Raw genomic sequence first — 111,457 nt, 5'->3', positions numbered from 1 at the left:
CTGCATGCCTTCCCAGGTGAGGGTGGTCAGTGCCGGATGCAGCCGGGTGAACTGCTTGAGCCGCTCGTTCAGAACGTCCCGCAGGGTGCGCACCTCGCTCTCGGGCAGACTGGCCAGCGCCACCAGTTCGGCGGTGACGGCGAAGGTATTGACGCCGCTTGTCTGCCCCGGATAGAGGTTGGCGCCGATGCGGCTGCGATCATAGTAGGGGTGCTGCTTGAGCAGCTTGTCCACCTGTTCCCCCTCGATGGGAATGAGGCGGGCCTGACAGCGGCCGGTGAGATCGCCGATGGCCTGATTGGGGTGACCGGCGACCACGAAGGCGGCATCCAGGGTGCCGTCACAGAGCCCCTCCAGCCGGTTGCCCGGGGAGATCACGGGCGGGCGGCTGAAGTCGGCGATCCGCCACCCCATGGCATCGAGCAGGGCCCGGCTGGTGACCCTGTCCCCGGAGTTGGGGGCGCCGACATCGACCCGCTTGCCCTTGATGTCGGCCAGGGTGGTGATGTTGCTGGTGGCGCTGGCAATCAGGGTCAGGGACTCCTTGTGGAGCCGCAAGAGGCTGCGCAGCTGATCGTCCGGGGCCTGGCCCGCGAAGGGGCCGCTGCCGTGCACCGCATGGTAGAGCACATCCGACTGCATCAGGGCGAGCTGTACCTCTCCCTTGGCGAGCGCCGCCAGATTGGCGATGGAGCCCGAGGTACTCTGCACCGTGCAGTGCAGGCCGTGGCGGGCACTCTCCTCGTTGAGCAGGCGGCAGATGGCGCCTCCTGTCGGGTAGTAGACGCCGTTGAGGGCCCCCGTGCCGATGGTGACATAGGCGGGGGAGGCGAAGAGGGAGGGCGCCAGCACGGCCGCGAGCCAGGGCAGGGCGGTACGTGACAGACGCAACAGGGCAGAGAAGGCGAATGGGCGCATAGTGGACCGAAACCGTGGCTGAACATGAGGAGGAGGCGGGCTCATCCCGTGATGAGCCTCATCTTATCCGTATCAGACGGGAAGCTGAACGGATTTTACCGCTTTTGCGCGCACCGGGCGGCCTGGGGCCGCCGCCCGGGACGGTTCGCTAGCGGGTCTGGAGAATGGCTTTCTCCATGCGGGCCAGGGCCTCGGTGAGACGGGCCCGGGTGCAGCCAAAGTTGAGCCGCACGAACTGGCCGTTGCCGAACTGGGCACCGGGGGAGAGACCCACGCCCGCCTGTTCGAAGAAGGCGACGGGATCGTCCAGGCCCAGGGCGCTCATGTCGATCCAGGCGAGGTAGGTGGCCTGGTTGCGGGCCAGCTTGACGCCGGGCCAGCGGGCCACGGCCTGCTCGATCAGGGCCAGGTTGCCGGCCAGATAGTCGAGCTGTTCATTCAGCCACTGCTCGCCCCCCTCATAGGCCGCCTCGGCCGCCACGAACCCCAGCAGATTGACGTCGGCGCTGATGCCGCGCATCGCGTGTTGCAGCTTGAGCCGCAGGCGGGCATTGGGGATCACGGCGAAGGAGCAGCACAGCCCCGCGATGTTGAAGGTCTTGCTCGGCGCCATCATGACGGCGGAGCGCTCGGCCGCCTCCGGGCTCAGGGCACCATAGGGGATGTGGCGGGCATCCTTGTCCAGCAGCAGGTCGCAGTGGATTTCGTCGGAGCAGATCACCAGGTTGTGGCGCTCGGCGATGGCGTCGATGGCCAGCAGCTCTTCCCGGGTGAAGACGGTGCCGCCCGGGTTGTGGGGGTTGCACAGCAGCAGCAGATCCGCCGAGGGGGCCTGACGCTCAAGCTCTTCGAGATCCAGCACCCAGCGGCCTTCTTCCTCTACCACGGGGACGGTGAGCAGGGGGCGGTCATTGAAGCCCGGCGCCTGCAGGAAGGGGTAGTAGACCGGCTTGGGGGTGATGATGCCGCGCCCGTGCTGGCTCCAGGCCTTGCAGGCGAGGTTGAGGCCCGGCACCACCCCGGGCAGGAAGACGAGCCATTCGGGCTGGATGGTCCAGCCATAGCGGCTGGCCAGACGCGATACGATGAGTTCGATGAGCCGGGGAGAGGGGCGCGAATAGCCGAAGATGCCGTGGGCGACCCGTTTGGTGAGGGCCTCCAGTACGGCGGGGGGAGAGACGAAGTCGGTGTCTGCGACCCACATGGGCAGGACATCCTGATCCTTGTATTTGTCCCATTTCAGGCTCATGGTACCGCTGCGATCTATTTCCCGGTCAAAATCAAACATGTTAAATCCTTGTACTGGCGCTGGATGGGCTTCCAATGTACGGACTTGGACGCCCCCCCGCAACCCTTGAGGTGGCTGTTGATAATGGCATAAAATAGCCGCCGCCATACGCCAAGCCCGCCCGCATCTGGCTCCTTTTTTTCTTCCATATCAATGGTATCTCTATGAGTTTGCTGTCTGCTGCCCGCAAGAGGCCGGATCCCGTCTCTCTCTCGTTTCTCGCCGTGACCTTCATGACCGGGGTGGCGGTGGCGCTGCAGGTGCCGACCTTGAGCCTGTTTCTGGCCGAGGAGGTGCAGGTGCGCCCCTTCCTGGTGGGGCTCTTCTACACGGTGAACGCGGTGATCGGCATCCTCATCAGCCAGTGGCTCGGCCACCGCTCCGACAACAAGGGGGATCGCAAGCAGCTGATCCTGCGCTGCTGCTTCGCCGGCATCGTGCTCTCCCTGCTGTTTGCCTGGAACCGGCAGTACTGGTTGCTGGTGAGCCTGGGGGTGCTGCTGGCGAGCCTGACCGCCACCGCCAGCCCGCAGCTGTTCGCCCTGGCGCGGGAATACGCCGACAGCCGCAACAAACAGGCCGACATGTTCAGCTCGGTGCTGCGGGCCCAGTTCTCCCTGGCCTGGGTGATCGGGCCGCCCATCGCCTTCGCGCTCGCCATCGGCTACGGCTTCAAGGTGATGTATCTGGCCTCGGCGCTGGCCTATGTCATCTGCGCCTTCGTGGTGTGGCGCTGGCTTCCCTCCCTGCCGCTGCCGGTGATGGACAGCGAGGTGGAGCGGGTGAGCAGCTGGCGGGATCCGTCGGTGCGGGCGCTCTTCATCGCCTCCACCCTGATGTGGACCTGCAACAGCATGTACCTCATCAACATGCCCCTCTACATCACCCGCGAGCTGGGGCTGGAGGAGAAGCTGGCCGGTTTGCTGATGGGCACGGCGGCGGCCCTGGAGATCCCCTTCATGCTGCTGGCGGGCTACTACACCCGGCGCTTCGGCAAGCGGCCCATGATGCTGCTGGCGGTGCTGGCCGGGGTCGGTTTCTATGGCGGTCTCGTGACCCTGTCGAGCCAGCATGCCCTCATTGCGCTGCAACTGCTCAATGCCATCTTCATCGGCATCGTGGCCGGCATCGGCATGTCCTATTTCCAGGACTTGATGCCGGGGCGCGCCGGGGTGGCGACCACGCTCTTTTCCAACAGCATCCGCACCGGCTCCATCATGGCGGGGGCCATCGCGGGGACGGTGGCGGAGCTCTGGAGCTTCCACGGGGTCTTCATGGTGGCGGCGGCCCTGGCGCTGATGGCGCTGGCCGCCTGCTGGCGGGTCCCCAACGTATAGGGGATGCAAAGGGGAGCCGATGCCCGGATGTGCCGGCACCAGTGCCCGGTCGTGCGGGGAAGAAGCGGTCTTACCTGGGGTTGTCTCCCTGGTATTCGATGCGCAGGCAGCGCAGCAGCAGCTCTGCCGCCGGCCCCAGCGCCTCCACTGAGGGGGTGAGCAGGTAGGTGTAGAGATAGCGCTCGCTGCCGCCGGTGAGATCGAGCTGCACCAGCGAGCCCTCGGCGAGCTCCTCCTGCACCAGGTGGCGGGGCACCCAGGCGTAACCCATGCCAAGGCGCACCATGTTGAGCACCTCATGATAGTGGGTCGCCTTCCAGCCGGTGTCGTCCGCATCGTTCCAGTCCACCGAGCGGTGGATGGGGGGATGCAGGCTTATCTGGTTGTGGCTGGCCAGCACCTCGGCGGTGATGGGCTCTCCCTGCTCCGCAAGGGGGTGGCCCGCTGGGCACAGAGGAAGCAGACAGACTTCGTCCAGCGGCAGGCCGGTGCGATCCTGGGGCAGGTGCTCGGAGAGCATCAGATCTCCCGCCTGCAGCGCATTGAAGTGGCAGTGGATCCGCTCGTGCAGGTTGATGCGGCAACCGCGGCTGCGGGGGTAGAAGTGGGCCAGCGCCCGGTAGAGGCGCTCCCGCGGCTGCACCACGGACACATAGAGGTTGATCTGCGGCTCCCACTGCCGCTCCAGGTTGTTGGCCAGGTTCTCCAGCTCTTCCACCTGCTGGCTGAGCTGGCGCGCCCGCTTGAGGAAGATCTCCCCCGCCGGCGTCAGCACCGCCTTGCGTCCCCGCACCTCCAGCAGGGCCACCCCCAGACTCTGTTGCAGCTTGGCAACCGCATGATTGAGGGAGGATTGGCTCTTGTTCAGCGCCTCGGCAGCCTGGGCATAACCGCCGCAGTCCACCACCGCCTGAAAGATCCGCCATTGCTCAAACGTGCTCTTGGGACGAAACATAGTGCAACCTGTCTGGGGCCGATGGGATTCAACAGGGCGCGCCTTGGCACCCCCTCTTCACTGTAATCCCATCCGGTTGATTTGTTGATTTATTTGGGCTGGGCCACGAAGGTCTTGCCGCTCTGGCCCTGACTGTCACGCCCCATCAGGTAGAGATAGAGGGGCATCAGATCGGCCGGGGTCTTGAGGGTTTGCGGATCTTCCGCCGGGAAGGCGCTGGCCCGCATCCTGGTGCGGGTGCCGCCCGGGTTCAGGGTGTTGACCCGCACCCTGGTGTTCTCCAGCTCGTCCGCCAGCACCTCCATCATGCCTTCGACGGCGAACTTGGAAATGGCATAGGTGCCCCAGTAGGCGCGTCCTTTGCGGCCCACGCTGGAGGAGGTGTAGACGATGGACGCCTCGTCGTGCTCCTTGGCGGTCTTACGAATGAGGGGCAGCAGCGCCTGGGTCAGCAGGAATTCGGATTTGACGTTGACCTGCATCACCTCGTCCCACTCCTGCTCCTGAATGTGTTCGAACGGCGACAGGGTGCCGAGCAGCCCGGCGTTGAACAGCACGCCATCGAGGCGGCCGAACTGCTGGGCGAAGGTTTCCGCCATACCGCGGTAGTGGGCGGCAGTAGCCCCTTTCAAGTCCACTGGCACGATGGCGGGCAGGGGGTGACCGGCCGCTTCAATCTGGTCGTAGACCGCCTCCAGCTTGGCACTGGTACGCCCGAGCAGGATCACGGTGGCACCGTGGGCCGCATAGGTGAGGGCCGCTTCGCGGCCGATGCCGTCACCGGCACCCGTCACCAGAATGACCTTGTCCTTGAGCAGATCACGGGGGGCCTGATAGTCGAGCATGTGGACTCCTGTTAACAATGCCTGGCGGCTTGGCGCAACGAATCGAGTGGGCAAGTGTACTGATCCGGCCCGGCAGTTGACCAGTATGAGACGGCAAAAATGTGAATAAAACAGGGCGATAGCGTCGATCCCTCCGCCCTTGGCACGGAAGATGGCAGAGTTTTTGCGCGAGGGGGGCAAACTCCTTACTATGTGAAAAAACCGGACATAGCGCGGAGCATCAAGTGGCATTTTTGACCGAATACGGCCTGTTTCTGGCCAAGACCCTCACCTTCTTGCTGGCCATCGGCGCCGTCATCCTGATGGTGGCGAGCAGCCGCCAGCCCAAATCCCGCAAGGGGGAGCTGGTGGTGACCGATCTCTCCGGCGAGCTGGAGCAGGGGCGCCATCAACTGCAGGCAGCCCTGGCGGGCAAGGCCGAGCGCAAGCAGATGGAGAAGACCCGCAAGGCTGAGCACAAGGCCAAAGCCAAGGGGGAGGATGAGCGCAGCCGGCTGTTCGTCATCGACTTCAACGGCAGCATGGATGCCAAGGAGGTGGCCTCCCTGCGGGAAGAGGTGAGTGCCGTGATAGGCGTGGCCCGGCCCGGGGACGAGGTGCTGCTGCGCCTCGAATCCGGCGGCGGCGTGGTGCATGGCTACGGCCTGGCCGCCTCCCAGTTGCAGCGGCTGCGGGACAAGGACATCACGCTGACCGTGGCCATCGACAAGGTGGCGGCGAGCGGTGGCTACATGATGGCCTGCGTCGCGGACAAGATCCTGGCGGCGCCGTTCGCCATCGTCGGCTCCATCGGTGTCATTGCCCAGATGCCGAACTTCAACAAGCTGCTCAAGAAGCACGACATCGAATTCGAGATGCACACCGCAGGCCAGTACAAGCGCACCATCACCATGTTCGGCGAGAACGACGATCAGGGGCGGGAGAAGTTTCGCGAGGAGCTGGGGGCCATCCACGAACAGTTCAAGGCCTTCGTGGCCGAGCACAGACCCGGTCTCGACATCGACAAGGTGACCACCGGCGAGCATTGGCTGGCGAGCCAGGCCAAGCAGCTCGGACTGGTGGATGCGCTTTGCACCAGCGATGACTACCTGCTGGCCCAGGCCAGCCATCACAAGGTGGTCGGCATCCGCTACAGCAAACCCAGGAGCCTGACCCAGAAGCTTGGCAAGCAGGCGGCACTGGGGCTGGAGGGGGCCCTCGGCCGCCTGTGGCAGCAGAGCCCCTGGCGCTGAGAACCTGTTTCGAGCTTACTGCGAGGTCGTGATCAAGGCTCATGTGCTGCTCGGAATCCTCATGTGTATCTACACACTCCGGTTCCTGCGCTGCTCTTCACCTTGCTGACGATCTCTCGCTACAGCTCGTGAACAGGTTTTATAGCTCAGTGCAAAGGACTAAAAAGAGAGCCGGGCATTGCCCGGCTCTCTTTTTTTATTGCGTCGGCTCTGCAGGCCGATGGCGCACCTCAGCGTTGGAAGGGATAGACGGAACCCAGTTTCAGGATCTGGGTCAGCTCGTCCAGGGCGGTGCGGGTCTCCAGCACCAGGGACGGGTCGCGCAGATCGTCCAGCGCCAGGCTGTCGCGATAGTGCTTCTCGACCCACTGATCCAGGCGGGCAAACTGGCTGTCGGTGATGAGGCAGGCAGGGTTGACCGCGGCGAGTTCGGTGTCGTTCATGGCGACCCGCAGGCGCAGACAGGCGGGGCCGCCGCCGTTTCTCATGCTCTGCTTCACGTCCATGTAGTGGACGTCCTTGATGGGGGTGCCCAGGGTCACCAGCCTGGCCAGATAGGCGGACACCGCCGGGTTGTCGCGGCATTCGGTGGGGGCGATGATCGCCATCTCGCCGGATGGCAGGGTGAGGATCTGGGTGTTGAACAGGTAGGATTTCACCGCATCCTGCACCGACACTTCGCTGGTCGGCACTTCGATGAAGTGCAGTTCCCCGTCGCCGAACTTGGTACGCACCTCGGCCAGCGCCGCCTCGGTATGGAGGAACGCCTGCTGGTGGAAGAAGAGCACGTTCTGGTTGCCCACCGCGATGACGTCGTTGTGGAACACCCCCTGATCGATCACGTCCGGGTTCTGCTGGATAAAGACGGCGCTCTCATCCCCAAGGCCATGCAGGCGGGCGATGGCCTGGCTCGCTTCCAGGGTCTGGCGGGCCGGGTAGCGTTTGGGGGCGGGCTGGGAGACGTCGAAGGCGCTGCGGCCATAGACGAACAGCTCGACCCCCGCTTCGCCATAGGCGCGGCACAGCCGGGTGTGGTTGGCGGCGCCTTCATCACCGAAGTGGTCGTTCTCCGGCAGATGCTGGTGGTGATAGAAGTGGCGATCGTTGTTGAACACGGCCCGCAGGATGCGTCCGGTCACCTCGGGCTCCAGGGAGCGGTGGAACTTGTTGGTCAGGTTGGCGGGGGTGAAGTGGATGCGGCCATCCTGGGTGTCGGCGCTCGGGGAGACGGTGGCGGCGTTGGCGGTCCACATGCTGGAGGCGGAGTAGCAGGCGGCCAGCACGGCGGGGGCCTGTCTGGCCGCCTGGGCCAGGACGCTGGCATCGTTGCCGGTGAAGCCCAGGCGGCGCAGGGTCGCGAGATCCGGTCTCTCCTGGGGGGCCAGCACGCCCTGCACCATGCCGAGGTCGGTCAGCGCCTTCATCTTGCGCAGCCCCTGCTTGGCCGCTTCCTTGGGGTTGGAGGCCTCTTTGGCGTTGCTCTGGGAGGCGACGTTGCCATAGGAGAGGCCGGCATAGTTGTGGGTGGGGCCGACCAGGCCGTCGAAGTTGACCTCGAAGTGCTTCATGATCACATCCTTTCGATTTTTATATGGGGAGCGGTTCCTTCCGCGCACAAAGCTGCGGTGTGCGGCCATTATAAAGAGATTTCATCCTTTGTAACAAGCTGATAACCAGAGTGGGTTTTTATGTCACAAGGGTGGCTGGATATGTCATTTCCAATCTAAAAAAGGGGGGGATATAGCATAAAAACAAAAAAGCGGTTGCTTCCCGCGCCCCAGCTTCGCATTAATAAATAAAGAAGCAGGGCGGTTCGGGCTGTCGGGCAAATTGACCCGCAAGATTGCTTTTTCCCGTCAAATCTCTTATACAGCCCCACAAAACCGCACGCCAACCCCGTCGGGTGCAATGAGGATAATAGTTACAGCATGGGCAAATCACTGGTCATCGTGGAGTCTCCGGCCAAGGCCAAGACCATCAACAAATATTTGGGCAAGGACTACGTGGTGAAATCCAGCGTAGGCCACGTGCGCGATCTGCCGACCAGCGGCAGCGCCAGCACCGAGCCCAAAAAACCTGTCATTCGCGGCATCAAGCTCAGCGAATCCGAGAAGGCGGCCAAGGATCGCAACGCCCTGTTCTCAAGGATGGGCATCAACCCGACCGCAGGCTGGCAGGCCAACTACCAGATTTTGCCCGGCAAGGAAAAAGTGGTCAGCGAGTTGCAAAGTCTGGCCGCCAAGGCCGACACCATCTATCTCGCAACCGACTTGGATAGAGAGGGGGAAGCGATCGCCTGGCACCTGCGCGAGATCATCGGTGGCGACGACAGCCGCTACAAGCGCGTGGTGTTCAACGAGATCACCAAGAGTGCCATCCAGGAGGCGTTCGCCCAGCCGTCCGAGCTGAACATTCATCGCGTCAACGCCCAGCAGGCCCGTCGTTTCCTCGACCGGGTGGTGGGCTACATGGTCTCCCCGCTCTTGTGGAAGAAGCTGGCCCGCGGTCTCTCCGCTGGTCGAGTGCAGTCCGTTGCGGTGCGTCTCATCGTCGATAAAGAGCGCGAAATCAAGGCGTTCGTACCGGTCGAGTTCTGGGATCTCAATGCCGACCTGCTCACCGCCGACAAGAGCGATCTGCGGATGGAAGTGGTCAGCCGCAATGGTGCCGACTTCAAGCCGGTGACCCAGGCCGAGACCTTCGCCGCTGTTGCAGCCCTGGAAGGGGTCGACTACAAGGTCGTTAACCGGGAAGACAAGCCGACCGGCTCCAAGCCGTCCGCGCCGTTTATCACCTCCACCCTGCAGCAGGCAGCCTCTACCCGTCTGAGCTTCGGGGTCAAGAAAACCATGATGATGGCTCAGCGTCTCTATGAAGCGGGTTACATCACCTATATGCGTACCGACTCCACCAACCTCAGCAAAGAGGCGGTTGAGGCGGTGCGTGAATATATCGGCGAGCAGTATGGCGCGGCCTATCTGCCGAGCGAGCCGAACCTCTACGGCGCCAAGGCCAATGCCCAGGAAGCGCACGAGGCGATCCGCCCCTCCAGCGTCCAGGTGACTGCCGAGATGCTGGAAGGGATGGAGCCGGATGCCATGCGTCTGTACGACCTCATCTGGCGTCAGTTCGTTGCTTGCCAGATGACCCCGGCTCAGTACGACTCCTCCACCCTGACCGTCAAGGCGGGTGAGTTCGAGCTCAAGGCCCGTGGTCGTACCCTGCGCTTCGCCGGTTGGACCAAGGCTCTGCCGCCGATGGGTCGCAAGGGCGAAGACAGCCAGCTGCCGGCGGTGACCGTGGGTGAGGTGCTGAAACTGGTCAAGCTGGATCCGCGCCAGCACTTCACCAAGCCGCCTGCTCGTTTCACTGAAGCAGCGCTGGTGCGTGAGCTGGAAAAACGCGGCATCGGCCGTCCGTCAACCTACGCTTCCATCATCTCCACTATCGTCGACCGTGGGTATGTGCGGGTCGAGAGCCGCCGCTTCTTCGCCGAGAAGATGGGGGAAATCGTCACCGACCGCCTGGTGGAGAACTTCGTCGAGCTGATGAACTACGAGTTCACCGCCAAGATGGAAGACAAGCTCGACGGCATCGCCGAGGGGAGCCTGGAGTGGAAGAAGGTGCTCGACGCCTTCTACGCCGAGTTCACCCAGGAGCTGGAGCAGGCCGACAAGCCCCATGAAGAGGGAGGCATGCGTGCCAACCAGATGGTGCTGACCGACATCGACTGCCCGGATTGTGGCCGCAAGATGGGTATCCGTACCGCCACCACCGGCGTCTTCCTCGGCTGCTCCGGCTATGCCCTGCCGCCCAAGGAGCGCTGCAAGAAGACCATCAACCTGGTCAGTGCGGACGAGTTCGTCTCCGCCACTGACGGGGACGAGGCGGAAACCGATGCCCTGCGTGCCAAGCATCGCTGCGGGATCTGCGGCACCGCCATGGACGCCTACATCATCGACGACAGCCGCAAGCTGCACGTCTGCGGTCGCAACCCGGATTGCGATGGCTACGAGGTGGAGCAGGGGCAGTTCAAGCTCAAGGGCTACGAAGGGCCGAGCATCGAGTGCGATCGCTGCGGCTCCGAGATGCAGCTCAAGAACGGCCGTTTCGGCAAATACATGGGTTGCACCAACGAGAGCTGCAAGAACACCCGCAAGATCCTGAAAAATGGCGACATTGCGCCGCCGAAAGAGGATCCGGTACCCCTGCCCGAGCTGAAATGCACCCAGTCCGACGCCCACTTCGTGCTGCGGGACGGCGCCGCCGGCCTCTTCCTGGCCGCCAGCAACTTCCCCAAATCCCGCGAGACCCGTGCGCCCCTGGTGGAGGAGCTCAAGCGCTTCCGCGATCGCCTCTCCCCCAAGCACCAGTACCTGGCGGACGCCCCGGCGTCAGATCCTGACGGAAACGCCTCCGTGGTGCGCTTCAGCCGCAAGACCAAGGAGCAGTACGTGATGACCGAGGTCAACGGCAAGGCGACCGGCTGGACAGCCCATTACGACAACGGAAAATGGCAGGAGAGCCTGCCCAAGGCGAAGAAAGCCTGATGGCGACGCCGCTCACAGCATGATGAAAGAGGCCCCTTGCGAGGGGCTTCTTTGTTGGTGGATGGCGATATACTGGAATGGCTGCATGGATGGCAGCGCAAGACAGGGAGTTGTCATGGAGATACATGAAATACGGCCGGGCATGACCTGCCTGACCCGTGAAGGGACAGCCTATGTGCTGGAGGTGGACAGACAGAGTCTGCTGGTGCTCTTGCAACGGGAGGATGAGACCATCCCGGTACAGGTGCGCAGCGATGACATTCTGGGACCCATTGCCAGCGACTAGGGAAGAGAACGTGACGGAGGGCGATCACAGAGGCCCTCCCTTTGTTGCAAGAGCCCCCATCCCTTCGGGACGTGCCAGCCTCGTCAGAAGGGAACCAGAAAGAGCAGTTCGGCCAGGTCGGGCTGCCACTGCCACTCCCGCATCCTGACCCGCCCGCCAATCACGGGCACCCCCTCCTCCTGCAGCAGCCCCGCTTGCCTGTCAAAGCCTGCAGATCCTTTTGGCAGCGAAATGGTGCCTGCCGCCCCCAGCACCCGGTGCCAGGGCAGCACCTTGTCGGTCTCCCGCAAGACTTTTCCCACCAGTCGTGCCCGTCCGGGCAGGCCCGCGAGGTCCGCCACCTGGCCGTAGCTCACCACGCGGCCGGGGGGGATCAGGGCGAGGATCGCCTCGATGCGGGCCGTCTTGTCCAGAGGGGGCGCGTTCGTTCTCATGATGATGGCTCGTCAAAAACAGCAGAAGCGCCATTGTGGCGCTTCTGTCATGGGGCTTGCAATCTGTCAGCCGAAGGTCTGGCTCAGTCCCCTGAGCTCGCGGGCCCGCCTGAGCAGCTCCTGGCTGGAGTCGTCCACCGCCTGGATCTTCTGGCTGTTGGCGCGGGAGTATTCGGAGATCTGGTGGATGTTGCGGCTGATCTCCTCCACCACCACCTGCTGCTGCTCCGCGGCGGCGGCGATCTGGGTGGAGAATTCGGTCACCTGATCGATTTCCCCCAGCACCAGGTGCAGGTTGCCTGATCCCTGGCGGGTCATCTCGACACATTCCCGGGTCTGGGCCAGGTTGTCCTGCATCATGCCCTGCCAGCGCTCCAGGGTGTGCTGGATCTGGCTGATGCTGCCCTGGATCTGCTCGGTCGCCTTGTGGGTACGGGTCGACAGGGTGCGCACCTCGTCCGCCACCACCGCAAAGCCGCGCCCTTGCTCGCCGGCACGGGCGGCCTCGATGGCGGCGTTGAGGGCCAGCAGGTTGGTCTGCTCGGCGATGCCCTGGATTTCACCCATCACGCTGCCAATGCGCTCCGACTCGCTGGCGAGCTCCACCGCGGAGTGGAAGGCCTGCTCCGCCTGGCTGGCCAGCCTGGTCATCTGCTGCTGGGTCTGGTCCAGCTGTTCCACCGTGCTCTGGCAACTGCTGCGCGCCTCGGTCACCTGGCCGTTGGTGTCCTGGATGTTGCGGGCAATCTCGTGGGCGGTGCTGGCCATCTGGGTCATGGCGGCTGCCATCTGCTGGGTCTGGGCATCCTGCTCGTTGATGTCGAGGAAGGCGCGGTGTGAGGAGTCCTGCAGATCGGTTGCCAGGGCCTGAAGCGGATGGGTGGCATCGTCGACCCGCCCCAGCACGGTGCGGATCCGGGCCTGCAGCATCTTCAGGTGAAAATCGGCGATGGCACCCGGTGCATCCCCCGAATAGACCAGCCGGGTCAGGCTGTCATATTGTTGACCGAGCTGCCTGAGATAGCGGGGCAAGGCGATGAGCTCGCGCCAGTAGGCGCCCGCAATGACGAGGGGGGGAAGCAGCATCAGCAGCGCGGTGAGGGGGCCCTGGGTGAGGGCGGCCCAGACCAGCAGCGCCAGCAGCGGCAGGCCGAGCATCAGCGGCCTGAAACGGCGCAGCGAGGGGCGGGCCGGGGTGCCCCGTTGCTCGGCCGAAAGCAGGGCCCGATAGGCCTGGGCGGCAGCCTGCTTGAGCTGGGGGTCGGGCTTGCAGCGCACCGACTGGTAGCCGCTTATCTTGCCGTGCTCGTAGATGGGGGTGACGTAGGCGTCGACCCAGTAATAGCGGCCATCCTTGCAGCGGTTTTTCACCACCCCCCGCCATGGGTTGCCCTCCTTGAGGCGATCCCAGAGGTCGGCGAAGGCGGCTTTGGGCATGTCGGGGTGGCGAACCAGGTTGTGGTTGTGGCCGACCAGTTCATCGACCTGGTAACCGGCGATGCGGCAGAAGGCGGGGTTGGCGTAGGTAATGACGCCGCGCAGATCCGTGGTGGAAACGAGTTGCACGTCGGCGGGAAATTCCACTTCACTGTCCACGACCTGGGCGTGTTTGCGGGCCATAAGGGTAAGCTCCGATCTGTTTGCTGATTGTTATTGTGGCGGAACCGCAGGGAGGTGCATCCCCTGTCTGGTTTCATCGGGGGCCTTATTTTGCCAACAAAGGCAGATGAAAAGTAGGGGCTAGGTTGGGTTTTTGTTGTCGATGGGTAAAAAAACGGCGACCAAAAGGTCGCCGAAAAGAAAAAGATAACACTACCTCTGTGGCACCCGGTAACGCACTTGCAACTGGTCGAGGATGTGCAGCTGGCCGGGCAGACGGGCGACGAAGTGCTCCCACACCTTGCGGGCGGGAGTGCTCCAGGCCACCTCTGCCGTGGCCAGCATGCGCGGGAACAACATGTAGTCGAGACGATCGCGAGAGGTGATCAGTTCCGACCACAAGGGGCTCAGCACCCCCAGGATGTTATCGTTGGCATGGAAATCGGCCGGGGCAGGATCGCATGCATGCACCTGCGCCAGGTTGAGGGTACCCGCCCAGTAGAGTCCCGGCTCGTGGATGTCCTGACTCCAGGCGAGATCCAGATAGAGGTGCTGGGCAGGCGCCATCACCACGGGGTAACCGGATGCGGCGGCATCCAGGCCGGCCTGGAAGCTGGTCCAGGCGAAGACGGTGGCCTCCCGGCTCACCTTGTCACCGTGAAGTATCTCCTCCCACCCCAGCATCTGCTTGCCCTTGCCAGCCAGGTAGTGCTGGCAGTGGCGCAGCAGGTGGCCCTGCAGCTCGCGGCAATCCTGATACCCTTGCTCGGCCATCAGTTGCTGGCAGGCGGGACTGTCGGTCCAGACGCCGGTGGGCACTTCGTCCCCCCCCATGTGAACCTGACTCCCGGGGAAGAGATCGCACACCTCGTCCATCACGGCGTCCAGGAACCGGTAGGTGCCGGGCAGGGCCGGGTTAAGCACGTTGTCGTCGAAATATTGCACCGAGAGGTAGCGGGAGCGGTCTGCCTCTTCCACCAGCAGCTCGGGCAGCGCCTTGATGGAGGCGTGACAGTGCCCCGGGATGTCTATTTCCGGAATGATGGTGATGCCAAGCCCGGCGGCGTAGGCGACCAGCTCGCGCACCTCGCTCTGGGTGTAGTAACCGCCATAAGGGTCGGGGCCGCCGCTCAGCTGGGGCCCCACCGCTAGGCCATGGCCGCGCCAGGCTCCCACGGCGGTCAGCTGGGGGAAGGCCTTGATCTCCAGGCGCCACCCCTCGTCATCGGTCAGGTGCCAGTGGAAGCGGTTGAACTTGTAGAGGCTCATCTGCTTGAGCAGGCGCTTGAGGGTGGCGATGGAGTGGAAGTGGCGGGCACAGTCGAGGAAGATGCCGCGAAAACCGAAGCGAGGTGCATCCCGCACCGTCAGGCAGGGCAGGCTCTCTCCGTGTTGCAGCGCCCACTGGGCCAGGCTCACCAGCCCGTGGCGCCAGCCCGCCTCGCCGGCGGCCCGGATGACGATCTCCTCAGGGGTGATGGTGAGCTCATACCCCTCGGGGGGAAGTGTCGCCTCGACGAGGTGGATCTCCGCATCGTGATCCTGGGTCAGGGCCAGGCCTGTCAGCTCGTTGAAATGGGCGAGCAGGGAGGCGAGGGGAACGGGGCCGTCGACGTGGGCCCGCTCGGCCAGCCGGAAGTTGCCTTCTGTATAAATCAGGTGGGCGGGCTGGGGCACGAGGCCGTTGACGGCCTCCACCTGTGGCAGGTCGGGTCCCGGGGAGGGCGGGTTGGTCAGGCCAAGGTCTTCCCCCTCCAGCACCAGGGGTTGCAGCTGTCCCTTGCTCTCCAGGCTCAGGAAGAAACCCTTGGGCATATCGGAGTCATGCTTGAGCGGGGTGTTGCGACAACAGAAGCGCAGCTCGCTCACCCCCTCATGGGGCACCATGACCTTGTAACTGCCGCTCTGGCGCTCCAGGGAGCCCCCTTCGATCGAGTGGGGATCGATCTGGCGGGCGAGGCAGAAGTGGAGTTTCCAGGGGGCTGCTGGCAGTTGGCTCAGGGTGAAGCGAAACCAGACATCGTCACCGTCACGGTGATCGACCCGGGTGTGGATCAGGGGTGCGGACATGGGAATTCCTCTGATGGGGTGAAGGAAACGGGAGCCTGTCCCGTAGGTGTTGTCGGCCCGGCAAGGCTCAGGGATGCAGACATGGCAGCGCCTCCGTCCTGGCAAACAGGATGGCCCCCTCCAGCGCGTCGCGCTTGGGGGCGACCAGATGGAAGTGGCCCAGACGGGGGGCGAGGCGCGTGCCGATGCCGCCCAGCAGGGCGGTCCGGTCTGCCCCGAGCTGGGTCATGCCCTCCAGCAGCATGCCGAGCTGGGCACAGGTCTCATCCAGCAGGGCGGTGGCGAGATCGTCCCCGTCGCTCGCGGCATCGAACACCCAGGGGGCGAAGCGGCCATAGTCGGCCGGGATGGCGCGCGCAGCCCAGCGCACCACCTCGGCCTGATCCCGCTTGAAGTGATCCATCAGGTGCACCGCCAGGGTGCTGGGGGGCAGGATGCCGTCGTGGCAGAGCAGGGACTGCTGGATGGCGCGCAGCCCGAGCCAGGCGCCGCTGCCGAGATCCGAGACGGGGAATCCGCGACCCGAGCAGGTGCGAAGGCGTCCCTCCCGGTAGATGAGCCCCGCCGAGCCGGTGCCCGCGATCAGGATGGCCCCCTCCTGGCCGTCGAAGGCGCCGAGGCAGGCACCAAAGGCATCGGAGGTGAGCTTCACCCGCGCAAACGGGAAAGGCATGGTCAGCATGGCGTGGTAGCAGTCGGCGAGCTCGGCGGAGGCGAGTGCGAGCCCGACTCCCATCCGCTGTTCGCTCTCCCTGGGCAGACCCGCGTCGATGCGGGCCTGATCGATGGCAGCCAGTACATGGCCGTGGGCGAGGGCGATGCCCAGCTCCAGATTGGAGCCGGCGGCGCGCCCCTCGCCGAGCAGCTTGCCTGCGTTGTTGCGAATGCGGGCCCGGGTGTGGGTGCCGCCGCCATCCACCCCGACCCAGAACTCAATCATGGGAGCCTCCCTGCGCGCTTTGCCAGGTGATGGCCAGGGTAAACCTGGCTGGCGGTATGGAGGATCCAGGGCTCTCCCCGGTGCCAGTGATGTGTGAACCGCTCTCAATCATGGTGGCCTCCTTGTGCGCTCTGCCAGGTGATGGCCAGGGCGAACCAGGCGGCGTGCGGGATCCATTGCTCCCCCCAGCGCCAGTTCTGATCCAGCCGATCCTTGTACGCCTCTGGAATAAAGGCCACGTCATTTTCGTCATCGAAGCCTGCGGTGATGCCGTTGCAGATCCCCCCCTGCGCATTGGGGTAGCCGGCGGTGTATTCCGGGTTGTTGATGCCCTGACCCGCCAGCATGCAGGCGTTGAAGGGGTTTCTCCCCAGGATCCAGTCGAGCTGCTGCTGGCCGAAGGTGCGCAGCAGTGCGCTCTGCCCGGGCAGGTGCTGTGCGGCAGCAAATGCCATGGTGGCGAGTGATGCCAGCCGGGCGTTCTCCCCCTGCCACCAGTAACCGGATTCGTTGTGGTGGGGCATGAAAAAGCTCACCCGGGGCGCCTCATCGACCCCTTTCACATACTGGCGGGCGAGGGCGAAGGGATTGCCTGCCCGGGCCGCGAGGGCCAGCTCGGCCGCCAGGGCCTGCTCGGCGACGGTCCGGGCCGCCCACTGGCGCGCCGGATCCGGCTCGATGGCGAGATACTCCAGCAGCGCCAGCACCGGCAGGCCCGCCTCGGCGGCGTGGTAGTAGGGGCGAGAGCCATCGTCGTTGGCGGCCCAATGGTGGCCGAGATCGGGGTGGGCGCGCTGGCGGGCGCACAGCCGGCCGGCCCGATCCCGTGCCTCGGCGAGCCACTCGGCGCCCAGCGTTCTTGTGAGCTCGACCGCCGCCAGCAGGGCGCAATAGTCGTCGATGATGTTCTCGACCCCGTCGTCCAGGTAGGCGAGGTTGTGCTCGCGCAGGTGCAGGTAGCCGCGTCTGGCCGCGTCGGCGTACTGGCTTGTGTCAAGGTCGCCGCCACTCGGTTCCCGGGCGGCGCGGGCCAGGGCGGCGATGGCCATGCCACCCCCCTGGCGAAAGCCCGCCTGCCAGTGGGCGGACTTGATCCCCTGCTGGGTCGAATAGGCGCACAGCTCCCGCTGCTCGGGATCCTTGCTCCACTTGTCGAACAGGGTCATGTAGAAGAAGCCGCTCTCGTCCTGCATCCGGCAGAGAAAATCTGCCCCGTGCAGCCCCTCGTCATTGAGCCGTTTGCACAGGTTCATCCCGTCGATGTCGTGACGTGTCGCCAGGAGTTCTCGGCACTTGAGCAGGGACCAGACCACCATGGGGGTCTGCTGGGGATTGAGGTAGTTGGCGTAGGAGAGGTGACTCAGGTACTTGCTCATGTCGCCGCTGGCGTCGAACCAGCCGCCATGTACGTCCCGGTGCTGATCGGTGCCAAACAAGCGTGCCCTGCGGTCCGCCCGGTCGAAGGTGCCGCTGGCGCGTTGTCCCTTGAAGTAGTGGATGACATCGGAGAGGCAGCGGCGCGCCAGCAGCCCCCGGCCGATGGCAAAGGGGGGGGAGCGCACCAGGCGCTCCTGCGCTCCCGTGGTCACGACGGCCTCCAGCCGGTAGTGGCCGGGCTCGGTGAAGGCGGAGAAATCGGCCCGCCAGTAGTGGCGCCCCTGCCAGCCGGGGACGCATCCCGCCGCCACCAGCGGCGTCTCCAGCAGGAGGTGGTCGTCCTGCTGGCGCAGCAACCTGACGTGGCCGCGGATATCGAGGTCGGCGCCGCACTGCAGCAGGGCGCTCTTCTCCCCGTCACATTCGTAACCCACCTGGTTGATCAAAAGTTCCATCAAGGTCTTACTCCGAAGGCTCGCCCCTGGCGGGCGAGGCTCATTGCGGGGCCTTGCGGCCCCGACGCGAGGCATGGCCAGGCGACGGCGCCCGGCCGCGGGCCTGCTTACCCCTGTTCGTGGAGGTAGCAGCGCACGAAGTGGTTGTCGGCGAGCCGGGTCACCGGGGGCAGGCTCTCCTTGCAGCGGGGCATGGCCTGATGGCAGCGCCCGGCAAAGGGACAGCCACGGGATTCCGGGGTCCAGAGCGGGATTTCCCCCTTGCGGCCTCCCTCCAGCTCGGCGTGGATGCTCTTCTCGGGGTCGGGCACCGCCGAGATGAGCAACTGGGTGTAGGGGTGCTGGGGGTGGTGCAGGATCTCGTCCACCTCTCCCCACTCCACCATGTGACCCACGTACATCACCGCCAGATCTTCCGCCACGTAGCGGGCGGTGGCGATGTCGTGGGTGATGTAGAGCATGGAGACGCCGAGCTCGTTCTTCATCTGCTCCATCAGGTTGAGGATGCCGATGCGAATGGAGACGTCGAGCATGGAGGTGGGTTCGTCCGCCAGCACCACTTCCGCCTCCACCGCCAGGTTGCGGGCGATGTTGACCCGCTGGCGCTGGCCGCCGGAGAGCTGGTGCGGGTACTTGGCCGCGGTCGCCTTGGCGGGGGTCAGCCCCACCTTTTCAAGGAGGCCATAGACCATGTCGGGCAGATCCCGCTTGTCGCTCACCTTGCTGTGCAGCAGCAGGGGGCGGGCGATGTGGTGGTAGATGGTGTGGGTCGGATTCAATGAACCGAACGGATCCTGCCACACCATCTGCACGCTCTGGCGATAGTCCAGCAGGGCGGTGCCCTTGTTGAACTCCTCGAGGTCGCGGCCACGGTAGAGGATGCGGCCGTTGGAGAGCTTGTACATCTTGGCGATGATCTTGGCGATGGTGCTCTTGCCGGAGCCGGATTCCCCCACCACTGCCAGGGCGCGCCCCCGGTGCAGGTTGAAGGTGATGTCGGACAGTGCCCGCATCTTGCCGCTCTTGATGGCGTTGGAGTTGACGGCGAAGTCCTTGTAGAGGTGCTGGACCTCAATGATGGGCGCGTCGGTTTGGGCGATTTGCATGACAGACATCCTTAACAGCCAGCGGCCTTGTCCAGATGGATCGGAAGATCCGGTTGTTCCTCTGCTGCCTCATGAAGGTGGCAGGCAGCCTGTTGGCCGGGCCGGATCTCGGCCAGCCGGGTGTATTCCTGGCGGCAGCGCGCGTGCACCTTGGCGCAGCGTGCCTGGAAGCGGCAGCCCACCGGCACCTCCAGCAGGTTGAGGGGGCTGCCCGGTATCCCCTCCAGCACGGTCTTGGGCCCGTGCAGGGGGGGGAAGGAGTTGCCAAGGCCCCGGGTGTAGGGGTGCAGGGGCGCGGTCAGGATCGCCTTGGCCGGCGCCACCTCCACCAGTTCCCCCGCGTACATGATGCCGATGCGATCACAGAACTCGACCATGAGCGAGAGGTCGTGGGTGATGAAGAGGATGGAGAAGTTGAACTTCGCCTTGAGCGCATAGACCTTCTGCAAAATCTCCCGCTGCACCACCACGTCGAGCGCCGTGGTGGGCTCGTCCATGATCAAGAGCTCGGGGTTGAGGGCCATGGCGATGGCGATCACCAGCCGCTGGCGCATGCCGCCGGAGAACTGGTGCGGGTAGTCCTTGAGCCGGCTGGGGTGGATGTCGACGATCTCCAGCAGCTCCTGGGCGCGCTTGATCGCCTCATAGCGTGTCATGCCGGGGTTGTGGGCCAAGAGCACGTCGCAGAACTGCTCCTCCATGCGCAGCACGGGGTTGAGCGCATTCATGGCGGACTGGAACACCACGCTCGCCTGGCGCCAGCGGTAGCTGCGCAGTCGCTCGTCGTCGAAGGCGAGGATGTTCTCTCCCTTGAACAGGATCTCGCCGCCGCTGATGTAGGCGGGCGGCTTGTGCAGGCGCGCCACCGAGAAGGCGACCGTGGACTTGCCGCAGCCAGACTCGCCGGCGAGGCCGAACACCTCACCCGGCATGATGTCAAAACTGACCGAATTGACGGCGCGCACGTCGCCGCTCTCGGTGATGTAGTCGACGCAGAGATTGCGCACCGACAGCAGGGGTTGTTGCGGCTTCATGCTGTCTTCTCCTGAGCAGTGATGGGAGTGGCAAGCTGCTTCCAGCGACGCAGGCCCTTGTGGGAACGAAGCTGCGGGTTGGCGATTTCGTCGATGGCGAAGTTGAGCATGGCCAGACCCGCCCCCAGGGTGGCGATGGCGAAGCAGGGGGCCAGGATCTCCCACCAGGCGCCCACCAGGATGGCGCTCGAGGTCTGGGCGTTGTAGAGCATGATGCCCCAGCTGACCACGGTCGGGTCGCCGAGCCCCAGGAACTCCAGGGTCGCCTCGGTGACGATGGCGTAGATGATGGACCCGATGAAGCTCACCCCGATGATGGAGATGAGGTTGGGCAGTATCTCTACCAGGATGATGCGCCAGGCCGGTTCACCCAGCACCTCGGCGGCGATGACAAACTCCTTTTCCCGCAGGGCCAGGGTCTGGGCGCGGATGACCCGGGCACCATAGGCCCAGGAGGTCAACCCTATGATGAGGGCGATCACCATGGGGGAGGCCTCTCCGATGAAGCTCGCCAGCACCAGCAACAGGGGGAGGTTCGGGATCACCAGCACCACGTTCATCAGGAAGGTGAGGCACTCGTCCACCACGCCGCCGAAGTAGCCGGCGGTGATGCCCACCGTGATGGCCAGGGCGCACACCAGCAGGCCTGCCCCGAAGCCCACCATCAGGGAGATGCGGGCGCCGTTGGTGAACTGGGCCCAGAGATCGTGGCCCATGCGGTTGGAACCCATCACCAGCTCCATGCTGGGGGGCTGGTGGGGGCGGGCGACCCGCTTGGTGGGTTCGTTGCTGGCGAGCAGCGGGGCGAACAGGGCCATCAGCACGAAGGTGACCACGATGGCGAGGCCGAAGGCGGCCTTCTTGTTGCCCAGCAGGATTTTCAAGATAGTCGGCATACGCATCTTATTTGCCTCCTGTACGCAGACGGGGATCCAGGAAGACGTAGAGCACGTCCGCCAGGAAATTGAAGCTGAGCATGGTGATGGTCATGATGAGCAGTTGCCCCTGGATGAGGGGGTAGTCACGGGCCAGGATGCCCTGATAGAGGGTCAATCCCAGGCCGGGGTAGTTGAAGATCACCTCGGTGATGAGGGATCCGCCGATGACGAAACCGAGCGCCATGGAGAGGGCGGTGACGCTGGGCAGCACGGCGTTGCGCGCGCCGTAGTTGAAGATCACCCGGTTGCTGGAGAGCCCCTTGGCCTTGGCCATGGTGATGTAGTCCTCGCCCAGGAGATTGATCATGTTGTTGCGCATGGTGATGAGAAAGCCTCCTACCTGCACGGCGGCCAGGGTGCCCACCGGCATGATGGCGTGCAGCAGGATGCTCTTGATGTGCTCCCAGCCAAAATCGGCGGGGATCTCGGGGCTGTAGGCGTAGCCGATGGGCAGCCAGCCGAGGCTCACTCCGAACAGGAAGAGGGCGAGCAGGGAGACCACCACGGGGGGGATGGCCTGCATCACCAGGGTGAGCGGGGAGAGGATGCTGTCCATGCGTCCGCCCCGGTACCAGGCGGCGAAGATGCCGACGATGGAGCCGATGGAGAAGCTCAGAATGGTGGAGGTGCCCACCAGGAACAGGGTCCAGCCGATGGCGCGGCCGAGGACGTCGGCAACCGGTTGGGGGTAGTAGCGCACCGAGGTGCCGAGATCCCAGGTGAAGACGCTCTTCACATAGGTGAGAAACTGGGTGCCGATGGGGCCGTCCACGAAACCGAAGGTGGCTTTGAGGGCTTCCAGCGCGGCGGGTTCCATCATGGCGCCGGCCCGGGCAAACATGACGGAGACGGGGTCCCCCGGCATGGCTCTGGGTAGCAGGAAGTTGATGGTGGCGGCCACCAGGAAGGCGACCAGATAGAAGGAGAAGCGTCTAAGTATAAATCCCATGGTGATACCTTTTACTGCAAGCCTGCCCCGCGCCGGGCAAAGCTCCCCCAACCCCGGCAGGTGCGGGGGATGGAAGACATGGCGGGGAAGAGGGCCCCCCGCAGGGGGCCGGGGTGATTAGCTGTTTGGCTTGAGTGACAGCACGTGCAGCAGACGCTCCGGAGTGTCCGGGTGAACCTGCGGCTTGGCGACCGGGTTGTCGGCACTGAACCAGCCGTTGAAACGCTTGGTGCTGTATTCGTACCAGGTCGGGTTGTTGAACACCGGGATGATGGTCTGGTTGGCCCCGACACGCTCCTGGATGGCGAACATGATCTCCTTCTGCTTGGCCGCATCGGCGGTCTGGGTGAAGTCGTCGATCAGCTTGTCGAGCTCGGGATCCTTGTAGCGGGGCGCCGCGAAGCGGTTGCCGCGCTCACCCATGTTGCGGGAGTGGAAGGCGGTCTCGAAGTACTTGTGCGGGTTGGCACCGGCAAAGTAACCCTGCAGGGCGACGTCGAAGTCACCGGTGATCAGGGACTCGGTCCAGACGGTGGCTTCCGGGGTGGCGGTCTTGGCGTTCAGGCCCAGGGCCTGCAGGCCTTCGACCCCGATCTGGACGGTGTTGACCCAGTCGGTCCAGCCGTTCGGTACCAGCACCTTGAACTCGATCTTCTTGCAGCTCGGGGTGTCGAGGAACTTGTCGCCGTCACAGTCCTTGTAGCCCGCCTGTTTCAGCAGGGCCTTGGCCCCTTCCAGGTCGAACTTGTTGTACTTGCCGTACTTCTTCTCGACGTCCGGGTTGTCCCAGGAGGCGAATGCCTTGCCAAGCCCTGACGGGTACTCGTTGACGGTGGGGTAGCCGTAGCCCGCGATGTCCACCATGGACTGGCGGTCCATGGCCATGGAGAAGGCGCGGCGGAAGTTTATGTCGTTGAAGGCTTCGTGGTTGCCCGGGTTCTTGCTCTGGAAGTTGACGTTGAACGCCACTGTGCCGGAGGCGGGGAACCAGTACTTGTTGTTCTTGGGATCGTTGCCGACGTAGAGACGCTCGATGTCCGGCACGAAGGAGCCGAACCAATCCACGTCACCCTTCATCACGGCGGCCAGTACCTGGTCGTTGGTGGCCATCTGCGGCATGCGCAGGCAGTCGATGGAGAGGCTGGCGTTGTCCCAGTAGTGCGGGTTGCGGCACTGGGTGTAGAGCTGGGCGGAGAAGTTGTCCACTTCGGTGAAGGGACCGGTCCCGACCGGCTTGTCGTTGGTGAAGGCCACGGGGTCTTTCACCGACTTCCACTGATGCTCCGGCACGATGGGCACCAGCACCAGGTCGTTCACCACGTTGGTGTTGATCTCGGCCAGGTCGAATTTGACCTTGTGGTCACCCAGCTTCTCGACACCCTTGATCTGAGTCCAGATGGAGCGCTCGTCCAGCGCCTTGTTGGCCTTGACCAGGTTGAAGGAGAAGAGGATGTCGTCGGCGGTGAAGGCTTCACCATCGGACCACTTGACCCCTTCGCGCAGGTCGAAGGTGACGGATTTCAGATCATCGCTGAAGGCGTAGTGGGTAGCCAGACGATAGACGGGTTTACCACCCTGCATATCGTTGAAGATCACCAGCGGCTCATAGATGAAGTGACGGGTGGTGTGGAGCAGACCCGCTTGCAGGAAGGGGTTGAAGTTCTTGACCCATGCGGTTTCCTGCTGGGCAACCAGGGTCAGCACCGTCTTGTTGTCGGCGGCCATGGCTGTACCGGTGGCACCGGCGAGCAGAGTTCCCAGCATGACTGAGGTCGCGATTTTGGATACTTTGGCAAGCATATTTTTTCCTTTCTTATTGGTCTTCCATGGTTTTGGAATGGAGCACCGACATCGCATGCTTGGATACCGGCCCTCGCTGTTGGTCAGGTTTTGCACCCTTGTAGTTGTGTCGTCCAACGCCCTTAGAAAAGCAGAATTAACAGGAAAACAACAACTCTTCATTTCGTCGATATCGTAAAAATTGCACGGCGCACGTCATTATCGTCAAAATGAATTTTAAATCCTTTTAAATTATAAAGTTGCATTAATTCTCACAAAGTAAAAAGTCACCTTGCCACTCCCTGTGGCAACGATAATGTGAGCTGGATCGTGCTCGTTTTTTCCCCGTTGACACGGCTTATTTTTGCGCAGGAAACAAGCGACTCATGTGGCAGGAGAGAAGTGTGCGCTGGTTCACGGGCGCGTGCGAAAAGAGGGAGGGGAGGGAGACCGGTGATGAGGGGCGGGACAGGGGATGACAGGGGGGCATGCAAGAGCCTGACGGGCGGCGGACATTAAAAAAGCCAGTCGGTGAGACCGACTGGCTTTGAGGGGGAGTGGCGTGATTATTCCACCAGGCTGGCCCAGAGGTCGTACTCGTCCGCTTCGTCGATGCGGACCTTGACCATGTCGCCGGGCTTGAGGCCGGTTTCACCATTCAGGTAGACCAAGCCGTCGATCTCGGGGGCATCGGCGGCGGAGCGGCCGGTGGCACCTTCTTCGTCCACCTCGTCGATCAGCACCAGCATCTCTTTGCCCACTTTACGGGCCAGCTTGCGGATGGAGACCTGCTGTTGCAGTTCCATGAAGCGCTGGAAGCGCTCTTCCTGCACCTCGGCCGGCACCGGATCCGGCAGCTCGTTGGCCTTGGCACCCTCGACCGGGCTGTATTTGAAGCAGCCAACCCTGTCCAGTTCCGCCTTGTCGATGAAGTCCAGCAGCATCTGGAACTCTTCTTCGGTCTCGCCGGGGAAGCCGACGATGAAGGTGGAGCGCAGGGTGATCTCGGGGCAGATCTCGCGCCACTTCTGGATCCGCTCCAGGGTGCGCTCGACGGAGCCGGGGCGCTTCATCAATTTGAGGATGCGCGGGCTGGCGTGCTGCAGCGGGATGTCGAGGTAGGGGAGGATTTTGCCGTCGCGCATCAGGGGGATGACGTCATCCACGTGCGGGTACGGGTAGACGTAGTGCAGGCGCACCCACATGCCGAGCTTGGCTAGCTCTTCGCACAGGGCCACCATGCTGGTCTTGACCGGCATGCCGTCGTAGAAACCGGTGCGGTGCTTGACGTCCACGCCGTAGGCGGAGGTGTCCTGGGAGATCACCAGGATCTCCTTCACGCCAGCCTCTTTCAGGCGCTTGGCTTCGGCCAGCACTTCGCCGATGGGACGGCTCACCAGATCCCCGCGCATGGAGGGAATGATGCAGAAGGTGCAGCGGTGGTTGCAGCCTTCGGAGATCTTGAGATAGGCGTAGTGGCGCGGGGTCAGCTTGACACCGTGGGCCGGCACCAGGCTGGTGAAGGGGTTGTGGGTGGGTTTTTCCACGTATTTGTGGACGTGGCCCAGCACCTCTTCATAGGCGTGGGGACCGGTTATTTCGAGCACCTTGGGGTGGATCTCGCGGATCTGGTTCTCTTTGGCACCCAGGCAGCCGGTGACGATCACCTTGCCGTTCTCGGCCAGGGCCTCACCGATGGCTTCCAGGGACTCTTGCACCGCGCTGTCGATGAAGCCGCAGGTGTTGACCACCACCAGCTCCGCATCGTCATAGCTGGGCACCACGTCGTACCCTTCGGTACGCAGCTGGGTCAGGATGCGTTCGGAATCGACCAGGTTTTTGGGGCAACCCAAGGAGACGAATCCTACTTTGGGGGCCTGTTTTGTGTTGGACATCGCTCAATCACTCTTAGGTGGCTCTTATTCAAGGGCGCGGATTTTACCGGAATGGCTAACCAAAAACTATACAGCCGACACGTCGGAAGCGAACAATCTCTTTGCCCGGGGAAGCGGGGTGGGGCGGGCGTGACATGACCACGGGCAGGGAGGGGGCCGTCGCCGGTGCGGGCGGGATCACGATCCCTGTGCGCCGTCACCATTTGGCAGGAGGGGCAAAACGGGTGTCACTATACTCCCAACAGGCCTATCAGAAGGATGTGCGGGATGGAGAGTTCATTTGGTGAGAAAGTGCAGAATGTGCACGCCACCCTCAGGCAGCGGTTTGACAAGTTGAGCCGGGTGGCGATTGCCATCTACGACCCGCAGACTGACCAGCTCAAGACCTTTGCCCACAGCACGGACGGGGGCTCGCAGCTGTTGCAGTACGAGGTCAGGCTGAGCGAGGTGCCTTCCCTGCGCTACCTGGCCGAGCACCAGCGGCCCAGGGTGCTCGACACCCTGGATTCCCTGCTGGGCTCCCCCTCCGAGCACAGCCGCAAAGTGCTGGCGGCCGGTTACGCGTCGAGCTATACCGAGCCGCTGCTGCTCAACAGTCGCTTGTTCGGCCTTCTGTTTTGCGATGCCAAAGAGCCCGGTTACTTCGATGGCGCCATTTGCGGTGAGCTGGCGGCCTATGCCCAGATCCTGGCGGCCATCATCGCGGTGGAGTTCTTCTCCATCCAGACCCTGAACGGGGCCCTGACCACGGTGCGGGAGTTCAGCCGCTACCGGGACGAGGAGACCGCCAATCACCTGCACCGCATGTCGGCCTATTCGCGGCTCATCGCCAGGGAGGTGGCGGCCCATTACCCCTTGAGTGACGAGGAGGTGGAGTTCATTCACCTCTTCTCCGAGCTGCACGATATCGGCAAGATTGCGGTGCCCGACGCCATCCTGCTCAAGCCGGGCAAGCTCACGGCCGAGGAGTACGGGGTGATGAAGAGCCACCCCTTCAAGGGGCGGGAGATGATCGCCCTGATGATCCGCGAGTTCGGCCTGGACGGTATCCATCACACCGACATGCTGAAGAACATCATCGCCTACCACCACGAACGTTTCGACGGTCAGGGCTATCCGGAAGGACTGGCGGGGGAGGCGATCCCCCTGGAAGCCCGCATCGTCGCGGTGGCGGATGTGTTTGACGCCCTTACCAGCGAGCGCCCCTACAAGCAGGCCTGGCCCCTCGAAACGGCCTTTGAATACCTCAAGACCCATGCCGGCAGCCAGTTCGACCCTGTCTGCGTCGCGGCGGCGCTGCAAAGCCGGGAGGCGTTTTGTGCCATCCACCGGCAATATCGGGATCACGTGATCACCTGATTGCGCCCCCCTCTCTCCTCCCCGGCTTCTCCCGGATTCCCCAGGCCCCGTCATCTGATGGCGGGGCCTGGGGCCCTCTCTTGTTTCATCGCCTTGAGGTGCATCCGGCGCCGTGGGGCATTGCGGCTTTGCGGCGAGGCAGGGCGCCGCGGTGAGCGGGGCGGCCAACGGGAGGATTATCCGGGGTAAGGTCATAAGAGTGCCTTATAAAGAGAGGCCACATATTAGCCGTATGACTGACATGAGGCCGCTGGCGGGCACGACATGGCCGGGGCGGCGCTTCTGGCGGCCCGTCCCGTCGCGATGTCGGCTCGGTGGTGACACTTTAATCATTTCAATAATTCTTGTATAGTTGAAATAAAGCATCCAAGGGGGGAGATCCATGAACAAAGAGACGGCCACCAAGGTCTTTGAATCGCTGGCATCCGGGATCCGGCTCGAGGTGTGGCGGCTGCTGGTCAAGGCCGGGCTGGAGGGGCGGGTCGCGGGGGAGCTGGCCGGCGAGCTCGACATCGCCCCCAATACCCTCTCGTTTCACCTCAAGGGGATGCTCAACGCCGGGTTGCTGTCGGTGGAGCAGGAGGGGCGCTTTCTGCGCTATCGCGCCAACATCCCCCTGATGCTGGGGGTGATCGCCTACCTCACCGAGGAGTGCTGCGCCGGTCATCCCGAGGCGTGCGGCCTGCTGCCCGCCGGGCCCGGCAGCGCCTCCCGCGCCGAGGGGTCGTCGTCCTGCTGCGGCGAGTCGTAACGGGCCATGCCGGGCTGTCTATGCCCATGTGCCGTGCCATTCATCTATTCAACCTGGGGTGCGAGCGTGGATCGCACCGGGAGTCATCATGTCTGCAGGCTGTGAGGCCAAGGCAGCCCCTGCCATCGGCTTTTTTGAACGTTATCTGACCGCCTGGGTCGCCCTCTGCATCCTGGTGGGCATTGGCCTCGGGCAGGGGTTGCCGAGTCTCTTCAAGGCCATCGGCGCCATGGAGGTGGCCAGGGTCAACCTGCCGGTGGGGCTGCTTATCTGGGTGATGATCATCCCCATGCTGCTCAAGATAGATTTTGGCGCCCTGCACCAGGTGAAGGGGCACCTCAAGGGAATCGGGGTCACCCTCTTCATCAACTGGCTGGTCAAGCCCTTCTCCATGGTCTTCCTCGGCTGGCTCTTCATCCGCGTGCTGTTTGCCGACTGGCTGCCGGCGGATCAGCTCGACAGCTACGTGGCGGGCCTCATCCTGCTGGCGGCAGCCCCCTGCACCGCCATGGTGTTTGTCTGGAGTCGCCTCACCAACGGCGATCCCTACTTCACCCTGTCGCAGGTGGCGGTGAACGACCTCATCATGGTGTTTGCCTTTGCCCCGCTGGTGGCGCTGCTGCTCGGGGTCTCCAGCATAGTCGTGCCCTGGGATACCCTGCTCACCTCGGTGGTGCTCTACATCGTCATCCCTGTCATCCTCGCCCAGCTGCTGCGCAAGGCCTTGCTGAGAAAGGGGAAGGCCCATTTTGACGGCGTCATGACGTGCATCCAGCCCTGGTCGGTGGCGGCCCTGCTGCTCACCCTGGTGCTGCTGTTCGCCTTCCAGGGCAACGCCATCATCGAGCAGCCGCTGGTTATCGCCCTCCTGGCGGTGCCCATCCTGATCCAGGTGCTGTTCAACTCCGGGCTCGCCTACTGGCTCAACCGCAAGGTGGGGGAGAAGCACTCGGTGGCTTGCCCTTCCGCCCTGATCGGGGCCTCCAACTTCTTCGAGCTGGCGGTGGCCGCCGCCATTAGCCTGTTCGGCTTTCATTCGGGCGCGGCGCTCGCCACCGTGGTCGGGGTGCTCATCGAGGTGCCGGTCATGCTGCTGGTGGTGCGCGTGGTCAACGCCAGCAAACCCTGGTACGAGGCGGGACAAAAGCGCTAACGGATGGCCACTAACCCATTTCTATTCACTTGAGTCATGAGAGACAGGCAAATGAGTGCAATCACCCTCTATCACAACCCGGAGTGCGGTACCTCCCGCAACACCCTCGCGCTGATTCGCAACAGCGGCGTGGAGCCCACCATCATCCACTATCTGGAGACGCCCCCCTCCCGCGACGAGCTGGTGGCCCTGATCGCCGCCATGGGCATGCCGGTGCGCGATCTGCTGCGCAAGAACGTGCCCCCCTACGAAGTGCTGGGGCTGGCAGAAGATCGCTTCAGCGATGATGAACTGATCGACGCCATGCTGGCCCATCCCATCCTCATCAACCGGCCCATCGTGGTCACGCCCCGCGGCACCCGGCTGTGCCGCCCGTCGGAGGTGGTACTCGATATCCTGCCCGACCCGCAGCAAGGAGCGTTTGCCAAGGAGGATGGTGAGCAGGTGGTGGACGGTCAGGGCAAACGGCTTCGTTGAGCCCCTGCGCGTCAGCGTCTGACCCGCGCCGGGGGGATGCCCTTAACGGGCAGGTGCCAGATCTGCTACTGTGACCTTCGACTCATCACAGAGGGTGGAAACAATGAAGATTCGATTCCTGGTGATAGCCACGGCACTGGCGCTGGCCTCAACCCCCGGTCTGGCCGACTGGGCAAAGCTGAAGGAGGCCGCCTCCGAACTCGGTACCGCGGTGAGCGATACCAGCAAGGAGGCGTGGAAGGGGATCACCGATTTCTCCAAGGAGACCTGGGAGTCGGTGTCCAGCTGGGGGGCCGAAGCCTACAACAAGGCGGGGGCCTGGACGGCAGAGAGCGCGGCCACCGGCAAGGAGTGGCTGACCGCCGCCGACAAGAAGCTCGACACCATGCTCGAGCCCAAGACCCCGGAGGAGGCGAGAACCGCCCTCGATACCATGGCCGATACCGCCCTGGTGCGGCTGTTCAACGAACAGCCCTCTGCCAAGTTGCTGTTTGACAAGGCTTATGGCTATGTGGTGTTCGACTCGCGCAAGTTCTCCCTGATGATCCACACCAATCAGGGGGCCGGGGTCGCCGTCAATCGCACCAGTGGCAAGCACACCTACATGAAGATGTTCGGTGCCGGTCTTGCGGCCGGGATCGGCGGCAAGTTCTACCAGCAGGTGATCCTGTTCGAAGACAAGGCGAGGTTCGATGCCTTCGTCAGCAAGGGGTGGGAAGCCACCTCCGAGGTGGGCGCCGTGGCGGGCAAGGAAAGCGCCGAGCTCACCGCCAAATACAATGGCGGCATGGCTATCTACCAGATTGGCGAGAAGGGACTGTTGCTTGACGCCAACATCTCGGGCTCCAAGTACTGGCTGGATGATGACCTGAACAAGTGATCCCTGCCAATCTGACCCGGCATTTCATGGATGGCTAGAGATGCACCCTGTTTACTTGTCGGGATTTGCAGTAAAAAGAGGGCCCAAGGCCCTCTTTTTCATGGGCGCCGCACAGAGTCCGGCGACCAGGAGAGCAAGATGACCCATGAGGCCGAGCAGGATCGGATGGCTGCCCACCGCCGGGAGTGGGACAAGCAGAGCATCTACCTGCGGCTGCTGCTGGGCGATCCCCCCGGATCTGCGACCTGATCCCCGGATGGCCGGTGCCCGCCGGCCTGATCGCGCCCCGCTTTTATCCCTGATCTCGAGATCTCGCTCTGGTTGGCACCTTTATTGCTTCAAGCCAGTCAGTGTCAATGATTTGTCTGGGAAGGGAAGATGGAAATTAGCGCAAGCAGCCTGATGCAAGAGATGCAGGCCCTCAAGGTGGAAGCCGGTGCCACGCCGTTGACCCAGCCCGGTCGTCCGGTCAGCTCCGATTTCGGCCAGATGCTGCAACAGGCCCTGGACAACGTCAACGAGTTGCAGGGCACCGCCAACGATCTGCGTACCCGCTTCGATCTCGGCGACAAGTCGGTGGATCTCTCCCAGGTGATGATCGCCGGCCAGAAATCCTCCATCGCCTTCGAGGCGACGGTGCAGGTGCGCAACAAGATGGTCGATGCCTACAAGACCATCATGAACATGCCGGTGTAACTCGGGCCCATGGCGACCGAGCATCATGAAGATGTCAGCAACAAGGACATAAACCGTGGCAACTGATCAAAACGGCGATCTGCTGATCAACAACGAGGGGGCGGCCGCCCTCGACGAGCACGAGCAGAAGAGCTCGGCGCTGGGCTTCCTGTCCAACACCGATGTGTTGCGCCAGATCACCCTGATCCTGGGGCTGACCATCTGTCTGGCCATCGCCGTCTTCATCCTCTTGTGGGGCAAGGAGCCGGAGATGCGTCCCCTCGGCACCTTCACCACCCAGGAGCTGGTCTCCACCCTGGATTACCTGGATCAGCAGAAGATCCCCTATCAGGTGGATGGCAAGAGCGTGCTGGTCAGTGCTGAAAACTATGCGGACATCCGGTTGCGCCTGACCCGCGCCGGTCTGGCCAACAACAGCGACGCCAGCAACGACGGCGAAGCCATCCTGCTCAAGGACTCCAGCTTCGGCGTCAGCCAGCGCATGGAGAGCGAGCGCCTGAAACTGAGCCGCGAGCGCCAGTTGGCGAGCGCCATCGAGCAGTTCCAGAACGTCGCCAAGGCCCAGGTGCTGCTGGCTATCCCGAAAGACAACGTGTTCGCCCGCAACGAACGCAAGCCCAGCGCCACCGTGGTCCTGAGCCTCAAGGGCAACGCCCTGGGCCAGGGTGAGGTGGACTCCATCGTCGACATGGTCGCCTCCGCCGTTCACGGTCTGGAGCCGACCCGCGTCACCGTGACCGACCAGAACGGTCGCTTGCTCAACTCCGGCTCCCAGGATCCCCTCTCTGCCCAGACCCGCAAGGAGTTTGCGATGCAGCAGAAGCAGGAGCTCGAATACAAACAAAAAATTGACGCCATCCTGATCCCGGTGCTGGGGGCCGACAACTATACGGCGGAGGTGGATCTCTCCCTCGACTTCTCCCAGCAGGAGCAGACCCGCAAGACCTACAACCCGGACCTGCCGGCGGTGCGCTCCGAAATGACCATGGAAGAGAACAGCGCCAGCGGCAGCAACGGCGGGGTGCCCGGCGCCCTCTCCAACCAGCCGCCCGCCGCGTCCAACATTCCCGAGCAGGCAGCCGGCGCAGAAGGAACCGCCTCTTCCGGCCGTTCCCGCAAGGAAGCGACCCGCAACTTCGAACTGGACACCACCGTCAGCCACATCCGGCGCCAGCAGGGTGGCATTCGCCGCATGACGGTGTCGGTGGCGGTGGATTACAAGGCCATCCCCGGCGCCGACGGTGCCGTGACCCGGGAAGCCCGCAGCCAGGCCGAACTCGATACCCTGCGCCGTCTGCTGAGCGGCGGTCTGGGCTTTGACGTGACCCGGGGGGATACTCTGGAGGTGGTCGCCATTCCGTTCAACCGCCCGGAACTCGAGACCGTGGCCGACATCCCCCTCTACGAGCAGCCCTGGTTCTGGCGCGCGGTGCGCATCGCCGCCTCCGTGCTGGTCATCATAGTGCTCATCGTCACCGTGGTGCGGCCCATGCTCAAGCGCCTGCTCTACCCGGACGCCAAGCCGGAAGGGGAGCTGGACTTCGACAACCACACCGTGCTGGGTGGCGACGATGAACTGAGCCTGCTGGCCGCCCAGGCCGAGGCCGAACCGGTATTCGGTCTGCGGGATGGTCAGCTCAAGCTGCCTGACCTGCACCGTGACGAGGATCTGCTCAAGGCCGTGCGCGCCCTGGTAGCGAACGAACCTGACCTGGCCGCCCAGGTCATCAAAGAATGGGTAACCAAAGATGCCTGAAGAGAATAAAAGCCAGGTCACCGGCAACGACATCACCGAAAGCCAGCGTTTGATCCTGGATCAGATGGGCGGCATGGAGATGGCGGCGGTGCTGATGCTGAGCCTCAACGAGGAGGATGCGGCCCAGATCTTCCGTCACCTCGAGCCCAAGCAGGTGCAGCGGCTCGGCATGTCCATGGCCTCCATGTCGGATTTCAGCCACGATAGGGTGGCGGCGGTGCATCGTCAATTTATCGACGACATCCAGAAGTACACCAACATCGGCATCGGCAGTGAAGACTTCGTGCGCAAGGCCCTGGTGGCGGCGCTCGGGGAGGACAAGGCCAGCAACCTGGTGGATCAGATCATCCTGGGCTCAGGCGCCCGTGGCCTCGACTCCCTCAAGTGGATGGATGCCCGCCAGGTGGCCAGCATCATCCAGAACGAGCACCCGCAGATCCAGACCATCGTCCTCTCCTATCTGGAGCCGGAGCAGTCCGCCGAGATCCTGAGCCAGTTCCCGGAGCAGGTGCGCCTGGATCTGGTGATGCGCATCGCCAACCTCGAAGAGGTACAACCGGCGGCGCTGCAGGAGCTCAACGACATCATGGAGAAACAGTTCGCCGGTGCGGCCGGTGCCCAGGCGGCCAAGATGGGCGGCCTGAAGGCGGCGGCCAACATCATGAACTACCTGGACACCAACATCGAAGGGCAGCTGATGGACTCCATCCGCGAGTCGGACGAGGAGATGAGCCAGCAGATCCAGGATCTGATGTTCGTGTTCGAAAACCTCATCGACGTGGACGATCGGGGCATCCAGACCCTGTTGCGGGAAGTGCCCGGGGATCTGCTGCAACGGGCCCTCAAGGGGTCGGACGACCAGATGCGGGAAAAAGTATTCAAGAACATGTCCAAGCGGGCCGCCGAGATGCTGGCGGACGACCTCGAGGCCATGGGGCCGATCCGGGTCTCCGAGGTGGAAGCCGCCCAGAAGGAGATCCTCTCCACCGCGCGCCGCCTGGCGGATGCGGGCGAGATCATGCTGGGGGCGGGTGGTGGCGAAGAGTTCCTCTAAGCCATGGGCCATGGAATGTGCGATGATGTCGGCCCCTGTACCCGGCCCTCGATAGGAGTCTCTTCGGCACATGAATGACAAGAACAGCAAACTGCGCGGCTATCTGAGGCCCGAGTCCGACACGGCGCAGATTGAGACCTGGGGCTGGCCAGAGATGGAGACCGAAGCCGAGGTCGAGACCAATGCCCTGGGGCTGGCTCCTGACTGGTATCGTCAGGAGCAGGCCGATGCGGCCCTGCCGGAAGAACAACCCGAAGAACCCGCCCCCAGCATCACCGCCGAAGAGGTGGAGGCGATTCGTCAGGCCGCCTGGGAAGAGGGGATGCGCGATGGGCGCGAGGCCGGTTTTGCCAAGGGGCTGGAAGAGGGCAAGCTTGAAGGCTTGCAGCAGGGCCACCAGGCCGGGCTGGAGCAAGGCAAGGAAGAGGGCCTCGCCATGGGGCGGGAGCAGGTGGAGCTGGAGATAGCCCGCTGGCAAGCCCTGGTCTCACGCCTGGCCACTCCCCTTGGCGAGATGGACGAGGCGGTGGAGCAGCAGCTCATCGCCCTGGTGCAACAGCTCGCCCGCGCCCTCATCCGCCATGAGGCGCAAACTTCCCCCACGCTGCTGCTGGAGGCCCTCAAGCAGGGGTTGGCCCTGCTCCCTGCCGCCGAGCAGGGGGTCACCCTGATGCTGCACCCGGAGGATGTGACCCGGGTAGAGGCCGCCTTTGGCGCCGAGGAGTGCGCCAGGCGCCACTGGCGGCTGCAAAGCGAGCCCACCTTCTCCCTCGGCGATCTGCAACTGGCCACCGAGCTTTCCAGCATCGATCTCACCCTCTCCGGGCGCATCGATCAACTGCTGCGCAATTTCCTGCGTGACAACGCGAGCTGAGCCATGGCCCGGTTCGAACCCGTCGTGCAGCGCCCTGCTGACGGCATCATCAGGCAATCATCGTCGGAGGCGACATGACGGCACCCCTTCTTGATCGGCTTAAAGGCTACCGGGTTCGCGAGCAGGCCCCTATACCGCCGGTGGCGGGCAAGCTCACCCGGGTGGTGGGGTTGACCCTGGAAGCCATTGGCTGCCGCGCCGCCATCGGCTCCCTGTGCCGCATCGATACACAGGATGGGGCCCTGGAGGCCGAGGTGGTGGGGTTTGCCGGGGATCGCTTGTTCTTGATGCCGAGCGAGCAGCTCAAGGGGGTCATTCCCGGCGCCCGGGTGGTGCCCGTCACCGAAGATCACGGCATCCCGGTGGGCATGAGTCTGCTTGGCCGGGTCATCGACGGTATCGGCCAGCCCCTTGACGGGCTCGGCCCCATCCTCTCGTCCCAGACGGTGCAGTTCGCCCAGCACCGCATCAATCCCCTGGCCCGTCGCCCCATCCATCAACCCATGGACGTGGGGGTACGGGCCATCAATGCCGTGCTCACCGTGGGCCGGGGTCAGCGCATGGGGTTGTTCGCCGGCTCCGGTGTCGGCAAATCCGTGCTGCTTGGCATGATGACCCGGGGCTCGGTGGCGGATGTCGTCGTGGTGGGCCTCATCGGCGAGCGGGGCCGGGAGGTGAAGGAGTTCATCGAGGAGATCCTCGGCGCCGAGGGGCGCGAGCGCGCCGTGGTGGTGGCCGCCCCTGCCGATGCCTCGCCTCTGATGCGCCTCAAGGGGTGCGAGACGGCGCTCGCCATCGCCGAGTATTTTCGGGAGCAGGGGCTCAACGTGCTGCTGCTGATGGACTCCCTCACCCGCTACGCCCAGGCACAGCGGGAAATTGCACTGGCGGTGGGGGAGCCGCCGGCCACCAAGGGCTATCCCCCCTCGGTGTTTGCCAAATTGCCGGCGCTGGTGGAGCGGGCCGGCAACGGCAGCGACGGCCAGGGCTCAATCACCGCCTTTTTCACCGTGCTGACGGAGGGGGACGATCTGCAGGATCCCATCGCCGACGCGGCCCGGGCCATCCTTGACGGCCATATCGTGCTGGCGCGGGAGCTGGCGGATGCAGGCCACTATCCGGCCATCGACATCGAAAAATCCATCAGCCGGGTCATGCCCATGGTGACCTCACCGGAGCACATGGAGCTGGCGCGCACCTTCAAGCAGTTCTACTCCCTCTACCAGCAGAACCGGGATCTCATCACCATCGGCGCCTACAGCCAGGGATCGGATCCGCGCATCGACCGGGCCATCATCCAGAAACCCTATCTGGATCAGTTCTTGCAGCAGAAAATGCGCGAGGTCATTCACTACGATGAAGGCCTGCAATCCCTGCAACTGGTGGCCATGCCCCTGATGCGTTGACCGGTGGAGAGCCCTTATGAGTAAAGGATTGACGTTGCTGGCGAGTCGGCTGGAGGAGGCTGAACAGCAGGCCGCCATGGCGCTGGCCAAGGCCCAGCAGGATCTCAAGCTGTTCATGGATCAGCAGAACGCCCTCAACCAGTACCGCCAGATCTACCACCAGCAGTGGACGGAGCGCGGTCTGCAGGGGATCAGCCCCCAGCAGAACAGCCAGTATCACGCCTTCATCAACAAGCTCGAAAACGCGGCGACCCAGCAGTACCAAGGGGTGTTGCAGGTGCGCGAGGCACTGGCCGAGTGCCGCACCCAGTGGCTCGAAGCCCAGCAGCGGCGCAAGGCGGTCGAGCTGCTGCTGGAGAAGAAGGCGGACAAGGTGCGCCAGAAGGCCCAGCGCCAGGAGCAGAAGATGCTGGATGACTACGCCATCCTGCGTCGTTATCACCAATCTGGCCTGTAATTTGCTTTCTTCCGGTCATGCGAGGCCGATGGGCCAAGCCATGACCGCACGTGCGGCCGTCACCGAATCGTCGTCAGGGATCCCAGCATGATACAGACCCCCTTGATTAGCACTCTCCCCCAGGCGCCTTCTGCCGATAGCAGCGCCACCCTGCTGGCTCCCACCGTCGGGGGCGAAGGGGGCGTGCAGCCGTCAGGCGAGGGCAAGGCCGCCTTCTCGCAAGCCATGGCCATGGCCCAGCTGATGGGCAAGGCGCCAGCCAGTCAGGGCAATCCACCACTCCAGGGCCCCGCCGAGGGCGCCCGGGAGGGGCTTGCCCCGGCTGCCAAATCTTTGGCGTCTGACGAGCCCGCCACCGAGTCTGCGTCTTCCTTGAAGGGAGCGGACGACGAGGGCGAGCTGCCTCCCGACGACTTCCTGCAACAGTTGCAAGCCTCCCTGCGCCAGGATGTGAGCCTGGTGGTGCCCCCGACATCGCCCGCCATGGCCGGTGAGGCGGCGGTGCCTGTGGACGGCAACCCCTTGCCGCCTGGCGCCGCTGCGCCTGGGATGGCAGAGGGGGTGGGAATGGCAGAGGATGTGGGGATGGCAGAGGGCGTGGAGGCGGCAGAGGGGAGCGCCTCCCTGCCGCAGATGGCGCCAGAGCGTCAGCATGAAGAGAACAAAACGAAGGCAGCTCCCGGTGCGGCCCAAGGCGCCAGCGCCGTGCCAAGCGGTCAGGGTGCTCTGCCGCTGGGGGCCGAAGAGCCCGCCTTGGCCGATGACATTGCCGTGGCCGACCAGGGCGGAGCGACCCGCCAGCCCATGGCAGGCAAGGGAGCGGAGCCGGATGCCAAGGGGACCGAACCCCCTATCTCGGGTCAGGAGCGTGCCGCCCTGCTCGCCAAAGTGGTGGCAGGAGAAAACGCCCAGGCTCCCACTGTCACTCGGGCTGACTCATCGCAAGAGGCACGGGTGACCAATCCCCTGGCGTCGGCCGGGCAGGGGGCAACCGCTTCCCGTGCCACCAGCGCCTATGGCGATGGCGTGATCCGGACGGTGGCGCAGGGGCCGGCCCCTGTGGCCACACCGGAGTCCGCCCCGCCAGCCACTGCGGCAGGGGCAGAGAAGGACGCCCCTGTCGCCGGTGAGGCCAGACAGGCTGAGGCCGCGAGCGGGCAGGGAGCCCGTGCAGGGGCCGAGCCTGCGGTGAATGCAGGGAGCAGCCAGCCCGTGACGACGGAGGACACGGCCCCCGTGCAGGTGGCGCCGCAGATCCTGGCTCGTCATGAATCCCAGGGGGCACAGGCCCCTCTGACGGCCCTCTCGGCGGGTCTGGACCAGATGGAGAGCGCCCCCGTGGTGGCCGCCGGCGCTGCCGTGTCGGTGAAGCCCGCGGTGGACAAATCCCGGCTCGATGAGCTGGGCAAACAGCCGGGGATGGAGGTCAAGGGCAGTGAACCCGCCGAGAGGAGCCAGCCTTTGCATCAGGCACAGAGCCAGGTCGGCGAGAACAGACCGCTGGCAGAGGCGACCGTCAGACGGGAGCCCCAGAGCCTGCCCCACCTCAAGCTGGCGACCCCTGAGGCCCCCGAGCAGCTGCACCACAAGGTGAACCTGATGCTGGCGGACAAGCTGCAACAGGCGGAGATCCAGCTAGACCCCCTGGGGCTTGGCAAGATGAAGATCCAAATCCAGATGGATGCCTCCAGCCAGGCCAGCGTGCACTTCGTGGTGCAGCATGGCCAGACCCGTGAGATGCTGGAGCAGGCCATGCCGCGCCTGCGCGACATGCTGGCAGGGCAGGGGATCCAGCTCGGCCAGACCGTGGTGCAACAACAGGCGCAGCAGCAAGCCTTCCAGCAGCAGGGGCAGTCATCCTCCCAGGGTCAGTCCGGTTTCGGTGACCAGGGGCGACAGGGGGGAAATGGCGGCGGCAGCGATGGCAGAGAGGCCGAGGGGAGCGCTCGCAACCTCACGCTGCTGGTGGAATCGGCAAACGATGCCGGAATCGATTTCTATGCTTGATGCATTCTTAAGTAAGTTTATGATACCGAACAAGTTTGAGACTAGGGTGGACAAGGGATGGCAGACGATAACGAACTGACGCTGAAGGATCCGGCGGCAGGCAAGAAAAAGAAGCTGATCATGATAGTCGCCCTGGCCGTCGTGCTCCTTGGCGGGGGCGGCGCCGGCGCCTGGTTCATGCTCGCCGGTGGGGATGAGCCCGCCGCCGAAAAGAGCGAGGCCAAGCCGGAGGCGAACACGCCCCAGCCCTCGCTCTATGTGGGCATGCCCCGTCCCTTCGTGTTCAACGTGGCGGGAGGCCAGCGGGATCGGCTGGTGCAGATCAAGATCCAGCTGATGGTGCGCGGCACCGCCGACGAAACCCTGGCCAAACAGAACATTCCCCTGATCGAAGGCACCTTGCTGCGGGTCTTCAGCTCGGCGACCGCTGAACAGCTGATGACCTTCGAGGGCAAGGAGAAGCTGCGTCAGGATTCGCTGGAAGAGTGCCGCCGGGTGCTGAACGACCTGGTCTCTTCTCCCGTAATCGAACAAGTGCTGTTTACCGGCTTTGTCATGCAATGAAAGGTGAAGCGTGAGCGATCTGTTAAGTCAGGACGAGATTGATGCCCTGCTGCACGGCGTCGACGATGTCGAGGAGGAGGAGCTGGGAGCAGCCGGGGATCCCGGTATCGCCCAGTTCGACTTCTCCTCCCAGGACCGCATCGTCCGCGGCCGCATGCCGACCCTGGAGCTGGTGAACGAACGGTTTGCCCGCCACATGCGCATCAGCCTGTTCAACATGATGCGGCGCACCGCCGAGGTCTCCATCAACGGCGTGCAGATGCTCAAGTTCGGCGAATATGTCCACACCCTGTTCGTGCCCACCAGCCTGAACATGGTGCGTTTCCGCCCCCTCAAGGGGACGGCGCTCATCACCATGGAGGCGCGGCTCGTCTTCATCCTGGTGGAGAACTTCTTTGGCGGTGATGGCCGCTACCACGCCAAGATCGAGGGGCGGGAGTTCACCCCCACCGAGCGGCGCATCATCCAGATGCTGCTCAAGCTGGTGTTCGAGGACTACAAGGATGCCTGGGCGCCGGTGATGGATGTGGGCTTTGAATACCTCGACTCCGAAGTGAACCCGGCCATGGCGAACATCGTCAGCCCCACCGAGGTGATCGTGGTGAGCTCCTTCCACATCGAGCTGGACGGCGGCGGCGGTGACTTCCACGTGGCCATGCCCTACTCCATGCTGGAACCCATCCGCGAACTGCTGGATGCCGGCGTGCAGAGCGACAAGGGGGATACCGACGTGCGCTGGAGCAAGGCCCTGCGCGACGAGATCATGGACGTCAAGGTGGAGCTCAAAGCCAAGCTGCTGGAGACCGAGCTCTCCTTGCGTGAGCTGATGGAGCTCAGACCAGGGGACATCATCCCGGTGGAGATGCCGGAGAACCTGCTGGTCTTTGTGGAGGATCTGCCTACCTTCCACGCCAAGATGGGGCGCACCAAGGAGAACGTGGCGCTCAAGATCACCGACAAAATCAAGCGCCCTGACGGGGTCAAGACAGAGATGCATCTGGTGACCCGCGGGGGCGTGCGCATTGATGGCGAAGCCGAGCTGGAAGAGCTCGAGCGAAGCATCTCTGACAAACACCCTGATTGATCCTCCCCCAGGGGAGGTGTTGCAACACTGAGGAATTGAAGATGAGCGGAACCGATGACGAGCAGGATTTGATGGCTGACGCCTGGGCGGCCGCACTGGAGGAGCAGGTCACGGCCGAAGCCAAGCCTGCCCCCCTGGAGGAGTTGAAGGACGAAGCCCCCATCAGCGCCGAAGAGCGGCGCAAGCTGGACACCATTTTGGACATCCCGGTGACCATCGCCATGGAAGTGGGCCGCAGCCAGATCAGCATTCGCAACCTGCTGCAACTGAACCAGGGCTCGGTGGTGGAGCTGGATCGGGTGGCGGGTGAGCCCCTGGACGTGCTGGTCAACGGTACCCTGATCGCCCACGGCGAGGTGGTGGTGGTGAACGACAAGTTCGGTATCCGCCTTACCGACGTCATCAGCCAGATTGAAAGGATCAAGAAGCTCAAATGATCCGTGTGCTCCCGTTGTGGCTGTTTTCCCTGCCAGCCCTGGCCAACCCGGGGGTAGGGGCGAATCCCCCCAGCCTCACCTCCTGGCTGCTCTCCAGCCTGATGGTGATCGGCCTCATTCTGGTGCTGGGCTTCCTGCTCAAGAAGAGCAAGCTTTCCCAGGTGATGGGAGGGGGCCAGATGAAGGTCATCGCCACCCTGCCCCTTGGCTACAAGGAGAAGCTGATGGTGGTCAAGGTGGGCGGCCAGCAGCTACTGGTCGGGGTGACGCCGCAGCAGGTCAACTTCCTCTATCGCCTGGAGGAGCCGCTGGACGAGAGCCAGCCTCAGGCGTTCTCCGAGCAACTGGGCAAACTGATGGGCAAGCATGAAAAACGTTAACTGGACCCGGTGGCTGGCACTGCTCTCCTTGGTGCTCTCGCCCCTGGCGATGGCCCAGGACGGCATGTCGGCACTCACCGTCAAGACCATGGCGGATGGCAGTCAGGAGTACAGTCTGACCCTGCAGGTGCTGGCGCTGATGACCGCGCTCTCCTTCCTGCCGGCCATGGTGATCATGATGACCTCCTTCACCCGGATCATCGTGGTGCTCGGCATCCTGCGCCAGGCCATCGGTCTGCAGCAGAGCCCCTCCAACCAGGTGCTGATCGGCATCGCCCTCTTCATGTCGTTTTTCATCATGTCGCCGGTGCTGGATCGCATCAACAACGAGGCGCTGCAGCCCTATCTGGCCGAGACCATCGGGGCCAAGGAGGCCCTGGAGAAGGCGGAGCTGCCCATTCACCAGTTCATGTTGGCCCAGACCCGGGTCAAGGATCTCAATACTTTCATGGAGATAGCGAACGTGCAGGTGGCCGAGCCTGCTGACGTGCCGCTGCGGGTGCTGATCCCGGCCTTTGTCACCAGCGAGCTCAAGACCGCTTTCCAGATAGGCTTCATGCTGTTTCTGCCCTTCCTGGTCATCGATCTGGTGGTCGCCAGTATCCTGATGGCCATGGGGATGATGATGCTCTCCCCCATGCTGGTCTCCCTGCCGTTCAAGCTGATGCTGTTCGTCATGGTGGATGGCTGGAACCTCATTCTGGGTTCCCTGGCCACCAGCTTCGGGCTGGGCTCGGGTGGTTAGGGGAGGGCAGACCCTCCCCCCGGCTCTCCCCTTCACTCGGGGAGGAAGCGAAGAGGCCTCTCTTTCTTTCGAAGGAGGAGGCCAGGAGGATGCGGCCCTGGGCAAACCCATCAAAAGGAGCGAGCAATGAGTCCTGAAACCTTCGTCGACGTCTTTCGCGAGGCGCTTTGGCTGGTGACCATCATGGTGTGCGCCGTGATCCTGCCGAGCCTGATGGTGGGGTTGGTGGTCGCCATCTTCCAGGCCGCCACCTCCATCAACGAACAGACCTTGAGCTTCCTGCCCCGTCTGGTGGTCACCCTGCTGGCCCTGGGAGCGGGTGCTCACTGGGGATTGCAGAGTCTGATGGACTTCTTCCAGCTGATGGTGAGCCAGATCCCCGAGGTGGTGGGCTGATGCCAGCCAAGGGCCACCCTTTCGCTCTGGCCGAGGCAGACCGGGGCCTGCGTCCTCCCGTTGGCTTGCCCCTGCCGGGAGTGCCGCTGTCATGACCTACACCACGGCGCTCATCATGGAGTGGCTCTCCTCCATCCTCTGGCCCCTGGCCCGGGTGAGCAGTCTCCTGATGGTGATGGCGGTCTTCGGCAGCCGGCTCGCCCCCGCCCATATCCGTATCGGCCTGGCGCTGGCGATCACCCTCATCATCGCCCCCCTGCTGCCCCCGATGCCGAAGATCGAGCTCTTCTCCCTCGGCAGCTTCCTGGTGCTGGGGCAGCAACTGCTCATCGGCATCGCGCTCGGCCTCATGACCCAGTTCCTGCTGGAGACCTTCGTGATGGCGGGTCAGGTCATCGCCATGCAGACCAGCCTGGGCTTTGCCACCCTGGTGGATCCCATGAACGGCCAGTCGGCTCCCGTGGTGGGCCAGTTCTACCTGATGCTGGCGACCCTGGTGTTTCTCGCGGTGGACGGCCACCTGCTGATGCTGCGCATGGTGGTGCTGAGTTTCGAAACCCTGCCGGTATCTGACAGCGGGCTCACCCTGCCTGCCATCCGCAGCCTGGTGAGCTTTCTCGGGGTCATGTATCAGGCTTCTCTGGTGATGGCGCTTTCGGCCATCATCGCCCTGCTGCTGATCAACTTCGCGTTCGGGGTGATGACCCGTGCGGCCCCCCAGCTCAACATCTTCAGCATCGGCTTTGCGGTGAGCATGATGTCGGGCCTGTTCATCCTCTGGCTCACCATAGGTGGCTTCATGGGGCACTTCGACGCGCTCTGGGAGCGGGTGCAGGAGACCAGCTGCGAGCTCATCAACGTCCAGTGCTTCGGGGGCCAGCATGACTGAGGCCCTCCGGGTTGCGGCCCTTTTGCTGCCAGTCTGGCGGGCCGCCAGTCGGCTGATGCCGGCAGGAGGCCAGCATGGCTGATACTGATCAGGAACGCACAGAACAACCCACGGGCAAACGACTGCAACAAGCCCGGGAAAAAGGGCAGATTGCACGTTCCAAGGAGCTGGGTACCGCCAGCGTCCTGCTGGCGACCGTGTTCGGCCTCCTGATGATCAAGGAGAGTCTGGCAGGGGCCATGATCAAGGTACTCACCATGGGCTTTACCCTGGACCGGGATCAGGCGTTCGACCCCAATGCCATGGGGGCCATGGTGCCTGCCCTGCTGGGGGAGCTGATCCAGCCTCTGGGGCTGCTGTTCATGCTGGTGATCATCGCCGCCTTCGTCGGCAACACCCTGCTCGGCGGGATGAATTTCTCCTCCGAGGCCATGTTGCCCAAGTGGAGCAAGCTGAGCCCCCTGAGCGGCATCAAAAGGATGTTCGGGGTGCAATCCCTGGTGGAACTTGTCAAATCCATCGCAAAAGTGGTGTTTATTAGTCTGTTCGCCTGGTGGATGCTGTCGAGCCAGTTCAACCATCTGCTGAATCTCTCTCTTGAGGGCTTTCCCGGCGGCATCGTCGATGCCCTGGACCTGCTGCTCTGGATGCTGATCATCCTCTGCTGCGCCCTGATCCCCATTGTCGCCATCGATGTGCCGTTCCAGAGCTGGAACCACAATCGCCAGCTCAAGATGACCAAGCAGGAGATCAAGGACGAGTTCAAGGACAGCGAAGGCAAGCCCGAGGTCAAGGGGCGGATACGCCAGTTGCAGATGCAGATGGCCATGCGCCGCATGATGGGGGATGTCCCCAAGGCCGATGTGATCATCACCAACCCGACCCACTACTCGGTGGCGCTCAAATACGATGCGGGCAAGCCGGGGGCGGCGCCCAAGGTACTGGCCAAGGGGGTCGACGAGGTGGCGATGAAGATCCGGGAGATCGGGCGCGAATACGACATCCCCGTCATGTCCTCCCCGCCGCTCACCCGGGCCCTTTACCACGCCACCGAGATTGGCCAGGAGATCCCGGAGGGGCTCTTCGCCGCCGTCGCCCAGGTGCTGGCCTATGTCTATCAGCTCAAGAAGTTCCGCCGTGGCCGCGGCCGGCGCCCGACCCCCATCGCCAAGGATCTGCCCATTCCACCCGAGTTTCGCAAATAACGCAGTGGAGGCAGCCTGATCCCGGGTGCTCTCCCTTGTGCCCCCCGCGTTTCGCAAATAAAGCGGTGGGATGGCCCCACCATCCGATCTCTCCCTTGTGTCGCAAACAAGGCCGCAATCTCCCTGTCGAAGCGCGTCGCCTCGCCCCATGGCCTGGGCTGGCCTTTGGCCGGCTTGGTGAAGGCAGCTTCCCCCCTGTCACCATTCCCCGTGACGCCAACGACGGACTTCTGACAGCGTTAAAATAAAAACCATATAAATCAATATATTGAATCCTTGGCTTGATATTTGCTTTAATCCGCTATTGGCAGTTTATCATTGAGATGCACGATGGGATTCAAAGCGGGACTGGGCCGTTTCAAAGAGTACAAGTGGCTGCTCAGCAGAGGGGTAGGGACGCCGCTGCTGGTATTGGCCTCTCTGGGGATGGTGGTACTCCCCATTCCGCCCCTGATGCTGGATATCCTCTTTTCCTTCAACATCGCCCTCTCCATCGTGGTGCTGCTGGTGGCGGTCTATACCCGCCGCCCCCTGGAATTTGCCGCCTTCCCCACCGTCTTGCTGATCGCCACTCTGCTGCGGCTCGCCCTCAACGTCGCCTCCACCCGGGTGGTGTTGCTGGAAGGCCACAACGGCAGCGCGGCGGCAGGCCATGTGATCGAGGCGTTCGGCAACGTGGTGATCGGCGGCAACTATGCCGTGGGCATCATCGTCTTCATGATCCTGGTGATCATCAACTTCGTGGTGGTCACCAAGGGTGCGGGCCGGATCTCCGAGGTGAGCGCCCGCTTCACCCTTGACGCCATGCCCGGCAAGCAGATGGCCATCGATGCGGACCTGAACGCCGGTCTCATCAACCAGGAAGAGGCCAAGAAGCGCCGTCAGGACGTGACTCAGGAAGCGGACTTCTACGGCTCCATGGACGGTGCCTCCAAATTCGTGAAGGGGGATGCCATCGCCGGCATCATGATCCTCTTCATCAACATCATCGGCGGCTTCATCATCGGCATGATGCAGCACCAGCTCACCTTCGGCGAAGCGGCCCAGGTCTATACCCTGCTCGCCATCGGTGACGGTCTGGTCGCCCAGATCCCCTCGCTCCTGCTCTCCATTGCCGCGGCCATCATCGTTACCCGTCAGAATACCGACCAGGACATGGGGACAGCGGTACTCGGCCAACTGTTCGAAAATCCCAAGGCGCTGGTGATCTCCGCCGGCATCCTGCTGATGATGGGCAGCGTACCCGGCATGCCGCACCTGGCTTTCCTGAGCCTGGGGGCGGTGGCGGCGGCGGGCGCCTGGTGGCTGCTGCGCCGCGAGAAGCAGAACAAGGCGAAGGCGGCGAGCGGCGAACTCATGCCGGCCCAGGGGGATGCCCCGGTGGAGCAGAAGGATCTCAGCTGGGACGACGTCATGCCGGTGGACATCATCGGCCTGGAGGTGGGTTATCAGCTGATACCTCTGGTGGACAAGAATCAGGGGGGCGAGCTGCTCAACCGGATCAAGGGGGTGCGCAAGAAGCTCTCCCAGGAGCTGGGCTTTCTGGTGCCTGCCGTCCACATTCGCGACAACCTGGATCTTGCCCCCAACCAGTACCGCATCACCCTGATGGGCGTGAGCACGGGGGAAGCCACCGTCTATCACGACAAGGAGATGGCCATCAACCCGGGGCAGGTGTTCGGCCAGATCCACGGTATCGCCACCCAGGACCCGGCGTTCGGGCTGGAGGCGGTCTGGGTCGCCAAGGAGCAGGTCTCCCAGGCCCAGACCCTTGGCTACACCGTGGTCGATGCGGCCACCGTGGTGGCTACCCACCTGAGCCAGATCCTCTCCAACCATGCGGCGCTGCTGCTGGGTCATGACGAGGTGCAACAACTGCTCGACATGATAGGGAAGCATCAGAGCAAGCTGGTGGAAGGACTGGTTCCCGAGGTGATCAGCATGGGCAACCTGGTGAAGGTATTGCAGAATTTGCTCAATGAAGGCGTGCCAATTCGCGATATGCGCACTATCCTGCAGACCCTCGTGGAATATGCGCCCCGCAGCCCGGACCCGGAAGTGCTGACCGCAGCCTGCCGGATCGCCCTGCGCAGATTGATTGTGCAGGAGATTGCCGGCCCCGAGCCCGAGCTGCCGGTGATCACCTTGTCACCAGAACTGGAACGTATATTGCATCAATCCCTGCAAGCAGGTGGGGGAGATGGCGCCGGTATCGAACCGGGACTGGCGGAGCGGATGCAACGCTCCCTGGTGGAAGCCACTCAACGACAAGAACTGGAAGGCCAGCCGGCCGTGCTTCTGACATCGGGGATATTGCGCAATACCCTGGCGAAATTTGTCAAGAATGCCATTCCTGGATTACGCGTGCTGTCCTATCAGGAAGTGCCTGACGACAAGCAGATCCGCATCGTCAGTGCGGTGGGACAGGGCTAGTTAGCGGAGATGACGGGTGAAGATTAAGCGGTTTTTTGCCAAAGACATGCGCACGGCGCTGGCCGAGGTCAAGGAGACTCTCGGACCCGATGCCGTCATCATGTCCAACAAAAAGGTCACCGGTGGGGTGGAGATAGTCGCGGCCGTCGATTATCAATCCCAGGTACCGGGACCCAAAGACGCGCCGGTTCGCCGTCAGTTGAATGAAGAGAGCGTCAATATCTCGTCTGCGGGCAAACAGATGACGAGGTCGGCGCCACCCAAGGAACAGAACGAATACTACGCCGATACCCTGGCGGCCCTGCTGGCACGCCAGCAGAAGCTCAATCCGGCCAACCCGGCGGGTGGCAATGGCGCCCCGGGATCATGGTCTGGCAACGGAGGTAACGGTCAGCCAGCTTCGGCCTCCTGGCCCGCCAATGGCGCTGCCGGCACCCAGTCCGCCGGACTGGCGGGCGCGGCCAGTGCTCCCAGAACCCTGGCCGAACAGGGCCAGTGGGGCGCCGCTCCCGAGCCCGCCAAGCCCAAGGCCCGTCCTGCCGCCGCCCCGCGCCAGGCCCAGTCCGGCCAGCGGGATCAGGAGATGGAGGGGATGCGCAAGGAGATGGCCAGCATCCGCAAGCTGCTGGAGCACCAGATCTCCGGCCTGATGTGGCAGGAGGTGGAGCGCCGCGAACCCATGCGCGCCCTGCTCATCAAGGAACTCAAGAAGATGGGGTTCGACGACGCCTTTGCCGATCAGCTGGCGGGCCTCATCCCCGAAGACATGCCGATCCATCAGGCCATGGCCCAGCTGGCCGAGGTGCTGACGGCCCAGCTCAAGATCAGCGAGGACGAGATCCTGCGTCAGGGAGGGGCGGTGGCCCTGCTCGGACCGACCGGGGTGGGCAAGACCACCACCATCGCCAAGCTGGCGGCCCGCTTTGCCATGAAGTATGGCGCCGAGCAGGTGGCACTCATTACCACGGACAACTACCGGATCGGGGCCCACGAACAGCTGCAGACCTATGGTCGCATCATGGGTTGCCCGGTGCGTCAGGTGCGGGACGCCGAAGAGCTGGCCAGTGCCCTCTATCAGTTCCGCCATCGCCGGCTGGTGCTCATCGACACCGCCGGGGTGGGTCAGCGGGATATCCGCCTGACCGAACAGCTCGACACCCTGGTGAAGAATGCCAAGGTGCGCATCCGCAGTTATCTGGTCATGTCGGCCACCTCCCAGCGACGGGTGATGCAGGAGGCGGTGGATCACTTCCGGCGCATTCCGCTCTCCGGCTGCATTCTGACCAAGCTCGACGAGAGCCTGAATCTGGGTGAAGTGATCAACGTGTGCATTCAAAACGCCCTGCCCATCAGTTACATCACCGACGGGCAACGGGTGCCGGAAGATATTCAAGTTGCCAACGCGGCGCTGCTGGTCGGTGCCGCCATGGGGTCGCTGGAACGGGAAGCAGAAGATCCCTATTTCTGGGGATCGGGTTTTGGCGAATCCGAAGATTCGGAGTTTTATGAGTAACATGTATATGGATCAGGCGAGTGGTCTGCGCAAAATGCGTCAAAACAATCGAGTGAAAGTGATCGCCGTGTCCGGAGGCAAGGGGGGCGTCGGCAAGACCAACGTGACCCTGAACGTGGCGGGAGCCATGGCCGCCCAGGGCAAGCGGGTGTTGGTGCTGGACGCCGACCTTGGTCTGGCCAACGTCGACGTCATGCTGGGGCTGAGGGTGCATCGCAACCTCTCCCATGTGCTGGCCGGGGAGTGCACCATAGACGACATCATCGTCGAGGGGCCCTACGGCATGATGATAGTGCCGGCCACCTCGGGCACTCAGTCCATGGTCGAGCTCTCCCCGGTACAACATGCCGAGCTCATCCGCGCCTTCAGCGAGATGAAGACCCAGGTGGACGTGTTGCTGGTGGACACGGCGGCGGGGATTTCCGACATGGTGCTGAGTTTCACCCGTGCCGCCCAGGACATCATGGTGGTTGTGTGCGATGAACCCACCTCCATCACGGATGCCTACGCGCTCATCAAGATCCTCTCCAAGGATCACGGTGTGTTCCGCTTCAAGGTGGTGGCCAACATGGTCCGCTCCCTGCGCGAGGGGCAGGAGCTGTTCGCCAAGCTGACCCGGGTTACCGACCGCTTCTTGGATACCTCCCTGGAACTGGTGGCCTGCGTGCCTTACGACACCAACCTGCGGGCCGCGGTGCGCAAGCAGAAACTGATAGTTGAAGCGTTTCCAAAATCCCCTGCCGCCCTGGCATTTCGTGCCCTGGCGAACAAGGCGGCGAGCTGGCCCATCCCGAATCAGCCGGGCGGCCACCTCGAATTTTTCCTGGAAAACTTGTTGCAAAAGCCGGTCATAACACAGGAAGACTCCCGTGAATAAAGCCCAAGCATACTTGCGTCATCAGGATTCCTACGTGCTGGTCGAGCGACACGCTCCGCTGGTCAAGCGGATTGCCCAGCATTTATTGGCTCGCCTGCCAAGCAGTGTCTTGCTGGATGACCTGATCCAGGCAGGTATGATTGGGCTGCTCGAAGCTTCCCGCAACTTTGACGGCAGCAAGGGCGCCAGCTTTGAAACCTATGCCGGCATCCGCATCCGTGGTGCCATGCTCGACGAGATCCGCCGTGGGGACTGGGTGCCCCGCTCGGTGCACCGCAACAGCCGTGCCATCGCAGAAGCGATCGAGAACGTGGAGCAGGCCCATGGCCGGGATGCCAGAGACACCGAGGTGGCCGCCAATATGGGGGTGTCCCTCGGGGAGTACCATGCCATGCTGCAGGATGTCTCCTGCGGCAAGATCATCGGCATCGAGGATCTGGGCGTCAGCGAAGATGTCATCGGTCATCCCGATGAAGGCAACGGTCAGGGAGGATTCGACGATCTGGCAGCCGAGCGCTTCCAGGGGGCCCTGGCGGAGCACATCGCCCGCCTGCCGGAGCGGGAGGCGCTGGTGCTCTCCCTTTATTACGATGAAGAGCTGAATCTGCGCGAGATCGGTGAAGTATTGAGTGTGAGTGAGTCTCGGGTGAGCCAGATTCATAGTCAGGCCATGCACAGGCTGCGCGCCCGTTTGCGAGATTGGAATTTATAAGTGGTTGTACTGGCTACACTGGAGCACAACTCTAAGGCATAATCCGCACCATAAAACCTGCGATCTGCATCATGTAAGTGAGCCGTCTTGGCGGCTATTTAGGAGGAACTTTGGACAAGAACATGAAAATCCTCATCGTCGATGACTTTTCAACGATGCGCCGGATTATCAAGAACTTGCTGCGTGACCTGGGATACAACAATACCCATGAAGCAGACGATGGCAACACGGCGTTGCCGATGCTGAAAAATGGCGACTTCCAGTTCGTGGTCACCGACTGGAACATGCCCGGCATGCAGGGCATCGACCTGCTCAAGGCGATTCGCCTCGACGACAAGCTCAAGCACCTGCCGGTTCTGATGGTGACTGCCGAAGCCAAACGCGAGCAGATCATCGAAGCCGCCCAGGCCGGGGTCAATGGCTATATCGTCAAGCCGTTCACCGCTGCCACCCTCAAAGAGAAGCTCGACAAAATCTTTGAACGTATCGGCTAAGGAGCGGCAGGGATGAAGGCCAAAACGAGTGCCATGATCTCGCTTGACCAGGCAAGGATGCTGGTTGCCCACCTGGAGCGGGAAGAGTTTGAACAGGCCGATACCATCCTCGCCGATGTGTGCGCCCCCAATGCGGCGGCCCTGTTTGACAAGGTGGGGCAGCTGACCCGCCAATTGCACAACTCATTGCAGGATTTTCGCCTGGATCCCAGGATCCCCGACCTGGCCACCCATGAGATCCCGGATGCCCGGGAGCGTCTGAGCTATGTCATCGACATGACGGACAAGGCGGCAAATCGCACCATGGATGCGGTTGAGGCAAGCCTTCCCATCGCCGATCGACTCAACGACAACATTCAGCTGGTCATGCCCAACTGGAATGCCCTGATGAGCCGGGATCTCGAGCTGGGTCAATTCAAGGCGCTGTGCCATCAACTGAATGATTTTATTAAGGCTTCTGAGACGGATGCCGATAAGCTACGACAACTGCTGACGGAAATTCTGATGGCTCAGGATTTCCAGGACCTGACCGGTCAGATGATCCGCAAGGTGATCAAACTGGTGCAGGAAGTTGAAACGAAGTTGATAGAGATGCTGACCATGTTCGGTGAGGGCGTTAGCGACAATTCGGCACGTAGCCTGCCTGTGAGCGGCATCGAGGCGGAAGGCCCCATCATGAACCCGCAGACCCGCTCAGATGTGGTCAATGGTCAAGATGATGTGGACGATCTGCTGTCTAGCCTGGGATTCTAATGGAGTGACGCATGGCCTTCGAAGTTGATGAAGACATACTGCAAGACTTTTTGGTCGAAGCATCAGAAATATTGGAACAGTTGTCTGAACAACTGGTCGACTTGGAAAAGCGGCCCGATGACAAGAACCTGTTGAACGCCATCTTCCGCGGCTTCCACACCGTCAAGGGGGGAGCGGGCTTCCTCTCCCTCACCGAACTGGTGGATGTCTGTCACGGTGCCGAGAACCTGTTCGACATGCTGCGCAACGGCAAGCGGACCCTCAGTGCCGAGCTGATGGATGTCATCTTGCAGGCGCTGGATGCCATCAACGTCATGTTTGCCCAGGTCCAGAACCGCGAAGAGATAAGCCCCGCTTCTCCCGATCTGCTGCACGATCTGCACGAGCTGTGCAAGCCGGAAGGGCAGGAGCAGCTGCGTACCGCCAGCGTCGTGGCGGCCCAGCCAGAACCCGAGCCTGAGCCTGAGCCCGAACCCGCACCAGAACCCGAGGTCATCGCCGAGGTGGCGCCTGTCGCCGTCAATGGCGGTGGCTCCATCGACGAGATCTCCGCCGACGAATTTGAACGCCTGCTCGATGAGCTGCACGGTGTCGGCAAAGCGCCGACGGTCTCTGCCGCCCCCGTGCTGAGCGGGTCAGGTGACATCACAGACGACGAATTCGAAGCCCTGCTCGACCAGCTCCATGGTCAGGGCCAGCACGGTGGTGCCCCCGATCTGGCACCTTTGCAGTCGGTCCAGAAAGAGGTGGACGAGCTCATCGACGACGATGAGTTCGAGCGCCTGCTGGATGAACTGCACGGCCGTGGCCAGGCGCCCCAGCACAGTCTGGCACCTGCTCCTGCTCCTGCGCCCGCTCCCGAACCCAAGGCCCCGGCACCCGCTGCCCCGGTGACGCCGCCCAAGGCGCCAGTGGCCGCCAAACCCGCGCCGGTAGAGCCCCCAGCGCCAGCCAGGGCCGCCCCTGCCAAGCAGGCCGCTCCCGCCGAGAGCAGTGCGGTACAGAGCGATACCACGGTGCGGGTGGATACCAAGACCCTGGACGTCATCATGAACATGGTGGGCGAACTGGTGCTGGTGAGAAACCGCCTGGTGAGCCTCGGCATCGCCAGCAATGACGAAGAGATGTCCAAGGCTGTCGCGAACCTCGACGTCGTGACCGCCGATCTGCAGGGCGCGGTCATGAAGACCCGCATGCAGCCTATCAAGAAAGTATTCGGCCGCTTCCCGCGTGTGGTGCGCGATCTGGCTCGTACCCTCAAGAAGGAGATCGAGCTGGTGATGGTGGGTGAGGACACGGATCTGGACAAGAACCTGGTGGAGGCCCTGGCCGACCCCCTGGTTCACCTGGTGCGCAACTCCTGCGACCATGGCGTCGAGATGCCGGACGTGCGCGAGAAGGCGGGCAAGCCCCGTCAGGGCACCATCACCCTGAGCGCCTCCCAGCAAGGGGACCACATTCTGCTCTGCATCGAGGATGACGGCGCAGGGATGGACCCGGAGAAGCTCAAGTCCATCGCCATCAGCCGTGGCGTGCTCGATGCTGACAGCGCGGCGCGCATGAGCGACAACGATGCCTACAACCTGATCTTCGCCCCCGGCTTTTCCACCAAGTCGGAGATCTCCGACATCTCCGGCCGTGGAGTGGGCATGGACGTGGTGAAGACCAGCATCGTCAGCCTCAATGGCTCGGTGCACATCGATTCCACCTGGGGCAAGGGCACCCGTCTCGAGATCAAGGTTCCCCTGACCCTGGCCATTCTGCCGACCCTGATGGTGGAGGTGGGTCAACAGACCTTCGCCCTGCCCCTCGGTTGCGTGAATGAAATTTTCCACCTGGATCTGAAAAAGGCCAACGTGGTGGATGGCCAGCTCACCATTATCGTCCGTGACAAGGCGATTCCGCTGTTCTACCTGCACAAGTGGCTGGTACGCGGTGCCGGGAAGACGGCCCGCCAGGACCAGGGCCACGTGGTCATCGTCCAGATCGGCACCCAGCAGGTCGGCTTCGTGGTAGACAACCTCATCGGCCAGGAAGAGGTGGTGATAAAGCCCCTGGACAACCTGCTGCAAGGTACCCCCGGCATGGCCGGCGCCACCATTACCAGCGACGGCGGCATCGCCCTCATTCTGGATGTGCCCAGCCTGCTCAAGGCCTATGCCCGTCGCCACTGAGCGCCAGGCTCAAGGAGTTAAAAGAATAACAATGGCAGTCAAGGTATTAGTGGTCGACGATTCGAGTTTCTTCCGCCGTCGGGTCAGCGAAATCATCAATCAGGATCCCCTGATGACGGTGATCGACACGGCCCAGAACGGGCGGGAGGCGGTAGACAAGGCGCAGCAGTTGCGGCCCGACGTCATTACCATGGACATTGAAATGCCGGTGCTCGACGGCATCAGCGCCGTGCGCGAGATCATGGCCAAGTGTCCGACCCCCATCCTGATGTTCTCTTCCCTGACCCACGAGGGAGCCAAGGCAACCCTGGATGCGCTGGATGCGGGCGCCCTCGATTTTCTGCCCAAGAAGTTTGAAGACATCGCCCGGGACAAGGACGAAGCCGTCAACCTGCTGCAGCAGCGGGTCAAGGAGATCGCTCGCAAACGCTTCCTGATGGCGACCCGGCCCCGTGCCCCCGAGCCTGCCGCCCGGCCCGCCGTCACGGGGACCCTGAATCGCCCCTTGGCCGAACGCCAGCCCGAGCCTGTGCGGGCAGCGGCGGCTCCCGCCGCGTTCAAGCGCAGTGGCAAGAGTTACCAGCTGGTTGCCATCGGTACCTCCACCGGCGGGCCGGTGGCACTGCAGAACGTGCTGACCAAGCTGCCGGGGGATTTCCCTCATCCCATTCTGCTGATCCAGCACATGCCGGCCACCTTCACCGCTGCCTTTGCCGCCCGCCTCAACGGGCTGTGCCAGATAGGGGTCAAGGAGGCGCAGGACGGCGACGTGCTCAAGCCGGGTCAGGCCTATCTTGCCCCCGGTGGCAAGCAGATGCTGCTGGAAGGGCGCGGGCCCGGTGCCCGTCTTCGCATCATCGATGGCAATGACAAGGTCAACTACAAACCCTGCGTGGACATTACCTTCGCCTCCGCTGCCAAGACCTATGGCGACAAGGTGCTGGCCATCGTCCTGACCGGCATGGGTGCGGATGGCCGCGACGGTGCCCGTCTGCTCAAGGAGCAGGGGGCGACCATCTGGGCGCAGGATGAAGCCTCCTGCGTGGTCTATGGCATGCCCCAGGCCGTTGCCAAGGCGGGCATAGCAAGCGAATCCCTGCCGCTGGATCGGGTGGCCCAGCGCATTCTGGTCGAGTTGGGTCGCTGACCATGGGCATGCTCGGCCTGGTGCTGGCGCTGGGGGCCGTCGCCATCGCCCAGTGGTGGCATGGCGGGAGCCTGCTGACCCTGCTGGATGGCCCGGCCTTTGTCATCGTCGTCGGGGGAACCTGGGGAGCGGTGATCTTGCAGACTCCCCGCAAGTACCTGCTCAGTGCCCTGAGGCAGGCAACCTGGATGCTGTTTCCGCCGCAGCTGGATCTTGCGGAGCAGGCCGAGCGCCTGAAGGCGTGGGCCCAGTTCGCCCGCCAGCAAGGCTTGCTGGCGCTGGAAAACCAGGCCGAGGCCGAGCCCGATCCCTTCACCCACCAGGGGCTTTCCATGATTGTGGATGGCGTCTCCATCGAGGATATCCGCAGCTTGCTGGAGGCGGACATCGACATCGAGCAGGAGCGCAACGAGCACTCGGCCAGGGTGTTCGAGTCCATGGGGGGGTACAGTCCCACCATCGGCATCATCGGGGCCGTGATTGGCCTCATCCAGGCCATGTTTCATCTGGAGGAGCCAGGCACCCTGGGGGCGGGCATTGCCGTGGCCTTCGTCGCCACCATCTACGGGGTGGGCTTTGCCAACTTGCTCTATCTGCCGATTGCGAATCGGCTGCGCGCCTTCCACTACCATTACGGCCTCTATCAGGAGATGACCCTGGAGGGGCTTCTGGCCATCGCCCACGGGGAGAACGGCCCGCAGGTTGAAAGGCGGTTACGGGCTTATCTGAAAGGGGAGTAGCCATGCGCAAGCGCTATCGTTTGCACCTGCAAGGGCGAGAGCATCTCGATCGCTGGCTGGTCTCCTATGCCGATTACATGACGCTCATCTTCGCCCTTTTCGTGGTGCTCTACTCCGTTGCCATCGTCAACAAGGAGGAGTACCGCGCCGTCATCGAGGGCATGACCCAGGCCTTCAACCAGGCGCCGCGCAGCGATGGCCTGCTGGAAGGGCGGGGTAATTCCTTGCTGGACAACTCGGTCTCGGCCGCCCCCAGCCTGCTGGAGAGCCAGGCCTCTGCGTCCCCCTCGCGTGCCCCCATCACGGGTACGCCCGTCTCGCAAGATGGCACGGCTCTTGCGCAGATCGACATGCAGATCCAGGAGTCCATGGGCGCCCTGGTCGATGCGGGGGTGGTGAAGCTTGCGCAGGATGACAACTGGCTGACGGTGGAGCTGAGTTCAGGTCTCCTGTTCAACAGTGGCAGCGCTTTTCTGGGTAACAATGCCGCCCCTGTGCTCGATACGCTTTCAGGTATTCTCAAACCGGTCGATAACTATGTCAGGGTGCGGGGCTACACGGATAACCAACCGATAAACAACGAAATTTTCCGCTCCAACTGGACATTGTCAGCGGCCCGCGCCGAGGCAGTGCTCAATGCCCTGGTGGGCAAGGGGGTGGCTCCCGGTCGGCTCGCCTACGAGGCGTACGGAGAGTTTTCCCCCTTCGTCGACAATGGCACCGAGCAGGGACGATTACAGAATCGCAAGGTGGTGGTCGCCATATCCAGGTTCGCCTGGGTGCCACCAGCCCCCGTCAAACCGCTGACGGTGGCACCGGTGCAGGACGCACCGCAGAGTGTCGACAGTGAAAAGATCAGGGTGATCGCGCTGCCCGGTGGGGGCATACGCATAACAACAAGGCAGGATTGATACAGTGATTGTTTGGACGGTTGCCAATCAGAAAGGTGGAGTCGGTAAAACCACCACGGTCGTCTCCCTGGCGGGCATTCTGGCCCAGCGTGGCCAGCGGGTACTGCTGATCGACACCGACCCCCACGCCTCCCTGACCTCCTATCTCGATTTCGACTCGGACAGGCTGGAAGGCACCCTGTACGAGTTGTTCCAGGCGGCCAAACCCAGCGCCGAGCTGGTCAACCGGATGACCCTCAAGACCCGATTCGAGAACATCAGCCTGCTGCCCGCCTCGATTACCCTGGCCACGCTGGATCGGGTGATGGGCAACCGGGAAGGGATGGGGCTGGTGCTCAAGCGCGCTCTGCTGCGGGTGCAGGATCAGTTCGACTACGTGCTCATCGACTGTCCGCCGGTGCTGGGGGTCATGATGGTGAACGCGCTGGCGGCCTGCGATCGCATCCTGGTGCCGGTACAGACCGAATTCCTGGCCCTCAAGGGGCTGGAGCGGATGATGAAGACCTTCGAGATCATGCAGCGCTCCAAGCGGGAGAAGTTCCGCTACACCATCATTCCGACCATGTTTGACAAGCGTACCCGCGCCTCCCTGATGACATTGCAGTCCATCAAGGAGCAGTATGGGGAGGCGGTGTGGAATGCGGTCATTCCCATCGACACCAAATTCAGGGATGCCAGTCTGGTGCACATTCCTCCCTCCATCTATGCACCGGGCAGCCGGGGCACCTATGCCTATGAGACCCTGCTCAACCATCTCGACGCGCTGGAGCGTCAACGGACCCAGGAGGTGATGCCGTGAGAGAGACCACCCAGGTTCGGGCCATGGACGACTATTTCCACTCCCTGCTGCTGGACGATGCCCTGCTGCGGGAAGATCCCGAAGACGAAGCACCGGCCCCTGCGTTGCAACGTCAGACCGTCGCCGTGCCGGAGGTGGCTGCCACCCCCTATCTTGAAGCCGATACCCGACTGGCCCAGCTGAGCGAGCTGCTTGCCCAGGTGGGACAGGTCCAGTTCGAGATGGATGCCCTGAGCCACGAAGAGGTGCATGTCGAGCCATTCCAGCTCGAGGCGGAGGTGGTTGACAGTGAGCCTCTGGTCGCCCTGGCAGAGCCGATGGTGGAAGCCGTGGCGGAGGAAGTCGAGCCCGTCGCCCTCGCGGTGGCAGAACCCGCGCCCGCCCTCGAGGCGGCGCCCGCACCGTCGACCTGGGAGAACCTGGATACCGGCAACGAGTTTCAGGCGCTCTTCTTCGACGTGGCCGGGGTGACGTTTGCGGTGCCTCTGACCGAGTTGGGGGGCATCCATCAACTGGGGGAGGTGACCTCTCTCTTCGGCCAGCCGGGCTGGTACAAGGGGATCATGACCTCCCGCGAGCAGAAGATGAACGTGGTGGACACGGCCCAGTGGGTCATGCCGGGCCAGCATCTGGAGATGGACGATTACAAATATCTGATTATGCTGGGAGAATCACCCTGGGGATTGGCCTGTCACCAGTTGAAGGGCACAGAACTGCTGCACCGGGACCAGGTGAAGTGGCGCCATCAGGAGGGCAAGCGCCCCTGGTTGGCCGGCATGGTCAAGGAGAAGATGTGTGCCCTGCTGCACGTCAGGGAGCTCTTGCTGCTGCTTGGCCGGGGCGTGAACATCGAAGGCCGCTGACAACATCGGCATCGCCATGGTTTTATTGCTAATTTTACCCGTTGACGGGTTCATACAAGGATCAAGAAGATGACAGAGAAGCGCAATATTGCACAGAATCTGGCCGAAGACGAAGTGCTGCAGTGGGTGACCTTCCAGTTGGAAAACGAGACCTATGGCATCAACGTGATGCAGGTTCAGGAAGTGTTGCGCTACACCGAGATCGCTCCAGTCCCGGGTGCACCTGACTACGTGTTGGGTATCATCAACCTGCGTGGCAACGTGGTGACCGTCATCGATACCCGCTCCCGTTTTGGCCTGCCGGCCGGGGACGTGAGCGAGAACTCCCGCATCGTCATCATCGAGGCGGAGAAGCAGGTGATCGGCATCATGGTGGACAGCGTGGCCGAGGTGGTCTATCTGCGCTCCTCCGAGATCGATGCCGCCCCGGCGGTGGGCACCGAGGAGAGTGCCAAGTTCATCCAGGGCGTCAGCAACCGTGACGGCCAACTGCTGATCCTGGTGGATCTCAACAAGCTGCTCTCCGACGAAGAGTGGGAAGACATTGGTTCCCTGTAACAGGGACGGGAACGTGCGGACGGGGGCGATGGCACCTGTCCGCCTCCCTGTGACGGTAAGGTGATGGTTTGATGATTGAATTTGCAGCCTTGGGGTTGTCCTTGCTCGCACTGGTGCTGGCCCTTTACGGGATCCTGGGGCACCGTCGTCGCCAGCGAGAGTCCGAGGCCAGGGTGGAAGCGCTGCAGGGGCAGCTCGAGAGTCTGCGCAAGCAGATGATGGAGTTGCACACGGGCGCCATCGGCATGGGTCAGCGTCTGCAAGCCGCAGAAGGGGCCATGCAGAAGATCCACGACAGCCAGCAGGAGCTGACGTTGCAGGATCCGGAGCGCCGCCTCTACAGCCGCGCTGCCAAGATGGTGGAGCTTGGTGCCGATCTGGACGAGGTGATGAGCGAGTGCGAGTTGCCCCAGGCGGAAGCGGAGCTGCTTATTTCCCTGCGAAAGGGACGCAGCTGACGGATGTGTCGCGGGGAGGCCGGTGCCTCCCCGCTTTCTGTTCGACCCGTGGCCACCTCTTTTTCGATGCCGGGACGGTGATAATCCTTTGGCATCAATCTCTTTGGTGGGGGCGCGATCTTCCCCACAAATCCTGTTGATTATTGGCATCTTTGAAAAGACGCCTCCGGATCCTGTGTTAAGATGCAGGCCGCCTCATTTTCAACGATTACATCCCCATGCTGCTTCAAGCGAACAATCTGAGCTGCGTGCGTGAAGATCGCACCCTGTTTGAACATCTCTCCTTCGCGGTGCGTGCCGGGGATTTGATGCAGATTGAGGGTCCCAACGGGGTGGGCAAGACCAGCCTGTTGCGCCTGCTCACCGGCCTCTCCCAGCCCTTTGCTGGCGAGGTGTGCTGGAATGGGGAGAATATCCGCCATTGCCGGGATGAATACCACGCCAGCCTGCTTTACCTGGGCCATCAGCCCGGCGTCAAGGCGACCCTGACCCCCCTTGAGAATCTCTCCTTCTACCAGAAGCTCCATGGCCCTGCCGGGGAGGGCGTGGATCTCTGGCGGGTGCTGGCCCAGGTCGGCCTCGCCGGTTTCGAAGACTATCCCGCGGGGCAGCTCTCCGCCGGGCAGCAGCGACGGGTGGCGCTGGCCAGGCTGTGGCTGAGCGAGCGACCGGCGCTCTGGATCCTGGACGAGCCCTTCACCGCCATCGACAAGCAGGGGGTCAGGGTGCTGGAGCAGTTGTTCCTCGCCCACGCGGACAGGGGGGGCATGGTGGTCCTTACGACCCACCAGGATCTGACCCTGATGCAGGGACGGCTCAAGACCCTCTCTCTGACCTCGCTGTTGCAGGAGTAGCCCATGCTGCGCGCCGTCATACACCTTATTCACCGCGAGTTGCTGATGGCCCTGCGCCAGCGCGCCGACATCTTCAACCCGCTCTGGTTCTTCCTCATCGTCATCACCCTGTTTCCGTTAGGGATCGGGCCCGAGCCCCAGTTGCTGGCCCGCATCGCTCCCGGCATTATCTGGGTGGCGGCCCTGCTGGCAGCCATGCTCTCCCTGGAGCGGCTGTTTCGTGACGACTTCAGTGACGGCGCCCTGGAGCAGATGATGCTGATGCCCCATCCCCTGGGGTTGCTGGCCCTGGCCAAAGTGATCGCTCACTGGTTGCTGACCGGTCTGCCGCTGTTGCTGGTCTCCCCCTTGCTCGCCATCCTGCTCTCCCTGGAGCTGAAGACCTATCTGGCCGTGGTGGCCACCCTGGCGCTCGGTACGCCGGTGCTGAGCCTGCTCGGGGCGGTCGGAGTGGCGCTGACCGCAGGGCTGCGCAAGGGGGGCGTGCTGCTCAGCCTGTTGCTGCTGCCGCTCTATATTCCGGTGCTTATCTTCGCCACGTCCGCCATCGACGCGGCCAGCATGGGACTGCCCTATGCCGGTCAGCTCGCCATCCTGGGGGCCATGCTGGTGGGGGCATTGACCCTGACGCCCCTGGCTATCTCGGCGGCGTTGCGGGTGAGTGTCAACTGATTGATTTGGTGAAAAGATTTTCGTTTGAAGCCTAGTTAGGGGCGAGATAGTTGAGATAGATCAAGGGGATGGCTGCTTATTGCTTTCGGGGGATATGATGTTTTTCCCCCATGGGTATGGTAGCCCTCGCCACTTAAAAATTAATAACTGAAAGGTTTCGTGAGCTATGTGGAAATGGTTGCACCCTTATGCCAAACCCGAGCGCGCCTATGGGCTGGCCGGCACCCTGCTGCCCTGGTTTGCCGTGACAAGCCTGCTCGCCTTCATCATCGGCACCGTCTGGGGGCTGGCTTTCGCTCCCGCCGATTACCAGCAGGGTGACTCTTTCAGGATCATCTATATCCATGTGCCCTCCGCCATCCTTTCCATGGGCGCCTACTCCACCATGGCGGTGGCCGCCTTCATTGGCCTGGTGTGGCAACTGCGCATGGCAGACATGACGGTGGCGGCCATCGCCCCGGTGGGGGCCGTCTTCACCTTCATCGCCCTCTTCACCGGCGCCGCCTGGGGCAAACCCATGTGGGGCACCTGGTGGGTGTGGGATGCCCGGCTCACCTCCGAGCTCATCCTGCTGTTCCTCTATCTGGGTGTCATCGCCCTCTACAACGCCTTCAGCGACAAGGTGGTGGCGGGCCGCGCCGCCGGCATCCTGGCGCTGGTCGGGGTGATCAACCTGCCCATCATCCACTACTCGGTGGAGTGGTGGAACACCCTGCACCAGGGGGCCACCATCACCAAGTTTGACAAACCCTCCATCTCCCCCGAGATGCTGTGGCCGCTGCTCATCATGATCCTGGCGTTCGCCGCGTTTCTCGGTGCCCTGACCCTGATGCGTTTTCGCAATGAGCTGCTGATGCGGGAGTGGCACCGCCCCTGGGTCGCCGACATCGCCAGGCAGGAGAAGTAAGCATGCACTTTGCCTCGTTCAGTGATTTCATGGCCATGGGAGGCTATGCCTTCTACGTCTGGCTCTCCTTCGGTCTGACCCTGCTCTGCCTGGTCGGCATCGTCATTTCCACCCGGTTGAAGACCCGCAGCCTGCTTGGCGAACTGCGCAACAAGCAGGCTCGGGAGGCACGCCGCAAGGCGGCCCAGCAGATGGAGAACACCCTATGAACCCGCGCCGCAAGAAACGCCTCACCATCATCCTGGCCATCAGCCTGGGCCTTGCCAGCGTGACTGGCCTGGTGCTCTATGCCCTGAGCCAGAACATCGACCTCTTCTACACCCCGAGCGAGCTGGTGGAAGGGAAGGGGCCGGAGAAGGTCAAGCCCGAGGAGGGGCAGCGCCTGCGCATCGGTGGCCTGGTAGTGCCGGGGTCTGTGGTGCGGGATCCCCAGAGCCTCAAGGTAGCCTTCAAGCTGGTGGACAACGGCGGCCATCTGGTGACGGTGGAGTTTGACGGCATTCTGCCGGACCTGTTCCGCGAGGGGCAGGGCATTGTCGCTCAGGGCACCCTCAAGGATGCCACCACGGTCGCCGCCTTCGAGGTGCTGGCAAAGCACGACGAGAACTACATGCCGCCGGAAGTGGCCGACGCTACCAACGGCATGCACTTCAAGCCCGAATACACAGAGGCGCAGTTGCAGGGAGCCAAGCAATGATGCCGGTATGCGCCAAGAATTCACTTCTTTATACCGCCAAATCGGCAGGTTTCTCCGTGCAATCGAGAGGGAATAGTCAATGATCCCGGAATTAGGGCAGTTCTCACTGATCCTGGCCTTCGCCACCGCCCTGCTGCTGGGCAGTTACCCGCTGATCGGGGCCCATCTCGGTCGTCTTGGCATGATGTCGGCGGCCCGCCCGCTCGCCTACAGCCAGTTCCTGCTGCTGCTGCTGTCGTTTCTCTGCCTCACCTGGGCCTTTATCGACAACGACTTCACCGTGCAGTACGTGGCCACCAACTCCAACAGCCTGCTGCCCCTGCAATACCGCATCTCGGCGGTGTGGGGAGCCCATGAAGGCTCGCTGCTGCTCTGGGTGCTGACCCTGGGGGGCTGGACGGCGGCGGTGGCCCTCTTCAGCCGTCGCCTGCCGCTCGATGCGGTGGCGCGGGTACTCGGGGTGCTCGGCCTTATCTCGGTGGGCTTCACCGCCTTTGTGCTGTTCACCTCGGATCCTTTCACCCGCACCCTGCCGTATTTCCCGGTGGACGGGCGGGATCTCAATCCGCTGCTGCAGGACCCGGGTCTCATCTTCCACCCCCCCATGCTCTACATGGGCTACGTGGGCTTCTCGGTGGCCTTCGCCTTCGCCATCGCCTCCCTGATGACGGGGCGTCTGGACGCCACTTGGGCGCGCTGGTCCCGTCCCTGGACCATGGCGGCCTGGGTCTTCCTGACGCTGGGCATCGTGCTCGGTTCCTGGTGGGCCTATTACGAACTCGGCTGGGGCGGCTGGTGGTTCTGGGACCCGGTGGAAAACGCCTCCTTCATGCCCTGGCTGGCGGGCACGGCCCTGCTCCACTCCCTCGCGGTGAGCGAGAAGCGCGCCACCTTCAAGGCCTGGACCGTGCTGCTGGCGCTCTCGGCCTTCTCCCTGAGCCTGCTCGGCACCTTCCTGGTGCGTTCCGGCGTGCTGGTATCGGTCCATGCGTTTGCCTCGGACCCGACCCGGGGTCTGTTTATCCTGGGCTTCCTGCTGGCGGTGATAGGCAGCTCCCTGCTGCTGTTCGCCTTCAAGGGCTCCCAGGTGAAGAGCCACGGCAAGCATGAGCTGTGGAGCCGCGAGACCCTGCTCCTTGGCAACAACATCCTGCTGGTGGCGGGTCTGCTCACCGTGCTGCTCGGCACCCTGTTGCCCCTGGTGCACAAGGAGCTGGGGCTTGGCAGCATCTCCATCGGCACCCCCTTCTTCAACCACATCTACAGCTGGCTCATCATCCCCTTCGCCCTGCTGCTGGGGGTGGGCCCCCTGTTCCGCTGGCGCCGCCAGGATCTCGGTGAGCTCAAGGGCAAGGTGATGCTCGCCCTGGTGCTGAGCCTGGCCGCGGCTCTGCTGTTGCCCAAACTCTTTGCCGAGGCGTTCAAACCCTGGGCTGCGCTCGGTATCGGCCTTGGCGTCTGGATCATCGTCACCAGTGTGCAGGAGACCTGGGCGCGGGCCACCCACAAACACGGTTTTGCCACCGGCGTGCGCAAGCTTGGCAACAGCCACTGGGCCATGATCCTGGGGCACGTGGGGCTCGCGGTCAGCATCATCGGCATCGCCTGCACCCAGAACTACAGCATCGAGAAGGACCTGCGGATGCAGGCCGGCGATCGCGTCCAGTTCGCCGATTACGAGTTCGTCTTCACCGGCATCAAGGAGAAGAACGGCCCCAACTACGACGGTTTCAAGGGCGTGCTGGAAGTGCACCGGGATGGCAAGCAGGTAGCCCTGCTCAAACCCGAGAAGCGGATGTACACCGTGAGCCGCATGCCGATGACCGAGGCGGCCATCGATGCGGGTGTTACCCGGGATCTCTATGCGGCGCTCGGCGAGCAGCTCGACAACGGCGCCTGGGCGGTACGGATCTACTACAAGCCCTTCGTGCGCTGGATCTGGTTCGGCGGCGTCTTCATGGCCCTCGGCGGCGTGCTGGCCATGCTGGACAAGCGCTACCGCTTCGGACGTCGTGACGAGGAGGCCAAGGCATGAACAAGAAGACCTGGCTCTATCTGCTGCCCTTCATCATCTTCCTGATGGGGGCCGTGTTTCTGTTCAAGGGGCTCTACTCCGATCCCACCAAGCTCGAATCCGTGATGGTGGACAAGGAGGTGCCCGTGTTCACCCTGCAGGACATCTATGACCTGGGCAAGCAGCACGACAGGAGCATCCTCAAGGGGCGCCCCATGCTGCTCAACGTCTGGGCCACCTGGTGCCCGACCTGTTACGGGGAACACACCTACCTCAAGGAGCTGGCGGGGCAGGGGATCTACATCGTCGGCATGAACTACAAGGACGAGCGTGACAAGGCCATCAAGTGGCTGGCGGAGCTTGGCAATCCCTACCAGGTCAACCTCTACGATCCGGACGGCATGCTGGGGCTGGATCTCGGTGTCTATGGCGCGCCCGAGACCTTCTTCATCGACAGCCAGGGCATCATCCGCTATCGCCACGTGGGGGACATCAACCCAGACGTCTGGGCCAGTACCCTCAAACCCATCTTCGATGCCATGAAGTGAGGCCTCCCCGATGAAAACACTGATTGCATCCCTGTTGCTGCTGGCCGGTCTCGTCTGCGCCGGACAGGCCCGCGCCGCCATCGATGTCTACACCTTCGAGAGCGACACCCAGGAGCAGACCTTTCGCGAGCTGACCCGCGAGCTGCGCTGCCCCAAGTGCCAGAACCAGGATATCGCGGACTCCAACGCCGGGCTCGCCAAGGATCTGCGGGACAAGACCTACCAGATGGTGCGCGAGGGCAAGGAGAAGCAGGAAGTGGTGGACTACATGGTGGCCCGCTACGGCAACTTCATTCTCTATGATCCCCCCCTGATGGCCTCGACCCTGATCCTCTGGCTTGGCCCCTTGCTGGTCATCGTGATTGGCGTCGTCACCGTGGTGGTGCGAAGCCGCCGCCATGCCCCTGCTCCCTTTCAACAGCCTGAAGGCACCCTGAGTGCAGAAGAGCAGGCCAGGCTGTCCGCCCTGCTCAAAGAGGAAGAGAAACCATGACCCCATTCTGGATACTGGGTGCGGCCCTGCTGGTGCTGGCGAGCCTGGCGCTGATCGTGCCGCTGTGGCGCGGCGAGGGCCGGCAGAGCATCAGTCGCTCGGCCCTCAACAAGCAGCTTTATCGGCAGCGCCTGCTGGAGATAGGGGAAGAGCGGGAGCAGGGGATACTGGCGGAGGAGCCGGAATCCCTGGTGGAGCTGCAGCGCAGCCTCCTGGACGATATTCCCGACGTGGAGCAGACCGCCCGTGGCGGCAAGAGCCTGATCTGGATCCCCGGTGTGCTGGTGCTGGCGGTGGTGAGCATCGGCCTCTACGCCAAGCTCGGCGCCTGGCAGGAGGTGAGCCGCTGGCAGGATGCCAGCAGCCGGTTGGGGGAGCTCAGCAATCGCATCCTGGTGGAGCGCGACACCCGGGTGACCGAGCAGGATCTGCTGGACTTCACCCTGGCCCTGCGAACCCGGCTGAAAGAAGAACCGAACGACTACCGTGGCTGGCTGCTGCTGGGGCGCCTGACCCTGGATGGCAATGATCCCGAGATGGCCCGCGAGGCGCTGGAGCGTGCCTACGCCCTCGCGCCCCAGAAGGCCATGGTGGCGGTGCCCTATGCCCAGGCCCTGATGATGACGGGGGAGGAAGCCCGTGCGGATCAGCTGTTGCAGGCGGTCATTGCCGAGGACCCGGCCAACATCGAGGCCCGCTCCGTCCACGCCTTCATGGCCCTGCAAAAAGAGGATTTCCAGACCGCCCTCGACCGCTGGCAGGGGATGTTGCCGCTGCTGGAGCCGGGCTCGGCCCGCTACACCATGGTGGAGCGCTCCATGGAGTACGCCAGGCAGCAGCTTGGCCAGCGTGGCATCGCCGTGACCACCCCGTCTGCCGAAGGCCAGGCACAAGCCGAGGTGCTGGCGGTGAAAGAGGGGGAGTTCCCCCTGCACATCACCCTGGCGCCGGGCATCAAGATGCCGGAAGATGCCCATCTGTTCGTCTTTGCGGTGATCCCCAACGGTCCGCCCATGCCCATCGCGGTCAAGCGCATTGCAGACCCGCATCTCCCGCTCACCCTCTCCCTGGGGGACGGGGATGCCATGATGGAGGGGAGCAAGCTGGTGGCCCATGCCGAGCTGCAGTTCAAGGCGCGCCTCTCCCGAGGTGGCAACGTCATGAACAAGGAAGGCGCCTTTGAAGGGGTTTCGGTCACCGTGCCGACCAGCACCATCCCCACAGCGCCGATTGACATCCGCATCGATCACGCCCTCTAATACGCTTTTGGCCCACCCCTTGGGGTGGGCCCCCTGTATAATTCATATCAATACCCAAAAAAATCTTAGGACTTTCATATGTATCTGCGTTCAGGAGCATTGGCGGTGGCATTGCTGCTCGCGGGCTGTGCGGGCGGCCCTCCCAAGCCGGGCCCGGAGAGCCTGGATCTCGGCGAGACCCCGAGCCGCCCCGGGGCATCCAGCACGGCCAGCGATCCTCGCGACCCCTTCCAGGGGCCCAACCGTGCCATGTGGGCCGTCAACTATGACGTGCTGGAGCCCTATGTGGCGCGCCCCGTGGTACACGGCTATGCCCGCTATGTCCCGCAAGGGGTGAGGGACAGCATCGAGAATTTCGTGGACAACTTCGACGAGCCGAGCAGCATGGTAAACCACCTGCTGGTGGGTGATCTGAAAGGGGCCGGTACCAACCTGGGCCGCTTCACCCTCAACACCACTGTGGGCCTGCTCGGTCTGTTCGACGTGGCCAAGCATGCGGGCCTGGCTCGCAACACGCTGGAGATGGATACCGTGCTCGGCAAGGCCGACATCGGGGATGGCGCCTATCTGATGGTGCCGGTCTACGGTCCCACCACCACCCGGCAACTGGTAGGGGATACCATCGATACCATCTACTTCCCCTATGCCCTGCTGACCTTCCCGCTGAAGGTGGTGCACTGGGCACTGGATGGCCTCGGTACCCGCTCCAAGCTGATCGATCAGGAGCGTATCATCGACAACGCGCTGGATCCTTACGCCCTGACCAAGGACTTCTACTTGCAGTACAACGATGGCAAGGTGACGGGCCGCAAACCCGAGCTCCAGGAGCAGAAGCCAGAGGCGGCGGATGATGGCAACCTCGACGATTACATGGACGAGATAGACCAGTAAGCACGGTCATCTTCCACAAGGCGCCTGAGGGCGCCTTTGTTGTCGATGGCAGGTATTCGACATAAAAAAACGCCCCGCAAGTGCGGGGCGTTTTGGCAAGAAAGGCTTATCAGGCAGCCAGGTTCTTGGCCACGAATTCCCAGTTGACCAGGGCCCAGAAGGTTTCCATGTACTTCGGACGCAGGTTGCGGAAATCGATGTAGTAGGCGTGTTCCCACAGGTCGACGGTCAGCAGCGGGGTGGTACCGGCTTCGGTCAGCGGGCAACCGGCGTTGGAGGTGTTGACGATGGCCAGGGTGCCGTCAGCCTTTTTCACCAGCCAGGTCCAGCTGGAGCCGAAGTTGCCGATGGCAGACTTGGTGAACGCATCCTTGAACTCGGCGAAGGAGCCGAAGGCCTTGGTGATGGCATCGGCCAGGGCGCCAGTGGGCTCGCCACCGCCGTTCGGGGAGAGGCAGTGCCAGTAGAAGGTGTGGTTCCAGATCTGGGCAGCGTTGTTGAAGACGCCACCAGTGGAGGTCTTGATGATCTCTTCCAGAGACTTGCCTTCAAACTCGGTACCCGGCACCAGGTTGTTCAGGTTGACCACGTAGGTGTTGTGGTGCTTGCCATGGTGGTATTCCAGGGTTTCCTGGGAGATGTGCGGTTCCAGAGCATTGATTGCATAGGGCAGAGCGGGAAGTTCGAAAGCCATTTTCTACTCTCCATTGGCTGGTCCGTGCGAAGGCGACGGTTGCAAGACATTGCGTACTCTTTTCTATCTTGAAAAGAATTGTTCTTGAAATGAGGGGGCCAGACGGCCCAAAGCCCGTCGATTGTAGCAGTATCAAAGATGGGCGAACAACCCTTGATTCTTGCCATGATCCGGATCAAGCTGCGGCGTATTGATGCATGACTTCTTTCATTCGCAACGGTTTGCCAGTTTGTGGTCTGCCCGGATTGCAGTAGAATGGCCGCCGAAATCGCTCCAGTGAGGCATTTATGGAAACTATTGAAAAGATCAAACAGCAGTTGGCTGAGAATCCCATCATCCTCTACATGAAGGGATCCCCCAAGCTGCCCAGCTGCGGTTTCTCTGCCCAGGCCTCCCAGGCCCTGATGTCCTGCGGCGAGCCTTTCGCCTATGTCGACATCCTGCAGAACCCGGACATCCGCGCCGAGCTGCCGAAATTCGCCAACTGGCCCACCTTCCCGCAACTGTGGGTCGAGGGCGAGCTGGTCGGTGGTTGCGACATCATGATCGAGATGTTCCAGGCCGGCGAGCTGCAGACCCTGATCAAGGAAACTGCCGCCAAGCACAAGCAGGATGACGCTGCCGCCGAATAAGGCCGCATCCATACCATGCAAAAAGGGGAGCCACTGGCTCCCCTTTTCTTTGTGCCCACGACAGACATCAGGCGATGCGTTCGAGGCGCGCCATGTAGAAGCCGTCGAAGCCGGTCTCGGCCGGGCTGACGTTGTGATCGCCGATCAGGCGGAAGTGCTCGTTGGCGGCGAGGAACTTGTCCACCTGCTGGCGGTTCTCCTCGGGCAGGATGGAGCAGGTGGCGTAGACCAGCAGGCCGCCCACCTTCACCATCTGGCTGTAGCGCTGCAGGATCTCCTCTTGCAGGGCGACCAGCACCGGCAGGCGCTCGGCGGTGTCGCGCCACTTGGCATCCGGGTTGCGCTTGAGCACGCCAAGGCCGGAGCAGGGGACGTCCAGCAGCACGCGATCGGCGCTTTCTTTCAGGCGCTTGACGGTCTTGCTGCTGGTGATGACCCGGGTCTCCACGTTGTGGGCACCGGCGCGGCGGGCGCGCTGCTTGAGGTTCTCCAGTTTCCACTCTTCCACGTCCATGGCCAGCAGACGGCCCTTGCCCTGCATCATGGCGGCCAGGTGCAGGGTCTTGCCGCCGGCACCGGCACAGGCGTCGATGACCCGCATGCCGGGCTTGACGTCGAGGGCCGCGGCCACCAGCTGGGAGCCGGCATCCTGCTGCTCGAAGCAGCCATCGGCAAAGGCCTGGGTACGGAACAGGGCGGCGTCCGAGGTCACTTGCAAGGCAGTCTCCACTCCGTCGACGGGCACTGTGGTGACATGCTCTTTGGCCAGCATGGCTTGCAGCTCGTCCCGGGTGCACTTGAGGGTGTTGACCCGCAGGTAACGCTTGGGCATCCAGGCCAGGGCGGCACGCTCGGCCGGCCAGGCGTCGCCCAGTTGCTCGCTGCCGAGTTTTTCCAGCCAGGCAGGGCAGCCGTCCATCAGCACCGGGTTCTTCTTGGCTTCGGTCAGGCGGCGGCGGAAGGCCTCCTCGTTGAAGCGATCCAAGGTCGGGTGGTTGGGCTGATCTATCTTGTGGAAGGCGTGCCAGCTGTGCAGCAGCGGCCAGACATTCTTCTCCGCCTGACGGACCTGGATGCCGGTGAGGAAGCAGTAGAGGCTGAGGCGGCGCAGCAGATCGCCGGTGACCAGGGCAATCCTTGCCTGTTCTTGCGGTTTGAGTTCGATGCCGGAGAAGTGACGTGCATAGGCGCGGTCGAGGGTAAGACCCTGACCCAGCACATCGTCAACGATGGCAACGACCAGATCCCCGAAACGGGGCAACAGTGGGGACTTGAGCATGAGATTAACCTTGGCCAAAGAAAGAGTGAACCGGCCCCGTCGAAGAGGGGTTCTGGAACGGACAAATCCGCGCCATGATAGGGGCTAGTCTGCATTGGTGCAACCTTCCCCATTCGGGGAATGTACAGAGGATGTTGCTGGACTAATCGGACCAGCGGGCAAATGATGCCGTGGCAGTTCAGGTGAATCCGTTTAAAAAGGAATTAAAAAGATGCAGTTGATGAAATATTCTCCGCTGGCGGTGCTGGTGGCGGGTCTGATGACGTCCGGCAATCTGATGGCCGGCGAGTGGCATACGGTCACGGCGCGGGCCACCGCCGCCGATGGGTACGAGGTGAGGGCCAGCCAGTATCGTATCGTCACCGTCTCCACCGATTACCTGGCTGCCCTGAAGGGGGGCGAGCGCCGCCTGACTCTGCCCCTGCCGGATGGCAAGGAGGTGACCTTCAGCCTGCAACCCTATGATCTGCTGCCGGCGGATCTGGCCGCCAAATATCCCGATATCCTGGCCTTCAAGGGGTACAACGAAGCGGCGCCGGGCGAGACCGGGCGCTTCGATCTCGGTCCCCAGGGATTCCACGCCATGTTCAGCCATGAAGGGAAGATGGTGTTCGTCGATCCCCTTCGCAACGGGGAAGGCTATGCCGTCTATTACCAGCAGGATGCCCACAGCCGGCTGGAAGAAGAGGCGGACAAGGTGATTGGGGGCGAGGCCAAAAAGCTGGCCCGCCAGGTGCTGGTGGATGGCAACGAGCGCAAGCGTTATGTCATCGCCATCTCGGCGGCGGGGGAGTATACCCAGTATCACGGCGGTACCGTGGAGGCGGGTCTTGGCGCCATCACCACCCTGCTCAACCGGGTCAACGAGGTCTACCAGCGTGACGTGGCGGCCGAATTCCAGCTGGCCAGCGGCAACGACACCATCATCTTCACCGACGTGGCGAACGATCCCTTCAACAATGATGACGGCGATGTCGATGCCAACATGCAGGTGCAGGCCGATGCCCTGACCAAGGGTCTGGGGGCCTTCGACATCGGCCATGTGGTCAACACCGGTGGCGGCGGCCTGGCGGGACTGGGCGTACTCTGCACCCCTGACAAATCGGCGGGGATGACGGGCTCCTCCGAGCCGGTGGGGGATGCCTTCTTCATCGACTACGTGGCCCACGAGATTGGTCACCAGTTCGGGGCAGACCACACCTTCAACGGCACCACAGGCAGTTGTGGCGGCGGCAACCGGGAACCAAGCCAAGCCTGGGAGCCGGGCAGCGGCAGCTCCATCATGGCCTATGCGGGGATCTGCGGAGACGAAGATCTGCAGCCCCACAGCGAGCCCTATTTCCACAGCAAGTCCATCGAGCAGATGCGGGCCCACATGGCCACGGAGCCAAATTGCGGCACCCCGTTGGCGCTGGTCAACAATGCGCCCCAGGTGGCGGCAGGCAATGACTACGTCATCCCTGCCAACACCCCCTTCGTGCTCAAGGGGGCGGGGGCCGATCTTGACAGCGATCCGCTGAATTACACCTGGGAGCAGATCGATCTGGGGACGGAGTCGAGCAGCCTGGCCACCATGGTGGACGACGGCAGCCGCCCGCTGTTCCGTTTCGTGGCGCCGACCAGCGTGCCGGAGCGCACCCTGCCGAGTCTCACCTCCCTGCTCACCAACACCCTGGCGATAGGGGAGGCCTGGCCTGCCACCAACCGGGACCTGAACTTCCGCCTCACGGCGCGGGACGGCAAGGGCGGTGTCGCCAGCGATGACATGAAGATCCAGGTGGTCAACACCGGCAAGGCCTTCGCCCTGACCAGCCCGGTGGTGACCCCCCTGGGGGCGGGCAAGACGCAGACCATCAGTTGGGAAGTGGCCGGCACCAATGCCGCCCCCATCAACTGCAGCAAGGTGGATCTCTTCATGACCCGGGACGAGGGGGCAAACTGGACTCCCCTTGCCAGCGGCAAACCCAACTCGGGCTCGGCGAGCGTCACCATCCCGGCGGGCCAGGATGGCACTGCCCGCTTGAAGGTGGCGTGCAGCGACAACATCTTCTTCGCCATCAGTCCCCTCAAGCTCTCGGTCACCCAGCGCGGCGAAGAGGGGGGAAGCGGTGGCGGCGGTGCCCTCGGCTTCTGGACCCTGGCCCTGGCGTTGCTGGGCTGGCAGCGGAGGCGGGCATGAGACTGCTCGGCACGCTGCTGCTCGCCCTGCTCGGCGGTTGTCAGGCCGATGCAGACACCCTGGAACAGGCGGTCAGCGCCAGCCTTGCCAGGCAGGATTACCGGCTGATCGTGCGGGCCGGGCGCGGCGAGGTGGCGCCCGGGATCGCGGCGGATCAGCAGGCGGCGGCCAAGGCGCGCTGCGGCGTGCGCTATCTCGATGGATTCGGGGATGTCATCAAGCCGGATCAGAAGGAGGCCCATGCCAGGCTGAGCGCCTATGCGGCGGACTACAACCGGCGCATGCTGGCCCATTGCCCGCCGGTTGACGGCAAGCAGTAGGCTGACGGTCATCGGCATAAAGAGGGAGGCATGAGCCTCCCTCTTTTTTTGCTCCGCCATTTGGCCGCCCCGAGGCTTGTACCCATGGCGCGCTCGTCGCACAATGCCTGCACCCATCGCCGCACGGGCGGCAGAGAAAGAGAGAAGGAAAATCAAGATGATGGATGTGGCTGATCTGCGTCGCGAATACACCAGGGGTGGACTGCACCGGGCCGATCTGCCGGCCGAGCCCCTCGCCCTGTTCGAGAAGTGGCTGGCCCAGGCGTGCGAGGCCAAACTGACCGATCCCACCGCCATGGTGGTGGGCACCGTGGATGCCGATGGCCAGCCCTGGCAGCGCACCGTGCTGCTCAAGCACTACGATGCCGAAGGCATGGTGTTCTACACCAACATGGGCAGCCGCAAGGCGCATCAGCTGGAGGGCAACCCCCGTATCAGCCTGCTCTTCCCCTGGCATACCCTGGACAGACAGGTACACGTGACCGGTCGGGTGGAGAAGATGAGCACCTTCGAGGTGATGAAGTATTTCCACAGCCGTCCCAAGGACAGCCAGATCGCCGCCTGGGTCTCCAAACAGTCGACCCGCATCTCGGCCCGTGGCGTGCTGGAGGCCAAGTTCCTCGAACTCAAACAGAAGTTTGCCAATGGCGAGGTGCCGCTGCCGAGCTTCTGGGGTGGTTTCCGGGTGCGCATCGACACCGTCGAGTTCTGGCAGGGCGGGGAGCACCGTCTGCACGATCGCTTCTATTACACCCGCGAGGGGGACGGCTGGCACATCGCGCGCCTGGCACCCTGATGAACATCGCCCGGCTCAAGAACTTCACCGAGATAGTGAAGAACAACTTCAACATCTCGGCGACGGCGGAGAAGCTCTATACCTCCCAGCCGACCCTCAGCAAGCAGATGAAGATGCTGGAAGAGGAGCTAGGGCTGGCGCTGTTTACCCGCAAGGGCAAGAACCTGTCGGGCCTGACCCCCATGGGGGAGCAGGTGATGGAGCTGGCCAGGGGAGTGGTGGCCCAGGTGGAGCAAATTGGCCAGCTTTCCCTCGGGGATCAGCTGGCCACCAGCGGGGTGCTGCGCATCGCCACCACCCACACCATGGCCCGCTACAAGCTGCCGGCGGTCATTACCGAATTCTCCCGCCGCTACCCCGAGGTGAGCATCCAGCTGCATCAGGGAGCCCCTGCCCAACTGGCGCAGATGGCGCAAAACGGGGATGTGGAGATGGCCATCGCCACCGAGTCCATGCACCTGTTCGACGAGCTGGCGACCGTGCCCTGCTATCGCTGGGGGCGCAGCGTGGTGGTGCCCCACGGCCATCCGCTGCTGGACTGCCAGCCGCTGGCCATGGCGGATCTGGCCCGGTATCCCCTCATCACCTATGTGTTCGGTTTCACCGGCCGCTCCAAGATGGACAAGGCGTTCGGTCGCCATGGCCTCAGCCCCCGCATCGTGCTGACGGCCACCGACAGCGACATCATCAAGCACTATGTGCGCCTGGGGATGGGTGTCGGGGTGATCGCCACCTCGGCGTTCGACGAAGGGGACAGGGAGAGCCTGGTCTGCCTCAACATCGATCATCTGATCGCCTCGAGCGTGGCCCATGTGTGCCTGCGCAGGCACGCCCACCTGCGGGACTACATGTACGACTTCATCCACCTCTATGCCCCCCATGTGAGCCGGGAGACGGTGCAGCTGGCGCTGCTCAACCAGGGAACGCCCGCCCCGTCTGCGACCCTGCCCTGGCTCTGAAGGCCGTCAGGGGGAGTCAGATGTGCTGCATAGAGGCAAAAAAGAGAGGCCAATGGCCTCTCTTTTTTGTGATAAGTGGTGTCCTGCGCTGCCTTTTCCCGGTGATCCCTCTCTCCCGGCTATCGTGGTCACCATATTGACGGCGCTCCGGGTGCCGAGCAGCAGATCGCCATCATCCAGCAGGGCTTCGGGGTGCGGCAGCCCCCTTGCTGCTTAGGGGGTTCGGGTCGCCAGATTGACGAGTATCTGGGCACCGATCAGCAGGCAGTCATCATCCGGGTAGTAGGGGATTGACGTGGTGCTGGTAGTGGCAGATCCCCCTGGCCCGTCAGTCGACCCTGGTCGCCAGATTGACGAAAATCTGGGCTCCCACCAGCAGGCAGTCATCATCCGGGTAGTAGGGGATTGACGTGGTGCTGGTAGTGGCAGATCCCCCTGGCCCGTCAGTCGACCCTGGTCGCCAGATTGACGAAGATCTGGGCTCCCACCAGCAGGCAGTCGTCGTCCAGGTAATAGGGGTTCGCGTGCAGGTAGTTGCAGATCCCCTTGGCCTGATTGCCGCTGCCGAGGAAGAACATGGCCCCCATGCGGCTTGGCGTGGCGTTGATCATGTAGCTGAAGTCCTCGCTGCCGGTCATGGGCTGGCCCTTTGCGTTGATCCCGTCGCTGGACAACACATCCGAGGCGGCTTGTTGCAGGCGCTCGCAGGCCTGGGGGTGGTTCTCCACCGCCGGGTAGCCGGCATGGACCATGGTGGTCTTGAAGCCGCGCAGCTCGCTCTGGGCGATGATGTCCCTGAAGCTGTTTTTCAGGATCTGGTCGGTTTCGGCATCCATGGCGCGGATGGTGCCACGGGCCTGCACATGATCGGCGATGGCGTTGGGAATGGTGCCGCCGTTGATCATGCCGCAACCAAAGACCGCCGGGCTGAACGGGCTGGTGCGCTTGGCGACGATGTAGTCCATGTCCTCGATGATCCGCACCGCCTCCCGGATGGCATCCAGCCCCTTGTGGGGGGTGGAGCCGTGGGCGGAGATGCCGTGCACATCGAGCGTCCAGGCAGATCCCCAGGAGGACATGACCCCCTGGTTGAACTTGATGGTGCCCGTCTCCATGGCGCCGTCGTTGTGCAGGGCATAGACCTCGTCCACCCCCTTCATGCAACCAAGCTCCACCATCTTTTCGGCCCCGGGGACGCGCATGTCCTCTTCCGCCATCTGGAAGATGAAGCGGACGTTGTACCGCAGGCGCTCGCGGTTGGCGGCCAGAAAATTGGCGGCGGTCAGAGCGATCGCCATGTGGGAGTCGTGGCCGCAGTTGTGGGCCATCCCCTCATGGGTGGATTTGAACGTCACCTCGCTCATGTCGTGCATCTCCAGGCCATCCATGTCGGCACGAAAGGCAATGGTGGGCAGGGCAGGGTCGACCGCCAGATCCCCGTGAAAACCGGTGAAGCCGGGATACAGGGTGATCCTGTAGCCGAACTCTTCCATCAACCCACGGCAGTAGGCAGAGGTCTTGAACTCGGCCCCGGAGTATTCCGGGATGCGGTGCAGGTGGTGGCGCACTTCGTAGCTGAAGTCGCGCAGGGCCAACAGGTCAGGTTCGATATGGTAGTGGTTCATCAGATGATCCCTTGAATGGAGAAACCGAGCTGGGCAACCAGGGAGGCGCCAAAGAAGCAGCAGGTGGAGACGATCATGAAGATGAGGATCACCTTCCACGACATCTTCTTGAGCTCCTCCAGCTGACCGCCCACCGAGAGGCCGGCGAAGGCCAGGAGCGGCACGCAGCAGGAGAGGAAGGAGATCTTGGCCACGGCATCGATGAAGAGGCCGCGCACCGGGGTCTCGGGCAGGCAGATGAGAATGCCGATGATGGTGGCATAGGCAAAGGCCGGCAGGGAGGAGGGCAGATAGCGCTTGGTCACCAGGGAGGCGAACACCACCAGGGACATGGCGACGAAGCTGTCCCCCATCTGCCACAGCGGCAGGCCCGAGGTCAGGGTCTGGGTGAACATGGCCAGCAGGATCGCCAGGAAGACGAAGCGCATATCCATCACGATGCTTTTCATGCTTTCTCTCCTTTGGCGGTCAGGGCATAGATTTTTTCAGCGAGCGGCAGACCCAGATAGGTGAGGGAGAGCGCTCCCAGGGCCGACGAGAGCAGGTTCGAGGCGGCGGCGATGCTGAGCACCTGCTGGGCCATCGCCTCGTCGAGGCCGTTGATGAGGGCACCGGAGGCGGCGCTCAGCATGGAGCCGGATCCCACGCCGGAACCGGCGGCCAGGGCCAGGGGGTGCAGCCCCGTGAGGGGGGCGATGCTGCCGAGCACGCTGAACCAGAGGGTGCCGATGACGGAGCCGCACAGGTAGATGGCGAGCACGCCGATGTACTCCTGGGAGCCGGTGCCGAACTTGCCCTGGATCACCGCGACCGAGGGTTCACGGCTGATGGAGGAGCAGGCCCCGATGGCGCGGCGGCCAAAGCCGAACTTCACCGCCAGCGGAATGGCGATAAGGATGGGCAGGAGGTTGCCTATTTCCTGCAGGAAGAGCGGTACGCCGACGCTCAGGATCATCTTGAGGTTGGGGATGATCATCCCCGCATACTGGGTCCCGAGGATCAGCAGGCTGAAACCCACCATCTTGCCGCAGAAGCCCTCTTCTCGCTCGGTGAAGAGTCTCTTCCAGCCGGGAATGCGATCCTTGACGGGCTTGGCGGAGACGATCATGCCGATGATGACGGCAAAGAGCATGGGCAGGATGGGGATGATGGCGATGCCGAGTCTGATCTCCTGCTTCCCGATGAGGGATTGGGCCACGAAGATCAGCAGGGCGGTCGCCAGGGTACTGACTACTACCGTTTTGAGTGGGCTGGTTGGCTGCATAGTGTGTTCTCTTGTTATCCGTTGTCCTTCATGGGCGTCTTTGGTCACGCCATGATGGGGGCATGATAGGAAGCGAAGAGAGGAAGGAATGTGACCGCCATCAAGTCAGCCATATGGCATTTTTTCATGGGGTATGCCGTTTAACCATGGTAAACATATGGTTTAACAACTCATTGGCAGCTGCTTATGCTGCCTCAGACAGGAGTGTGGTGCCGCCCGGGCACCCGGTGCCTGATCCGGGGGGGGATGTGGGGGAAGGAATGGATCTGTTGATAGAGGGCGCGCTCTGGCGCCCCTCCTGGCAAGCGGCGTTGCAGGCCTGGCAGCACCAGGGAAACCGCTGGTGGCTGCTGCTTGGCAAAGGGGAGGCGAGGGAGATGGCACCTTGGGCGGCCAGCCCGCCAGATGGCATTCTCCTTGCCCGCGACCTGCTTGCCGCCTGGCTGGGTGAGGCCGCCTCCCCGCTGATGGTGACACAGCCGGACCGGCAGATCCTGATCGCTGCCTCCGGCTCCCTGCTGACCCTGGCCAGAGAGAGCGGCTTGCTCACCCTGGGGCCCGCGGGGGCGGATCACCGCCTCGGTGCCGATGACGACCTCGGGGTTGCCCTGCAACGCCTGCTTGCCCGCCGCCTGATGACCCTGGTACTGCGCGAGCCTGGCGGGCAGGACGCGCTGGTGCTGCGCCCCCTGCTGCCCGGCGATGAGAGCGCCATCCTGCGTTATTGTTCGGATGCGGCGCTCGCCCGCTATACCCTCAACATCCCCCACCCCTATTCGCCGGAGGCGGCGCGGGACTGGCTTGCCCTGAGCGGGCGCAAGGCTGCTCTCGGGCTGGGATGCACCTGGGCCCTGACTCTGCCCCAGGGGCGTGAAGACGAGCCCGCTCCCCTGGTCGGCACCCTCTCCCTGCACTGGCACGGGGAGCTGGCATGGTGGGTCGGCGTGCCCTGGCAGAACAGGGGGCTGGCCACCCGGGCCGCGAACCTGGTCAGGGCGTTTGCCTTCGAACAGTGGCACCTGCCTGCCCTCACCGCCCGCCACATGCCGGGCAACCTCGCCTCAGGCCGGGTGATGGAAAAGACTGGCATGCACCATGACGGGCGTCGGCCAGATCCGGCCGATGGCGCCCTCGAGCTCGATCACTGGCGGCTGGATCGCCCGGCGCGCCTGACGGATGCACGCAAAGAGGCGCTGGCCCCCTGGCTGGATGACGAGGAAGTGGTCGTGGCCATACTGCACGATGAGGGGGTGGCGCTTTTCATGGCGGGGGAGGCGACAGGGGGCGAGCAGACACTCAGCGGGCTGACGGTGCGGCGCTATCCCCTGGCCATGCTGGCGCCAGAGGCGCCCGGGGTGCAGGCCCATGGTGGTGGCGCCCTGCTCAAGGAGTGCGGGGATCTGGGCCTCGCCTATCTGCGGCGATTGCGACAGCCTGACGACGGTCGCTGATGGCTTGCCCAGGGGCGGTCATCGCGAAGCCTGGTGCGGGGTCTGTCAGGTGTTTTCCTGAGTCCGTCCTCCCATTTTCAGACAAAGGCAGTGAAGTGGCGCACCACTTCTGTGGAATAATGGCCGCCCTGCTGTACGAGGAGTAACGCTGTATGTTGAGAACCGAGCGTCCCGGCGACATGCTGCCAGTCTATGAGCTGGTGAGTGCCGCCTTTGGTCGTCCCGACGAGGCCGAACTGGTCAACCGCCTGCGAGAATGTGGGGCCGCCGTGGTCACCATGGTCGAGGAGGAAGAGTACGAGTTCATGGGGCACCTGATGCTGAGCCCGATCACCATTGAGGGACAGGAAGGGCCCTGGCTGGGACTGGCACCCGTGGCCGTGCATCCCGACTGGCAGGGGCAGGGAATTGGCTCGGATCTGGTGCGGGAAGGGCTGGACACGGCACTGGAGATGGACTGGAAGGCGGTGGTGGTGCTCGGGGATCCCGCCTACTACGCCCGTTTCGGCTTTCGGCCTGCCAGCGACTTCGGCCTGCACTGCATCTACGAGGTGCCGACGGAGTGTTTCATGGCGATGGAGTTGCAACCCGGCGGGCTCGACGGGGTAAGGGGCGAGGTGCTCTATCACCCCCTGTTCGATGAAGAGCCGGTGGAGTGACCGCCTGCCCATCCATGAAAAAGGACCCTGAGCGGGTCCTTTTTCATGCCATGCCCATCGCTTGAATGGACGTCACTGGGCCAGGGATTTCAGCTGCTGCTTGCCCGGCGGGTTGTTCCAGTCGATGGGGCCGTGGGTGAAACGGTACTGAAGCCTCGGCAGACTCAGTTCCAGCCACTCCTCCCGGAAGTAGGCATAACCCTGGTCCCAGTCCGGATCCTGCGCCCAGCCGGTCTGCAGGAAGTGGAGTCGGGTGCCCTGGCCCTCCGGCACGAAGCGCAGGCTGACCTGGGTCTTCTGCTGACGAATGTGGGGAAACTGGGGAGGGAAATTCCAGCTGAAGCTGAGCAGATCATGGGGCATGACCGCCATCACCCGGCACCCTTCGCTGCCACGCTCGCCGAGGGGAGCATCGGGTCTGAAATAGATCTCGAACGGTCCGTTGGGTTCCGGGACCATGAGGCACTCCGGCGCCAGAAAACTGCGCAGCCCGCTCTCCGTGGTCCAGGCCCGCCAGACATCGTCAATGTGGGCGGGTACCAGAATACTGCCTTCAATTTGCTTGTTATCCATAAATCAGTGAACCTCAAACCAGTCATGGACGGGACCTCGGCAGTATAGCCCCTGAGGCGATAAAATAGGCAGCCCTGTGTCACACGGTTACGTATTCAAGAGGGTCCACATTGCCGATTTGACAGCACGGCGGGATCCATCGAGAGTGGGAAGCGACAAGCACGCAACGCAAGGATGGTGTCATGATCAGAATGATGACGGAAGCTGACGAGCCCATGCTGGCGCAGCTCTTCCTCAAGGGAAGGCGCCAGGCCTTCCATTGGGTTGATCCCGCCCTGTTCCGGCTCGAGGATTTTGCCGAGCAGACCCGGGGCGAGGAGATCTGGGTGGCGGAGAAAGGGGGCAGCCCGTGCGGATTCGTCTCCATCTGGGGGGCCGAGAGCTTCGTGCATCATCTCTACGTGGTGGCGGACTGGCATGGGCAGGGCATGGGGCGGGCCTTGCTTGCCGCAGGCTTGGCCGGATACCCCTCCCCGGCCTCCCTCAAGGTGGCCATGCGCAACACCACGGCGATGGCTTTCTATCATCGCCTGGGCTGGGAGAACACCGAAGAGACGGGTCACTGCGACATCACGGGGCCCTGGCGCAGGCTGGTGTTGACGCCCGATGACGCAGGGGAATAAGCCGCTGGCAGACTGCGGCAACCGCACCGCACATTGATCTCCAGCCCTTGCAGGGCTTAAAAAAGCCACTTCGCGGGAAGTGGCTCTTCAACACATCCGGGGGAGGGCAGACCTTCCCACGCTCAACCGATGATCACAGGGCCGCCACGGCCTCTCTTACCAGGGCGGCCAGCTCTTCCCATCTGCCCTCGTCGATGAGCTTGGCCGGCACCATCCAGGTGCCGCCGCAGGCGATCACGGCATTCAGCCCCAGATACTCCTTCAGATTGGCCGGCGTCACGCCGCCGGTGGGCATGAAGCGCACCGGATAGACGGCGCCCAGGGCCTTGAGCATGGCGGTGCCGCCAGACTGCTCGGCCGGGAAGAACTTGAGGTGGCGCAGCCCCATCTCCATGGCCTGCTCCACCAGGCTGGGGTTGTTGACCCCGGGGATGATGGTGACGTCCTTGTCCAGACAGTACTGCACCGTGGTCGGGTTGAAGCCGGGGCTGACGATGAAGTCGGCGCCCGCCGCCACGGCCGCATCCACCTGCTCGCGGTTGAGCACGGTGCCGGCCCCGATCAGCAGATCCGGGTAGGCCGCGCGCATCTGGCGGATGGCCTCGGCGGCGGCGGGGGTGCGGAAGGTCACCTCGGCGGCGGGCAGGCCATTTTCCACCAGCACCCGGGCGAGGGGGACGGCCTGGGCAGCATCTTTCAGCGCGATGACGGGGATCACCTTGAGGGCTTCGAGGCGGGTGATGAGATCAGACATGGTGCGTTTCCTTGAGTGATGGCATGTGGGAGGGGGGAATGATGGCCCCCGGATACTGGATGACGGCCGCCGCCAGGCGGTGGCCTGCCCGGGCGGCGTCGGTGACGTCGGCCCCTTGCAGGCGTGCGGCGAGATAACCGGCGCTGAAGGAGTCGCCCGCCGCCGTGGTGTCGATCACCTGTTCGGCGGACAACCGCAGGGCGGCGATTTCGATCCGCTGCGCTGCCGTGACCACCAGGCAAGGCTCAGAGCCGCGCTTGACGACGATCTCGCCCACCCCGAAGCCCTGGCTGCGGGCGAGGCAGGTTTCGACCTCCGCGTCGCCCCAGAGTGCCTGCTCGTCATCCAGGGTCAGCAGGGCGATGTCCGCCAGGCGCAGGATGGCGGTGTAGGCCTCTTTGGCGGTCTCCTTGTCTTGCCAGAGGCGGGGGCGGTAGTTGTTGTCAAAGGCAATTCTGGCCCCCCGGGCGCGCGCTGCGGCGAGTCCTTCCAGCAGGCGCTGGCGCGAGGCGGGCGGCAGTATGGCCAGGCTGATGCCGCTCACGTAGACAAGATCGCACTGGCCCAGGGCGGCGAGAATGGCCTCGCCCTCGGGTTGCGCCAGCCAGTAGCGTGCGGCGGCGTCGCTGCGCCAGTAGGTGAACGAGCGCTCGCCGTCGGCCGCGGTGTCGATGAGATAGAGACCAGGGGCCTTGTCTGCCAGGCGCTGCACCCAGTCGGTATGGATGCCCTCTTGCTGCCAGGCGGCCAGCATCTGGCTGCTGAACCCGTCCTGGCCGAGGGCCGTGACGTAGTGCACCGCGAACGCCTGGCTCCCCAGGCGGGCGAGATAGAGGGCGGTGTTGAGGGTGTCGCCCCCGAAACCTTGTGCCAGCAGGCCTTGCCCGGCTCGGCGCAGCTCCACCATGCATTCGCCGATGACGGCTATCTGTCGGGTCATGGTTTCGACTCCTTGCAATCGTTACAGGGGGTTCGCCAGGGGATGACGCCACATGCGATACATGGTGTGGCAGTTGACGAACAGGAAGGTGGTCTCAATCAGGCTGCCGCCGATGGAGCCGATCAGTATGTTGTGGCTGGTCCAGCACAGGCCGCCCGCCAGCATGCACAGCCGCAGCGCCAGCCCGCGGGCCCGGAACAGGCCCCAGGTGCCGATGGTGGTGCCGATGATGGGGAGCCACTGCACCGCACTGGTGATCCCGGGGATGCCCAGTACCCACACCAGCACGAGGAAGAAGAGCATCACCCAGGCGTTGCGGGTGCGCCCCGAGGCGATGGTGCGACCACAGCTGAGGGCGGCGCTGAGAGCCGCCGTGCTGGCACCCATTAGCAGGAAGTGGACCGCGATGGCTCCCTGGTAGAGACACAGCCGCCAGCGAAAGCGGCTGTCATCCCGTTGCAGGAAGGCGCTCACCCCGACCAGCATGGCGGCAAGGCCGATGCCTTGCGCCAGGGGCTGCTGTTCAATCAGGGTCCAGACCGGTTGCAGCCAGCCAAGCTCGCGACTCACAGGGTGACACCACTCTTGAAGATGGCCAGCTCCCGGAAGTCGTTGCGCTCGTTGCAGGTCGGCTTGCCGTTGGCGATATCGACGATGAGGTCGATGAACTGGGCGAGCAGACTGCTCATGGGAGTGCCCTCAATCAGGGTGCCGGCGTTGAAGTCGATCCAGTGTGGCTTGCGCCTGGCCAGATCGCTGTTGGTGGCAAGCTTGACCGTGGGGGCCGGGCCACCGTAAGGAGTGCCGCGCCCGGTACTGAACAGCACCATGTGGCAGCCTGCGCCGGCCAGGGCGCTGGTGGCGACGGCGTCGTTGCCCGGGGCGCTCAGCAGGTTCAGCCCGGGGCGCTGCAAGCGGGCGCCGTAGGGCAGCACGTCCACCACCTGGCTGTGCCCCGCCTTCTGGGTGCAGCCGAGGGACTTCTCCTCCAGGGTCGAGATGCCGCCCGCCTTGTTGCCGGGGGAGGGGTTCTCGTAGATGGGTTGCTGGTGGTCGATGAAGTACTGCTTGAAGTCGTTGACCATCTGCACTGTCTTGTCGAAGGTCTGCTCGTCCTGGCAGCGGGACATCAGGATGCGCTCGGCGCCAAACATCTCCGGCACCTCGGTCAGCACCGAGCTGCCCCCGTGCTGGATCACGTAGTCGGAGAAGCAGCCGAGCAGCGGGTTGGCGGTGATCCCGGAGAGGCCGTCCGAGCCGCCGCATTCCAGCCCGAATTTGAGCTCGCCGAGCCGACCGGGTTGGCGCCTGTCTTGCTGCATCTGCGCGAGCAGCTCGCGCAGCAGCCCCAGCCCGTGCTCCACCTCGTCATCGTGCTGCTGGCACACCATGAAGCGCACGCGGGCGGCATCGACGGGGCCCAGGGTCTCCCTGAAGGCGGCGATCTGGTTGTTCTCGCAGCCCAGCCCCACCACCAGAACCCCCCCCGAGTTGGGGTGATGCACCAGGTTTTGCAGCAGGGTGCGGGTGTTGAGGTGATCCTGACCGAGTTGGGAGCAGCCGTACTGGTGGCTGAACAGGTGCACCCCGTCGATGGCGCTGAGATCGGTGTCGCGCTCGAGCTGTTGCTTCATCTGTTTGGCGAGGGCGTTGACGCAGCCCACGGTGGGCAGGATCCACAGCTCGTTGCGAATGCCGACCTGGCCGTCGTGGCGGCGGTAGACCTGGATCTCCCGGTCCGGCAGCGCGGTGCTGACGTCGATGAGCTCCGGCTGGTAGCTGTACTCGTCGAGATCGCTGAGGTTGGTGGCCAGGTTGTGGTGATGGATATGTTCTCCCGCCGCGATGGCGCGGGTGGCGTGGCCGATGGGCAGACCGTACTTGATGATCTGATCACCTTCAAAGAGGGCCACCAGCGCCAGCTTGTGGCCGCGGGGGAGGGGGTCGCTCAGGGTGAAGGAAACACCTTCGTGCGCTATCTGCTCGCCAGCGGCGAGCTCTCTCAGGGTCACCAGCACATTGTCGGCGGGGTGGATGCGAATCACGGCTTGCATGGTCACTCCTTAGCAGCAGGCGGCCAGCGCCGCGCGCAGGCCCTGCTCGCGGATCCGGGTCAGGCAGAGATCTACCCGCTCGACCAAGCCAGGCACCTCGCACAGGGACTGGCCCCAGTGGGCCTCCTGCCCGAGCACCTCTTGCACCAGGGCGCGCTGGGGGATCTCGCCGCGCTCCACCGCAGGCCAGAGGCGGGCGTAGGCGTCGAGCCAGGGTTGATCGTCCTGCAGCGGATAGGCGTGTCCGTTGCGCTCCCCGCGATAGAAGGCGAGCAGGGCGGCGAGGGCAAAGCTCAGGCGCGGCGCCAGGGTGCCCTGCTGCTGTTGATAGGTCAGCAACTGCGGCAGCAAACGGGTGCGGAACTTGGTCATGCCGTTCAGGGCGATGGAGAGCAACTGGTGCTTGATGAAGGGGTTGCGAAAGCGCCCCTGCACGTCGCGGGCGAAGGAGAGCAGCTCTTCTTGCGGCAGGCTCAAGGTCGGCACTATCTCATCGCGCATGATGCGCTCGACGAACTCGCCAATCTCCTCGTCGGCCATGGCCTCGCCCACCGTGTCGAGCCCGGCCAGGAAGGCGACCGGCACCAGGGCGGTGTGGGCGCCGTTGAGGATGGCGACCTTGCGCTCCTTGTAGGGCTTGATGTCGTCGACGATGAGGATGTTGAGTGCCTGCCCGGCGGGCAGCTGATCGAGGCAGAGGGCGCTCGCCAGCCATGCAGGCCCCTGGATCACCAGCAGGTAGAAGTGCTCGGCGGTGACCACGAACTGATCCTGATAGCCAAATTGCGCCTGCAGCTCGGCGTGCTCGTCCCGGGGGAAGCCGGTGACGATGCGATCCACCAGGGTGGAGCAGAAGGTGTTGTGTTCGCGCAGCCAGGTCTGGAAGGCCTCTGGCAACTGCCACTGGGCGGCGTAGCGCAGCACCAGCTCGCGCAGGGCGTCGCCGTTGTAGTCGATGAGCTCGCACGGCAGCAGCACCCAGCCCTTGTCGGCGGCGCCGTCAAAGTGACTGAAGCGCTCGAACAGCAAGCGGGTCAGCTTGGCCGGGAAGCTCGCGGGCGGAGTGTCGTCGAACTGGTCGTCGGCGTGATAGCTGATCCCGGCTTCCGTGGTGTTGGAGAAGAGGAAGCGGATATCCGGGTTGCGCGCCAGTGCCAGCACCTCGTCGAACTGGCGATAGCAGCTCAGTTCGCGGTTGACGCTGCGGATCAGGCGCTGGGTGCTGATGGCCTTGCCGGACTCGTCCAGCCCGCGGATGACGGTGGTGTAGAGGCCGTCCTGAGTGCTCAGGCTGGGGGGAAAGTCGCTGTCGATGGGGCGCACTATGACCACGCCGGCGTCGAGGCGGGTGTGCTCGTTGAGCAGGTCCAGCTGCCAGTCGATGAAGGCGCGCAGGAAATTCCCCTCGCCAAACTGGATCACGCGGTCCGGATATTGGGCCCCCGGGAAGGCATCACGATTCAGGCGTTGCATCTTGTTGTGGTCCTCATGGGGCTGTGCCCCTGTGGCGGATATGGATGATGGGCGCGGTTTGACCCATGGAATGGTCCGCTCCGGCGGCGGGACATGCCCGCCGCCTCATTTTTTATTTCTGGTCAGTTCAGCTCGATGGCGAAGTAGTCGCGGGCGTTGTGGAAGCAGATGTTCTCCACCATCTGGCCTAGCAGCGCGAGATCGGCCGGGGCCTCACCGTCCGCGACCCAGTGCCCGATCATGCGGCACAGGATGCGGCGGAAGTATTCGTGACGGGTGTAGGAGAGGAAGCTGCGGCTGTCGGTCAGCATGCCGACGAAGCGACTGAGCAGGCCGAGCTGGGCGAGCTGGGTCATCTGGCGCTCCATGCCATCCTTCTGATCGTTGAACCACCAGCCCGAGCCGAACTGCATCTTGCCGGGGAGGTTGTCCCCCTGGAAGTTGCCGATCATGGTGCCGAGCACCTCGTTGTCCCTCGGGTTCAGGCAGTAGAGGATGGTCTTGGGCAGCGTCCCTTGCGCGTCCTGGGCGTCGAGCAGGCGGGAGAGCGCCTTGGCCACGGGAGCGTCGTGGATGGAGTCAAAGCCGGTGTCCGGCCCCAGGGTCAGCAGGCGGCGGCTGTTGTTGTTGCGCAGCGCCCCGATGTGGTACTGCTGCACCCAGCCGCGCCGGTGGTATTCGCCCGCCAGATAGAGCAGCACGGCGGTCTTGAAGGCGGCCACATCGGCGCTCTCCAGTACGGCGCCCCCCAGACGTCGAGTCAGCATGGCGTCGAGCGCCTGTTCGCCGGCCTGGCCGAAGGGCACTTCGTCCAGGGCATGGTCGGCAATCTTGCAGCCGTGTGCGGCGAAGTGATCCAGCCGCACGCCGAGGGCCCGGGTCAGATCGGCAAAGGTGCGGATCTGGATGTCGCTGACCCGGCCGAGTTCGGCCAGATAGTCAGCAAAGCCATGGGCGTCGATGTTGAACGCCTTGTCCGGACGCCAGCTCGGCAGCACCTTGATGTCGAAGCCGCCGTCGGCCGCGATGGCGGCGTGGTGGCGCAGATCGTCGACGGGATCGTCCGTGGTGCCCACCATCTTGACGTTCATCTGTTTCATGATGCCGCGGGCCGAGAAATCGGGCTGGGCCAGCTTGTCGTTGCACTGGTGCCAGATGGCCTGTGCGGTCTGCGGCCCCAGCAGCTGGCCCGTGATACCAAAGGGCCGCTTGAGCTCGAGATGGGTCCAGTGATAGAGGGGGTTGCCGATGGTGTGGGGCACGGTGCGGGCCCAGGCCTCGAACTTGGCGTAGTCGTCGGCATCCCCGGTGCAGAAGCGTTCATCCACTCCGTTTGAGCGCATGGCGCGCCACTTGTAGTGATCCCCCTTGAGCCAGATCTCATACAGGTTGGCGAAGCGGTGATCCTCGGCAATCAGCTGGGGCGGCAGGTGGCAGTGATAGTCGAAAATGGGCTGTCCGGCGGCGAAGCCGTGATAAAGCTGGCGCGAGAATTCGGTATCCAGCAGAAAGTCATCGGTCATGAAGGCGGTCATTCGCTTGCTCCCTACGAGAGTGCTCGGTGAAGTGGAGATAGTTGTTGGACCAATTATTCTCATTGCCAGACATCTCGTCCAGTCACCATATTGAAAAAACACCGGTCGGCTCACAAAATCGTCGAATTAAACCATTTTGAGTCTCAAAGAGGGCCTTCAATGGTGCCTAACAGGGTGAGAAAGAGCGGGAAAGAGGATGAAGAGGCTGGATGAGAGGTTTGTATGACACCTTTTTACTCTTGTGGATCGGGAAAATGTGACCTGCGTTGGGTTTATCACAGCCCATTTGTGGGGGTATGCCGTTTTTGTGATGGTTCTCAACATTCATAGATGTTCTACCAATTACAGTGTGCATCACAAAGATGTAGGACATTAAGACTGACTCCTCAGGGAAGAGGTCTAGCAGATAAACGCACACACTTGAGGTCCCGCTCCAATGAAAATGAAAACCATCGCCGCCGCCATCCTGATGGCCGCCCCCCTGGCCCTGACAGCCTTCTCTTCCCATGCCATGGAGAGAGTGACGCTGAAGCTGGCCCATAACCTGGACACCAACCATGTGGTACACCAGGCGTTGGCCCAGATGGCCAAGGAGATCAGCACCGCCTCCGACGGCAGGATGAAGCTGCGCATCTACCCGGGTGGCCAGATGGGCGGTCCCCGTGAGACCCTGGAGTTGCTGCAAAACGGCGCCCTGGACATGACCAAGGCCAGTGCCAGCGAGATGGAACCCTTCTCGCCCGCCTTCTCCATCTTCAGCCTGCCTTACCTGTTCAAGGATCAGGCCCACTTCAACAAGGTCATTTACGGCCCCGTGGGCGAATCCATGATGGCCCAGACCCGTGACAAGGGCTTCGTCTCCATCGCCGCCTACGTGGCGGGGACCCGCAGCTTCTACGCCAACAAGCCTATTCACACCCCGGCCGACATGAAGGGGATGAAGATCCGGGTGGTCGCCACCCCCACCACCATCAAGCTGATCGAACTGCTGGGTGCGGCCCCGGCCCCGATCCCCTTCGGTGAGGTCTACACCGCACTGCAGCAAGGGGTCATCGACGGCGCCGAGAACAACGAGCCCTCCTACGTGCAGACTCGTCATGTCGAGGTGGCCAAGTTCTACGCCGAAGATCAGCACACTTCTGTGCCCGATTTCCTGGTGATCTCGAGCAAGGTGCTGGACAAGCTTTCCGACGAGCAGAAGGCCATCCTCACCACTGCCGCCAAGCACTCGGAAACCTACGAACAGGAGCTGTGGGACAAGGAGGTCGCGGCATCTCGCAAGCAGGCGACCGACGCGGGGGCCACCTTCATCCAGGTCGACAAGGAGGCTTTCCGCACTGCGCTGGCCCCCCTGTATGACGATTTCCGCAAGGATCCGGTACGCGGTGAGTGGCTCACCAAGATCGAGAATGAAGCCGGTCAGTAATCATGAGGGGAGGGCGACGAGATCGCCCTCCCGGGAGAACCGCAATGCGTCTTGAAAAGTTCAAGCAACCCATCGACAGGTTGCTCGCCGGGTTTACCGTCGCCGTGATGGCCATGCTGGTGGTCTGCGTGGTCTGGCAGGTGTTCAGCCGCTACGTGCTGGCACAGCCGAGCACCATGACCGACGAGATAGCCCGCTTCAGCATGATCTGGGTGGGATTGCTGGGAGCGGCCTACGCCACCGGCAAGCGTCGCCACCTCAGCATCGACCTGTTCGTTTCCGACCTCAAGGGAGGGCGCAAGCTCGCCAACCAGCTGTTCGTGGATCTCTGCGTGCTGCTGTTTTCCAGCGGCGCCATGGTGTGGGGCGGCCTGACCCTGGTGACCAAGGTCTACAGCACCGGCCAGGTCTCCCCGGCCATGCAGTTGCCGATGGCCTATGTCTACGCCGTGCTGCCCCTGAGTGGCCTCATCATCAGTTATTATTGTGTGCTCTTCATGCTGGAGACCCTGCTCGACAGTCTGGCGCCCACCCCCGATCTTGCCCCCTCAGAGGAGAACATCTGATGGATTGGACCATAGCCCTGGTCATGTTCGGCTCCTTCTTCGTGTTGGTGTTCGCGGGCGTGCCCATCTCTTTCTCCATCGGCCTGGCGACCCTGGCCTCCGGCATGATGATGCTGCCGATGGAAACCATCCTTGCGGTGGTCGGCCAGAAGATGGCCACCGGCCTCGACAGCTTCTCCCTGCTGGCGATCCCCTTCTTCATCCTGGCGGGGACCCTGATGAACTGCGGCGGCATCGCCCAGCGGCTCATCAATTTCTCCCAGGTGCTGGTGGGCCGCATGCCGGGCTCGCTCGGCCACGTGAACGTCATGGCCAACATGCTGTTCGGCTCCATCTCGGGATCGGCGGTGGCAGCCGCGGCCGCGGTGGGTGGCACCATGGCCCCCATGCAGAAGAAGTCCGGCTATGATCCGGCCTATTCGGCGGCCATCAACGTGACCTCCTGCATCACGGGTCTGCTGATCCCGCCCTCCAACGTGCTCATCATCTATGCCCTGACCGCCGGCGGCATCTCGGTGGCCACCCTGTTCATGGCCGGTTACGTCCCCGGCATCCTGATGGGGCTCAGCATCATGGCCGTGGGAGCCATCATCGCCAAGCGCCGTGGCTACCCGGTTGCGGAGCGACCCTCCTTTGCCATGGTGATGCGCGCCTTCTGGGATGCCATCCCCAGCCTGCTGCTGGTGGTGGTGGTCATGGGCGGGATCCTGGGGGGCATCTTCACCGCCACCGAAGCCTCCGCCATCGCCGTGGTCTACACCTTCGTACTCTCGGTGCTCATCTACCGCGAAGTGAAGTTCAAGGATCTGCCGGCCATCATGCTGGACTCGGTCATCACTACCGCTATCGTGCTGCTGATCGGCATCTCGGTGGGCATGTCCTGGGCCATGACCAATGCGGACATCCCCTACACCATCAGTGACGCCTTGATGAATGTCTCCGATAACCCTCTGGTCATCCTGCTCATCATCAACGTGATCCTGCTCATCGTGGGCGTCTTCATGGACATGACTCCGGCGGTGCTGATCTTCACCCCGATCTTCCTGCCCATCGTCACCGAGCTCGGCATGGATCCGGTCCACTTCGGCATCATGATGATCTTCAACCTCTGCATCGGGCTCTGTACACCGCCGGTGGGCAGTGCGTTGTTTGTGGGGTGTTCGGTCTCGGGGGTCAAGCTGCAGGCCCTGATCCGGCCCATGCTGCCCTTCTTCTTCGTCTTGCTGCTGAGCCTGATGGCGGTGACCTACATACCGTCACTCAGCCTCTTCCTGCCGGGACTGTTTGGCATGCACTGAGTCATGAGAGAGCAAGTGAGCCCAGGGCTCACTTGTTCATTTTCATGTAAATTGGTATAACAAGTTACCGTATCCGGGGGACAGTCCCGGCACTTGAATAGTATGAGGCTGGGGTGTGAGTGAGATGAATATGGACTTGGTTGAATCAAAGCGTCTCTATCAGAAAGTCGCCGCCGAGCTGAAACAACGCATTGCCAGCCAGCGTTATCAAGTTGGCGAGCGTCTGCCGGCCGAGCGGCTGATTGCCGAGGAGATGGACGTGAGTCGCACCGTGGTGCGCGAAGCCATCATCATGCTGGAAGTGGAAGGGCTGGTGGCGGTGCAGAAAGGGTCCGGGATCCACGTGATCGCCCGGGAGAGCCAGTATGCCGAAGCGACGCCCACCCTGGATGACGCCCTGTTGACGGCGGGCCCCTTCGAGCTGCTGCAAGCCAGGCAACTGCTGGAGAGCAATATCGCCGAGTTTGCCGCGACCCAGGTGACCAAGCAGGACATCATGGAGCTGCTGAAGATCCAGGCCCTGGCCCGCAAGGAGGATCGTGCCCGCGATTCGGAGTGGGACAAGCAGTTCCATATCCAGGTGGCCAAGGCGACCCAGAACTCCGTGCTGGTGATCCTGACCGAGCAGCTCTGGCTGCATCGCGAGCGCAACCCCTACTGGCGCAAGCTCCACGAGCATATCGACGACAAGGCCATCTCCAGCTGGTGCGACGATCACGACCAGATCCTCAAGGCCTTGATGCGCAAGGATCCGCAGGCGGCCAAGCTGGCCATGTGGCAGCACCTGGAGAACACCAAGCAGATGCTCTTCCAGGCCACCATCTTCGATGACGAAATGGAGGATGACCGCTACCTCTTCTCCGAAAATCCCGTCGTTCATCTGACCCAGCCTTCCACTGCCAACGGCTAGTGGAAGATTCTCGGGGGCGAACCCTCGAGGTTGTTTCAACCCCATGGAGGCGCTGGGCTGATGGCTTGGCCCACAGCTCCCGGGCAAATTGCTGCTCCACTCGCCGGTTTTTGCTGGCGATGCCACCTGGAGCTGGCCCATGTCAAATGCAGCCACCCCCCGCAGAGCCTATGGCCCTTGGTCTGGAGATGCACAGCACTCGCGGGGCGGATACATCCTCTGAAGGCGAGAAAAAGGATACAAAAAGGGCCACTTCTTGCGAAGTGGCCCTTTCCAAACGTTTGGTGGAGCTGGGGTGTATGGAGATGGTATTCACCTGACAGTTGCCCACAAAAGGGAGTGGTCATACGGCTTCAAACCGGATAACAAAACGGTACCCCTACCGTGTTATCTGGAGTCACCGTATGACCACCAACGAGAAAGTAGCACGTCGTAAACTCAGCTTGCTAGAGCTCGCCAAAGAGCTCAATAACGTCAGCAAAGCCTGCAAGCTCATCGGCTACAGCCGTCAGCAGTTCTACGAGATTCGCCGTAACTACCAGACCTATGGCGCCGAGGGCTTGCTCGACAAACTCCCCGGCTGTAAAGGGGCTCATCCCAACCGGGTCGCTCCCGAGATTGAGCAAGCCATCCTCGATTACTCTCTCACCAGACCAACCCATGGCCCGCTGCGGGTCGCGCAAGAACTGGCTCTGCAAGGCATCAACGTCAGTGCAGGCGGTGTGCGTGGCGTGTGGCAACGTCACGACTTGCTCTCCAAGCATGACCGCTTGTTGCGCCTCGAGAAAACCCATAGGGAACAGACGATTGAGCTCAATGACGAGCAGATCCGCCTGCTCGAGCGCTTCAGCCCCGAGTTTCGCGAACGCCAAATTGAGGTTCACTACACCGGGGAACTGGTGGCGGTCGACACCTTCTTCGTCGGCGCACTCAAGGGGGTAGGCAAGGTGTATCTGCAAACCGTGCTGGACTGCTACAGCCGCCACGCCTGGGGACGGCTCTACACCAGCAAGCTGCCGGTGACCTCGGTTCATGTGCTCAACGAAACGGTCCTGCCGTTCTTCGAAGCCCATGAGGCTCGGGTCTATACCATCTTGTCGGACAACGGGCGCGAGTTCTGTGGGCGCCCTGACCATCATCCCTACGAGCTGTTCCTGCAACTGGAGGGGATTGAGCACCGGACCACCAAGGTACGCAGGCCGCAGAGCAATGGCTTTATCGAGCGGTTGCACCGCACACTGCTGGATGAGCACTTCCGTATCAAGGGGAGGACGACCTGGTATGAGTCGGTAGAACAGATGCAGACAGACCTGGATAGCTACCTGGAACACTACAACACCGAGCGGCCACATCAGGGCAGGATGATGGAGGGTCAGACCCCCGGCGTTTTTCAAGATAGTTGTCGCGCAAAGCTGTTTTAAGCAGCCTCTTTCTGCTCCGGCTCGGGTTTCTCGGGCCGCTCCGGATTTAGCATCACGGCACCGATAGGTGTCCAGTCTCGCGTCTTGCCACTCCACCTCGCTGGGTGTTGTGCTCGGGCGGCCTGGTACACAGCATCCCGTTTCGCCAGCAGGGCTTTATCGTCACCCCGATGCCGCTCGTTGGGTGTGACGAAGCGGATACGGCTATGCCGGTGCTCTTCGTTATACCAGGCCATAAAGTCGCGCACCCACTCCCTGGCCGCTTCCAGACTGGCAAAGCCGTCTGATGGCCACTGCGGACAGTACTTCAGCGTCCTGAACAATGACTCCGAGTACGGATTATCGTTGCTGACCCGAGGCCGTCCCCGCGAGGGCGTGACACCCAGGTCATGCATCTTGGTCAGCAGCGTGACTGACTTCATTGGCGCGCCGTTGTCCGAGTGCAAGACCAGCGGCTGCTTCCAGCACTGCTCGCGGATGATGCTCCGTTGCAGCAACGCCGCCGCCCGTTCACCGCACTCTTGCTCATGCACTTCCCAGCCCACCCCTTTGCGGCTGTAGATGTCCTCTATCAGATAGAGGTAGTAATACTGGCCGCGCACGAGTGACGGCAAGTAGGTGATATCCCAGGACCACACTTGATTGGGCCCAGTCGCGGTATGGCTGGTTGGTACCGGCACATGACGCGGTGGCTGGCTCCGGCCACGCCTGTGCTGCTGGTCAGCCGCCCGCAAGATGCGATAGAAGCTCGACTCACTGGCCAAGTAGCGCCCCTGGTCGGCCAGCCGTGGCACAATTTGACTCGGCGGCAACGAGGCGAACTCCTGGCTATTGCAGACGTCCAGCACGGCCTGCCGCTCCTCTGGGCTCAATGCATGAGCAGGTATGGAACGAACCGCATCCGGTCGCCTATCGGCACTCAGCTCAGGCCCGGCCAACCAGCGCTGGAGCGTGCGCAGACTCAGCCCCAACACCTCGGCCGCAGGATGCTTGCGGGCGCCAGCTTCAAGCGCTTCGCGCCACCATGCAACGTATTGCTGCCGCTCTGGCAACGAGGTCAGTTGTCCTCGTCGACGTTGCTCCAGTAGGCATCGAGCTTTTTTTGCAATATCAGCAGAGCTGCCGCCTCGGCCAGGGCCTTGTCTTTGCGCCGCAGCTCTTGCTCCAGTTGCCGGATACGCTTCTTGTCCGCTTTGGCCTGTGCCTTCTCCGCCTGTTGTAAGGTACGAGCGGATTGCTGGCCCAGAATACAGGCTTGGCGCCATTGCTGGACTTGCTCGGGATAGAGACCCTTACGGCGGCAGTACTCACTGAGTTCAATCTCGGAAAGCGCAGCGGTTTCCAGCACGACGGCGAACTTGGCCTCGGCGGGCCATTCATCGGTCAGTTTGTTGTCCCCGGGCACAGGAGACCCTCCGTCTTTGGCGTGTTTGCGCCAATTATACAGAGTGACCTCGCTGATGTTTTCCTGCCGAGCCAACTCGGCCACCGACATATTGATGGGCGGCAGCAGCTTCTTGAGCAAAGCAGCCTTGCGCTCACTTGAATAACGAGCCATTCGACACTCTTTATCCGCCCCCGGTCTTCACATTTAGATTATTCAGATTAGGCGACAACTATTCTGACACCGGGGGCCCCCTACAGCATGTTCAAGAAGGGTCTGAAATTGATACCGAAGGAAGTGCGCACTTAAAGTAGCGTAAACAAGACACCGGTTTGAGGCCGGTGTCAGGTGATAACTAGATCTGTACAGCTGGGGGGAGGTGACAACCAATCTTTAGTTTATCATTTCAGATCAATCGGTTAGATGACCTGTTCCAGCGAATCATTTCTGTGACCCTTCACTATGACACCAAATTTTGGACGCCAGTTCAACTCCCTAATTGTCATTTGAATTATGTGGCTTAGAATTCAGCGAATCCAAATCACATATTATTACCATTTACAAATTTCCCTGAGGGGTTTAATTGCATTTTCTAAGCCTGAAGTATCAAAAATAGCCGTTACTGGGTTTTCATTGTACGGTGTTATTTGGGCTACAAGCTTGTTTGATGTGAACATTTCTTTTAAGAATTGAACTGGCCTTGGATGAAAGGACGCTTTACTATCACTGGACAGACTCCATTCCTGAGTAACAGCTTTATTGTTACCTACTCTAGTTAGAACATAGGCATCACCCCCGAGATAGTCGTCCCAGGCAATATATAAATCTGTACTGTTACTTTGGCATCTTGCAATAATGGAAATGGGACTTCCTGAGCGACTAACGCCGGAGTCCGCATCCAAAATCAAAGTCACAGTTTTGGAGTCATCAACTGGATTTTCCTTAACCGATACATACCACTTACCCTTGTCAGCTATAGCTGTAGGAACTACCTGCGGGCCTTCAAGTTTATTATTTTTTGCCAGTTGATCAAAGCACTCCAGTCGGTGTAAATCCCCCTCAAGAGCTGCACATTTTGCAAACTCTTTTTCATCTAAAGCTGCATAAGAATTCGTTGCTAAAAGTAATAAAACTGTTAAGTGAATAGGTTTGCTATCCATGCCATCACATCTCCTATTTATGAAAATAGCTAATTATACGTAGAGCTTTGCTCAGTAACTTTGCGCAATCTAACATTTTGCACGCATTTATCGGCATCAGATAGTAGCTAGTGAACAGCACGACTTGTGCGGCTCATAAATTGTACCTTTTGAGCCACCCAAACACCCCATCGAAAAGAGTGGCTCAAAAGTGTTGATTTCAATATGAGCTATCACTACATTGTGAGCTATAGTTTTTGAGCTATCAGTGGGGAATTGTTATGGCGGTTATCGGGTATCTGAGGGTGAGCACTGGCGAGCAAAGCGTAGAGGCTCAGCGACACAGCATTGAGCAGATTCACAAGGTAGAAACGTGGTTCGCAGACGAGGGCATATCTGGCGCAGTGAAGGCATTAGAGCGCCCGGAATTCTCCGAGCTGTTCAAGTTTGTGCGGAAGGGGGATACGCTAATTGTTCCCGCTGTTGACCGTCTTGGGCGTGACACCATCGACGTTCTATACACGGTTGAAGCGCTGCAAGCCAAGGGCGTGTCGATTATCAGCTTGCGGGAGGGGTTCGACCTATCCACGCCAATCGGTAAGGCAATGCTGACCATGCTGGCCGCTGTCGCAGAGCTGGAACGCTCAAATATCAAGGCCCGTCAGATGGCCGGGATCGCTAAGGCCAAGGCAGAGGGCAAAGCATTAGGGCGTGAGAAGACCATCGACGATACCGCCGTTGCTATCTGGCGGAAGGAAAACAGCGCAAGCATCCAGGCGACCGCCGAACATTTTGGGATTTCACCCGCCAGTGTGAAGCGAGCCTGCAAAGCAGCGTAATGACGACCCAAGCAGCACGCGAATAAAGCAACAACATACCGGCCAAGCGCCGGTATTTTTTTGTCTCGAATATGGTGATCGGTCATCTGTTTGTGTAACATGAAATCATTGTAACTTATTGAGATTTATAGGCTTATACATGAAGGTTTCAATATTGAAGCGTCAGCTCGCAGAGCGGATGGGTGAGGATGCGCACTATCTGGAAGGTAGGGACAAAGCGTTTTTAGCAGAGCTTGCCGGTATACCGGTTGAGCAGATTGAAGACGACGAGATCATCACTGGTGAAGGGGAAACCGGCTGGATTGAAGAGCGTGAGACCCATCTAGATTTGGCGGACAGGATGCGCATGGAAGTTAAGGAGGAAATCGAGAAGCAGCGTCAGCGCACTATTGAGCGTGGAAGCCTTGGCGGCTCGTATCGTATAGCGGCGGCATTGGCCCGCAATGGAGGTAAAGCATGATCCCGGAAACGCGTTTCGAACAGGCGCATGGTGTGACAGCGGGCAAGCTCTCATACGCTTTGGAACTGATGGATAAGGGGGACGTTGTGGCGGCTCGCGATGTAATCCTTGAGGTTCAAAAGACCAATGAAGAGCAGGCCCGGGTTATTGATACCCGGCTTTATGGGGCTGTTCGTAATCTATGCGAGGCGAGGCGTATGGATAGCCGGAGATTTTTCGCATTGCAGCAGGTGTTAGGGTTGCGCGAGATCGTCCGCTCCTTGCTCGTATCACCTGCCGGGGTGGATCTGATCTCTATGCATGTGCCAGTAGAAAATGATTTTTTCGTCTCCATGCTGTCTAGGATCCCACAATCGGCGGCAGTAGCCCCCATAGCCAATGACAATGAGCGGGCGGCAACCCTGACATATCAAAATGGGAATGCGCGTTTATGGACGATGTTCTGCGAACAGCAGCAGGGTTTGGAGCATGGAGAGGGGAAAGCATGAAGCCGCAAAAAACAGTCCAAGTAATACGGCTATCCCGTCCAGTCGCGGAACGTGTGGCGATATGGGCCAGTGCTCTGAATATGTCGCCTACGCAAATTGTGGAGCTAGCAATCACCCGATGGGAACAATTGACCCCGTGTGATGCGCTCGGAATAGAGGGGGGCCGCGATGCGTCGCACCTCCCCCGCCCTTGAAGCGCAGGTCGCCGCAGCTCTCGCGGCAGGATGGCCTATTGTTGCTATCGCCGAGCAGACGGGAATCAGCCTATCCACAGTGAAACGGATCAGGGGGCGTTCAGGTGTTCGCCCCGACTCGATGCGGGAGGAGTTGATAGAGGAGGCCCGCGCCGGATTGCGGGCCTCATTGTCTTCTGAGTTCGCAGCCTCGGAGGGCGCTCGCCTCGTCCTGTAGTGGTCTAATCATCCCGGACACCGTTTTAGGTGGTACAGTCGCCACCATTATTTGAGGTGTTCAATGACAAGATTACGTCGCTCATTTACTGCCGAGTTCAAGCTGGAAGCCGCATCCCTGGTGCTCGACCAAGGCTATTCAGTCCCCGAAGCCAGCCGTTCACTGGATGTCGGCGAAACCGTGCTGCGTCGATGGGTTCAGCAACTTCAATCAGAACGAAGTGGCGCTACACCTGCTAACCGGGCGCTGACCCCTGAGCAGCAAAAAATTCAGGAGTTGGAAGCCCGCATCAACCGGCTTGAACGCGAAAAGGCCATTCTAAAAAAGGCTACTGCTCTCTTGATGGCGGACGAACTCGAACGTACGCGCTGATAGACCGATTAAGGGAGCAAGCCCCCACCACCCTGGTCTGTTGCGCTTTCGGTATACCAACCGCCTGTTTTTACGACTATCTGGCTCGCAGGCGCACAATTAACCGTGAACGGGTGCAGCAGAGAAGTGAGTTACGGTGTTTGTTCAAAGAGAGTAGAGGCTCAGCTGGCAGCCGGGCCTTGATGTCAATGATGCGGGCACTGGGGCATCAGATTGGTCGGTTCAAGGTGCGTCGCCTGATGAAGGAGGCCGGGCTGGTCTCCAAACAACCGGGAGCTCATCGTTATCAGGTCGCGCGGTCTGAACGACCGGATATTCCTAATCTTCTGGCGCGTGAATTTGATGTCCAGCAACCCAATCAGGTGTGGTGCGGCGACATCACTTACGTATGGGCAGGTGGCCGCTGGCATTACCTGGCCGCGGTGCTCGACCTCCACACCCGACGGGTCGTGGGCTGGGCGATGTCCGGCAGGCCTGATGCTGAGTTGGCCGTGAAAGCGCTCGACATGGCGTATCAGCAACGGGGCTGCCCGTCTGGCGTGCTGTTTCACTCCGACCAGGGCAGCCAATACGGCAGCCGGGTATTTCGGCAACGGCTGTGGCGCTATCGCATGACCCAGAGCATGAGTCGGCGTGGCAACTGCTGGGATAACGCGCCGATGGAGCGGCTGTTCAGGAGCCTCAAGACGGAATGGCTTCCGACCACGGGGTACATGAGCCTGCGGGAAGCCAAGCGGGATATCAGCTACTACCTGATGGATTACTACAACTGGCGGCGCCCGCATCAACACAATGATGGGATACCGCCAGCAGAGGCCGAAAATCGGCTTAACTGTGTGTCCGGATTTAGTTGACCACTACAGCCCCTGCTCGGACAGGGAGGGCAGGCCCCGCTTGCCTAAGCCCAGATACCAGTTACGCCGCAGCACGGGATCCTCGGGGCGCTCTTTCCAAATTGACAATTTCGGGAGATTCTTAGGGATCGTGCGAATAACCTCTCGATAGTGGGCAATATCGGCGGCACTAAGCGCCGCGCTGCCCAGCGGGCCGAGAACATCGAGGAAACGGGCAAGATTGCTCTGGCGTTGGCTCAGGGTCTTGGGTTTGAGCTTTTCCACATGTTCGCTGTGCTCGTTGAATCGGGCCACCAGCCATTCCAACGATTGACTGCACGCAGAGGGGGCAACCAAGGCTCCACCGACGGGCACCGGCTCGGCGTTGATCGTTGTTGGCAACGTGGCGAGAGCGTCAGCCATCCGCCGGGATTCTATGAGCTGGCCTTGTGTCCGTTGGGCAATGCCAACCGCTGTACGGGCCAGCTCCTTCGCCTTCTGAGTCACTGTCTGAGCAGTCGCCAGCTCTTTGCGAGAGCGTAGTGCTGCAAGGCGTTGCTCGTTAATCTGGTCTTGCAGTGCGGCCAACTGTTCCCCGAGCCGGATTTGTTCTCTTTTCGCGGCGATCTTCGCCTTCATGATTTCTGAGATTTCAGCCATGTCTACTTCCTGATCGGCTTCCTGAACTAATGCCAATAATTCGTCGAGCAGGAGCCTGCCAAGTTGGAAAGCATGGATCCACAATTCTCCCGTTTTAGCGCGACTTTTTGTGCCAAGTGAGAAACGGGTCTCACGAGGTGTAACCCACCACCAAGAATGAAAAAACCGGGAGCTGGTGAAAACAAGTGGGAGATGGCGGGACAAACTCAGGAGTGGCGGGGCTTGTGGCACGATGCAGTTAAACCAGAGTGTTTAACTGCAAAATGAAAACTTCCGGGTCAAACGGCTAGTCCATGCGCTGAAAATGAAAAACCAGACTTGATGCCTGGTTTTGCTTTGGATTCTTAAACCGCTGGCATGCAACGTCATTAAATCCTGACAGGGGCGGGTGTTAGGATAAATTGGGTTAAAAAAAATCGTGCCCCAGCCAGACGACCTTGCCAATGATACTCAACGAGTCCAGCTCGTTCGGCATAACCGCTAGTGTTTCGTATCCAGTTTTATTGTCGCTGATGATGTTCACCCCACCATCAACCCGCTTCTGCAGCCGCTTGGCGTAGAGTTCATCCCCTAACCGCAGCACGAACAGGCCACCATCCTGGATCTGGTTGCGGCTGATATCCACCAGGATAGAGTCGCCAGAATGGATGGTTGGCTCCATGCTATCCCCCTTGGCAAATACCACTACCAGGTTATCTGGATTCAACTGCCGGTATTTGAGCCACTTACGGCGGAACGCCAGCCTGCGTTTAACGCTATGGTCATCATTAAATGCTCCATGCCCGGCACTAACTGAGATGTGGTAGCCATCGATCAGGGCATACTCTTCATCAAATTCCTCCCATTTGTAGCAAATAGAAGTATCTGATATCGCCTTGATATTATTGTATTTTTTTGATTCTTCGTTGAGCGAGTGAGTTGATAGGTTAGCTGATGCTGGCTCATCGGCTGAGCTACCTGACAGTAACCAAACCAAATCAACGCCTTTTGCCCGTGCGATGGCGAGAGCGTCATCAGCTCTGGGCAGACGACCTTTTAAAAAGGCGCGTACGGCCCCCTCTGAGAGTCCGATCTCTTCTGCGAATGAGCGCACGCTTTGGGTACCAATGACCTCAGTTAAACGCTCAGGGAAGGATCCGATCCCACTCCTAAGAAACGGATCTGTATTTCCGATCTGGTTCTCGTTTTCCGATTCCATCATATCCCTTTTAAATCAAACAGTTAGAATCGAATTCCACTGTGCGTGTATTTGTACGCATCGGAAATGTGTGCTTATCATTCCCAGTGATTGACGTGCGTACGAAACGGATCAATAATCACAAATGTTCGCAGTGCGTATAAAAGTGATGCCTGCGCAATGCGAATAACCAACGGATATTAACACGGAATGAACCGATGGAAATACGAAGCGCGAAACACATACACGCACACCTAGTGGCCAAAGGCTCTAGCTGTCGTGCATGGGCCCTGTCTCGTGATTACAACCCACGAACAGTCCAGCTGTATGTTCAAATGTACGCGCCTGACACGAACCGGTTACCACGGGATGGAGCCCTTGCCGACAAGATCATGAAAGAGCTGTATCAGTTCATTGGTTACCAGCAAGGGGCCGAGTCAGGTGAGGAGCACGACCATGAGTGAGTGGTTTACTTCGATTAAACTGGCCGGTTTACCTGGTCTGCCTGCAACAGATCGTGCAATTCGGATCCGGGCGAGCAAAGAGAATTGGAAATCCAGACCAAGGGAAATAGGTAAAGGCAGCGAGTTCCACATCAGTTCACTGCCAGCAGAAACCCGCCGCCATTTGGCAGAGCAGGCTGTGGCTCAGCAAGGTCAGGCTGTGACCGATCACAGTGCTGGCGGCAAGGCGATGGCCAAGTTACTGGAGCGGGAGAGACCGGCCAAGCCTGATGCTGGCCGCAAACTGCTGACCCTGAGCGAAGCCCCACGCAAAAAAGTAGATGCCAGACTGCTGATTTTGCAGGCCGCCGATATCTTTCTGGCGCCCTATCACGCCTGCCAGCAAGGAGAGGTGGGACGCCGGATTTTTATCGAGGCATACCGTACCCGCAGCCTGCAGTTGCCAGCCAGCGTCTATGAGCGGCAAAAACCGTTTAGCCTGATCACGCTGCGCCGTTGGCAAAGCTCGTTGACCAATGAAGGCCCAGCCGCACTGGCTGGCAATTATCAGCGTGAACGGCCCTCAACCGTTGAGCAAAGCCCTGAGCTGGCCCAGTTCCTTACCGCATTGGTGACTGCCAAGCCACACTTGGCCAACAAGTGGGGTGCTCTGCATGAGCTCGCCACTGAGTACAGCGCGATGAACAAGCTGGGATGGCATATCCCCAGCCAGTCATCCCTGCGCCGCTGGATGGTTAAGTGGTTGGCTGAAAACAAAGTGGCCTTTACCTATGCCACCAACCCGGATGCCTACAACAACAAATACCGCACAGCCATCGAGGAAATGTATCCCTGGATGGGTCAGCCGAACGATGTGTGGGAGTTCGACAGCACCCCGGTCGATGCCATGTTGGTGGATGGCCGTCACAGCATTATCGCGGTGATCGACGTGTTTACTCGCCGCGTTCGTTTGCTGGTGGCCAAGAGCTCCTCCAGCGAGGGGATCTGCCTGTTGCTGCGCAAGACCCTGTTGGCCTGGGGCACCCTCAATGACAACGGTGTGATGCGTACCGATAACGGCTCTGACTACGTGAGTCAGCGGGTCATGTCGATCTGCACACTGCTGGATATCAATGTCAGCCGATCCAATGCCTATTCGGGTTGGGAAAAGCCCTTTATCGAGCGATTTTTCCGCACCCTGAGCCACGGCCTGATCGAGTTGTTGCCCTCCTATATAGGCCACTGCGTGGCTGACAGACAGGTGATTGAAGCCCGCAAGAGCTTTGCCCAGCGGTTGGAAGAGAAGCGCAAACCGGATGCAGAAAAAGAGATTTTTGAGTTGGCGATGACAGCACAAGAGCTGCAGACCCTGCTCGATAACTGGCTGGATGCCCGCTACCACAACAAAAAGCACAGCTCACTGGGGATGACCCCAAACGAGAAGTACCAGAGTGCCCGTTATCAGCGCCGCGCCATCACCGATGAGTCTGCGTTGGATCTGCTGCTCAACCATATCGGTGAGGCGACCGTCTCCAAAGGCTTTATTAAGGCCGGTGGCCTGAAATATAGCGCCCCGGAGCTATTGGAGCACACCTGGAAGAGCCAGCGGGTCAGCGTCTTTCTCGATCCCAACGATGTGGGTCGCGCCACCTTATACCGCACCGGAGACTGGGGAGACCGAGTGGAGGCCATCAATACCGATCTGCTCGGAAATGGCATCAGCCCAGACGCATTCCGTGCAGCCAAGCGTGAGGATGCCAAGGTACTGGCCCGATTCCGCCGCGAGATGCGCAATGTGGCCAAGACATTTGGCATCGACCAGCTGCACCAGGATGTGGTCAATCACTTTGTCGATCAGGCCAAGGAGGTTGCCCAGTTCAAGCGCTCGGATCTGAACCTCGACAACCCGGCGCTGGCTGCCCTGACTGGGGTTGCGGCATCCAGTGTGCCGGTCGGGTTCAGTGCTACGGAGCTGGCCGCCATTGAGGCCAGGCGAGAAGAGAAAGCTGCCCGCCAGCAAGCAACGGCAGGGCAAGAGTCCAGAGCTCTCAAGACCGAGTATGAGCAGGCAATTTACTTGGCAGAGAAGGAGTTGGATACCCCGCTGACCGAGCGGGAGAAGGAGTGGCTGACCAAGTACCTGTATAGCCACAAGTTGCCAGCAAAACGGATTAGCAGGCATCTGGAAAGCATCAGGGCCACACGCAATGCCCAGGCAAAAGGTTAAGCGTGCAGCCCTGTTTAAACCATAGATAAAGGACATAAACACTATGAAACACAAGATCGTTGAAGTCAAAAACATGATCAAGACCGAGCAATTGCTCGATAACCTGCTCAACCGCTCCAGCATCGTGCCAGGCATTGGCTTGATCCATGGGCCCTCCGGTTTTGGCAAGACCACTGCCGTGGAGTGGCTGTTCAACCAGGACGAAGTGAACGGGATCTATGTGCGTTGCTACAAGGCCGATACCGTCACCAGCCTGCTGGAGCAGATAGCCAAAGAGATCGGCATCCCCCAGCGCCACAACCTGCGGGCCCAGGTCGATAGCATTGTCGAAGCCGTGCGGGCCGAAGAGCTGGCCATCTTCGTGGATGAGGCTGATTACGTGGTCGGCAATGCCCGCATCATGGAGACCCTGCGCGATATCTACGATGCCACCGAACAACCCCTGATCCTGGTCGGGATGGAAGAGATTGCCCGCCGGATTAGCCAGCGCAAGCAGCTGTTTAACCGTATCTCCCAATGGATTGAGTTCAAACCGGCCGATCTCGATGACGTGTCCCTGATTGCCAGCGAAATGCTGGAGGTGGACGTGGAAATTGACGATGCCTTGCTGGATCTCATTCGCAAACGTTCCAACGGGGTGGTTCGTACCATCGTCTCAGCCCTCGACAAGATCGAGAAGATGGCTATGGCTTCTGACGCTCACATCATCCGTCTGGAAGATGTAGACGCCAGCGACTTGCTGCATGACGTGCGCCGTAGCCGTTAGCGGTGTTAATGCACTGCGATAAAAGCAAAGAGCACGGGAGGGATACCAGTGGTTCAGACAAAAAACGAAACCAAAACAGAGTTCGCCTGGAATTGGATCTGTCAGCAGGAGAGCTTCTCTGTGCAAGAGGTCATCAAAGGTGTCGAGATCAATAAGCAACAGATGTATCGGGTGATCAACGCTTGGCTATCTGGTGGATATATCCGACTCATATCACCCAAAGCTCAGAGGCGGCAGCGAATTTATCAAGTCGTGGATCCTACGATTTCGCCCCCACTGGGTAGTGGTGTGCGTCCTTTGGACGCCGAAGGTCTGACGGTTAAACGCCGGTATAACAAGTGTCGAAGCAAGCGCAAAACCGTGCAACAGAAGCTCTGGAACACCATGAAGATAAGTCGCCGATTTACTCTGACTGACCTGATGATTACCGCGAATACCAACCGCAATACTGCTTGGCATTACACCAATCAATTGGTTCTGGCGGGATATGTGAGATTGGCTGTCAGGGTTAATCCAAGGCTGTCTGTTCAGGACAAATACGGACTTACAAACATCTATCAATTGATCCGTGATACGGGGCGCTTTTCTCCGATGAAAAGAGAAAACGGTTGTTGGGATCAGAACCAGCAGCGGCTTTATCCATTCCAGTTTGAGGAGGGTGAGCATGGGCACGTGGCTTGAAGTATTGCAGGCCGAAGTGGCGGCCAGCTCGCTGGCCCAGGTGGCAGAGAAGCTTGGGCTTTCTCGCACCACCATCAGTCAGGTCTGCAACGAAAAGTATCCCGGCGATATGGCAAGGGTACAGACCTTAGTGGAGGGGGCCCTGATGGGCAACAAGGTGAGGTGTCCCATTCTGGGGGATATCCCGGCTCACCAGTGCCTTGCCCATCAACGCCGTGGCCCCAGTGATGTGGGTAGCAGCCCGATGGATATCAAGCTCTGGAAGGCTTGCCGCTCAGGTTGTCCCCATAGCCAGCTGACGGAGGAGCAACAACTGCGCCGCCCGATGCGGTTATCGGTAGAGCAGGGCAAAGGGTCACAGAAAACGGCTCGCTATGACGCCGAGGCCACCCTCTCCAGGTTACGCCGTCAGGCCAAGAGCGATGGCGAGAATGCCAGTTCGTCGCTACGCATCCTGAGTGAGCTGCTGGCGGAAGAACTGAAAATCATGGGTATCAAATACAACCGACTGCTCGACAAGCAAGAAGGCAAATAACGGTTGGCAGGGGTTGGGCTCGGAATAAGCAGTGGGCCCGGTGATGAATCACAAGGAGAACGGGATGAAAAAGAATCTGCGCAGCAATTTGCACAAGACTGCCGAACAGCTCAGCCACTGGTTGACGGCCAGAGGATATGAAGTCCGCACCAGCCAGGTGCGCCACACCCCGCTGCTGGCCGTCACTGGCCCTCTGCCACAAGCAATGAAGGCCCGCGCCGTATTAAGCCGCGAATGCCTGGCTGGCGTGGTTCGGGAGGTCGCCCTGGTGCGCTTTGGCGGCTGCCTGCTGCACTGGCGCCAATAAGGAGAATGGAGATGGCCAAGATAGAGCTCGATATCGAAGACGAAGCACTGGCCAAGGTCGTGCTGCGCCAATTACCCAAGTTCCTCGAATTTTGCCGTGCGACTCACATGGAAGAGCAGGTACTCGGCCCAGTGAAACAGCAGGCTGCTGCCGTGTGCTATCAGATGCCCGGCAGCAACAAGATCCATTAAGGAGAAGCCCATGCAAGAAGCACAAACCAGCAGTACAACCCCGATGCGCCAGAACGCCCAGGGGCACTGGGTACCGGAAAACCTGATCGCCCCGGCTGACAAGCTGCGCGATGAAGTGGTGATGGGTGTCATTGCTGCTGCCCGTGAGCAGCGTTCGCAGCTGGCCGCCTTCAAGATTAGCGCCATGCAGCAGATCAACGACTTTATTGACCTGTCATCCGAGCAGTATGGCGTGGCGTGGGGCGGTACCAAGGGCAACGTGACCCTGCTCAGTTTTGATGGTCGTTACAAGCTCATTCGGGCGGTGGGGGAGCACCGCAAATTTGATGAACGGATCCAGGCCGCCAAGGTACTGATTGACCAGTGCATCGCGCGCTGGAGCGATGGGGCTGATGCCAAGCTGCGGGCCCTGGTTGACCACGCTTTTCGGGTCTCCAAGGCGGGTCATATCGACGTGAACCAAGTGCTCTCCCTTCGTCAGCTCAACATCGAAGACGCCGACTGGGAGCAGGCCATGCAGGCGATCGCCGATGCCATTCAGGTGACCGGTACCAGCCAATATCTGCGGCTCTATGAGCGTGACGCCCAGGGGCGTTACATCCAGATGAGCCTGGATCTGGCCAAGGTATAGGGAGGAGGTGTGATGGAAATCAACGTGGAAAAAGCCGAAGAGCAACTGCTGCTCTGTGATCAAATCACCGAAACCGAGGGTACCTGCTACCCCGACGACACCTATGAGGATGGCATCAAGGCCGCCTTGCTCTGGGCGCTGGGGCTGGGGCCTGCGCCCCTCAATGCCGAGGAGCATCAAGAGGTGACGCCACTGCAGTTCGAGTAATAGCCCGATGCGAAACAGGGCGGCACTGCCGCCCTGTCTATCCGGTGTGGTGGCCGGGTACTGATGAGCAACCAAACGATCTGGGCCCAGGTCTTCACCGCCTCGATAAAGGAGCACGGCGATGACTAAAACAGAGATGGATATTCGGCTTACCAAGATATTCAGCACCGCAGCCATTGCACTGGAGGCCGCTGAAAAACGGGCTGTGTGCAAACAGCTCAAACAGTTTATTAGAGAGGCCCGCGCCCAGGGGTTATTTGCCCTGGCGGGGGAAGCAAGCCAGATGCGCTGGCAACTGGTGGCTGAGCTGCAGCAAGCCAGAACGGCGGCGCTGGAGGTCAGCCATGGCCATGTCTAACTGGCAACGACTGCTGGCCTACGTAATGAAGTTTGGCAACCTGAGCCAGCAGCAGGCTGAGCAGTGGCTCGATAGCCATTGTCCTCAGTGGCGCAGTGGGCCGGATGTGGTGGCTGCTGGGCAAATCTGGATGAAAAAGACGGGGAGGGGGAATTGAACACCTTAGCTAACAATCAGCCAAATGCTGCGCAGAGTGGTGATCGTACCCGCCTGATCCGTCTGGTTCAGGTTGGCAGGCGCACCCTGGGGCTCGATGAGGAGACTTATCGGGCGTTGCTTGAGCTGCAGAGCGGCAAGCGTTCGGCGGCCGAGTTGACAATCCAGGAGCTGGACAAGGTGCTGCTGGCCATGAAGGGGGCAGGGTTTAAACCGACGGTTAAACGCCCTGTTAAAGCGGGAGGGATCAAGCGTTTAAGCCCAGCCCGTGGGGCCCATGCCAAAACCGCCGAGATAAATGTGATCAGGGCAGTATGGATCACCATGCACCGCCACGGCCTGCTGCGCGATGGCAGCGAGACGGCCTTGAATCACTATGTTGAGCGGCAAACAGTACGGCTTAACAACGGCATCGGCGTTGCAGAGGTGGCCTGGCTCACCGATGGGTTGGCTTACCAGGTGCTTGAGTCGCTGAAAAACTGGCACAAGCGGGAGATGGTTGCCCGGCTTGTCGCGGCCAAGAAAACCGTCCCCACCAATGGGAAGTCCGGGCGAGTGGCCGGGTATCAGGCCGTTGTGGCGGCGTTTGAGGAGATGAGTGATGGACGTTAACGCTGAGAATCTGGACTTGTTCGCCGATGATCATGAGTCGCTGGGGCAGCTTGTCGATCGCCTGGATCAGATCCCGACCACCGAACTGACGGCCAAATGGCCAAAAGCCCTGAGTGAGCTGGTCGATGTGCTGACCTGCGAATTGGTCAGAGGGGGGATGGAGCCGGATCTGGCCAAGGCTCAGGCCCGCAAGTTGGCGCTGGTACAGGCCCATTACATGGGGGGGCGTGCCTACTACATCCCCACCGGGGATCATCTCAAGGCCGCGCTGCGTGATCGGGCCATCTGGGATGAGTTTAACGGTCGCAATATCGACCAGCTGGCGCGCAAGCATGGCCTGTCGGTGCCGCAGACCTATGCGGTGGTGGCGGAACAGCGGCAACTGACTCGACTGCGATATCAGCCAGACCTGTTTAGGTAACTGAGGTGGCTGTCAGTAAATTGCGTACTTCATCACAGATATGAAAGGACCTCATTTGATGAGGTTCATTTTTATGGCTGGCTTATCAGTGTTCGGATGCCGTATGGATTAAGTTACTCTCCGTACAAGAGTTGATGATTAGTAAATGAATCAGGTATTAGGGGATGCAATGCTTAAAAAAACTCAGATAGCATTATTGGTGTGTTCAATATTTATCCTTCCAGCTTGTAATGAGCAAAGAACTTTGACCCCACAAGAGCAAGAGTTAGTCAATCAGCTTAAACAGGAAAGGGGTGAGTTCCCCCGGTGTCAGAATAGTTGTCGCCTAATCTGAATAATCTAAATGTGAAGACCGGGGGCGGATAAAGAGTGTCGAATGGCTCGTTATTCAAGTGAGCGCAAGGCTGCTTTGCTCAAGAAGCTGCTGCCGCCCATCAATATGTCGGTGGCCGAGTTGGCTCGGCAGGAAAACATCAGCGAGGTCACTCTGTATAATTGGCGCAAACACGCCAAAGACGGAGGGTCTCCTGTGCCCGGGGACAACAAACTGACCGATGAATGGCCCGCCGAGGCCAAGTTCGCCGTCGTGCTGGAAACCGCTGCGCTTTCCGAGATTGAACTCAGTGAGTACTGCCGCCGTAAGGGTCTCTATCCCGAGCAAGTCCAGCAATGGCGCCAAGCCTGTATTCTGGGCCAGCAATCCGCTCGTACCTTACAACAGGCGGAGAAGGCACAGGCCAAAGCGGACAAGAAGCGTATCCGGCAACTGGAGCAAGAGCTGCGGCGCAAAGACAAGGCCCTGGCCGAGGCGGCAGCTCTGCTGATATTGCAAAAAAAGCTCGATGCCTACTGGAGCAACGTCGACGAGGACAACTGACCTCGTTGCCAGAGCGGCAGCAATACGTTGCATGGTGGCGCGAAGCGCTTGAAGCTGGCGCCCGCAAGCATCCTGCGGCCGAGGTGTTGGGGCTGAGTCTGCGCACGCTCCAGCGCTGGTTGGCCGGGCCTGAGCTGAGTGCCGATAGGCGACCGGATGCGGTTCGTTCCATACCTGCTCATGCATTGAGCCCAGAGGAGCGGCAGGCCGTGCTGGACGTCTGCAATAGCCAGGAGTTCGCCTCGTTGCCGCCGAGTCAAATTGTGCCACGGCTGGCCGACCAGGGGCGCTACTTGGCCAGTGAGTCGAGCTTCTATCGCATCTTGCTGGCGGCTGACCAGCAGCACAGGCGTGGCCGGAGCCAGCCACCGCGTCATGTGCCGGTACCAACCAGCCATACCGCGACTGGGCCCAATCAAGTGTGGTCCTGGGATATCACCTACTTGCCGTCACTCGTGCGCGGCCAGTATTACTACCTCTATCTGATAGAGGACATCTACAGCCGCAAAGGGGTGGGCTGGGAAGTGCATGAGCAAGAGTGCGGTGAACGGGCGGCGGCGTTGCTGCAACGGAGCATCATCCGCGAGCAGTGCTGGAAGCAGCCGCTGGTCTTGCACTCGGACAACGGCGCGCCAATGAAGTCAGTCACGCTGCTGACCAAGATGCATGACCTGGGTGTCACGCCCTCGCGGGGACGGCCTCGGGTCAGCAACGATAATCCGTACTCGGAGTCATTGTTCAGGACGCTGAAGTACTGTCCGCAGTGGCCATCAGACGGCTTTGCCAGTCTGGAAGCGGCCAGGGAGTGGGTGCGCGACTTTATGGCCTGGTATAACGAAGAGCACCGGCATAGCCGTATCCGCTTCGTCACACCCAACGAGCGGCATCGGGGTGACGATAAAGCCCTGCTGGCGAAACGGGATGCTGTGTACCAGGCCGCCCGAGCACAACACCCAGCGAGGTGGAGTGGCAAGACGCGAGACTGGACACCTATCGGTGCCGTGATGCTAAATCCGGAGCGGCCCGAGAAACCCGAGCCGGAGCAGAAAGAGGCTGCTTAAAACAGCTTTGCGCGACAACTATCTTGAAAAACGCCGAGTTGGAGCAAGAAATCGAGACTGTTACTGGCGAAATTGCACAGTACAACGGTGGACTGATTAAGACCATCAAGCAGGTTCGAGAAGAAACACTGAAGTTGAGCAGAGACATAGTTAACCAGCGCATTCAAGCTATTGAAACTGGTGCAAAGGTGACAGTCATTGCACCTACCAGTCAACCTGACCCAGGACGTGCTCAGTCACTGCAAAGTGAAATTGAGCAGGTAAAACAGCAATTGGTTGAGGCTAAGGCGAAAGCGGCCATGTATAGCGGTGGTCTTATTGCAGCAATTAGTCAGTCTACGGTCGCAACTCAAGAACAGACATTGGCGATGTTAGAGCAGCAACATTTGGTTGCGAAATATGGATTATCAATGACTATCGGAACCTCCGTGGAGTCAGCACCAGCAACTAAACCTATTGAGACCACTACAGCAACCCAAACTAATACAGTAGTGTCAGCACCAGCACCGGAGTCAATAGCTGATGATAATCCAATGCTTGTTGCCGACGGCCCATTTGGCTTGGCCATGGGTATGACAACGGAGATGTTTAAAGGGCAGCTTAAACCGGCCGGTAAAGGGGTTTATCTGTTTGATAATCCACCCAAACCTCACCCTCAATTTGAACAGTATGCAGTGAAAATATCTGACAAATCAGGACTCTGCTGGGTTAAAGGGATTGGAAAAGATATCATGGCAAATGGTCACGGCGTTCAATTAAAGAGCCAATATGATGATTTTGAAAAAAAATTAGATGAAAGATATGGCTCCCACAAGAGAACTGACTTTTTAGTCGCTGGTTCAATATGGAAGGAGCCTCAGGATTGGATGATGGGTTTACATAAAGAGGATCGTTACCTCTTCAGTGTTTGGGAGGGAGGGAAGAAGTCATTGCCAAATGATCTATCTCAAGTCGCCCTTGTGGCCAATGCAACCAATGGACAAGAAGGGTATTTGTCGCTCGAATATAGCTTCTCCAATAAAAATATCTGTGACGAAGAAATTAAAGAACATAATGATGCTGGACTTTAAGAAGCACCATTCACACTAACTTGAAGTAACCCACCATAAACCCCAGCCATAGAGGCCCCTCGGTACGCTGCTGATAACGCAGTTCACCGAGGGGCCTTTATGTTATCACTCGCTCTTAAATGGCTGCTCCGTCCCGATGTGGAAGGGGGCGAAGTCAACCATCCCGCCGACCGTGGTGGTCATACCAAGTACGGCATTGCCGATGCCGCCGATGGCAAGAAGGACGGCATGGCCGACCTCGATCGGGATGGGGTACCCGATATCGCTATCGGTGATCTGACCCCCGCCCATACCGAGCCATTTTACCGCCAGAACTACTGGGCTCCCGCCAGCTGTGACCTGATTGCCAGCTTAAGCCCGGCCCTTTCTATCGCCGTGTTTGATGCAGCGGTGCAT

At 61.7% G+C, this 111,457-nt stretch carries 113 protein-coding genes and 1 other RNA gene (2 of these 114 cut by a window edge); 82 read left to right on the top strand and 32 right to left on the bottom strand.

Annotated features, from left to right (window positions below):
- Nucleotides 1-918, bottom strand: the 5' portion of a protein-coding gene (locus C2U30_RS07440; RefSeq protein ID WP_103243545.1) for a TAXI family TRAP transporter solute-binding subunit. The gene continues 438 nt to the left of window position 1, outside the view; the window shows 918 of its 1,356 coding nt (coding positions 1-918); it begins with the start codon at nt 916-918; the stop codon falls past the left edge of the window.
- 148 nt (nt 919-1,066) lie between these two features.
- Complete coding sequence (locus tag C2U30_RS07435; RefSeq protein ID WP_103243544.1) at nt 1,067-2,206, bottom strand: MalY/PatB family protein; 1,140 nt, start codon at nt 2,204-2,206, stop codon at nt 1,067-1,069.
- A 164-nt stretch (nt 2,207-2,370) separates the two neighbouring features.
- On the opposite strand from C2U30_RS07435, the gene C2U30_RS07430 reads away from it, so the two are divergent.
- Nucleotides 2,371-3,543: an MFS transporter gene (locus tag C2U30_RS07430; protein WP_041212605.1), complete on the top strand. Its 1,173-nt coding sequence runs from the start codon at nt 2,371-2,373 to the stop codon at nt 3,541-3,543.
- A 70-nt stretch (nt 3,544-3,613) separates the two neighbouring features.
- On the opposite strand, the gene C2U30_RS07425 is transcribed toward C2U30_RS07430, so the two are convergent.
- On the bottom strand, nt 3,614-4,498 hold the full coding sequence (locus C2U30_RS07425; protein ID WP_103243543.1) for a LysR family transcriptional regulator: 885 nt from the start codon (nt 4,496-4,498) through the stop codon (nt 3,614-3,616).
- Nucleotides 4,499-4,587: 89 nt separating this feature from the next.
- A complete protein-coding gene (locus C2U30_RS07420) occupies nt 4,588-5,343 on the bottom strand; it encodes a YciK family oxidoreductase (protein WP_103243542.1) in 756 nt (251 codons plus the stop codon).
- 224 nt (nt 5,344-5,567) lie between these two features.
- On the opposite strand from C2U30_RS07420, the gene sohB reads away from it, so the two are divergent.
- A complete protein-coding gene (sohB, locus tag C2U30_RS07415) occupies nt 5,568-6,575 on the top strand; it encodes a protease SohB (RefSeq protein WP_103243541.1) in 1,008 nt (335 codons plus the stop codon).
- A gap of 230 nt (nt 6,576-6,805) precedes the next feature.
- Here sohB and astB read toward each other — a convergent pair whose 3' ends face one another.
- Complete coding sequence (gene astB, locus C2U30_RS07410; RefSeq protein ID WP_039040522.1) at nt 6,806-8,143, bottom strand: N-succinylarginine dihydrolase; 1,338 nt, start codon at nt 8,141-8,143, stop codon at nt 6,806-6,808.
- A 360-nt stretch (nt 8,144-8,503) separates the two neighbouring features.
- On the opposite strand from astB, the gene topA reads away from it, so the two are divergent.
- Together topA and C2U30_RS22770 are read left to right on the top strand one after the other, a co-directional pair.
- Nucleotides 8,504-11,125, top strand: coding sequence for a type I DNA topoisomerase (gene topA, locus C2U30_RS07405; RefSeq protein WP_103243540.1), 2,622 nt, complete (start codon nt 8,504-8,506; stop codon nt 11,123-11,125).
- Nucleotides 11,126-11,240: 115 nt separating this feature from the next.
- A complete protein-coding gene (locus C2U30_RS22770; protein ID WP_164882089.1) occupies nt 11,241-11,411 on the top strand; it encodes a hypothetical protein in 171 nt (56 codons plus the stop codon).
- A gap of 83 nt (nt 11,412-11,494) precedes the next feature.
- Here the strand turns inward: C2U30_RS22770 and C2U30_RS07400 are convergent, their stop codons facing one another.
- The 11 genes from C2U30_RS07400 to rimO all read right to left on the bottom strand — a co-directional run bounded on the left by C2U30_RS07400 (nt 11,495) and on the right by rimO (nt 25,987).
- On the bottom strand, nt 11,495-11,845 hold the full coding sequence (locus tag C2U30_RS07400; protein WP_048207207.1) for an MGMT family protein: 351 nt from the start codon (nt 11,843-11,845) through the stop codon (nt 11,495-11,497).
- Nucleotides 11,846-11,911: 66 nt separating this feature from the next.
- Entirely contained in the window at nt 11,912-13,465 is a 1,554-nt protein-coding gene (locus tag C2U30_RS07395; RefSeq protein ID WP_103243539.1) for a methyl-accepting chemotaxis protein, read from the bottom strand.
- 192 nt (nt 13,466-13,657) lie between these two features.
- The gene (locus C2U30_RS07390) at nt 13,658-15,514 is read right to left on the bottom strand and encodes a beta-N-acetylhexosaminidase (protein WP_103243538.1); all 1,857 of its coding nucleotides are present in this window, start codon (nt 15,512-15,514) and stop codon (nt 13,658-13,660) included.
- A 67-nt stretch (nt 15,515-15,581) separates the two neighbouring features.
- Complete coding sequence (locus C2U30_RS07385) at nt 15,582-16,454, bottom strand: BadF/BadG/BcrA/BcrD ATPase family protein (protein ID WP_103243537.1); 873 nt, start codon at nt 16,452-16,454, stop codon at nt 15,582-15,584.
- Nucleotides 16,455-16,558: 104 nt separating this feature from the next.
- Complete coding sequence (locus tag C2U30_RS07380) at nt 16,559-18,286, bottom strand: glycoside hydrolase family 9 protein (protein ID WP_103243536.1); 1,728 nt, start codon at nt 18,284-18,286, stop codon at nt 16,559-16,561.
- 107 nt (nt 18,287-18,393) lie between these two features.
- Nucleotides 18,394-19,392, bottom strand: a complete 999-nt coding sequence (locus tag C2U30_RS07375) for an ABC transporter ATP-binding protein (protein ID WP_039040529.1) — start codon at nt 19,390-19,392, stop codon at nt 18,394-18,396.
- Between the two features lie 11 nt (nt 19,393-19,403).
- The gene (locus C2U30_RS07370) at nt 19,404-20,426 is read right to left on the bottom strand and encodes an ABC transporter ATP-binding protein (RefSeq protein WP_103243535.1); all 1,023 of its coding nucleotides are present in this window, start codon (nt 20,424-20,426) and stop codon (nt 19,404-19,406) included.
- Nucleotides 20,423-21,328, bottom strand: coding sequence for an ABC transporter permease (locus C2U30_RS07365; protein ID WP_103243534.1), 906 nt, complete (start codon nt 21,326-21,328; stop codon nt 20,423-20,425). The genes C2U30_RS07370 and C2U30_RS07365 overlap by 4 nt, the downstream gene beginning before the upstream one ends.
- A gap of 1 nt (nt 21,329) precedes the next feature.
- The gene (locus C2U30_RS07360) at nt 21,330-22,313 is read right to left on the bottom strand and encodes an ABC transporter permease (RefSeq protein WP_010673905.1); all 984 of its coding nucleotides are present in this window, start codon (nt 22,311-22,313) and stop codon (nt 21,330-21,332) included.
- Between the two features lie 117 nt (nt 22,314-22,430).
- A complete protein-coding gene (locus C2U30_RS07355; RefSeq protein ID WP_010673906.1) occupies nt 22,431-24,113 on the bottom strand; it encodes an ABC transporter substrate-binding protein in 1,683 nt (560 codons plus the stop codon).
- Nucleotides 24,114-24,658: 545 nt separating this feature from the next.
- On the bottom strand, nt 24,659-25,987 hold the full coding sequence (gene rimO / locus C2U30_RS07350; RefSeq protein WP_041215595.1) for a 30S ribosomal protein S12 methylthiotransferase RimO: 1,329 nt from the start codon (nt 25,985-25,987) through the stop codon (nt 24,659-24,661).
- 267 nt (nt 25,988-26,254) lie between these two features.
- Here rimO and C2U30_RS07345 point away from each other — a divergent pair, with 267 nt between their 5' ends.
- The 44 genes from C2U30_RS07345 to C2U30_RS07130 all read left to right on the top strand — a co-directional run bounded on the left by C2U30_RS07345 (nt 26,255) and on the right by C2U30_RS07130 (nt 67,324).
- On the top strand, nt 26,255-27,346 hold the full coding sequence (locus C2U30_RS07345; protein ID WP_103243533.1) for an HD domain-containing phosphohydrolase: 1,092 nt from the start codon (nt 26,255-26,257) through the stop codon (nt 27,344-27,346).
- 382 nt (nt 27,347-27,728) lie between these two features.
- The gene (locus C2U30_RS07340) at nt 27,729-28,097 is read left to right on the top strand and encodes an ArsR/SmtB family transcription factor (protein ID WP_103243532.1); all 369 of its coding nucleotides are present in this window, start codon (nt 27,729-27,731) and stop codon (nt 28,095-28,097) included.
- Between the two features lie 88 nt (nt 28,098-28,185).
- Nucleotides 28,186-29,250: an ACR3 family arsenite efflux transporter gene (gene arsB / locus C2U30_RS07335; RefSeq protein ID WP_103243531.1), complete on the top strand. Its 1,065-nt coding sequence runs from the start codon at nt 28,186-28,188 to the stop codon at nt 29,248-29,250.
- A 51-nt stretch (nt 29,251-29,301) separates the two neighbouring features.
- Complete coding sequence (gene arsC / locus C2U30_RS07330; protein ID WP_103243530.1) at nt 29,302-29,727, top strand: glutaredoxin-dependent arsenate reductase; 426 nt, start codon at nt 29,302-29,304, stop codon at nt 29,725-29,727.
- Between the two features lie 103 nt (nt 29,728-29,830).
- A complete protein-coding gene (gene befA, locus C2U30_RS07325; protein ID WP_103243529.1) occupies nt 29,831-30,607 on the top strand; it encodes a beta cell expansion factor BefA in 777 nt (258 codons plus the stop codon).
- Nucleotides 30,608-30,985: 378 nt separating this feature from the next.
- Nucleotides 30,986-31,303, top strand: coding sequence for a flagellar hook-basal body complex protein FliE (gene fliE, locus C2U30_RS07320; protein WP_029314161.1), 318 nt, complete (start codon nt 30,986-30,988; stop codon nt 31,301-31,303).
- 55 nt (nt 31,304-31,358) lie between these two features.
- Nucleotides 31,359-33,059, top strand: coding sequence for a flagellar basal-body MS-ring/collar protein FliF (gene fliF / locus C2U30_RS07315; protein WP_010673916.1), 1,701 nt, complete (start codon nt 31,359-31,361; stop codon nt 33,057-33,059).
- Nucleotides 33,052-34,113, top strand: a complete 1,062-nt coding sequence (gene fliG / locus C2U30_RS07310) for a flagellar motor switch protein FliG (protein WP_010673917.1) — start codon at nt 33,052-33,054, stop codon at nt 34,111-34,113. Before fliF ends, fliG begins: the two co-directional genes overlap by 8 nt.
- Nucleotides 34,114-34,183: 70 nt before the next feature.
- A complete protein-coding gene (gene fliH / locus C2U30_RS07305; protein ID WP_103243528.1) occupies nt 34,184-34,987 on the top strand; it encodes a flagellar assembly protein FliH in 804 nt (267 codons plus the stop codon).
- Nucleotides 34,988-35,061: 74 nt separating this feature from the next.
- Nucleotides 35,062-36,393, top strand: a complete 1,332-nt coding sequence (gene fliI, locus C2U30_RS07300; RefSeq protein ID WP_029314163.1) for a flagellar protein export ATPase FliI — start codon at nt 35,062-35,064, stop codon at nt 36,391-36,393.
- Between the two features lie 16 nt (nt 36,394-36,409).
- Nucleotides 36,410-36,850 carry a flagellar export protein FliJ gene (gene fliJ / locus C2U30_RS07295; protein WP_039039911.1) on the top strand — a complete coding sequence of 147 codons (441 nt, stop codon included), beginning with the start codon at nt 36,410-36,412 and terminating at the stop codon, nt 36,848-36,850.
- Nucleotides 36,851-36,937: 87 nt separating this feature from the next.
- Nucleotides 36,938-38,857, top strand: a complete 1,920-nt coding sequence (locus tag C2U30_RS07290) for a flagellar hook-length control protein FliK (RefSeq protein ID WP_103243527.1) — start codon at nt 36,938-36,940, stop codon at nt 38,855-38,857.
- Between the two features lie 57 nt (nt 38,858-38,914).
- Nucleotides 38,915-39,421, top strand: a complete 507-nt coding sequence (gene fliL / locus C2U30_RS07285) for a flagellar basal body-associated protein FliL (RefSeq protein ID WP_010673922.1) — start codon at nt 38,915-38,917, stop codon at nt 39,419-39,421.
- Between the two features lie 10 nt (nt 39,422-39,431).
- Nucleotides 39,432-40,505 (top strand): flagellar motor switch protein FliM, encoded by a 1,074-nt coding sequence (fliM, locus tag C2U30_RS07280; protein ID WP_010673923.1) that lies wholly within the window; start codon nt 39,432-39,434, stop codon nt 40,503-40,505.
- 41 nt (nt 40,506-40,546) lie between these two features.
- Nucleotides 40,547-40,942, top strand: a complete 396-nt coding sequence (gene fliN / locus C2U30_RS07275) for a flagellar motor switch protein FliN (protein WP_010673924.1) — start codon at nt 40,547-40,549, stop codon at nt 40,940-40,942.
- A complete protein-coding gene (fliO, locus tag C2U30_RS07270) occupies nt 40,939-41,322 on the top strand; it encodes a flagellar biosynthetic protein FliO (protein WP_010673925.1) in 384 nt (127 codons plus the stop codon). The genes fliN and fliO overlap by 4 nt, the downstream gene beginning before the upstream one ends.
- Nucleotides 41,309-42,067 carry a flagellar type III secretion system pore protein FliP gene (gene fliP, locus C2U30_RS07265; protein WP_010673926.1) on the top strand — a complete coding sequence of 253 codons (759 nt, stop codon included), beginning with the start codon at nt 41,309-41,311 and terminating at the stop codon, nt 42,065-42,067. Before fliO ends, fliP begins: the two co-directional genes overlap by 14 nt.
- Before the next feature lie 126 nt (nt 42,068-42,193).
- Complete coding sequence (fliQ, locus tag C2U30_RS07260) at nt 42,194-42,463, top strand: flagellar biosynthesis protein FliQ (protein ID WP_010673927.1); 270 nt, start codon at nt 42,194-42,196, stop codon at nt 42,461-42,463.
- Between the two features lie 91 nt (nt 42,464-42,554).
- On the top strand, nt 42,555-43,352 hold the full coding sequence (gene fliR / locus C2U30_RS07255) for a flagellar biosynthetic protein FliR (protein ID WP_010673928.1): 798 nt from the start codon (nt 42,555-42,557) through the stop codon (nt 43,350-43,352).
- A 74-nt stretch (nt 43,353-43,426) separates the two neighbouring features.
- A complete protein-coding gene (gene flhB, locus C2U30_RS07250) occupies nt 43,427-44,557 on the top strand; it encodes a flagellar biosynthesis protein FlhB (RefSeq protein WP_041212629.1) in 1,131 nt (376 codons plus the stop codon).
- Nucleotides 44,558-44,887: 330 nt separating this feature from the next.
- Nucleotides 44,888-46,990, top strand: a complete 2,103-nt coding sequence (gene flhA, locus C2U30_RS07245) for a flagellar biosynthesis protein FlhA (protein ID WP_010673930.1) — start codon at nt 44,888-44,890, stop codon at nt 46,988-46,990.
- 16 nt (nt 46,991-47,006) lie between these two features.
- On the top strand, nt 47,007-48,503 hold the full coding sequence (gene flhF / locus C2U30_RS07240) for a flagellar biosynthesis protein FlhF (RefSeq protein ID WP_103243526.1): 1,497 nt from the start codon (nt 47,007-47,009) through the stop codon (nt 48,501-48,503).
- A 1-nt stretch (nt 48,504) separates the two neighbouring features.
- A complete protein-coding gene (locus C2U30_RS07235) occupies nt 48,505-49,380 on the top strand; it encodes a MinD/ParA family protein (protein ID WP_041212631.1) in 876 nt (291 codons plus the stop codon).
- Nucleotides 49,373-50,092: an RNA polymerase sigma factor FliA gene (locus C2U30_RS07230; RefSeq protein ID WP_029314170.1), complete on the top strand. Its 720-nt coding sequence runs from the start codon at nt 49,373-49,375 to the stop codon at nt 50,090-50,092. The genes C2U30_RS07235 and C2U30_RS07230 overlap by 8 nt, the downstream gene beginning before the upstream one ends.
- A 122-nt stretch (nt 50,093-50,214) precedes the next feature.
- Nucleotides 50,215-50,586, top strand: coding sequence for a chemotaxis response regulator CheY (gene cheY, locus C2U30_RS07225; protein WP_425278782.1), 372 nt, complete (start codon nt 50,215-50,217; stop codon nt 50,584-50,586).
- A 12-nt stretch (nt 50,587-50,598) separates the two neighbouring features.
- Nucleotides 50,599-51,339, top strand: a complete 741-nt coding sequence (locus C2U30_RS07220; protein ID WP_041212633.1) for a protein phosphatase CheZ — start codon at nt 50,599-50,601, stop codon at nt 51,337-51,339.
- Between the two features lie 11 nt (nt 51,340-51,350).
- Nucleotides 51,351-53,513, top strand: a complete 2,163-nt coding sequence (locus C2U30_RS07215; RefSeq protein WP_103243525.1) for a chemotaxis protein CheA — start codon at nt 51,351-51,353, stop codon at nt 53,511-53,513.
- A 31-nt stretch (nt 53,514-53,544) separates the two neighbouring features.
- Nucleotides 53,545-54,660 (top strand): protein-glutamate methylesterase/protein-glutamine glutaminase, encoded by a 1,116-nt coding sequence (locus tag C2U30_RS07210; RefSeq protein WP_045525213.1) that lies wholly within the window; start codon nt 53,545-53,547, stop codon nt 54,658-54,660.
- Nucleotides 54,661-54,662: 2 nt separating this feature from the next.
- A complete protein-coding gene (locus tag C2U30_RS07205) occupies nt 54,663-55,400 on the top strand; it encodes a flagellar motor protein (RefSeq protein ID WP_199767353.1) in 738 nt (245 codons plus the stop codon).
- Nucleotides 55,401-55,402: 2 nt separating this feature from the next.
- Nucleotides 55,403-56,311, top strand: coding sequence for an OmpA family protein (locus C2U30_RS07200; protein ID WP_045525215.1), 909 nt, complete (start codon nt 55,403-55,405; stop codon nt 56,309-56,311).
- A 4-nt stretch (nt 56,312-56,315) separates the two neighbouring features.
- Nucleotides 56,316-57,110, top strand: a complete 795-nt coding sequence (locus tag C2U30_RS07195; protein WP_010673940.1) for a ParA family protein — start codon at nt 56,316-56,318, stop codon at nt 57,108-57,110.
- Nucleotides 57,107-57,973: a chemotaxis protein CheW gene (locus tag C2U30_RS07190; RefSeq protein WP_041212638.1), complete on the top strand. Its 867-nt coding sequence runs from the start codon at nt 57,107-57,109 to the stop codon at nt 57,971-57,973. The genes C2U30_RS07195 and C2U30_RS07190 overlap by 4 nt, the downstream gene beginning before the upstream one ends.
- A 69-nt stretch (nt 57,974-58,042) precedes the next feature.
- Nucleotides 58,043-58,531 carry a chemotaxis protein CheW gene (locus tag C2U30_RS07185; RefSeq protein ID WP_010673942.1) on the top strand — a complete coding sequence of 163 codons (489 nt, stop codon included), beginning with the start codon at nt 58,043-58,045 and terminating at the stop codon, nt 58,529-58,531.
- A gap of 71 nt (nt 58,532-58,602) precedes the next feature.
- Complete coding sequence (locus C2U30_RS07180; protein ID WP_010673943.1) at nt 58,603-58,989, top strand: DUF2802 domain-containing protein; 387 nt, start codon at nt 58,603-58,605, stop codon at nt 58,987-58,989.
- Nucleotides 58,990-59,207: 218 nt separating this feature from the next.
- Nucleotides 59,208-59,843, top strand: coding sequence for a cytochrome c biogenesis heme-transporting ATPase CcmA (gene ccmA, locus C2U30_RS07175; RefSeq protein WP_103243524.1), 636 nt, complete (start codon nt 59,208-59,210; stop codon nt 59,841-59,843).
- A 3-nt stretch (nt 59,844-59,846) separates the two neighbouring features.
- On the top strand, nt 59,847-60,515 hold the full coding sequence (gene ccmB, locus C2U30_RS07170) for a heme exporter protein CcmB (RefSeq protein ID WP_010673945.1): 669 nt from the start codon (nt 59,847-59,849) through the stop codon (nt 60,513-60,515).
- A gap of 166 nt (nt 60,516-60,681) precedes the next feature.
- On the top strand, nt 60,682-61,422 hold the full coding sequence (locus tag C2U30_RS07165; RefSeq protein WP_010673946.1) for a heme ABC transporter permease: 741 nt from the start codon (nt 60,682-60,684) through the stop codon (nt 61,420-61,422).
- Between the two features lie 2 nt (nt 61,423-61,424).
- Nucleotides 61,425-61,631 (top strand): heme exporter protein CcmD, encoded by a 207-nt coding sequence (gene ccmD, locus C2U30_RS07160; RefSeq protein WP_039039901.1) that lies wholly within the window; start codon nt 61,425-61,427, stop codon nt 61,629-61,631.
- Nucleotides 61,628-62,119 carry a cytochrome c maturation protein CcmE gene (gene ccmE / locus C2U30_RS07155; protein ID WP_103243523.1) on the top strand — a complete coding sequence of 164 codons (492 nt, stop codon included), beginning with the start codon at nt 61,628-61,630 and terminating at the stop codon, nt 62,117-62,119. Before ccmD ends, ccmE begins: the two co-directional genes overlap by 4 nt.
- Before the next feature lie 79 nt (nt 62,120-62,198).
- The gene (locus C2U30_RS07150; protein ID WP_041212639.1) at nt 62,199-64,154 is read left to right on the top strand and encodes a heme lyase CcmF/NrfE family subunit; all 1,956 of its coding nucleotides are present in this window, start codon (nt 62,199-62,201) and stop codon (nt 64,152-64,154) included.
- Nucleotides 64,151-64,681, top strand: coding sequence for a DsbE family thiol:disulfide interchange protein (locus C2U30_RS07145; RefSeq protein ID WP_103243522.1), 531 nt, complete (start codon nt 64,151-64,153; stop codon nt 64,679-64,681). Before C2U30_RS07150 ends, C2U30_RS07145 begins: the two co-directional genes overlap by 4 nt.
- 10 nt (nt 64,682-64,691) lie before the next feature.
- Nucleotides 64,692-65,174: a cytochrome c-type biogenesis protein gene (locus C2U30_RS07140; protein WP_103243521.1), complete on the top strand. Its 483-nt coding sequence runs from the start codon at nt 64,692-64,694 to the stop codon at nt 65,172-65,174.
- Nucleotides 65,171-66,433 (top strand): c-type cytochrome biogenesis protein CcmI, encoded by a 1,263-nt coding sequence (gene ccmI / locus C2U30_RS07135; protein ID WP_103243520.1) that lies wholly within the window; start codon nt 65,171-65,173, stop codon nt 66,431-66,433. Before C2U30_RS07140 ends, ccmI begins: the two co-directional genes overlap by 4 nt.
- A gap of 78 nt (nt 66,434-66,511) precedes the next feature.
- Entirely contained in the window at nt 66,512-67,324 is an 813-nt protein-coding gene (locus tag C2U30_RS07130) for an MlaA family lipoprotein (protein WP_029314176.1), read from the top strand.
- A 109-nt stretch (nt 67,325-67,433) separates the two neighbouring features.
- On the opposite strand, the gene sodB is transcribed toward C2U30_RS07130, so the two are convergent.
- Complete coding sequence (sodB, locus tag C2U30_RS07125) at nt 67,434-68,018, bottom strand: superoxide dismutase [Fe] (RefSeq protein ID WP_103243519.1); 585 nt, start codon at nt 68,016-68,018, stop codon at nt 67,434-67,436.
- A gap of 287 nt (nt 68,019-68,305) precedes the next feature.
- On the opposite strand from sodB, the gene C2U30_RS07120 reads away from it, so the two are divergent.
- Nucleotides 68,306-68,650, top strand: a complete 345-nt coding sequence (locus C2U30_RS07120; RefSeq protein ID WP_010673955.1) for a Grx4 family monothiol glutaredoxin — start codon at nt 68,306-68,308, stop codon at nt 68,648-68,650.
- Between the two features lie 67 nt (nt 68,651-68,717).
- Here C2U30_RS07120 and C2U30_RS07115 read toward each other — a convergent pair whose 3' ends face one another.
- Entirely contained in the window at nt 68,718-69,929 is a 1,212-nt protein-coding gene (locus C2U30_RS07115) for an RsmB/NOP family class I SAM-dependent RNA methyltransferase (protein WP_010673956.1), read from the bottom strand.
- Between the two features lie 211 nt (nt 69,930-70,140).
- On the opposite strand from C2U30_RS07115, the gene C2U30_RS07110 reads away from it, so the two are divergent.
- From C2U30_RS07110 to C2U30_RS07095, 4 genes are all read left to right on the top strand, one after another.
- Nucleotides 70,141-72,108, top strand: coding sequence for a reprolysin-like metallopeptidase (locus tag C2U30_RS07110; protein ID WP_103243518.1), 1,968 nt, complete (start codon nt 70,141-70,143; stop codon nt 72,106-72,108).
- Nucleotides 72,105-72,428 (top strand): hypothetical protein, encoded by a 324-nt coding sequence (locus C2U30_RS07105; protein ID WP_103243517.1) that lies wholly within the window; start codon nt 72,105-72,107, stop codon nt 72,426-72,428. The genes C2U30_RS07110 and C2U30_RS07105 overlap by 4 nt, the downstream gene beginning before the upstream one ends.
- Nucleotides 72,429-72,585: 157 nt before the next feature.
- Nucleotides 72,586-73,224: a pyridoxamine 5'-phosphate oxidase gene (pdxH, locus tag C2U30_RS07100; protein ID WP_103243516.1), complete on the top strand. Its 639-nt coding sequence runs from the start codon at nt 72,586-72,588 to the stop codon at nt 73,222-73,224.
- Nucleotides 73,224-74,183: a LysR substrate-binding domain-containing protein gene (locus C2U30_RS07095; protein ID WP_103243515.1), complete on the top strand. Its 960-nt coding sequence runs from the start codon at nt 73,224-73,226 to the stop codon at nt 74,181-74,183. Before pdxH ends, C2U30_RS07095 begins: the two co-directional genes overlap by 1 nt.
- Before the next feature lie 443 nt (nt 74,184-74,626).
- On the opposite strand, the gene C2U30_RS07090 is transcribed toward C2U30_RS07095, so the two are convergent.
- The 3 genes from C2U30_RS07090 to C2U30_RS07080 are packed head-to-tail and all read right to left on the bottom strand — an operon-like array spanning nt 74,627 to nt 77,072.
- Entirely contained in the window at nt 74,627-75,808 is a 1,182-nt protein-coding gene (locus tag C2U30_RS07090; RefSeq protein ID WP_103243514.1) for a M20 metallopeptidase family protein, read from the bottom strand.
- Nucleotides 75,808-76,257, bottom strand: coding sequence for a hypothetical protein (locus C2U30_RS07085; RefSeq protein ID WP_042016367.1), 450 nt, complete (start codon nt 76,255-76,257; stop codon nt 75,808-75,810). The genes C2U30_RS07090 and C2U30_RS07085 overlap by 1 nt, the downstream gene beginning before the upstream one ends.
- A complete protein-coding gene (locus C2U30_RS07080; protein WP_010673963.1) occupies nt 76,254-77,072 on the bottom strand; it encodes a DUF3100 domain-containing protein in 819 nt (272 codons plus the stop codon). The genes C2U30_RS07085 and C2U30_RS07080 overlap by 4 nt, the downstream gene beginning before the upstream one ends.
- Before the next feature lie 260 nt (nt 77,073-77,332).
- Here C2U30_RS07080 and C2U30_RS07075 point away from each other — a divergent pair, with 260 nt between their 5' ends.
- Both C2U30_RS07075 and C2U30_RS07070 read left to right on the top strand, forming a co-directional pair.
- The gene (locus tag C2U30_RS07075) at nt 77,333-78,523 is read left to right on the top strand and encodes a GNAT family N-acetyltransferase (protein WP_103243513.1); all 1,191 of its coding nucleotides are present in this window, start codon (nt 77,333-77,335) and stop codon (nt 78,521-78,523) included.
- A 152-nt stretch (nt 78,524-78,675) separates the two neighbouring features.
- The gene (locus C2U30_RS07070; protein ID WP_010673966.1) at nt 78,676-79,182 is read left to right on the top strand and encodes a GNAT family N-acetyltransferase; all 507 of its coding nucleotides are present in this window, start codon (nt 78,676-78,678) and stop codon (nt 79,180-79,182) included.
- Nucleotides 79,183-79,254: 72 nt separating this feature from the next.
- Here C2U30_RS07070 and C2U30_RS07065 read toward each other — a convergent pair whose 3' ends face one another.
- Nucleotides 79,255-79,755 carry an SRPBCC family protein gene (locus C2U30_RS07065; protein ID WP_010673967.1) on the bottom strand — a complete coding sequence of 167 codons (501 nt, stop codon included), beginning with the start codon at nt 79,753-79,755 and terminating at the stop codon, nt 79,255-79,257.
- Between the two features lie 182 nt (nt 79,756-79,937).
- Between C2U30_RS07065 and C2U30_RS07060 the strand changes: the two genes are divergently transcribed.
- The gene (locus tag C2U30_RS07060; RefSeq protein WP_041212649.1) at nt 79,938-80,378 is read left to right on the top strand and encodes a GNAT family N-acetyltransferase; all 441 of its coding nucleotides are present in this window, start codon (nt 79,938-79,940) and stop codon (nt 80,376-80,378) included.
- Between the two features lie 133 nt (nt 80,379-80,511).
- Here C2U30_RS07060 and C2U30_RS07055 read toward each other — a convergent pair whose 3' ends face one another.
- From C2U30_RS07055 to uxaC, 6 genes are all read right to left on the bottom strand, one after another.
- Nucleotides 80,512-81,132 (bottom strand): bifunctional 4-hydroxy-2-oxoglutarate aldolase/2-dehydro-3-deoxy-phosphogluconate aldolase, encoded by a 621-nt coding sequence (locus C2U30_RS07055; RefSeq protein WP_103243512.1) that lies wholly within the window; start codon nt 81,130-81,132, stop codon nt 80,512-80,514.
- Nucleotides 81,125-82,072: a sugar kinase gene (locus C2U30_RS07050; protein WP_103243511.1), complete on the bottom strand. Its 948-nt coding sequence runs from the start codon at nt 82,070-82,072 to the stop codon at nt 81,125-81,127. The genes C2U30_RS07055 and C2U30_RS07050 overlap by 8 nt, the downstream gene beginning before the upstream one ends.
- 21 nt (nt 82,073-82,093) lie before the next feature.
- Nucleotides 82,094-82,642, bottom strand: a complete 549-nt coding sequence (locus C2U30_RS07045; protein ID WP_103243510.1) for a YgjV family protein — start codon at nt 82,640-82,642, stop codon at nt 82,094-82,096.
- On the bottom strand, nt 82,639-84,126 hold the full coding sequence (locus tag C2U30_RS07040) for a UxaA family hydrolase (RefSeq protein WP_103243509.1): 1,488 nt from the start codon (nt 84,124-84,126) through the stop codon (nt 82,639-82,641). The genes C2U30_RS07045 and C2U30_RS07040 overlap by 4 nt, the downstream gene beginning before the upstream one ends.
- 9 nt (nt 84,127-84,135) lie before the next feature.
- Nucleotides 84,136-85,599, bottom strand: coding sequence for a tagaturonate reductase (locus tag C2U30_RS07035; protein ID WP_103243508.1), 1,464 nt, complete (start codon nt 85,597-85,599; stop codon nt 84,136-84,138).
- Between the two features lie 122 nt (nt 85,600-85,721).
- The gene (gene uxaC / locus C2U30_RS07030) at nt 85,722-87,134 is read right to left on the bottom strand and encodes a glucuronate isomerase (RefSeq protein WP_069652824.1); all 1,413 of its coding nucleotides are present in this window, start codon (nt 87,132-87,134) and stop codon (nt 85,722-85,724) included.
- A gap of 436 nt (nt 87,135-87,570) precedes the next feature.
- Here uxaC and C2U30_RS07025 point away from each other — a divergent pair, with 436 nt between their 5' ends.
- The 5 genes from C2U30_RS07025 to C2U30_RS07005 all read left to right on the top strand — a co-directional run bounded on the left by C2U30_RS07025 (nt 87,571) and on the right by C2U30_RS07005 (nt 92,755).
- Entirely contained in the window at nt 87,571-88,560 is a 990-nt protein-coding gene (locus C2U30_RS07025; RefSeq protein WP_103243507.1) for a TRAP transporter substrate-binding protein, read from the top strand.
- A 44-nt stretch (nt 88,561-88,604) separates the two neighbouring features.
- Nucleotides 88,605-89,126 (top strand): TRAP transporter small permease, encoded by a 522-nt coding sequence (locus C2U30_RS07020; RefSeq protein WP_043154535.1) that lies wholly within the window; start codon nt 88,605-88,607, stop codon nt 89,124-89,126.
- Nucleotides 89,126-90,424, top strand: coding sequence for a TRAP transporter large permease (locus tag C2U30_RS07015; RefSeq protein WP_103243506.1), 1,299 nt, complete (start codon nt 89,126-89,128; stop codon nt 90,422-90,424). Before C2U30_RS07020 ends, C2U30_RS07015 begins: the two co-directional genes overlap by 1 nt.
- Before the next feature lie 130 nt (nt 90,425-90,554).
- Nucleotides 90,555-91,334, top strand: coding sequence for a transcriptional regulator ExuR (exuR, locus tag C2U30_RS07010; RefSeq protein ID WP_069652822.1), 780 nt, complete (start codon nt 90,555-90,557; stop codon nt 91,332-91,334).
- A 404-nt stretch (nt 91,335-91,738) separates the two neighbouring features.
- Complete coding sequence (locus tag C2U30_RS07005; protein ID WP_103243505.1) at nt 91,739-92,755, top strand: IS481 family transposase; 1,017 nt, start codon at nt 91,739-91,741, stop codon at nt 92,753-92,755.
- Here the strand turns inward: C2U30_RS07005 and C2U30_RS07000 are convergent.
- A protein-coding gene (locus tag C2U30_RS07000; RefSeq protein ID WP_088813959.1) for an IS3-like element ISAs20 family transposase occupies nt 92,752-94,313 on the bottom strand; the annotation gives its coding sequence in 2 pieces (ribosomal slippage) (nt 92,752-93,851 and nt 93,851-94,313; 1,563 coding nt in all). The two genes, C2U30_RS07005 and C2U30_RS07000, sit on opposite strands and share 4 nt — an antisense overlap.
- Before the next feature lie 377 nt (nt 94,314-94,690).
- Nucleotides 94,691-95,299, bottom strand: coding sequence for a type VI secretion system-associated protein TagO (locus C2U30_RS06995; RefSeq protein WP_103243504.1), 609 nt, complete (start codon nt 95,297-95,299; stop codon nt 94,691-94,693).
- Nucleotides 95,300-95,559: 260 nt separating this feature from the next.
- Here C2U30_RS06995 and C2U30_RS06990 point away from each other — a divergent pair, with 260 nt between their 5' ends.
- The 5 genes from C2U30_RS06990 to C2U30_RS06970 all read left to right on the top strand — a co-directional run bounded on the left by C2U30_RS06990 (nt 95,560) and on the right by C2U30_RS06970 (nt 98,702).
- A complete protein-coding gene (locus tag C2U30_RS06990; protein WP_103243503.1) occupies nt 95,560-96,117 on the top strand; it encodes a recombinase family protein in 558 nt (185 codons plus the stop codon).
- A 154-nt stretch (nt 96,118-96,271) separates the two neighbouring features.
- Complete coding sequence (locus C2U30_RS06985; protein ID WP_158654839.1) at nt 96,272-96,577, top strand: hypothetical protein; 306 nt, start codon at nt 96,272-96,274, stop codon at nt 96,575-96,577.
- On the top strand, nt 96,574-97,065 hold the full coding sequence (locus tag C2U30_RS06980; RefSeq protein ID WP_069651784.1) for a hypothetical protein: 492 nt from the start codon (nt 96,574-96,576) through the stop codon (nt 97,063-97,065). Before C2U30_RS06985 ends, C2U30_RS06980 begins: the two co-directional genes overlap by 4 nt.
- Before the next feature lie 168 nt (nt 97,066-97,233).
- A complete protein-coding gene (locus tag C2U30_RS23160) occupies nt 97,234-97,476 on the top strand; it encodes a helix-turn-helix domain-containing protein (RefSeq protein WP_103243501.1) in 243 nt (80 codons plus the stop codon).
- 63 nt (nt 97,477-97,539) lie between these two features.
- Nucleotides 97,540-98,702 (top strand): IS3 family transposase gene (locus C2U30_RS06970; protein WP_103243192.1). Its coding sequence is split into 2 segments (ribosomal slippage): nt 97,540-97,795 and nt 97,795-98,702, totalling 1,164 coding nucleotides; the frame shifts between segments, so codons are not numbered across the junction.
- Between the two features lie 3 nt (nt 98,703-98,705).
- Here C2U30_RS06970 and C2U30_RS06965 read toward each other — a convergent pair.
- Both C2U30_RS06965 and C2U30_RS06960 read right to left on the bottom strand, forming a co-directional pair.
- A complete protein-coding gene (locus C2U30_RS06965) occupies nt 98,706-99,341 on the bottom strand; it encodes a hypothetical protein (RefSeq protein WP_158654838.1) in 636 nt (211 codons plus the stop codon).
- Between the two features lie 406 nt (nt 99,342-99,747).
- The gene (locus C2U30_RS06960; RefSeq protein ID WP_232091052.1) at nt 99,748-100,542 is read right to left on the bottom strand and encodes a LexA family transcriptional regulator; all 795 of its coding nucleotides are present in this window, start codon (nt 100,540-100,542) and stop codon (nt 99,748-99,750) included.
- A gap of 432 nt (nt 100,543-100,974) precedes the next feature.
- Here C2U30_RS06960 and C2U30_RS06950 point away from each other — a divergent pair, with 432 nt between their 5' ends.
- The 16 genes from C2U30_RS06950 to C2U30_RS06880 form a co-directional block, all read left to right on the top strand.
- Nucleotides 100,975-103,188, top strand: a complete 2,214-nt coding sequence (locus C2U30_RS06950; RefSeq protein ID WP_103243498.1) for a DNA-binding protein — start codon at nt 100,975-100,977, stop codon at nt 103,186-103,188.
- A gap of 43 nt (nt 103,189-103,231) precedes the next feature.
- Nucleotides 103,232-103,954 carry an AAA family ATPase gene (locus C2U30_RS06945; RefSeq protein WP_016350107.1) on the top strand — a complete coding sequence of 241 codons (723 nt, stop codon included), beginning with the start codon at nt 103,232-103,234 and terminating at the stop codon, nt 103,952-103,954.
- A gap of 48 nt (nt 103,955-104,002) precedes the next feature.
- Nucleotides 104,003-104,635: a hypothetical protein gene (locus tag C2U30_RS06940; RefSeq protein WP_016350108.1), complete on the top strand. Its 633-nt coding sequence runs from the start codon at nt 104,003-104,005 to the stop codon at nt 104,633-104,635.
- Complete coding sequence (locus C2U30_RS06935; RefSeq protein ID WP_016350109.1) at nt 104,619-105,170, top strand: transcriptional regulator; 552 nt, start codon at nt 104,619-104,621, stop codon at nt 105,168-105,170. The genes C2U30_RS06940 and C2U30_RS06935 overlap by 17 nt, the downstream gene beginning before the upstream one ends.
- 64 nt (nt 105,171-105,234) lie before the next feature.
- The gene (locus C2U30_RS06930; RefSeq protein ID WP_016350110.1) at nt 105,235-105,477 is read left to right on the top strand and encodes a hypothetical protein; all 243 of its coding nucleotides are present in this window, start codon (nt 105,235-105,237) and stop codon (nt 105,475-105,477) included.
- Nucleotides 105,478-105,488: 11 nt separating this feature from the next.
- A complete protein-coding gene (locus tag C2U30_RS06925; protein ID WP_103243497.1) occupies nt 105,489-105,668 on the top strand; it encodes a hypothetical protein in 180 nt (59 codons plus the stop codon).
- Between the two features lie 10 nt (nt 105,669-105,678).
- Nucleotides 105,679-106,299: a DUF3164 family protein gene (locus tag C2U30_RS06920; protein ID WP_103243496.1), complete on the top strand. Its 621-nt coding sequence runs from the start codon at nt 105,679-105,681 to the stop codon at nt 106,297-106,299.
- Between the two features lie 12 nt (nt 106,300-106,311).
- Nucleotides 106,312-106,506, top strand: a complete 195-nt coding sequence (locus C2U30_RS06915) for a hypothetical protein (protein ID WP_103243495.1) — start codon at nt 106,312-106,314, stop codon at nt 106,504-106,506.
- A gap of 7 nt (nt 106,507-106,513) precedes the next feature.
- Nucleotides 106,514-106,583: hammerhead ribozyme type II (locus C2U30_RS06910), an RNA gene on the top strand.
- A 44-nt stretch (nt 106,584-106,627) separates the two neighbouring features.
- A complete protein-coding gene (locus C2U30_RS06905; RefSeq protein WP_103243494.1) occupies nt 106,628-106,864 on the top strand; it encodes a hypothetical protein in 237 nt (78 codons plus the stop codon).
- Complete coding sequence (locus C2U30_RS22765; RefSeq protein ID WP_182721786.1) at nt 106,851-107,021, top strand: hypothetical protein; 171 nt, start codon at nt 106,851-106,853, stop codon at nt 107,019-107,021. The genes C2U30_RS06905 and C2U30_RS22765 overlap by 14 nt, the downstream gene beginning before the upstream one ends.
- Nucleotides 107,018-107,632 carry a gp16 family protein gene (locus C2U30_RS06900; RefSeq protein WP_103243493.1) on the top strand — a complete coding sequence of 205 codons (615 nt, stop codon included), beginning with the start codon at nt 107,018-107,020 and terminating at the stop codon, nt 107,630-107,632. Before C2U30_RS22765 ends, C2U30_RS06900 begins: the two co-directional genes overlap by 4 nt.
- Complete coding sequence (locus C2U30_RS06895; protein ID WP_103243492.1) at nt 107,622-108,053, top strand: Mor transcription activator family protein; 432 nt, start codon at nt 107,622-107,624, stop codon at nt 108,051-108,053. The genes C2U30_RS06900 and C2U30_RS06895 overlap by 11 nt, the downstream gene beginning before the upstream one ends.
- A gap of 376 nt (nt 108,054-108,429) precedes the next feature.
- Nucleotides 108,430-109,991, top strand: a protein-coding gene (locus C2U30_RS06890; protein WP_103242920.1) for an IS3-like element ISAs20 family transposase whose coding sequence is annotated in 2 segments (ribosomal slippage) — nt 108,430-108,892 and nt 108,892-109,991 — 1,563 coding nt in all. Because the reading frame shifts where the segments join, the coding sequence is not laid out codon by codon here.
- Between the two features lie 23 nt (nt 109,992-110,014).
- A complete protein-coding gene (locus C2U30_RS06885; protein ID WP_103243491.1) occupies nt 110,015-111,061 on the top strand; it encodes a hypothetical protein in 1,047 nt (348 codons plus the stop codon).
- Between the two features lie 99 nt (nt 111,062-111,160).
- Nucleotides 111,161-111,457 carry the 5' portion of a glycoside hydrolase family 108 protein gene (locus C2U30_RS06880; protein WP_103243490.1) on the top strand. The gene runs 279 nt beyond the window's last position, so only the first 297 of its 576 coding nucleotides appear in the window; its start codon is at nt 111,161-111,163; the stop codon falls past the right edge of the window.

It is taken from the genome of Aeromonas sp. ASNIH5 (genome assembly GCF_002902865.1).
GTDB classification, from domain to species: domain Bacteria; phylum Pseudomonadota; class Gammaproteobacteria; order Enterobacterales; family Aeromonadaceae; genus Aeromonas; species Aeromonas caviae.
Note: the sequence above shows the minus strand (reverse complement) of the source record. Positions and strands in the feature narration are given on the sequence as shown.

What these genes read in the sequence shown, in the direction of transcription:
- C2U30_RS07015 (WP_103243506.1), top strand. Translation starts at nt 89,126, where the DNA reads ATGGATTGGACCATAGCCCTGGTCATGTTCGGCTCCTTCTTCGTGTTG.
- C2U30_RS22770 (WP_164882089.1), top strand. Translation starts at nt 11,241, where the DNA reads ATGGAGATACATGAAATACGGCCGGGCATGACCTGCCTGACCCGTGAA.
- C2U30_RS07065 (WP_010673967.1), bottom strand. Translation starts at nt 79,755, where the DNA reads ATGGATAACAAGCAAATTGAAGGCAGTATTCTGGTACCCGCCCACATT.
- C2U30_RS07110 (WP_103243518.1), top strand. Translation starts at nt 70,141, where the DNA reads ATGCAGTTGATGAAATATTCTCCGCTGGCGGTGCTGGTGGCGGGTCTG.
- C2U30_RS07355 (WP_010673906.1), bottom strand. Translation starts at nt 24,113, where the DNA reads ATGCTTGCCAAAGTATCCAAAATCGCGACCTCAGTCATGCTGGGAACT.
- flhB (WP_041212629.1), top strand. Translation starts at nt 43,427, where the DNA reads ATGGCTGATACTGATCAGGAACGCACAGAACAACCCACGGGCAAACGA.
- C2U30_RS07115 (WP_010673956.1), bottom strand. Translation starts at nt 69,929, where the DNA reads ATGCTCAAGTCCCCACTGTTGCCCCGTTTCGGGGATCTGGTCGTTGCC.
- C2U30_RS07360 (WP_010673905.1), bottom strand. Translation starts at nt 22,313, where the DNA reads ATGGGATTTATACTTAGACGCTTCTCCTTCTATCTGGTCGCCTTCCTG.
- ccmA (WP_103243524.1), top strand. Translation starts at nt 59,208, where the DNA reads ATGCTGCTTCAAGCGAACAATCTGAGCTGCGTGCGTGAAGATCGCACC.
- fliO (WP_010673925.1), top strand. Translation starts at nt 40,939, where the DNA reads ATGATCCGTGTGCTCCCGTTGTGGCTGTTTTCCCTGCCAGCCCTGGCC.
- C2U30_RS06895 (WP_103243492.1), top strand. Translation starts at nt 107,622, where the DNA reads ATGGACGTTAACGCTGAGAATCTGGACTTGTTCGCCGATGATCATGAG.
- sodB (WP_103243519.1), bottom strand. Translation starts at nt 68,018, where the DNA reads ATGGCTTTCGAACTTCCCGCTCTGCCCTATGCAATCAATGCTCTGGAA.
- C2U30_RS07385 (WP_103243537.1), bottom strand. Translation starts at nt 16,454, where the DNA reads ATGATTGAGTTCTGGGTCGGGGTGGATGGCGGCGGCACCCACACCCGG.
- C2U30_RS22765 (WP_182721786.1), top strand. Translation starts at nt 106,851, where the DNA reads ATGGCCATGTCTAACTGGCAACGACTGCTGGCCTACGTAATGAAGTTT.
- C2U30_RS07085 (WP_042016367.1), bottom strand. Translation starts at nt 76,257, where the DNA reads ATGAAAAGCATCGTGATGGATATGCGCTTCGTCTTCCTGGCGATCCTG.
- C2U30_RS07005 (WP_103243505.1), top strand. Translation starts at nt 91,739, where the DNA reads ATGACCACCAACGAGAAAGTAGCACGTCGTAAACTCAGCTTGCTAGAG.
- C2U30_RS07055 (WP_103243512.1), bottom strand. Translation starts at nt 81,132, where the DNA reads ATGTCTGATCTCATCACCCGCCTCGAAGCCCTCAAGGTGATCCCCGTC.
- C2U30_RS07145 (WP_103243522.1), top strand. Translation starts at nt 64,151, where the DNA reads ATGAACAAGAAGACCTGGCTCTATCTGCTGCCCTTCATCATCTTCCTG.
- C2U30_RS07400 (WP_048207207.1), bottom strand. Translation starts at nt 11,845, where the DNA reads ATGAGAACGAACGCGCCCCCTCTGGACAAGACGGCCCGCATCGAGGCG.
- astB (WP_039040522.1), bottom strand. Translation starts at nt 8,143, where the DNA reads ATGAAGCACTTCGAGGTCAACTTCGACGGCCTGGTCGGCCCCACCCAC.
- C2U30_RS07180 (WP_010673943.1), top strand. Translation starts at nt 58,603, where the DNA reads ATGATTGAATTTGCAGCCTTGGGGTTGTCCTTGCTCGCACTGGTGCTG.
- C2U30_RS07020 (WP_043154535.1), top strand. Translation starts at nt 88,605, where the DNA reads ATGCGTCTTGAAAAGTTCAAGCAACCCATCGACAGGTTGCTCGCCGGG.
- C2U30_RS07210 (WP_045525213.1), top strand. Translation starts at nt 53,545, where the DNA reads ATGGCAGTCAAGGTATTAGTGGTCGACGATTCGAGTTTCTTCCGCCGT.
- C2U30_RS06980 (WP_069651784.1), top strand. Translation starts at nt 96,574, where the DNA reads ATGATCCCGGAAACGCGTTTCGAACAGGCGCATGGTGTGACAGCGGGC.
- C2U30_RS07390 (WP_103243538.1), bottom strand. Translation starts at nt 15,514, where the DNA reads ATGTCCGCACCCCTGATCCACACCCGGGTCGATCACCGTGACGGTGAC.
- C2U30_RS07345 (WP_103243533.1), top strand. Translation starts at nt 26,255, where the DNA reads ATGGAGAGTTCATTTGGTGAGAAAGTGCAGAATGTGCACGCCACCCTC.
- C2U30_RS07105 (WP_103243517.1), top strand. Translation starts at nt 72,105, where the DNA reads ATGAGACTGCTCGGCACGCTGCTGCTCGCCCTGCTCGGCGGTTGTCAG.
- fliQ (WP_010673927.1), top strand. Translation starts at nt 42,194, where the DNA reads ATGAGTCCTGAAACCTTCGTCGACGTCTTTCGCGAGGCGCTTTGGCTG.
- C2U30_RS07165 (WP_010673946.1), top strand. Translation starts at nt 60,682, where the DNA reads ATGTGGAAATGGTTGCACCCTTATGCCAAACCCGAGCGCGCCTATGGG.
- C2U30_RS07070 (WP_010673966.1), top strand. Translation starts at nt 78,676, where the DNA reads ATGTTGAGAACCGAGCGTCCCGGCGACATGCTGCCAGTCTATGAGCTG.
- fliG (WP_010673917.1), top strand. Translation starts at nt 33,052, where the DNA reads ATGCCTGAAGAGAATAAAAGCCAGGTCACCGGCAACGACATCACCGAA.
- C2U30_RS06930 (WP_016350110.1), top strand. Translation starts at nt 105,235, where the DNA reads ATGAAAAAGAATCTGCGCAGCAATTTGCACAAGACTGCCGAACAGCTC.
- C2U30_RS07370 (WP_103243535.1), bottom strand. Translation starts at nt 20,426, where the DNA reads ATGAAGCCGCAACAACCCCTGCTGTCGGTGCGCAATCTCTGCGTCGAC.
- C2U30_RS23160 (WP_103243501.1), top strand. Translation starts at nt 97,234, where the DNA reads ATGCGTCGCACCTCCCCCGCCCTTGAAGCGCAGGTCGCCGCAGCTCTC.
- C2U30_RS07060 (WP_041212649.1), top strand. Translation starts at nt 79,938, where the DNA reads ATGATCAGAATGATGACGGAAGCTGACGAGCCCATGCTGGCGCAGCTC.
- fliN (WP_010673924.1), top strand. Translation starts at nt 40,547, where the DNA reads ATGAGCGGAACCGATGACGAGCAGGATTTGATGGCTGACGCCTGGGCG.
- uxaC (WP_069652824.1), bottom strand. Translation starts at nt 87,134, where the DNA reads ATGACCGCCTTCATGACCGATGACTTTCTGCTGGATACCGAATTCTCG.
- C2U30_RS07205 (WP_199767353.1), top strand. Translation starts at nt 54,663, where the DNA reads ATGGGCATGCTCGGCCTGGTGCTGGCGCTGGGGGCCGTCGCCATCGCC.
- C2U30_RS07075 (WP_103243513.1), top strand. Translation starts at nt 77,333, where the DNA reads ATGGATCTGTTGATAGAGGGCGCGCTCTGGCGCCCCTCCTGGCAAGCG.
- C2U30_RS06995 (WP_103243504.1), bottom strand. Translation starts at nt 95,299, where the DNA reads ATGGATAGCAAACCTATTCACTTAACAGTTTTATTACTTTTAGCAACG.
- fliJ (WP_039039911.1), top strand. Translation starts at nt 36,410, where the DNA reads ATGAGTAAAGGATTGACGTTGCTGGCGAGTCGGCTGGAGGAGGCTGAA.
- C2U30_RS06960 (WP_232091052.1), bottom strand. Translation starts at nt 100,542, where the DNA reads ATGATGGAATCGGAAAACGAGAACCAGATCGGAAATACAGATCCGTTT.
- C2U30_RS07185 (WP_010673942.1), top strand. Translation starts at nt 58,043, where the DNA reads ATGACAGAGAAGCGCAATATTGCACAGAATCTGGCCGAAGACGAAGTG.
- C2U30_RS07080 (WP_010673963.1), bottom strand. Translation starts at nt 77,072, where the DNA reads ATGCAGCCAACCAGCCCACTCAAAACGGTAGTAGTCAGTACCCTGGCG.
- C2U30_RS07365 (WP_103243534.1), bottom strand. Translation starts at nt 21,328, where the DNA reads ATGCGTATGCCGACTATCTTGAAAATCCTGCTGGGCAACAAGAAGGCC.
- C2U30_RS07215 (WP_103243525.1), top strand. Translation starts at nt 51,351, where the DNA reads ATGGCCTTCGAAGTTGATGAAGACATACTGCAAGACTTTTTGGTCGAA.
- C2U30_RS06905 (WP_103243494.1), top strand. Translation starts at nt 106,628, where the DNA reads ATGACTAAAACAGAGATGGATATTCGGCTTACCAAGATATTCAGCACC.
- C2U30_RS06925 (WP_103243497.1), top strand. Translation starts at nt 105,489, where the DNA reads ATGGCCAAGATAGAGCTCGATATCGAAGACGAAGCACTGGCCAAGGTC.
- C2U30_RS07375 (WP_039040529.1), bottom strand. Translation starts at nt 19,392, where the DNA reads ATGCAAATCGCCCAAACCGACGCGCCCATCATTGAGGTCCAGCACCTC.
- C2U30_RS07235 (WP_041212631.1), top strand. Translation starts at nt 48,505, where the DNA reads ATGTATATGGATCAGGCGAGTGGTCTGCGCAAAATGCGTCAAAACAAT.
- C2U30_RS07025 (WP_103243507.1), top strand. Translation starts at nt 87,571, where the DNA reads ATGAAAATGAAAACCATCGCCGCCGCCATCCTGATGGCCGCCCCCCTG.
- fliH (WP_103243528.1), top strand. Translation starts at nt 34,184, where the DNA reads ATGAATGACAAGAACAGCAAACTGCGCGGCTATCTGAGGCCCGAGTCC.
- C2U30_RS06935 (WP_016350109.1), top strand. Translation starts at nt 104,619, where the DNA reads ATGGGCACGTGGCTTGAAGTATTGCAGGCCGAAGTGGCGGCCAGCTCG.
- fliI (WP_029314163.1), top strand. Translation starts at nt 35,062, where the DNA reads ATGACGGCACCCCTTCTTGATCGGCTTAAAGGCTACCGGGTTCGCGAG.
- C2U30_RS07425 (WP_103243543.1), bottom strand. Translation starts at nt 4,498, where the DNA reads ATGTTTCGTCCCAAGAGCACGTTTGAGCAATGGCGGATCTTTCAGGCG.
- C2U30_RS07035 (WP_103243508.1), bottom strand. Translation starts at nt 85,599, where the DNA reads ATGCAACGCCTGAATCGTGATGCCTTCCCGGGGGCCCAATATCCGGAC.
- ccmB (WP_010673945.1), top strand. Translation starts at nt 59,847, where the DNA reads ATGCTGCGCGCCGTCATACACCTTATTCACCGCGAGTTGCTGATGGCC.
- fliE (WP_029314161.1), top strand. Translation starts at nt 30,986, where the DNA reads ATGGAAATTAGCGCAAGCAGCCTGATGCAAGAGATGCAGGCCCTCAAG.
- befA (WP_103243529.1), top strand. Translation starts at nt 29,831, where the DNA reads ATGAAGATTCGATTCCTGGTGATAGCCACGGCACTGGCGCTGGCCTCA.
- fliL (WP_010673922.1), top strand. Translation starts at nt 38,915, where the DNA reads ATGGCAGACGATAACGAACTGACGCTGAAGGATCCGGCGGCAGGCAAG.
- pdxH (WP_103243516.1), top strand. Translation starts at nt 72,586, where the DNA reads ATGATGGATGTGGCTGATCTGCGTCGCGAATACACCAGGGGTGGACTG.
- C2U30_RS07395 (WP_103243539.1), bottom strand. Translation starts at nt 13,465, where the DNA reads ATGGCCCGCAAACACGCCCAGGTCGTGGACAGTGAAGTGGAATTTCCC.
- C2U30_RS07220 (WP_041212633.1), top strand. Translation starts at nt 50,599, where the DNA reads ATGAAGGCCAAAACGAGTGCCATGATCTCGCTTGACCAGGCAAGGATG.
- C2U30_RS06920 (WP_103243496.1), top strand. Translation starts at nt 105,679, where the DNA reads ATGCAAGAAGCACAAACCAGCAGTACAACCCCGATGCGCCAGAACGCC.
- C2U30_RS07140 (WP_103243521.1), top strand. Translation starts at nt 64,692, where the DNA reads ATGAAAACACTGATTGCATCCCTGTTGCTGCTGGCCGGTCTCGTCTGC.
- C2U30_RS06915 (WP_103243495.1), top strand. Translation starts at nt 106,312, where the DNA reads ATGGAAATCAACGTGGAAAAAGCCGAAGAGCAACTGCTGCTCTGTGAT.
- C2U30_RS07340 (WP_103243532.1), top strand. Translation starts at nt 27,729, where the DNA reads ATGAACAAAGAGACGGCCACCAAGGTCTTTGAATCGCTGGCATCCGGG.
- C2U30_RS07050 (WP_103243511.1), bottom strand. Translation starts at nt 82,072, where the DNA reads ATGACCCGACAGATAGCCGTCATCGGCGAATGCATGGTGGAGCTGCGC.
- ccmD (WP_039039901.1), top strand. Translation starts at nt 61,425, where the DNA reads ATGCACTTTGCCTCGTTCAGTGATTTCATGGCCATGGGAGGCTATGCC.
- fliP (WP_010673926.1), top strand. Translation starts at nt 41,309, where the DNA reads ATGAAAAACGTTAACTGGACCCGGTGGCTGGCACTGCTCTCCTTGGTG.
- exuR (WP_069652822.1), top strand. Translation starts at nt 90,555, where the DNA reads ATGGACTTGGTTGAATCAAAGCGTCTCTATCAGAAAGTCGCCGCCGAG.
- C2U30_RS07430 (WP_041212605.1), top strand. Translation starts at nt 2,371, where the DNA reads ATGAGTTTGCTGTCTGCTGCCCGCAAGAGGCCGGATCCCGTCTCTCTC.
- C2U30_RS07420 (WP_103243542.1), bottom strand. Translation starts at nt 5,343, where the DNA reads ATGCTCGACTATCAGGCCCCCCGTGATCTGCTCAAGGACAAGGTCATT.
- rimO (WP_041215595.1), bottom strand. Translation starts at nt 25,987, where the DNA reads ATGTCCAACACAAAACAGGCCCCCAAAGTAGGATTCGTCTCCTTGGGT.
- C2U30_RS07380 (WP_103243536.1), bottom strand. Translation starts at nt 18,286, where the DNA reads ATGGAACTTTTGATCAACCAGGTGGGTTACGAATGTGACGGGGAGAAG.
- arsB (WP_103243531.1), top strand. Translation starts at nt 28,186, where the DNA reads ATGTCTGCAGGCTGTGAGGCCAAGGCAGCCCCTGCCATCGGCTTTTTT.
- C2U30_RS07090 (WP_103243514.1), bottom strand. Translation starts at nt 75,808, where the DNA reads ATGAACCACTACCATATCGAACCTGACCTGTTGGCCCTGCGCGACTTC.
- C2U30_RS06965 (WP_158654838.1), bottom strand. Translation starts at nt 99,341, where the DNA reads ATGGCTGAAATCTCAGAAATCATGAAGGCGAAGATCGCCGCGAAAAGA.
- topA (WP_103243540.1), top strand. Translation starts at nt 8,504, where the DNA reads ATGGGCAAATCACTGGTCATCGTGGAGTCTCCGGCCAAGGCCAAGACC.
- flhA (WP_010673930.1), top strand. Translation starts at nt 44,888, where the DNA reads ATGGGATTCAAAGCGGGACTGGGCCGTTTCAAAGAGTACAAGTGGCTG.
- C2U30_RS07150 (WP_041212639.1), top strand. Translation starts at nt 62,199, where the DNA reads ATGATCCCGGAATTAGGGCAGTTCTCACTGATCCTGGCCTTCGCCACC.
- C2U30_RS07130 (WP_029314176.1), top strand. Translation starts at nt 66,512, where the DNA reads ATGTATCTGCGTTCAGGAGCATTGGCGGTGGCATTGCTGCTCGCGGGC.
- C2U30_RS06950 (WP_103243498.1), top strand. Translation starts at nt 100,975, where the DNA reads ATGAGTGAGTGGTTTACTTCGATTAAACTGGCCGGTTTACCTGGTCTG.
- C2U30_RS06945 (WP_016350107.1), top strand. Translation starts at nt 103,232, where the DNA reads ATGAAACACAAGATCGTTGAAGTCAAAAACATGATCAAGACCGAGCAA.
- C2U30_RS07040 (WP_103243509.1), bottom strand. Translation starts at nt 84,126, where the DNA reads ATGCAAGCCGTGATTCGCATCCACCCCGCCGACAATGTGCTGGTGACC.
- C2U30_RS07290 (WP_103243527.1), top strand. Translation starts at nt 36,938, where the DNA reads ATGATACAGACCCCCTTGATTAGCACTCTCCCCCAGGCGCCTTCTGCC.
- C2U30_RS07120 (WP_010673955.1), top strand. Translation starts at nt 68,306, where the DNA reads ATGGAAACTATTGAAAAGATCAAACAGCAGTTGGCTGAGAATCCCATC.
- cheY (WP_425278782.1), top strand. Translation starts at nt 50,215, where the DNA reads ATGAAAATCCTCATCGTCGATGACTTTTCAACGATGCGCCGGATTATC.
- C2U30_RS07435 (WP_103243544.1), bottom strand. Translation starts at nt 2,206, where the DNA reads ATGTTTGATTTTGACCGGGAAATAGATCGCAGCGGTACCATGAGCCTG.
- fliR (WP_010673928.1), top strand. Translation starts at nt 42,555, where the DNA reads ATGACCTACACCACGGCGCTCATCATGGAGTGGCTCTCCTCCATCCTC.
- arsC (WP_103243530.1), top strand. Translation starts at nt 29,302, where the DNA reads ATGAGTGCAATCACCCTCTATCACAACCCGGAGTGCGGTACCTCCCGC.
- C2U30_RS06990 (WP_103243503.1), top strand. Translation starts at nt 95,560, where the DNA reads ATGGCGGTTATCGGGTATCTGAGGGTGAGCACTGGCGAGCAAAGCGTA.
- ccmI (WP_103243520.1), top strand. Translation starts at nt 65,171, where the DNA reads ATGACCCCATTCTGGATACTGGGTGCGGCCCTGCTGGTGCTGGCGAGC.
- C2U30_RS07095 (WP_103243515.1), top strand. Translation starts at nt 73,224, where the DNA reads ATGAACATCGCCCGGCTCAAGAACTTCACCGAGATAGTGAAGAACAAC.
- ccmE (WP_103243523.1), top strand. Translation starts at nt 61,628, where the DNA reads ATGAACCCGCGCCGCAAGAAACGCCTCACCATCATCCTGGCCATCAGC.
- C2U30_RS07200 (WP_045525215.1), top strand. Translation starts at nt 55,403, where the DNA reads ATGCGCAAGCGCTATCGTTTGCACCTGCAAGGGCGAGAGCATCTCGAT.